Source organism: Arthrobacter rhizosphaerae, assembly GCF_023062595.1.
GTDB lineage: Bacteria > Actinomycetota > Actinomycetes > Actinomycetales > Micrococcaceae > Arthrobacter > Arthrobacter rhizosphaerae.
This window is the reverse complement of record NZ_JALLAN010000010.1, coordinates 1-114,197: the sequence shown is the minus strand read 5'-3', so window position 1 is coordinate 114,197 and position 114,197 is coordinate 1. Positions and strand designations below refer to the sequence as shown.

The 114,197-nt window shown below is 62.0% G+C and carries 107 protein-coding genes, 5 tRNA genes, 1 other RNA gene and 1 riboswitch (1 of these 114 running past the window's edge); of the genes, 36 read left to right on the top strand and 77 right to left on the bottom strand.

The genetic code is table 11. The features are described 5' to 3' along the window. On the bottom strand, window positions 1-1,127 hold the 5' portion of the coding sequence (tig, locus tag MU551_RS14585; RefSeq protein ID WP_247045783.1) for a trigger factor. 265 nt of this gene lie to the left of the window's left edge; 1,127 of the gene's 1,392 nt are visible here — the first part of the coding sequence; the start codon lies at window positions 1,125-1,127; its stop codon lies beyond the left edge, outside the window. A gap of 80 nt (window positions 1,128-1,207) precedes the next feature. After that, a tRNA-Pro gene (locus tag MU551_RS14580) sits at window positions 1,208-1,282 on the bottom strand. A gap of 147 nt (window positions 1,283-1,429) precedes the next feature. Between MU551_RS14580 and MU551_RS14575 the strand changes: the two genes are divergently transcribed. Continuing rightward, a tRNA-Gly gene (locus MU551_RS14575) sits at window positions 1,430-1,503 on the top strand. Here the strand turns inward: MU551_RS14575 and MU551_RS14570 are convergent. The 4 genes from MU551_RS14570 to MU551_RS14555 all read right to left on the bottom strand — a co-directional run bounded on the left by MU551_RS14570 (window position 1,455) and on the right by MU551_RS14555 (window position 5,001). Further along, window positions 1,455-2,516: a squalene cyclase gene (locus MU551_RS14570; RefSeq protein WP_247045933.1), complete on the bottom strand. Its 1,062-nt coding sequence runs from the start codon at window positions 2,514-2,516 to the stop codon at window positions 1,455-1,457. The genes MU551_RS14575 and MU551_RS14570 overlap by 49 nt on opposite strands. A gap of 15 nt (window positions 2,517-2,531) precedes the next feature. Then, window positions 2,532-3,446, bottom strand: coding sequence for an Fpg/Nei family DNA glycosylase (locus MU551_RS14565; protein ID WP_247045781.1), 915 nt, complete (start codon window positions 3,444-3,446; stop codon window positions 2,532-2,534). Beyond that, window positions 3,446-3,940: a ribose-5-phosphate isomerase gene (locus tag MU551_RS14560; protein ID WP_247045779.1), complete on the bottom strand. Its 495-nt coding sequence runs from the start codon at window positions 3,938-3,940 to the stop codon at window positions 3,446-3,448. Before MU551_RS14560 ends, MU551_RS14565 begins: the two co-directional genes overlap by 1 nt. Window positions 3,941-4,008: 68 nt before the next feature. Next, on the bottom strand, window positions 4,009-5,001 hold the full coding sequence (locus MU551_RS14555; protein ID WP_247045777.1) for a hypothetical protein: 993 nt from the start codon (window positions 4,999-5,001) through the stop codon (window positions 4,009-4,011). A gap of 145 nt (window positions 5,002-5,146) precedes the next feature. Between MU551_RS14555 and pepN the strand changes: the two genes are divergently transcribed. After that, entirely contained in the window at window positions 5,147-7,702 is a 2,556-nt protein-coding gene (gene pepN, locus MU551_RS14550; RefSeq protein ID WP_247045775.1) for an aminopeptidase N, read from the top strand. Between the two features lie 3 nt (window positions 7,703-7,705). Next, the gene (locus tag MU551_RS14545) at window positions 7,706-8,185 is read left to right on the top strand and encodes an OsmC family protein (protein WP_247045773.1); all 480 of its coding nucleotides are present in this window, start codon (window positions 7,706-7,708) and stop codon (window positions 8,183-8,185) included. Here the strand turns inward: MU551_RS14545 and MU551_RS14540 are convergent. Beyond that, entirely contained in the window at window positions 8,182-9,177 is a 996-nt protein-coding gene (locus tag MU551_RS14540) for an NAD-dependent epimerase/dehydratase family protein (RefSeq protein WP_247045771.1), read from the bottom strand. The genes MU551_RS14545 and MU551_RS14540 overlap by 4 nt on opposite strands. 144 nt (window positions 9,178-9,321) lie before the next feature. On the opposite strand from MU551_RS14540, the gene MU551_RS14535 reads away from it, so the two are divergent. Further along, a complete protein-coding gene (locus tag MU551_RS14535) occupies window positions 9,322-9,987 on the top strand; it encodes a mechanosensitive ion channel family protein (protein WP_247045769.1) in 666 nt (221 codons plus the stop codon). Between the two features lie 2 nt (window positions 9,988-9,989). Further along, window positions 9,990-10,460, top strand: coding sequence for a globin (locus MU551_RS14530; RefSeq protein WP_281507193.1), 471 nt, complete (start codon window positions 9,990-9,992; stop codon window positions 10,458-10,460). 9 nt (window positions 10,461-10,469) lie between these two features. Here the strand turns inward: MU551_RS14530 and MU551_RS14525 are convergent, their stop codons facing one another. Beyond that, on the bottom strand, window positions 10,470-11,129 hold the full coding sequence (locus MU551_RS14525) for a DUF8185 domain-containing protein (protein ID WP_247045767.1): 660 nt from the start codon (window positions 11,127-11,129) through the stop codon (window positions 10,470-10,472). 63 nt (window positions 11,130-11,192) lie between these two features. Here MU551_RS14525 and tesB point away from each other — a divergent pair, with 63 nt between their 5' ends. Next, window positions 11,193-12,170: an acyl-CoA thioesterase II gene (gene tesB / locus MU551_RS14520; protein WP_247045765.1), complete on the top strand. Its 978-nt coding sequence runs from the start codon at window positions 11,193-11,195 to the stop codon at window positions 12,168-12,170. A 119-nt stretch (window positions 12,171-12,289) separates the two neighbouring features. Here tesB and ettA read toward each other — a convergent pair whose 3' ends face one another. From ettA to MU551_RS14505, 3 genes are all read right to left on the bottom strand, one after another. Then, window positions 12,290-13,972, bottom strand: coding sequence for an energy-dependent translational throttle protein EttA (gene ettA, locus MU551_RS14515; RefSeq protein WP_247045763.1), 1,683 nt, complete (start codon window positions 13,970-13,972; stop codon window positions 12,290-12,292). A gap of 83 nt (window positions 13,973-14,055) precedes the next feature. After that, window positions 14,056-14,541 (bottom strand): DUF6993 domain-containing protein, encoded by a 486-nt coding sequence (locus MU551_RS14510; RefSeq protein WP_247045762.1) that lies wholly within the window; start codon window positions 14,539-14,541, stop codon window positions 14,056-14,058. A gap of 185 nt (window positions 14,542-14,726) precedes the next feature. Then, a complete protein-coding gene (locus tag MU551_RS14505) occupies window positions 14,727-15,320 on the bottom strand; it encodes a single-stranded DNA-binding protein (RefSeq protein ID WP_247045761.1) in 594 nt (197 codons plus the stop codon). A 219-nt stretch (window positions 15,321-15,539) separates the two neighbouring features. Here MU551_RS14505 and MU551_RS14500 point away from each other — a divergent pair. Together MU551_RS14500 and MU551_RS14495 are read left to right on the top strand one after the other, a co-directional pair. Further along, window positions 15,540-15,612: transfer RNA gene (locus MU551_RS14500), tRNA-Arg, on the top strand. A 94-nt stretch (window positions 15,613-15,706) separates the two neighbouring features. Then, window positions 15,707-16,903: an MFS transporter gene (locus tag MU551_RS14495; protein ID WP_247045760.1), complete on the top strand. Its 1,197-nt coding sequence runs from the start codon at window positions 15,707-15,709 to the stop codon at window positions 16,901-16,903. A 77-nt stretch (window positions 16,904-16,980) separates the two neighbouring features. Here MU551_RS14495 and MU551_RS14490 read toward each other — a convergent pair whose 3' ends face one another. Next, on the bottom strand, window positions 16,981-17,787 hold the full coding sequence (locus tag MU551_RS14490; RefSeq protein ID WP_247045758.1) for a DUF2382 domain-containing protein: 807 nt from the start codon (window positions 17,785-17,787) through the stop codon (window positions 16,981-16,983). Window positions 17,788-18,086: 299 nt separating this feature from the next. Here MU551_RS14490 and MU551_RS14485 point away from each other — a divergent pair, with 299 nt between their 5' ends. Beyond that, the gene (locus MU551_RS14485) at window positions 18,087-18,548 is read left to right on the top strand and encodes a LapA family protein (protein ID WP_247045756.1); all 462 of its coding nucleotides are present in this window, start codon (window positions 18,087-18,089) and stop codon (window positions 18,546-18,548) included. 53 nt (window positions 18,549-18,601) lie between these two features. On the opposite strand, the gene MU551_RS14480 is transcribed toward MU551_RS14485, so the two are convergent. From MU551_RS14480 to MU551_RS14460, 5 genes are all read right to left on the bottom strand, one after another. Then, a complete protein-coding gene (locus MU551_RS14480) occupies window positions 18,602-18,778 on the bottom strand; it encodes a hypothetical protein (protein WP_247045754.1) in 177 nt (58 codons plus the stop codon). A 59-nt stretch (window positions 18,779-18,837) separates the two neighbouring features. After that, window positions 18,838-19,281 (bottom strand): SRPBCC family protein, encoded by a 444-nt coding sequence (locus tag MU551_RS14475; RefSeq protein WP_247045751.1) that lies wholly within the window; start codon window positions 19,279-19,281, stop codon window positions 18,838-18,840. Between the two features lie 161 nt (window positions 19,282-19,442). Continuing rightward, window positions 19,443-20,282 (bottom strand): sugar phosphate isomerase/epimerase family protein, encoded by an 840-nt coding sequence (locus MU551_RS14470; protein ID WP_247045750.1) that lies wholly within the window; start codon window positions 20,280-20,282, stop codon window positions 19,443-19,445. Next, window positions 20,279-21,493, bottom strand: a complete 1,215-nt coding sequence (locus tag MU551_RS14465; RefSeq protein ID WP_247045747.1) for a dihydrodipicolinate synthase family protein — start codon at window positions 21,491-21,493, stop codon at window positions 20,279-20,281. Before MU551_RS14465 ends, MU551_RS14470 begins: the two co-directional genes overlap by 4 nt. Next, window positions 21,493-22,662, bottom strand: coding sequence for a Gfo/Idh/MocA family protein (locus MU551_RS14460; protein ID WP_247045745.1), 1,170 nt, complete (start codon window positions 22,660-22,662; stop codon window positions 21,493-21,495). Before MU551_RS14460 ends, MU551_RS14465 begins: the two co-directional genes overlap by 1 nt. A gap of 166 nt (window positions 22,663-22,828) precedes the next feature. On the opposite strand from MU551_RS14460, the gene MU551_RS14455 reads away from it, so the two are divergent. The 3 genes from MU551_RS14455 to MU551_RS14445 are packed head-to-tail and all read left to right on the top strand — an operon-like array spanning window position 22,829 to window position 25,444. After that, window positions 22,829-23,992, top strand: coding sequence for a LacI family DNA-binding transcriptional regulator (locus MU551_RS14455; protein WP_247045742.1), 1,164 nt, complete (start codon window positions 22,829-22,831; stop codon window positions 23,990-23,992). Then, complete coding sequence (locus tag MU551_RS14450; RefSeq protein ID WP_247045740.1) at window positions 23,980-24,774, top strand: alpha/beta hydrolase; 795 nt, start codon at window positions 23,980-23,982, stop codon at window positions 24,772-24,774. Before MU551_RS14455 ends, MU551_RS14450 begins: the two co-directional genes overlap by 13 nt. Window positions 24,775-24,826: 52 nt before the next feature. Beyond that, window positions 24,827-25,444, top strand: a complete 618-nt coding sequence (locus MU551_RS14445) for a GNAT family N-acetyltransferase (protein ID WP_247045738.1) — start codon at window positions 24,827-24,829, stop codon at window positions 25,442-25,444. Here MU551_RS14445 and MU551_RS14440 read toward each other — a convergent pair. The 3 genes from MU551_RS14440 to mptB all read right to left on the bottom strand — a co-directional run bounded on the left by MU551_RS14440 (window position 25,434) and on the right by mptB (window position 28,785). Then, window positions 25,434-26,336, bottom strand: a complete 903-nt coding sequence (locus MU551_RS14440) for an aldose 1-epimerase family protein (RefSeq protein ID WP_247045736.1) — start codon at window positions 26,334-26,336, stop codon at window positions 25,434-25,436. The genes MU551_RS14445 and MU551_RS14440 overlap by 11 nt on opposite strands. 101 nt (window positions 26,337-26,437) lie before the next feature. After that, window positions 26,438-27,205 carry a type I methionyl aminopeptidase gene (gene map / locus MU551_RS14435; RefSeq protein ID WP_247045734.1) on the bottom strand — a complete coding sequence of 256 codons (768 nt, stop codon included), beginning with the start codon at window positions 27,203-27,205 and terminating at the stop codon, window positions 26,438-26,440. Window positions 27,206-27,231: 26 nt separating this feature from the next. Beyond that, on the bottom strand, window positions 27,232-28,785 hold the full coding sequence (mptB, locus tag MU551_RS14430) for a polyprenol phosphomannose-dependent alpha 1,6 mannosyltransferase MptB (RefSeq protein WP_247045732.1): 1,554 nt from the start codon (window positions 28,783-28,785) through the stop codon (window positions 27,232-27,234). Between the two features lie 159 nt (window positions 28,786-28,944). Between mptB and orn the strand changes: the two genes are divergently transcribed. From orn to def, 3 genes are all read left to right on the top strand, one after another. Further along, entirely contained in the window at window positions 28,945-29,616 is a 672-nt protein-coding gene (orn, locus tag MU551_RS14425; protein WP_308198309.1) for an oligoribonuclease, read from the top strand. Window positions 29,617-29,747: 131 nt separating this feature from the next. Beyond that, window positions 29,748-29,820, top strand: a tRNA-His gene (locus MU551_RS14420). Window positions 29,821-29,924: 104 nt separating this feature from the next. Then, window positions 29,925-30,497: a peptide deformylase gene (gene def / locus MU551_RS14415; RefSeq protein ID WP_247045730.1), complete on the top strand. Its 573-nt coding sequence runs from the start codon at window positions 29,925-29,927 to the stop codon at window positions 30,495-30,497. A 3-nt stretch (window positions 30,498-30,500) separates the two neighbouring features. Here def and MU551_RS14410 read toward each other — a convergent pair whose 3' ends face one another. The 4 genes from MU551_RS14410 to rnpB all read right to left on the bottom strand — a co-directional run bounded on the left by MU551_RS14410 (window position 30,501) and on the right by rnpB (window position 33,908). Beyond that, on the bottom strand, window positions 30,501-31,298 hold the full coding sequence (locus tag MU551_RS14410; protein ID WP_247045728.1) for an HNH endonuclease family protein: 798 nt from the start codon (window positions 31,296-31,298) through the stop codon (window positions 30,501-30,503). Window positions 31,299-31,481: 183 nt separating this feature from the next. After that, entirely contained in the window at window positions 31,482-31,694 is a 213-nt protein-coding gene (locus tag MU551_RS14405; protein WP_247045726.1) for a hypothetical protein, read from the bottom strand. Between the two features lie 62 nt (window positions 31,695-31,756). Next, window positions 31,757-33,235, bottom strand: a complete 1,479-nt coding sequence (locus MU551_RS14400) for a glyceraldehyde-3-phosphate dehydrogenase (protein ID WP_308198308.1) — start codon at window positions 33,233-33,235, stop codon at window positions 31,757-31,759. Between the two features lie 279 nt (window positions 33,236-33,514). Then, an RNA gene (rnpB, locus tag MU551_RS14395) (RNase P RNA component class A) lies at window positions 33,515-33,908 on the bottom strand. Window positions 33,909-34,012: 104 nt separating this feature from the next. Between rnpB and MU551_RS14390 the strand changes: the two genes are divergently transcribed. Beyond that, a complete protein-coding gene (locus MU551_RS14390) occupies window positions 34,013-34,792 on the top strand; it encodes a YaaA family protein (protein ID WP_247045725.1) in 780 nt (259 codons plus the stop codon). Window positions 34,793-34,807: 15 nt separating this feature from the next. Here MU551_RS14390 and MU551_RS14385 read toward each other — a convergent pair whose 3' ends face one another. Both MU551_RS14385 and MU551_RS14380 read right to left on the bottom strand, forming a co-directional pair. Then, window positions 34,808-35,545, bottom strand: a complete 738-nt coding sequence (locus MU551_RS14385) for a zinc ribbon domain-containing protein (protein WP_247045723.1) — start codon at window positions 35,543-35,545, stop codon at window positions 34,808-34,810. Window positions 35,546-35,664: 119 nt separating this feature from the next. Beyond that, a complete protein-coding gene (locus MU551_RS14380) occupies window positions 35,665-36,588 on the bottom strand; it encodes a Nif3-like dinuclear metal center hexameric protein (protein ID WP_247045721.1) in 924 nt (307 codons plus the stop codon). A 99-nt stretch (window positions 36,589-36,687) separates the two neighbouring features. On the opposite strand from MU551_RS14380, the gene msrA reads away from it, so the two are divergent. The 3 genes from msrA to epsC all read left to right on the top strand — a co-directional run bounded on the left by msrA (window position 36,688) and on the right by epsC (window position 38,839). Continuing rightward, complete coding sequence (gene msrA, locus MU551_RS14375; RefSeq protein WP_247045719.1) at window positions 36,688-37,212, top strand: peptide-methionine (S)-S-oxide reductase MsrA; 525 nt, start codon at window positions 36,688-36,690, stop codon at window positions 37,210-37,212. Between the two features lie 65 nt (window positions 37,213-37,277). Further along, a complete protein-coding gene (cysK, locus tag MU551_RS14370; RefSeq protein ID WP_247045717.1) occupies window positions 37,278-38,213 on the top strand; it encodes a cysteine synthase A in 936 nt (311 codons plus the stop codon). A gap of 41 nt (window positions 38,214-38,254) precedes the next feature. Then, complete coding sequence (gene epsC, locus MU551_RS14365) at window positions 38,255-38,839, top strand: serine O-acetyltransferase EpsC (protein ID WP_247045715.1); 585 nt, start codon at window positions 38,255-38,257, stop codon at window positions 38,837-38,839. 94 nt (window positions 38,840-38,933) lie between these two features. Here the strand turns inward: epsC and gnd are convergent, their stop codons facing one another. After that, entirely contained in the window at window positions 38,934-40,370 is a 1,437-nt protein-coding gene (gene gnd / locus MU551_RS14360; protein ID WP_247045713.1) for an NADP-dependent phosphogluconate dehydrogenase, read from the bottom strand. Between the two features lie 241 nt (window positions 40,371-40,611). Here gnd and MU551_RS14355 point away from each other — a divergent pair, with 241 nt between their 5' ends. From MU551_RS14355 to MU551_RS14345, 3 genes are all read left to right on the top strand, one after another. Beyond that, window positions 40,612-41,337 (top strand): FadR/GntR family transcriptional regulator, encoded by a 726-nt coding sequence (locus MU551_RS14355; protein ID WP_247045711.1) that lies wholly within the window; start codon window positions 40,612-40,614, stop codon window positions 41,335-41,337. Window positions 41,338-41,449: 112 nt separating this feature from the next. Then, window positions 41,450-42,505: a D-2-hydroxyacid dehydrogenase gene (locus tag MU551_RS14350; RefSeq protein WP_247045709.1), complete on the top strand. Its 1,056-nt coding sequence runs from the start codon at window positions 41,450-41,452 to the stop codon at window positions 42,503-42,505. 92 nt (window positions 42,506-42,597) lie between these two features. Beyond that, window positions 42,598-43,365, top strand: coding sequence for a class I SAM-dependent DNA methyltransferase (locus MU551_RS14345; RefSeq protein ID WP_247045707.1), 768 nt, complete (start codon window positions 42,598-42,600; stop codon window positions 43,363-43,365). Between the two features lie 93 nt (window positions 43,366-43,458). Here MU551_RS14345 and MU551_RS14340 read toward each other — a convergent pair whose 3' ends face one another. The 7 genes from MU551_RS14340 to MU551_RS14310 all read right to left on the bottom strand — a co-directional run bounded on the left by MU551_RS14340 (window position 43,459) and on the right by MU551_RS14310 (window position 48,515). Beyond that, complete coding sequence (locus tag MU551_RS14340) at window positions 43,459-44,808, bottom strand: MFS transporter (protein ID WP_247045705.1); 1,350 nt, start codon at window positions 44,806-44,808, stop codon at window positions 43,459-43,461. A 193-nt stretch (window positions 44,809-45,001) separates the two neighbouring features. Further along, a complete protein-coding gene (locus MU551_RS14335) occupies window positions 45,002-45,799 on the bottom strand; it encodes an IclR family transcriptional regulator (protein ID WP_247045703.1) in 798 nt (265 codons plus the stop codon). 321 nt (window positions 45,800-46,120) lie between these two features. Beyond that, window positions 46,121-46,405: a hypothetical protein gene (locus MU551_RS14330; protein WP_247045701.1), complete on the bottom strand. Its 285-nt coding sequence runs from the start codon at window positions 46,403-46,405 to the stop codon at window positions 46,121-46,123. 89 nt (window positions 46,406-46,494) lie between these two features. Continuing rightward, window positions 46,495-46,570: transfer RNA gene (locus MU551_RS14325), tRNA-Val, on the bottom strand. Between the two features lie 102 nt (window positions 46,571-46,672). Next, window positions 46,673-47,593 (bottom strand): NAD-dependent protein deacetylase, encoded by a 921-nt coding sequence (locus tag MU551_RS14320; RefSeq protein WP_247045699.1) that lies wholly within the window; start codon window positions 47,591-47,593, stop codon window positions 46,673-46,675. An 8-nt stretch (window positions 47,594-47,601) separates the two neighbouring features. Then, a complete protein-coding gene (locus MU551_RS14315; RefSeq protein WP_247045925.1) occupies window positions 47,602-48,093 on the bottom strand; it encodes a peroxiredoxin in 492 nt (163 codons plus the stop codon). Between the two features lie 2 nt (window positions 48,094-48,095). Beyond that, entirely contained in the window at window positions 48,096-48,515 is a 420-nt protein-coding gene (locus MU551_RS14310; protein WP_247045697.1) for a DUF3052 domain-containing protein, read from the bottom strand. 428 nt (window positions 48,516-48,943) lie between these two features. Here MU551_RS14310 and aceE point away from each other — a divergent pair, with 428 nt between their 5' ends. The 6 genes from aceE to MU551_RS14280 all read left to right on the top strand — a co-directional run bounded on the left by aceE (window position 48,944) and on the right by MU551_RS14280 (window position 57,005). Continuing rightward, entirely contained in the window at window positions 48,944-51,685 is a 2,742-nt protein-coding gene (gene aceE / locus MU551_RS14305) for a pyruvate dehydrogenase (acetyl-transferring), homodimeric type (protein WP_247045924.1), read from the top strand. A 150-nt stretch (window positions 51,686-51,835) separates the two neighbouring features. Then, a complete protein-coding gene (locus MU551_RS14300; RefSeq protein WP_247045695.1) occupies window positions 51,836-53,080 on the top strand; it encodes a PucR family transcriptional regulator in 1,245 nt (414 codons plus the stop codon). Window positions 53,081-53,168: 88 nt separating this feature from the next. Further along, entirely contained in the window at window positions 53,169-54,098 is a 930-nt protein-coding gene (locus MU551_RS14295) for an ACP S-malonyltransferase (protein ID WP_247045693.1), read from the top strand. Then, window positions 54,095-55,222 (top strand): beta-ketoacyl-ACP synthase III, encoded by a 1,128-nt coding sequence (locus MU551_RS14290; protein ID WP_247045691.1) that lies wholly within the window; start codon window positions 54,095-54,097, stop codon window positions 55,220-55,222. Before MU551_RS14295 ends, MU551_RS14290 begins: the two co-directional genes overlap by 4 nt. Before the next feature lie 129 nt (window positions 55,223-55,351). Then, window positions 55,352-55,597: an acyl carrier protein gene (locus MU551_RS14285; protein WP_214840220.1), complete on the top strand. Its 246-nt coding sequence runs from the start codon at window positions 55,352-55,354 to the stop codon at window positions 55,595-55,597. A gap of 172 nt (window positions 55,598-55,769) precedes the next feature. Next, window positions 55,770-57,005, top strand: coding sequence for a beta-ketoacyl-[acyl-carrier-protein] synthase family protein (locus MU551_RS14280; RefSeq protein WP_247045689.1), 1,236 nt, complete (start codon window positions 55,770-55,772; stop codon window positions 57,003-57,005). A gap of 158 nt (window positions 57,006-57,163) precedes the next feature. Here the strand turns inward: MU551_RS14280 and MU551_RS14275 are convergent, their stop codons facing one another. The 17 genes from MU551_RS14275 to MU551_RS14195 all read right to left on the bottom strand — a co-directional run bounded on the left by MU551_RS14275 (window position 57,164) and on the right by MU551_RS14195 (window position 70,586). Continuing rightward, a complete protein-coding gene (locus MU551_RS14275; protein ID WP_247045687.1) occupies window positions 57,164-57,667 on the bottom strand; it encodes a DUF3145 domain-containing protein in 504 nt (167 codons plus the stop codon). Between the two features lie 303 nt (window positions 57,668-57,970). Further along, complete coding sequence (locus tag MU551_RS14270) at window positions 57,971-58,897, bottom strand: tyrosine recombinase XerC (RefSeq protein WP_247045684.1); 927 nt, start codon at window positions 58,895-58,897, stop codon at window positions 57,971-57,973. Window positions 58,898-58,968: 71 nt separating this feature from the next. Next, window positions 58,969-60,156, bottom strand: a complete 1,188-nt coding sequence (gene dprA, locus MU551_RS14265; protein ID WP_247045682.1) for a DNA-processing protein DprA — start codon at window positions 60,154-60,156, stop codon at window positions 58,969-58,971. Window positions 60,157-60,165: 9 nt separating this feature from the next. After that, the gene (locus MU551_RS14260; protein WP_247045680.1) at window positions 60,166-61,710 is read right to left on the bottom strand and encodes a YifB family Mg chelatase-like AAA ATPase; all 1,545 of its coding nucleotides are present in this window, start codon (window positions 61,708-61,710) and stop codon (window positions 60,166-60,168) included. After that, window positions 61,711-62,067, bottom strand: a complete 357-nt coding sequence (locus MU551_RS14255; RefSeq protein ID WP_247045679.1) for a YraN family protein — start codon at window positions 62,065-62,067, stop codon at window positions 61,711-61,713. Window positions 62,068-62,179: 112 nt separating this feature from the next. After that, the gene (locus tag MU551_RS14250; protein WP_056632617.1) at window positions 62,180-62,506 is read right to left on the bottom strand and encodes a DUF2469 domain-containing protein; all 327 of its coding nucleotides are present in this window, start codon (window positions 62,504-62,506) and stop codon (window positions 62,180-62,182) included. A 60-nt stretch (window positions 62,507-62,566) separates the two neighbouring features. Beyond that, entirely contained in the window at window positions 62,567-63,301 is a 735-nt protein-coding gene (rnhB, locus tag MU551_RS14245) for a ribonuclease HII (protein WP_247045677.1), read from the bottom strand. Further along, window positions 63,302-64,189, bottom strand: coding sequence for a signal peptidase I (gene lepB / locus MU551_RS14240; protein WP_247045676.1), 888 nt, complete (start codon window positions 64,187-64,189; stop codon window positions 63,302-63,304). Beyond that, window positions 64,190-64,867, bottom strand: coding sequence for a signal peptidase I (gene lepB / locus MU551_RS14235; protein ID WP_247045673.1), 678 nt, complete (start codon window positions 64,865-64,867; stop codon window positions 64,190-64,192). A gap of 82 nt (window positions 64,868-64,949) precedes the next feature. Continuing rightward, window positions 64,950-65,309 carry a 50S ribosomal protein L19 gene (rplS, locus tag MU551_RS14230; protein ID WP_247045671.1) on the bottom strand — a complete coding sequence of 120 codons (360 nt, stop codon included), beginning with the start codon at window positions 65,307-65,309 and terminating at the stop codon, window positions 64,950-64,952. Window positions 65,310-65,534: 225 nt separating this feature from the next. Further along, on the bottom strand, window positions 65,535-66,344 hold the full coding sequence (gene trmD, locus MU551_RS14225; protein WP_247045669.1) for a tRNA (guanosine(37)-N1)-methyltransferase TrmD: 810 nt from the start codon (window positions 66,342-66,344) through the stop codon (window positions 65,535-65,537). Continuing rightward, window positions 66,345-66,911, bottom strand: a complete 567-nt coding sequence (gene rimM, locus MU551_RS14220) for a ribosome maturation factor RimM (RefSeq protein WP_247045922.1) — start codon at window positions 66,909-66,911, stop codon at window positions 66,345-66,347. Between the two features lie 135 nt (window positions 66,912-67,046). Next, complete coding sequence (locus MU551_RS14215; protein WP_247045668.1) at window positions 67,047-67,289, bottom strand: RNA-binding protein; 243 nt, start codon at window positions 67,287-67,289, stop codon at window positions 67,047-67,049. A gap of 1 nt (window position 67,290) precedes the next feature. Further along, complete coding sequence (gene rpsP / locus MU551_RS14210) at window positions 67,291-67,707, bottom strand: 30S ribosomal protein S16 (protein WP_247045665.1); 417 nt, start codon at window positions 67,705-67,707, stop codon at window positions 67,291-67,293. Window positions 67,708-67,974: 267 nt separating this feature from the next. After that, complete coding sequence (locus MU551_RS14205; RefSeq protein WP_247045663.1) at window positions 67,975-68,412, bottom strand: hypothetical protein; 438 nt, start codon at window positions 68,410-68,412, stop codon at window positions 67,975-67,977. 116 nt (window positions 68,413-68,528) lie between these two features. Beyond that, window positions 68,529-69,404, bottom strand: a complete 876-nt coding sequence (locus MU551_RS14200; RefSeq protein ID WP_247045661.1) for a VOC family protein — start codon at window positions 69,402-69,404, stop codon at window positions 68,529-68,531. Window positions 69,405-69,503: 99 nt separating this feature from the next. Then, window positions 69,504-70,586, bottom strand: a complete 1,083-nt coding sequence (locus tag MU551_RS14195; RefSeq protein ID WP_247045659.1) for an amidohydrolase family protein — start codon at window positions 70,584-70,586, stop codon at window positions 69,504-69,506. A gap of 98 nt (window positions 70,587-70,684) precedes the next feature. After that, a riboswitch (TPP riboswitch) is annotated at window positions 70,685-70,792 on the top strand. Here MU551_RS14195 and thiC point away from each other — a divergent pair. Beyond that, entirely contained in the window at window positions 70,788-72,632 is a 1,845-nt protein-coding gene (gene thiC, locus MU551_RS14190) for a phosphomethylpyrimidine synthase ThiC (RefSeq protein ID WP_281507190.1), read from the top strand. It overlaps the preceding riboswitch by 5 nt. Here thiC and MU551_RS14185 read toward each other — a convergent pair. After that, the gene (locus MU551_RS14185; protein WP_247045657.1) at window positions 72,601-73,335 is read right to left on the bottom strand and encodes an alpha/beta hydrolase; all 735 of its coding nucleotides are present in this window, start codon (window positions 73,333-73,335) and stop codon (window positions 72,601-72,603) included. The genes thiC and MU551_RS14185 overlap by 32 nt on opposite strands. Before the next feature lie 56 nt (window positions 73,336-73,391). Beyond that, a complete protein-coding gene (ffh, locus tag MU551_RS14180; RefSeq protein ID WP_247045655.1) occupies window positions 73,392-74,978 on the bottom strand; it encodes a signal recognition particle protein in 1,587 nt (528 codons plus the stop codon). 163 nt (window positions 74,979-75,141) lie between these two features. On the opposite strand from ffh, the gene MU551_RS14175 reads away from it, so the two are divergent. Further along, complete coding sequence (locus MU551_RS14175) at window positions 75,142-76,536, top strand: glucose-6-phosphate dehydrogenase (protein WP_247045653.1); 1,395 nt, start codon at window positions 75,142-75,144, stop codon at window positions 76,534-76,536. Between the two features lie 79 nt (window positions 76,537-76,615). Here the strand turns inward: MU551_RS14175 and MU551_RS14170 are convergent, their stop codons facing one another. Both MU551_RS14170 and MU551_RS14165 read right to left on the bottom strand, forming a co-directional pair. After that, window positions 76,616-76,954 (bottom strand): P-II family nitrogen regulator, encoded by a 339-nt coding sequence (locus MU551_RS14170; protein WP_247045651.1) that lies wholly within the window; start codon window positions 76,952-76,954, stop codon window positions 76,616-76,618. Further along, window positions 76,951-78,309, bottom strand: coding sequence for an ammonium transporter (locus tag MU551_RS14165; protein WP_247045649.1), 1,359 nt, complete (start codon window positions 78,307-78,309; stop codon window positions 76,951-76,953). Before MU551_RS14165 ends, MU551_RS14170 begins: the two co-directional genes overlap by 4 nt. A gap of 248 nt (window positions 78,310-78,557) precedes the next feature. Here MU551_RS14165 and MU551_RS14160 point away from each other — a divergent pair, with 248 nt between their 5' ends. Beyond that, window positions 78,558-79,811, top strand: a complete 1,254-nt coding sequence (locus tag MU551_RS14160; RefSeq protein ID WP_372489860.1) for an MFS transporter — start codon at window positions 78,558-78,560, stop codon at window positions 79,809-79,811. Window positions 79,812-79,877: 66 nt separating this feature from the next. Here the strand turns inward: MU551_RS14160 and ftsY are convergent, their stop codons facing one another. The 8 genes from ftsY to coaD all read right to left on the bottom strand — a co-directional run bounded on the left by ftsY (window position 79,878) and on the right by coaD (window position 90,650). Then, complete coding sequence (ftsY, locus tag MU551_RS14155; RefSeq protein ID WP_247045647.1) at window positions 79,878-81,092, bottom strand: signal recognition particle-docking protein FtsY; 1,215 nt, start codon at window positions 81,090-81,092, stop codon at window positions 79,878-79,880. 87 nt (window positions 81,093-81,179) lie between these two features. Then, window positions 81,180-84,827: a chromosome segregation protein SMC gene (gene smc / locus MU551_RS14150; RefSeq protein ID WP_247045645.1), complete on the bottom strand. Its 3,648-nt coding sequence runs from the start codon at window positions 84,825-84,827 to the stop codon at window positions 81,180-81,182. Window positions 84,828-85,045: 218 nt separating this feature from the next. Further along, window positions 85,046-87,289 carry a hypothetical protein gene (locus MU551_RS14145; protein WP_281507200.1) on the bottom strand — a complete coding sequence of 748 codons (2,244 nt, stop codon included), beginning with the start codon at window positions 87,287-87,289 and terminating at the stop codon, window positions 85,046-85,048. Between the two features lie 192 nt (window positions 87,290-87,481). After that, window positions 87,482-88,465 (bottom strand): bifunctional DNA-formamidopyrimidine glycosylase/DNA-(apurinic or apyrimidinic site) lyase, encoded by a 984-nt coding sequence (mutM, locus tag MU551_RS14140; protein WP_247045641.1) that lies wholly within the window; start codon window positions 88,463-88,465, stop codon window positions 87,482-87,484. An 8-nt stretch (window positions 88,466-88,473) separates the two neighbouring features. Continuing rightward, window positions 88,474-89,193 (bottom strand): ribonuclease III, encoded by a 720-nt coding sequence (rnc, locus tag MU551_RS14135; protein ID WP_247045639.1) that lies wholly within the window; start codon window positions 89,191-89,193, stop codon window positions 88,474-88,476. Between the two features lie 23 nt (window positions 89,194-89,216). Next, on the bottom strand, window positions 89,217-89,420 hold the full coding sequence (rpmF, locus tag MU551_RS14130) for a 50S ribosomal protein L32 (protein ID WP_247045637.1): 204 nt from the start codon (window positions 89,418-89,420) through the stop codon (window positions 89,217-89,219). Window positions 89,421-89,457: 37 nt separating this feature from the next. Continuing rightward, on the bottom strand, window positions 89,458-89,982 hold the full coding sequence (locus tag MU551_RS14125; protein WP_247045635.1) for a YceD family protein: 525 nt from the start codon (window positions 89,980-89,982) through the stop codon (window positions 89,458-89,460). 185 nt (window positions 89,983-90,167) lie between these two features. Then, window positions 90,168-90,650, bottom strand: a complete 483-nt coding sequence (gene coaD / locus MU551_RS14120) for a pantetheine-phosphate adenylyltransferase (protein WP_247045633.1) — start codon at window positions 90,648-90,650, stop codon at window positions 90,168-90,170. Window positions 90,651-90,702: 52 nt separating this feature from the next. Here coaD and MU551_RS14115 point away from each other — a divergent pair, with 52 nt between their 5' ends. Beyond that, complete coding sequence (locus MU551_RS14115) at window positions 90,703-91,950, top strand: aminotransferase class I/II-fold pyridoxal phosphate-dependent enzyme (RefSeq protein WP_247045630.1); 1,248 nt, start codon at window positions 90,703-90,705, stop codon at window positions 91,948-91,950. Then, the gene (locus tag MU551_RS14110) at window positions 91,950-92,735 is read left to right on the top strand and encodes a spermidine synthase (protein ID WP_247045628.1); all 786 of its coding nucleotides are present in this window, start codon (window positions 91,950-91,952) and stop codon (window positions 92,733-92,735) included. Before MU551_RS14115 ends, MU551_RS14110 begins: the two co-directional genes overlap by 1 nt. 18 nt (window positions 92,736-92,753) lie before the next feature. On the opposite strand, the gene rsmD is transcribed toward MU551_RS14110, so the two are convergent. The 5 genes from rsmD to MU551_RS14085 all read right to left on the bottom strand — a co-directional run bounded on the left by rsmD (window position 92,754) and on the right by MU551_RS14085 (window position 100,776). Further along, window positions 92,754-93,344 carry a 16S rRNA (guanine(966)-N(2))-methyltransferase RsmD gene (gene rsmD / locus MU551_RS14105; protein ID WP_281507199.1) on the bottom strand — a complete coding sequence of 197 codons (591 nt, stop codon included), beginning with the start codon at window positions 93,342-93,344 and terminating at the stop codon, window positions 92,754-92,756. Window positions 93,345-93,374: 30 nt separating this feature from the next. After that, window positions 93,375-95,642 (bottom strand): ATP-dependent DNA helicase RecG, encoded by a 2,268-nt coding sequence (locus MU551_RS14100; RefSeq protein WP_247045624.1) that lies wholly within the window; start codon window positions 95,640-95,642, stop codon window positions 93,375-93,377. Continuing rightward, a complete protein-coding gene (locus MU551_RS14095) occupies window positions 95,632-96,672 on the bottom strand; it encodes a DAK2 domain-containing protein (RefSeq protein WP_247045916.1) in 1,041 nt (346 codons plus the stop codon). Before MU551_RS14095 ends, MU551_RS14100 begins: the two co-directional genes overlap by 11 nt. 22 nt (window positions 96,673-96,694) lie before the next feature. After that, on the bottom strand, window positions 96,695-97,720 hold the full coding sequence (gene thiL / locus MU551_RS14090; RefSeq protein ID WP_247045622.1) for a thiamine-phosphate kinase: 1,026 nt from the start codon (window positions 97,718-97,720) through the stop codon (window positions 96,695-96,697). Window positions 97,721-97,800: 80 nt separating this feature from the next. Continuing rightward, a complete protein-coding gene (locus MU551_RS14085) occupies window positions 97,801-100,776 on the bottom strand; it encodes a zinc metalloprotease (RefSeq protein WP_247045620.1) in 2,976 nt (991 codons plus the stop codon). A 262-nt stretch (window positions 100,777-101,038) separates the two neighbouring features. Between MU551_RS14085 and MU551_RS14080 the strand changes: the two genes are divergently transcribed. After that, the gene (locus MU551_RS14080) at window positions 101,039-101,548 is read left to right on the top strand and encodes a DUF3515 domain-containing protein (RefSeq protein WP_247045618.1); all 510 of its coding nucleotides are present in this window, start codon (window positions 101,039-101,041) and stop codon (window positions 101,546-101,548) included. On the opposite strand, the gene MU551_RS14075 is transcribed toward MU551_RS14080, so the two are convergent. The 6 genes from MU551_RS14075 to leuC form a co-directional block, all read right to left on the bottom strand. Next, window positions 101,545-102,690: a D-alanine--D-alanine ligase family protein gene (locus MU551_RS14075; protein WP_281507197.1), complete on the bottom strand. Its 1,146-nt coding sequence runs from the start codon at window positions 102,688-102,690 to the stop codon at window positions 101,545-101,547. The two genes, MU551_RS14080 and MU551_RS14075, sit on opposite strands and share 4 nt — an antisense overlap. Next, window positions 102,687-103,739 (bottom strand): NAD(P)H-dependent glycerol-3-phosphate dehydrogenase, encoded by a 1,053-nt coding sequence (locus tag MU551_RS14070; RefSeq protein ID WP_247045614.1) that lies wholly within the window; start codon window positions 103,737-103,739, stop codon window positions 102,687-102,689. The genes MU551_RS14075 and MU551_RS14070 overlap by 4 nt, the downstream gene beginning before the upstream one ends. Next, entirely contained in the window at window positions 103,736-104,548 is an 813-nt protein-coding gene (locus tag MU551_RS14065; RefSeq protein ID WP_247045612.1) for a lysophospholipid acyltransferase family protein, read from the bottom strand. The genes MU551_RS14070 and MU551_RS14065 overlap by 4 nt, the downstream gene beginning before the upstream one ends. A 12-nt stretch (window positions 104,549-104,560) precedes the next feature. After that, window positions 104,561-105,886 carry a UDP-N-acetylglucosamine 1-carboxyvinyltransferase gene (gene murA, locus MU551_RS14060; RefSeq protein WP_247045610.1) on the bottom strand — a complete coding sequence of 442 codons (1,326 nt, stop codon included), beginning with the start codon at window positions 105,884-105,886 and terminating at the stop codon, window positions 104,561-104,563. A 142-nt stretch (window positions 105,887-106,028) separates the two neighbouring features. After that, the gene (gene leuD, locus MU551_RS14055) at window positions 106,029-106,631 is read right to left on the bottom strand and encodes a 3-isopropylmalate dehydratase small subunit (RefSeq protein ID WP_247045608.1); all 603 of its coding nucleotides are present in this window, start codon (window positions 106,629-106,631) and stop codon (window positions 106,029-106,031) included. An 8-nt stretch (window positions 106,632-106,639) separates the two neighbouring features. After that, the gene (gene leuC, locus MU551_RS14050; RefSeq protein WP_247045606.1) at window positions 106,640-108,094 is read right to left on the bottom strand and encodes a 3-isopropylmalate dehydratase large subunit; all 1,455 of its coding nucleotides are present in this window, start codon (window positions 108,092-108,094) and stop codon (window positions 106,640-106,642) included. 112 nt (window positions 108,095-108,206) lie between these two features. Between leuC and MU551_RS14045 the strand changes: the two genes are divergently transcribed. Both MU551_RS14045 and MU551_RS14040 read left to right on the top strand, forming a co-directional pair. Then, window positions 108,207-108,926 carry an IclR family transcriptional regulator gene (locus MU551_RS14045; RefSeq protein WP_247045604.1) on the top strand — a complete coding sequence of 240 codons (720 nt, stop codon included), beginning with the start codon at window positions 108,207-108,209 and terminating at the stop codon, window positions 108,924-108,926. Between the two features lie 70 nt (window positions 108,927-108,996). Further along, window positions 108,997-109,557 carry a DUF1697 domain-containing protein gene (locus tag MU551_RS14040; RefSeq protein WP_247045602.1) on the top strand — a complete coding sequence of 187 codons (561 nt, stop codon included), beginning with the start codon at window positions 108,997-108,999 and terminating at the stop codon, window positions 109,555-109,557. 12 nt (window positions 109,558-109,569) lie between these two features. On the opposite strand, the gene MU551_RS14035 is transcribed toward MU551_RS14040, so the two are convergent. The 3 genes from MU551_RS14035 to MU551_RS14025 are packed head-to-tail and all read right to left on the bottom strand — an operon-like array spanning window position 109,570 to window position 114,037. Further along, a complete protein-coding gene (locus MU551_RS14035; RefSeq protein WP_247045600.1) occupies window positions 109,570-111,186 on the bottom strand; it encodes a GTPase in 1,617 nt (538 codons plus the stop codon). Continuing rightward, window positions 111,183-112,973 carry a dynamin family protein gene (locus MU551_RS14030; protein WP_247045598.1) on the bottom strand — a complete coding sequence of 597 codons (1,791 nt, stop codon included), beginning with the start codon at window positions 112,971-112,973 and terminating at the stop codon, window positions 111,183-111,185. The genes MU551_RS14035 and MU551_RS14030 overlap by 4 nt, the downstream gene beginning before the upstream one ends. Continuing rightward, window positions 112,970-114,037 carry an acyltransferase family protein gene (locus MU551_RS14025; protein ID WP_247045596.1) on the bottom strand — a complete coding sequence of 356 codons (1,068 nt, stop codon included), beginning with the start codon at window positions 114,035-114,037 and terminating at the stop codon, window positions 112,970-112,972. The genes MU551_RS14030 and MU551_RS14025 overlap by 4 nt, the downstream gene beginning before the upstream one ends. Window positions 114,038-114,197: the final 160 nt, after the last annotated feature.

Below are 114,197 nucleotides of genomic sequence, written 5' to 3'. Positions count from 1 at the left end.
ATGCCGTACTGGCTTGCAGTGGTCACGATGTAGTCGATGAGCTCGCTCTGGCTGACACCGACTTCTTCCTTGTCCGCTATGGCGTCAAGAATGATCTCGTTCTGGAAGGCGCGCTGGGTGTTGGCCTTGACCTCGGCGCGGTGTTCCTCGGTGTCGTGGTCGCCTTCACCGTGGGAGTTCTCAGCCTTGAAGTGGGCCTCGAGCTGCTCTTCAACTACGGAGTCCGGTACGGGAACCTCAACCAGCTCAACCAGCTTGTCCAGGACCTTGTCGCGGGCCTCGACGCCCTGCTCCACTACCTTGGACTCGGCTGCCTGCTTTGCCAGGTCCTCGCGGAGTTCCACAAGAGTGTCAAACTCGGAGGCAAGCTGGGCGAAGTCGTCGTCAGCCTCGGGGAGCTCGCGCTCCTTGACGGACTTGACCACTACCTTGACCTGCGCGGCTTCACCGGCGTGGTCACCGCCAACGAGGGTGGTTTCGAAAATGGCGTCTTCGTCGGCACTCAGGCCGGTGACGGCCTCGTCGAGGCCTTCGAGCATTGTGCCGGTTCCCACCTGGTAGGACAGGCCGGACGCGGAGTCGACTTCAGTGCCATCAATGGTGGCTGTGATGTCAATGGTGAGGAAGTCATCATTAGCGGCCGGACGGTCGACGGGCTTGAGCGTGCCGAATCGGCCGCGAAGCTCGTCAAGGGCCTTGTCGACGTCGGCATCCGAAGAAGCCGCAGCAGCGACCTCAACCTTGATGCCGGCGTAGTCAGGAAGTTCAACCTCGGGACGAACGTCAACCTCGGCGTGGAACTTCAGTTCACCATCGGTGGAGGACGGATCCGGCACCTCGGTGATTTCAACCTCGGGACGGCTCAGGGGACGGATACCCGATTCCTGGACGGCAGCCTGGTACCAGCCGTTAAGGCCTTCGTTGATGGCAGTCTCCAGCACGTAGCCACGGCCAACACGCTGGTCGATCAGTTTGGAAGGAACCTTGCCCTTGCGGAAACCGGGGACCTGGATCTGCGAAGCGACAGTCTTGTATGCCTCTTCGATGCTGGGCTTCAATTCCTCAAAAGGGACCTCAACATTGAGCTTGACCCGTGTAGGGGTGAGGTTCTCGACAGCGCTCTTCACAGTCTAAGTACTCCTGGTTTTTGTGGGATGGGTTTCTGCGAACTCAATGTCCTGTCCGGCCGTCGGCCGGGACTGCAGAGTCGGGGTGACAGGATTTGAACCTGCGACTTCCTGCTCCCAAAGCAGGCGCTCTAGCCAAGCTGAGCTACACCCCGTTAGTGCACAGGACAGTCTACGGGGATTTTGGCTTGGAATGCACATTTGACACTTGGGGCATGAATTAGGTTTAGTTGTATCCGGCTTGAAGAAGCCACCGGAAAGATCTGCGAGAATAGCTACAGACGCTGTTATTGCGCCTTCCCGGGGACGTAGCTTAATGGTAAAGCCTCAGTCTTCCAAACTGATTACGCGGGTTCGATTCCCGTCGTCCCCTCCAGTTGCCAACACCCCGGTCCTCGGATCGGGGTGTTTCTTTTTGTTCTCCGCGTCCCACCACGAAAGCACACGGGTGCCGTAGAAAGTAAGCCACTTGGACGGCTCGCCAGGAGGCACGTCGACCTCGAACCACACACGCCCGGGATGGCGGCGTTCCTGCAGCCAGGTACCGTCAGGACGGCGCGCTGCCCGGATCACCTCCATGGCTTCTGCGAGCCGGGGATCGGGTTGCGTGCCATCATGCAGCGCAGCCGCGCGAAAGTAATCCGTTACATTGAGCGCGCTGTAGAACCAGCGGAACGGATAAGCGAACATGGTGACCCACGGGCCGACGAACTCCCCCGTGGACAGGCTGCGAAGCAGCCGCCGCTGCAGCAAGTACTCCTCCCCTGCCCGGCGGGCCTCGCGATGTGCGTCGCTGCCGCCCGTCGCTGCCTCAAAATCCAGCAGGCCCTTCAGCGAGTTAAGCGTGGAATGGAAGGAGGAGCGGGTGGAGCCCTCCATCCACTCGCAGTTCCAGCCGCCGTCGGCCATCCGGTGGTGCAGAAACCACTGGGCCACGTCCGAGACATCGGCCCCGAGCCAGAGGCCGTTGGAAAGGGTGAACGCATTAATGCAGCAGTCCACCTCGCCGCCCCAATACGGGAGGTTGTTGTACTCCCAGCGGCTGTTGGCCGCCAGCAACCCGGCCGTACCGGCGAGCGCACCTGCATCCATTCCCCAGTCCCGGAGGGTGTTGAGCGCATAGGCCGTCGCGGTCCACGGCTGCCCTGCATCTTCAGCGGCCTCGGGCCCGTTGAAGTCGAAGTCCTTGGGGTAGTACGCTCCGCCGGCCCATTGGCCGTCCGGATCCTGCAGTGCGAGCAGCCGCGCTCCGAAGCCCTCTGTAGCGATACGCGCCCGGGTTGCCCGCCACACGTCCGGAGGCGCGTCCAGAAGGTCGCGCTCCACTTGCCACCGCAGCGCCGGGTCGGCGTCGAGCAGCCAGTCGAGCAGGGCTGGGTCGGGGGCCATCGTTGACAGGCTATCTCAAACCGTTTGCTGGCAGACAGGGCACCAATAGAGTTTTCTGGCCGAGAGTTCGGTCATTGCTATGGGCGTACCGCAGACCCGGCAGTCGAGGCCCTGGCGGCGGTAGGTGAAGTGGGCTTCGTCCTGGTCCGGCAGGAGATTGGGCCCGGCGGACCAATAGGCGGCGGGGGTGGTGATGATCCTCCCGTCCCGGGCGCCGTCGGACATCACCGACATTGCGTCGTCCCACAGTTCTTCTGCAGCGGAAGGTGTCAGCGACGTCCCGGTCAGCCAAGGGTTTAGCCGCTGCCTGAAGAGCAGCTCCGCCCGGTAGACATTTCCGACGCCGGCAATCACCTTTTGATCCATCAGTAACGCCGCAATGGGTGTTCGCCTGGTCAGCACGCCACGCACGAAGACTTCCCTGTCCCCCGGTCTGTTCGGCGCCGCCGGAAGGTTCCGCAGCGGATCCGGGCCCAGCCGCTTGAGAACGGCGGCAAGCTCCTCCTCGGTAATGACGGCACACGTTGTGGCTCCCCGAAGGTCAGCCCAGCCGTGACTGTCCACGAGCCGTACCCTCACGGCGCCCACCGGCTCCGGCGGGCCGGCGTACACGGCGGGAGCGGCGTCGTCGAACACTTCCTGCTCTCCCACTGTGCGGGGAGCACCGATGCTCGAGGCGCCCCGGAAGGAATCATCTCCACCGAAGTTCCAGGCCCCGTACAGGCCCAAATGGACGTGCAGGAAAAGGCCGTGGCTGAACTCGAGGAAGAGGTGTTTTCCGTGCGCCTGGGAAGCGGAAAGCGTGTGTCCGTCCAGGAGCCTCGCACCAGCGGAGAACCGTCCCTGGGGGCTGCTGACGGTGAGCCGTTTCCCCAGGAAGATGTCCCGGAACTGCCGGGCGAGGCGGTGGACCGAGTGCCCTTCGGGCACTAGTCGATGACCTCACCGGTGGTCTCGTAGGCGGCGATCTTTGAGATTCTGCGGACGTGCCGTTCGTCGTTGCTGAAAGGTTCCTTGAGGAATGCCTCGATGAGCGCGGTGGCTTCCTCCACGCTGTGCTGGCGGCCACCGACTGCGACGACGTTCGCGTCATTGTGTTCGCGAGCCAGGGTGGCGGTGGAGTGGTTCCAGGCCAGCGCCGCCCTCACGCCCTTGACCTTGTTCGCCGCGATCTGTTCACCGTTCCCGGAACCGCCCAGGACAATCCCGAGAGCGTGGATACCCGCCTGCTGGTCTGCAACAACAGCCAGGGCTGCGTTGATGCAGAAGGACGGGTAATCGTCGAGAGCGTCGTAGACCTTGGGTCCGTGATCCACTACGTCATACCCCATAGAGGTGAGGTGGCGGACGAGGTGGGCGCTGAGCTCCATACCGGCGTGGTCTGTGGCAATATGAACCCGCGGAAATGAAGGGGATGTGGTCACGGCGTTGTCCGTTCTGGTGGTGAGCACCGGGAAGCGTCCGGGCTGTCTGGGGGTTGAAGCTAAGACTACTAGGAACGGCCCTCACCCCGCGCGCGTGCGGCGACTCGTGACAACACCTCAGCCAGCCTCTGCGCGGAATCCGGATTGCCGCCGCTGATAACTGCCCTTTGTCCGTCCGTTTGCTTCAGCACCACAGCGGGACCACTGCTGACCAGCACGGCTGTAGTGTCCCCGTGGCTCCGGTATCCCCAGCCGCCGTATTCTGCGGCCCGCACATCGGATACGGCGGCAGAGGAGATTGTGGCTGCCGGAACGTTCATGACGCGGACGAATCCTGCCACAAAGACCCGAAGCCCGCTCCGGTCAGCAGTGACCCGCGCAAACAGGAACGCTGCCAGTACCGCGGCGACGGCCACCAGCAGCCCGCTGAGCCACGGGAGCGCCAGCGCAATCAGCGTTGCAGGGAACAGCGTGGCGACAACGAGCATCACAAAAACAGAACTGCGGGCATGGACCCAAAGCCTGACCTTATCGCGCGCCAGATCCGGATCCAGTTCCTGCTCCAGGGCCTGTTCCAGGGCACGGTCATCATCAACCGACCACTGCTCATCTGCCTTGAAAACAAAGCCCACCACCACACCCATGGCAAGGGCAAAGCCGCTTCCCATCGCGAGGACTATGGCGTCAACCTGCGCCAAGCGTGCGTCAATCACCCCCGCCTGACCGACGAGCACCGCGGCCAGAACAGCGGTTATGAACAGGCTCAGCGAGATACCTGTTCCCATCATGATCCTGCGCATGAGCACCGGTCTGGAGACGGGGACGGCCTGCAGCAGGACCAGCCAGCTGATAATCACAATGAGGCCTCCTCCGACCCCCACAAACGCCGGAAACGGCGCAAAGCCCGTCACGCCGTCGGACGTCCACAGGACAGCCAAAGGCTCGGGGAGGTCGGGACGGAGGAGAACGGCGCACACCACGAACGCCGCTGCCAGCAACACCGGAAATCCCAAAGCGAACCTGAGGGCCTTGGCATCCACAGCATCACGGAACGTTCCCATGGTTCAAAGCTACCCCTACCGACGGGCGTGTGAGCCGCCTAACTTGCCAACGGTGCCCGAAATGAAAGAATGACTTCACAGTGCTTGGTGGAGGCGGTTTCCCACCGGCAGCCGCAACCTTTTTGGAGGCAACACTTTGCCAGGTATGAACCTGACGCGCGCCGAAGCACGCGAGCGCGCCGAACTGATCATCGTCGAGTCGTACGAAGTCAGCCTGGACCTGACCAAAGGGGACAAGGTCTTCGGCACCACCACCGCCGTGAATTTCACTGCAATACCCGGTTCGTCCACCTTTATCGACGCAGTGACGGAGACTGTCCACAGCGTCACGCTCAACGGGGAGGCCCTGGACCCTTCCGTAGTGGCCGACGGTGTCCGGATCCAGCTCCCCGAACTTGCGGAGCGGAACGAACTCCTGGTGGTTGCGGATGCGCCCTACATGAACACGGGCGAAGGCCTCCACCGCTTTGTCGATCCGGTAGACAACGAGGTCTACCTCTACACCCAGTTTGAGGTCCCGGATTCACGGCGGATGTTCGCTGTGTTTGAACAGCCAGACCTCAAGGCGACCTTCACGTTCACTGTCACGGCCCCCTCACACTGGAACGTGGTTTCCAACTCGCCCACACCAGCCCCGGTGGAAACCATCCCGGCCGTCGATGGCGGAGCGCGGTCCGTGTGGGAATTCGCCCCGACACCGCGGCTGTCCTCCTACGTCACGGCCCTCATCGCCGGGCCGTACCAGTCAGTCAGCAGCGAGGTGAAGAGCTCTGACGGCAGGGTGGTCCCCCTGGGCATCTACGCCCGGAAATCGCTGATGCAGTATCTCGACGCCGATAACATCTTCGACCTGACCCGGCAGGGCTTCGAGTTTTTCGAAGCCCAGTTTGGCTGCCCGTATCCTTTCGACAAGTACGATCAGCTCTTTGTTCCCGAATTCAATGCAGGGGCCATGGAGAACGCCGGCGCGGTGACCATTCTGGAGGGCTATATCTTCCGCGGCAAGGTGGCGGAGGCGCAGGTGGAGCGCCGTGCAATCACGGTGCTGCACGAGCTGGCGCACATGTGGTTCGGGGACCTGGTCACCATGCGGTGGTGGAACGACCTGTGGCTGAACGAGTCGTTCGCGGAGTACATGTCCCATCTGGCCGCGGTGGAAAACACCAAGTTCGATCGCGCCTGGACCACCTTCGCTTCAGTGGAGAAATCCTGGGCTTACCGTCAGGACCAGCTGCCCACGACGCACCCCATTTTTGCCGAAATCAACGACCTGCAGGATGTTGAGGTGAACTTCGACGGCATCACCTACGCCAAGGGAGCTTCGGTGCTGCGCCAACTGGTGGCCTGGGTGGGCCCGGAACAGTTCATGGCAGGCGTGCGGGAGTATTTCCGTAAGCACGCCTGGCAGAACACGGAGCTCAGCGACCTGATGGCGGAGCTGGAGACGGCCAGCGGGCGGGATCTGGACGCCTGGGGCCAGCTCTGGCTCGAAACAGCCGGAGTCAACACCCTCAAACCCGAACTGTCAGTCGACGGCGAAGGGGCCATTTCCTCGTTCGCCATCCTCCAGTCCGCTGTTGAGGACCAGCCCACTATCCGCCCCCACCGACTCGCCGTGGGGTTTTACAACCTCACGGGCGCCGGCAAGCTTGAGCGGGTCCACCGCGAAGAGCTCGACGTCGACGGCGAGCGTACGGAGGTTCCTGCCTTGGCCGGGTTGCAGCAACCTGACCTCATCCTGCTGAACGACGATGACCTGGCCTATGCCAAGGTCCGTCTGGACCCTAAATCCCTGGAAACGGCCACGGCGCACCTCAAGGACTTCAGCGAGAGCCTTCCGCGCACCCTGGTCTGGGGTTCAGCCTGGGATGCCGCCCGCGACGGTGAAACGCCCGCCCGCGGCTACGTAGAGCTCATCCTCGCCAACATCGCTCAGGAATCGGACTCCTCGGTCATCCTGGTCCAGTTGCGCCAGCTCGCCACCACGTTGAACTTCTACGTGGCAGAAGCCCACAAGGAAGCCACGGCAATTTCGGCAGCGGACCTGCTGTGGGAACTCGCAGGTGCTGTCCCGCCGGCTTCGGACGCCCAGCTGCAGTTCGTCAAGTCCTACGCCCTCCTCGCCAGGAGCGCCGGACAGCTTGACACAGTTTCGGGTCTGCTTGACGGTTCGGTGGTCCTTGAAGGGCTTAGCGTTGACCAGGACCTCCGCTGGGAGCTCCTGGCTTCGCTGGTTGCCGGTGGCCGGGCTGATCAGGACCGGATTGACGCGGAACTTGAACGCGACAACACCTCCAACGGCCAGAACGCAGCAGCACTGGCTAAAGCGGCCATTCCCACCCCCGAAGCCAAAGCTGCTGCCTGGGAATCGATCGTGGTCAAGGGAGAGCTTTCCAACGCCTTGCAAGCCTCGGCTGTTGCCGGCTTCTCCAGGGTCCTGGACTCCTCACTCCTCGAGCCGTACGTGGACAAATATTTCGACGCCGTCCCGGGCATCGTGGCATCCCGCACCCATGCGCTGGCCCAGCAGATCGTCGTCGGGCTGTACCCCTCCCAGCTGACAACGCAGGCAACGGTGGACAGGACGGATGAGTTCATCGCCGCCCTTCCCGAGGAAAGCGCTGCCCTCCGGCGCATGATGCTGGAAAACCGCGACGCCGTTGCCCGGGCTCTGCGGGCACGGAAGGCTGATGAGGATTAGGACATGACACTGGCTGAGCACCGCTATGCCGTCACTGTTCGCTGGACAGGCAACCTGGGAACCGGGACGTCAGCTTACCGGGCCTATTCCCGCGACCACGACGTCCAGATCGAAGGGTTGCCTGTCCTCAAGGGCTCGGCCGATCCCACATTCCATGGGGACAGGACGCGCTACAACCCCGAACAGCTGTTACTCACGGCCCTGTCGCAGTGCCACATGCTGTCCTTCCTTCACGTGGCAGTGAAGCGGGGGGTTGTTGTGACAGCCTACGAGGACCATGCGGACGCCGTGATGCGCCTCAACCGGGACGGCAGCGGCCAGTTCGAGGAGGCCACCCTCAATCCCCATGTGACGACGGCGGACGTTACTCCGGACGGGCTGTTGGCGGACATGCATCACGAAGCCAACCAGTTGTGCTTCATCGCAAGGAGCGTGAACTTTCCTGTCCGGCATTCCCCGACTTCCGAGGTCGCCGCTGCCTAGCCTGCAGCGAGCAGTCTGGCTACCAGACGGCGTTCAGTCGCGGGACTGAGCCCGGCTTTCCGCTCCCTGTCCAGTCCGCGGCTCCGTTCATCCTCGAGCGTGTCACGGAGGGTGTCCTGCCAGGGCCTCAGGGTAAGCCCGCGCGCAACGGCGGCTGAGTTGCTGCGGGCACAGAACCCTTCGTGGTCCGGCGGCAGCCAGAGCGGCAGCGAATCCGGCCCCGCCCAGGGAGCAACTCCTTCATTGATGAGCCACTCTTCGGAGGCCTTGACTGTATCCGTGGCGCCAGTCAGCCTTTGCGATTCCTCGATGTACTCCCGGAAAGGGACCACTGCGCCAACCGCGTTCAAAGGTTCCGTGATCCCCTGCCGGGCTGCATGCAGGATCCAGGCGGCGAGATCCCTGACGTCGATAATCTGGGTGGCGGCGTCGGGAATGTCCGGTACCAAAACGGTGCCATTGCGCCCGGCGGCGGCCCGCGCAAAACGGGCAGGCCAGTACCCGTAGCGGTCGGTTCCGTCGCCTGGCCCGCTGATCAGGCCTGCCCTGCAGAGATGGGCCGGACGCATCCTGAGGGTCAGCGCCTCGATGGAAGACTTGGCCTCTCTATAGACTTCGGGAGAGAATGGTGAGCCGTCGGGCAGCGGGTCCAGCAGCCTCGCTTCCTCGCCGGCTCCCGGTACTGAATGATCTGCATAGACGGAACAACTCGACACAAAGGTCCAATGCGCAGCCCGGTCCCCCAACGACTCCAAGGCAGCCCCCGCTTGCTGCGGATCGCGTGCCACGTCGATGACTGCGTCCCATTCCCGGGCGGCTTCAGCGTAGGCGGCAGCTCCTTCGCTGCGGTCCGCTCTGATCCAGTGGGCGCCGGCCGGGGGTGCCGCGGTTGAACCCCGTGCCAGGCACGTCACATTGTGGCCGTCTGCCACTGCCTGCCGGGCAATTTCCGCCGAAAGGAACGCTGTACCGCCAAGAATCAGGATGCGCATGTGGCCACGCTACGGCGCTAGTGTTGAAAGTAACCAGAGTTTATGCGCCGGGTGAACGCCGGTGGAGCCCGGTGGAGTCCGGCAGAAATAACCCGTAGAAATAACCCGGCAACAGCCGGTCTGCAGTGAGGAGCACATCCACAGATGTACAGCACGTTGTCGATCGCACCGCCCCTTACGTCCGCAACGGACGGAATCAGCGTTCCGGGAATTGTGATCAGCCTGGGTGTTGGCGTCGCCATCTGGCTGGCGGCGACCTTCGTGATTTCCCGGATCTCCCGACGGGTCGCATCCGGGAGCACCTTCTTCAAGAAGCCCCACTTCCGCTGGGTGGCCCCTGCATTGCGCGCCCTAGACCATGAGCGGCGTGTACAGCGTGCCAACACCATCGGTTCCCTGCTCAACAGTGTGGTGGGGGTGCTCGTCGCGACCATCACCACCATGTATGTGCTCCGCAACCTGGATATCGACATTGCCCCTCTGCTGACGAGCGTGGGCATCCTGGGTATCGCGATCGGCTTCGGCGCCCAGCAGCTGATCCGCGACTTCCTGGCCGGCATCTTCATCACCATTGAGGACCAGTACGGGATCGGTGACGTCATCGAGACCAGCGAGGTGGTGGGCACCGTGGAGTCCATGGGCTTGCGGATCACCAGGGTACTCGCCGAGGACGGCACCATCTGGTACCTGCGCAATGGTGAGATCCTCCGGGTAGGCAACCGGTCACAGGGGAACTATGTACCGCCGGGGCCGCAGCCGGAAGTTACAGACGACGATGAAGTACCAACACCGCAGAAAGCCGGAGAGTAGTTATGACCAATCCACCCGTCGAGCCCGGACAGCCGAAGATGCTGATGCAGAATGATCCCTTCAGCCAACCCGGCTATACGGACAACTTCTACGACGCCGTGGGTGGCCACGATACGTTTGTGAAGCTCATTGACGTCTTCTACGACGGCGTCGCAACGGACCCGATCCTGCGGCCAATGTATCCCGAAGAGGATCTGGGACCGGCGAAGCGCCGCTTCCTGATGTTCCTGGAACAGTATTGGGGCGGGCCCACCACCTATGGGGAAGAACGCGGCCACCCCAGGCTCCGGATGCGGCACATGCCGTTCAGCGTCACTCCTGAAGCGAAGGACCGGTGGCTGCTCCACATGCGGACGGCCGTTGACTCCCTCGAGCTTCCGCCACTGTATGAAAATACTCTGTGGGACTACATGGAGCGTGCCGCGTTGTCCATGGTGAACAGCCCTTCCGGTAACGGCCCCTCACCCGCCTAGGGGTATCGGTCAGAGCCCTGCAGCGCTCCTGGCCAGAACGTGGCCTCTGGGGCTGCTGAGCCTGAACCAGCGCCCTGCGCGGTAAAGCTGGTGCTCGCCGCTCCCGAGAAAACCCAAAGTAAGGGCAGCGAAGGCCGCTCCGGTGGGAAGTCCCCCGGCTCCGGGAAGCTCGCGCCCCCACACCGAAGCCCTTGCGTTGTTGACTATCAGGGCGCCGGGCTTGTCCGGAACAATCTGCGCCACCTCGGAGATCCCGGCTTCCGCGGCGTCTTTCAGGGCAGAGTCTGTAAGTGAGCCCAGGAGCTCCCAACCGCTCCTTGGCGCACCCACTCCTGCCCAGGACTCGGTGACCGTCGACGGCGGAACGGGGAGTTCGACGTCGGACTCCCCTGCCCGTGCCAGACGGTCAAGGACCGCTGCGAGCGTGACAGTTACGTCCGCTTCGGCTGGCTCCGCCAAGGCCATGGTGCGCAGGCCGAGGATGGTGGGAGTGGCTTCGCCGAGCAGCCTCGGCCGCAATACGCAGACATAGGCGGCAAGAACCGAGCCGGAGGCCTGCAGCCGGATGGCGCCGTCGTCCACCGCCTTTGCGCGGGTCACGTAGGTGCGGAGGTCCGCCAGATCCTGGGGATCGGCGAAGCGGAAGGGCTGGGTGAGAACATCGGACACCTTAAGGACTCTACCGCCAGGCGCCCGGTTGAGCAGTACCGGGGTGACGTCTAGAGTCAAACCATGACTGAAGCGGAAGCCGGATTGCAGGCGTTGCCCACGCAGGACCCCACCACCTCCTTGATCGAACTTCTTGATCTCGGGGAACTCGAAGGTGCCCGGACGGATGAGGACATTTTTATGGGCCCGTCACAGCGGCAGCCGCGGCAACGCGTTTTCGGAGGCCAGGTTCTGGCACAATCCCTTATTGCCGCAAACCGCACCGTGGATCCGGCCCGCCACGTGCATTCGATGCATGGATATTTCCTCCGCCCGGGGGATGCAAACCAGCCCATCACTTTCGGCGTGCAGCGTCTTCGTGACGGAAGGTCGTTCTCGGCCCGCCGTGTCCACGCTTACCAGGACGGCACTCCGATCCTCTCCATGATCGCGTCCTTTCAGGAGGAAGACGAGGGCCTTGACCACCAGTCCGAGATGCCGGTGGGAATTCCGGACCCTGAATCCCTCCCCAGTACTGCCGACCTTCTGGGCAAGTACGATCATCCCGTGGCCCGGCATTGGGCCTATGAGCGTCCCATAGACATCCGGCACGTAGACCCCGCGCTGTATGTGTCCGCCAACGGCACCAAAGAAGCCAGGAATGCGGTCTGGATGAAAACATTCGGTCCGATGCCTGACGACGCCAACATGCACCGGGCCGCGCTCGCCTACGCCAGCGATTACACCATCCTGGAATCGATCCTTCGCAAGCACGGCCTCAGCTGGGTCACCCCGGGCATGAGTGTCGCCAGCCTTGACCATGCCATGTGGTGGCACCGCCCGGTACGGGTGGACCAGTGGTTGCTCTACGTGCAGGAGTCACCCAGCGCCCAGGGTGCACGCGGCCTGGCCACCGGCAAGATCTTCGACAGGGAAGGCCGGCATGTTGCCTCTGTAGCCCAGGAGGGCATGGTCCGGATCCCCACAGACCTGAAGAACAAGGTGGTGGGTGCTGTCCAGTCCAAGGTTTTAAAGCACCAGATGCGCAAAGCCGAACGGTAAAAACAGCAACGGTAAACAGCGTTAAGCAAACGAAAGGCCTGCCTGGCGGGTGACGCCCGCCAGGCCGGCCTTTTCGTTTCGGGACTGTTCGCCCCTGGTTTTCGGCTTTTCCGTGAGGATCAGTCTCGCGTGAGGCGCCGGTGAGTCACACGGTGCGGCTTTGCGGCATCGGGACCGAGTCGCTCCACCTTGTTCTCCTCGTAGGACTCGAAGTTGCCCTCGAACCAGTACCACTTGGACGGGTTCTCCTCATCACCTTCATAGGCGAGGATGTGCGTGGCCACCCTGTCGAGGAACCAGCGGTCGTGCGAGACGACCACGGCGCAGCCGGGGAATTCCAGGAGGGCGTTCTCAAGGCTGCTGAGTGTTTCAACGTCGAGGTCGTTAGTGGGTTCGTCAAGGAGCAGGAGGTTTCCGCCCTGCTTGAGGGTCAGAGCCAGGTTCAGGCGGTTACGCTCACCGCCGGAAAGCACTCCGGCTTTCTTCTGCTGGTCCGGGCCCTTGAACCCGAAGGCTGCCACATACGCCCGCGAGGGCATCTCTACGTGGCCTACCTGAATATAGTCCAGGCCATCGGAAACTACTTCCCACAGCGTCTTGTTGGGATCGATACCGCCGCGGCTCTGGTCCGCATACGAAATCTTGACGGAATCACCGATCTTGAGATCGCCACCATCGAGCGGCTCAAGCCCCACGATGGTCTTGAACAGGGTGGTCTTACCCACGCCGTTGGGGCCGATGACGCCGACGATGCCGTTGCGGGGCAGCGAGAAGGACAGCCCGTCAATGAGGGTCCTGTCCTCAAAGCCCTTTTGAAGGTTCTTGGCTTCGAGCACAAGGCCACCCAGGCGGGGTCCTGGCGGAATCTGGATCTCTTCGAAGTCGAGCTTGCGGGTGCGGTCAGCTTCGGCTGCCATTTCCTCGTACCGGGCCAGTCGGGCCTTCGACTTGGTCTGGCGGCCCTTGGCGTTCGAGCGGACCCACTCAAGCTCTTCCGTCAGTCGCTTGGCCTGCTTGGCGTCCTTCTTGCCCTGAACTTCCAGGCGCGCACGCTTCTTCTCCAGGTAGGTGGAGTAGTTGCCTTCATACGGGTACAGGTGCCCGCGGTCCACTTCGGCGATCCACTGCGCTACGTGGTCAAGGAAGTAGCGGTCGTGGGTCACGGCAAGAACGGCGCCGTCGTAATTGGAAAGGTGCTGCTCAAGCCACAGCACGCTCTCGGCGTCAAGGTGGTTGGTGGGCTCATCGAGAAGCAGCAGGTCAGGCTTCTGCAACAGCAGCTTGCACAAAGCCACGCGACGGCGCTCACCGCCGGACAGGAGAGTCACGTTGGCATCCGCAGGCGGGCAGCGCAGAGCATCCATTGCCTGTTCCAGCTGTGAATCCAGGTCCCAGGCGTCGGCAGCATCAATGGCTTCCTGCAGGTGACCCATTTCTTCGAGCAGTGAATCATAGTCGGCGTCGGGGCTTGCCATTTCCTCCGAGATCGCGTTGAAGCGCTCGATCTTCCCGATGATTTCGCCAACGCCCTCCTGGACGTTGCCGAGGACTGTCTTTTCTTCGTTCAGCGGTGGTTCCTGGAGCAGGATGCCCACTGAGTAGCCAGGGCTGAGCCGCGCTTCACCGTTGGAGGGTGTATCCAGGCCGGCCATGATCTTGAGAATGGTGGATTTACCGGCGCCGTTGGGGCCGACCACACCGATCTTGGCTCCGGGAAAGAACGACATACTGACGTCGTCGAGAATGAGCTTTTCGCCAACAGCCTTGCGGGCCTTGGTCATTGTGTAGATAAATTCCGCCATGGTTCCAAATCTAGTGGGTCGGCCCGGATAACTCACATTCGGGACGGTCTAAGGACATGGAACGAACCAGTCGTTTCAAGGGTTCAAAGATGTGTACCTGCGAAGCATTTGCCCGTAGACAGCACGGGCAGAATGACCACCGTGACCTTCCCCTCACGTACTTGGCCGATCACGCAGTCCATATCCTGAAGAGCCGCAGCTTCAATTGCATCTACTTCCAGGCCCGTGGGAGTTTGGCCTGCAGACACCTCCAACGCGGACGGCGACACTCCGGCAGCAGTCAGCGTGGCAACCATTTGGTCCCTCGTGGGCTTTGCCGAGCCGGCAGCCAGGTTGTTGAGGGCCTGCTCAACTTTGTCCTTCAGGAGAGCGGTGGCGGGAGCCAGGGCCGCGACTGAGGGAACGGGGGCCGCGGAGCCTGCGCCCGAGGGAGGACCGGCCTTCGGAGTGGCTGGATCTCCAGGAGAAGCCGGGCCGCCCAGATCCGTACCCGCGGGAGGCGTGCAGGCAGAAGACGCGATGAGGACGAGGAACGCCAGAACTGCTGCGCGCTGATGGCGTGCGGGCAAGATACGAGGGGCTGGCGTACGACGGGTTGGCCTCAGAGGTTTAGTCGCTCGCATCACCTTGCCATTCTGCCATGCAGTTAGCGCCCCTTTCGGCACCCCGGTGCCCGGCGACGCCGCCGCAGCTGCGGCGCCGCCTTTCGCCGAAGCCGCCTCGCCAAACCCTGACACAGTGATCCAGTTCTTTATCAGGCCGCGGCGCCCGTCAGCTCGCCAGTACTGGAATCAACGGCGAGGAGCTCGCCGCTTTCCTCATCGATGAAAACCGAGGGTGGCTCCTCCATCCCTGGCGCCATGTCCGAAGAGTCACCGGGTTCGCGTTCCGGGCCGTCGTCGTCCGGTTCTTCACCGAATTCGCCGGATGAACGCCCGGAATCTCCCTCAGGGGCAATCTGCACAGTCTGGGTACTGGATTGTCCATTTTGCCCAGAGTTTCGGATGAAGTTGGCTGAACCCCACATGAGGTCGTGACCGACGGCTTCGGCGTCAATTTCCGCCGCGTGGTAGAAGCGCCCGTCTTTCTCCCAAGTCCGCATTTTGAGACGGCCAACAACGATGACGCGCTGTCCCTTCTTGATGCTGCAGGCCAGGTTGCCTGCCAGTTGCCGGTACCCCTGCACGGTGAACCAATTGGTATTGCCGTCCACCCAGGCGTTGATGGTGCGGTCAAAGCGGCGGTCTGTGGAGCCAATCCGAAAGGACGCGGTGGCCGTTCCGCCGGGCGTCGTTGAAGTCTTGATCTCGGTGGCCACGAAGCCACGGACCGTTATGTTGTCAGTCATGGTGATGTCCTGTCTTGAAGTGTGCTGCCCAAGCGGGCAACTCCAGCTTCATTGAGGACCATGGCAGGAGCGATGGACGAGCTTGGCTATGTGCAAAACTCCGTCCAACAGAGAGTGTTGGGGACAAGTGAAAATCGCACGGGACAGCTGGCGGTTTCCGACAGCAAGTCACTGTAAACTTTTTGAGTTGCCTCTTGGAGAGCCTTGAGGACACATACTGCCCCAGTAGCTCAGGGGATAGAGCAGCGGCCTTCTAATCCGCCGGTCGGGGGTTCGATTCCCTCCTGGGGCACAGGAATGAGGCTCTGGCTTGTGAAAACACAGGCCAGAGCCGATTCCGTTGAAATACGTTCGTGCCTCCGTCATCCAACCAGGAGTTGCCTCTTATGAAATCGGCTGCTCCCGAACTGACTGCACGGAAACCCTCGGCCGCTTTGTATGCTGCAGGCTTTGTGACCGCTTTCGGCGCCCACAGCATTGCCGCAGGTATGGGCGCGCAAAGCGAGAACATCGGCCTGACGTTGCTGAATCTGGGCATCCTCCTGGCCGTGTACGACATCTCCGAGGTATTCCTTAAACCTGTCTTCGGCGCACTCAGTGACCGGATCGGTACGAAGCCCGTTATTGTGGGAGGTCTCCTGGCCTTTGCCGTGCTCTCACTTGTCGGGTTGTGGGGAGCCGATCCGCTCATGCTGGGTCTTGCCCGTCTAGGACAGGGAGCGGCAGCTTCGGCCTTCTCCCCCGCGTCCTCCGCCATGGTTGCCAGACTGGCCGGAGGAAAGAACGCCGGAACATTTTTCGGCCGCTACGGATCCTGGAAGAGCCTCGGATACGTCATCGGGCCGCTGCTGGGAGCCGGCTTGATTTTCGCGGGAGGTTTTGCCCTTTTGTTCGCCACATTGTCAGTACTGGCAGCGGCCACGGCGGTGTGGGTTGTGGTGGCCGTACCCAACCTTCCGCCGCTTCCCCGGCAGCGTTACACAGTGCTGGATCTGGCACGCCAGGCCACGGAGCGGCGGTTCCTCGTCCCCACACTGGTGCTGGCGGCGTCGACGTCGGCGCTCGGTGCGGCGATCGGATTTCTTCCCGCATTGGCTACCCGCCATGGCCTTGATCCCCTTGCCGGCACTGCTGCGGTCAGCGTCCTGGCCATCGCCTCAGTACTCATCCAGCCAAGGATCGGCCACCTCCGCGACAGGGGAAGCATCTCCGACACCAAGGGCATGACAGCAGGACTCTTGTTGACCGCAGGCGGAGTTGCGATCCTGGCCGTCGCTCCTGGGCCAATAACGATCTTCATCGCCGCAGTGGCGATTGGCGCCGGGGTCGGCGCAGCCACACCAATTGGCTTTGCGCACCTTGCAGATACCACTCCACCGGAGCGCATCGGCCGGACCATGGGTTCGGCCGAGCTCGGACGGGAACTTGGAGATGCCGGCGGGCCTTTGCTGGTAGGCGGTATCGCCACGATCGCCAGTCTTCCATTCGGCCTCGGAGCGCTCGCCCTGGTTGTTGCGGCGGCAAGTCTCCCCCGGCTCGCCGGCAACGGCCGGACGCCAACGGACAACCTGCCCGCCGGCTGAGCAAAGCAACCAGAAACAGAGACCCCCCGGCCCGGATGATCCCGGGCAGGAGGCCTCACGCAGTAGGTGTAGCTGCCTTACCGGCGCTTGCCGTCAATTCCGTCCGCGTCGATGTGCTCGCGACGGACATCCTCTTCGACAGTGACATCATCAGTGACAACGTCCTTGTCCAACCGCACCCGCTCGACTGGCACTGCCTCTTTCTCAACCACGGGCCGTTCCTCGTGCAGGGTAACTTCGTGCTCTTCCTCACTCAGATCCGGTCCGCTCATGGCCGCTCCGCGATTGGCGTCGGTGATGGGCTCGCGCTCAAGCCGAACCTCTTCCCGTTGGACGGGGACTGTTTTAGTCACGTTTTCGGTAGTGACGTACTTACGCAGTCTTGCCCTGCCGGTCTCCTGGCGTTCGGTGCCAACATGGAGCCGTTCCTCAGAGCGCGTCATGGCGTCGTCGGTTGTTGGTCCGGAGGTGTCGCGGCCGACGGTGCCGGCTGCATCTGTTCGGTCATAGTCCGCGTCAGCGCGCCCTACGCCGCCGCCCATACCGGCCCTTGCTTCGCTGTAAGTGCGGCCCAGACTGTAGTGCTCGTAGAGCCGGTCCTCATCCGTGGGCTCCAAGTGGCCGTCATTCTCGACGCGCGGCGCATCCTTCACCTGGTCCTTGGAGTAAGGCACAAGGATGTCGTTGCCTTCAAGACGAGCGCCCTCAAGGGGGACGAATGACTCCGATGTACCGAACAGCCCGGTCTTTACCGTGACCCAGGTGGGCTGATTGTTGTCATCGTCGACATACACCTGCCCGATGGAGCCAATCTTGTCTCCATCAGTGGTGAGCACATTGCCGCCCCTGTTAAGCAGTTCGTCGATATTTTCCCTGGTGAGCATGTTTCTCTCCTTGGATCTTTTCTTTCCAGCTTGGATGTCGTTCTGCAGCACCTGCGCTTGCACGCGCAGGGTTGTTGCGAGGCAACAAAGGACTGGACCGATTGCCACCGATTGAGGCAACCTCCCCCGGTCCAGGCATCCATGATAAGCATGCTTAGTATCCGATTGGCAAGCATGCTTAGTAATTTCTTTGAATGGGCTTATGATTCGAAGTAAGGCGGTCCAGGCCGCCGTCGGCGAGCCCGCCATTCCAGTGGCAGCAGCCTCTGGCGAGCAGTCTATGGGGAGGATGAAAAGCCATGACTCAACAACCCAACCATCAGGATCAGGCCAAGCCTGGCGAAGGCCGGGCCGACTACCTCCCGCCGGTAAGTACAGGCCGAATAAGTACAGGCCGGAACGTTCCTGCCTCCGGGCCGGTAGACGGCACCGATACCAGCCGCATCCCGGCTTCCGAACGCCCAATGCCAGGTCCGGCACCCAAGGAGAAACGGGTCACTCGAGCGGGAATGGTGTGGGTTTCTGTAGCTACGGCCCTGGTGCTCCTGGTGTTGCTTATCGTTTTCATCCTGCAGAACCAGGACTACGTGCAGGTGCGGTTCCTGGGACTCGAGGGTGCTGTTTCCTTGGGCATGGCTCTGTTCATTGCAGCAGTGGCAGGCGGGGTACTGGTGGCTATCGCAGGCGCGGCACGGATCATTCAGCTGCGCACCGCGGCGCACCGCCGGGCTCAGGCTGTCCGAACCCCCACGGTCAAATAGCGACGTCGGAGATGACGTCGGAGATCAAGACGACCGGCACTAAATACCGCCGCTCAGGGATCGCGGTTTACCGGATTCCCGTCAGGGGCCTCATCGTCAAGCTCGGAGATGTCCGGGTCAACGGTCCTGGCCAGGTCCCCCTCTAAAGATTCACGGCCGGTATCTTCCTCGGTTTCCTGAAGCTGGCCGTCGCCGCGCACTGCCCGGTATTCATCCGGAATCTCAGTCATGTGCCCAAGTTAAACCTGTTGAGAGGCTGTGTCGAGGGTTCACCGATCTACGAGAGCGTTCAGTGACTACCAGGATCCTCCAGCAACTCTTTGAGGTTCTGAAGCACCATGTCCCAGAGCTTCGCAGACTCTTCCACCTCGGCTTTTGACTTGTTGTTACCCTGGGTGATGGTGACGCGGCTGCCCCCGGCCTCCTGTTCCACACGATATTCAACGGAGTGGTAGTTTTCCGGTTTATCCGGCAATCCCGTCAACGGACTGTAGTGGCTGATGGACAGACGATGTTCCGGTTCATAGGACAAAACCACACCCTTGTCCTCATAATGCTTGCCGTCCCACTCGCCTTCGAAAGTGATGGGCTCCCCAACCTGCCATGACGTAGTGACGTCGGTGCCCAGGAAATACTTTTTGATGACATGGGGGTCGGTCAGCGCATTCCATATCTGCCCGACTGGCGCCGAAATCAGTTTGCTGGCTACCGCTTGCGGAATCTCTTCGTCCATCGATGTGTCTCCCATGCGGCCATGGTAATACCGGCCCGGAGTGCTCAAAAGTCCTACGCGGAACGCGAACAGTCCCGCACCGCAAGGCGATGCAGGACCGTTTCGTGGTGCGCGGACCCTTGCCGTGACGAAGCAAGGGCCCGCAGTCGGAATCAGGCCAGTCAGGCGTAAGGGAGAACGAGCTCCGCATACCGCTGTTTCATGGAAGCCAGGACGCTGTCACCGTCGGCGTCCCAGATCTCCTGATTAAAAATTTCGACTTCAATGTCTCCGGTGTAGCCGGCCTCCCTGACCCACGTGCCGATGGTCGCAAAGTCGATGACGCCGTCGCCCATCATGCCCCTGGACAGCAGAGCGTCTGCGGCGATTGGCAGGTTGAAGTCGCAGACCTGGTACGAAGCGATGCGGTTCTCCCTGCCTGCCCGCTCGATCTGTGCTTTCAGCTCCGGATCCCACCACACATGGAAAGTGTCGACGGCGACGCCCACAGCGTTCGTTTCATAAGGTGCCGCAAGATCGAGTGCCTGGCCAAGCGTGGAGATAAGCGCGCGGTCTGCCGCGTACATGGGATGAAGGGGCTCCAGTACGAGCCGAACACCGTGTTCGACGGCGAAAGGCACCAGGTCCTCCAGACGGTCAGCCACTCGTTGGCGGGCGGCCACGACGTCTTTCTCCCCCGGGGCCAGCCCGCCAACCACCAGGAAAAGCTCCTTGGTGTCGAGGGCAACCGCCTCCAATATGGCGGTTCGGTTATCCGCCAACGCTGCCGCTTGTCCTTCTGCATCCGGTGCCGTGAGGAACCCCCCGCGGCAGAGCGACGAAACCCGCAGGCCCGCGTCCTTGATCAGCTTGGCCGATTTTTCCAGCCCTGCCTCTGCGACGCGGTCCCGCCATGGTCCGATAGCCGGGATTCCCGCCCGGGCGCAACCCTCCACAGCCTCGGCCAGTGTCCATTTCTTGGTGGTGGCACTGTTCAGCGAAAGCCTCGAGAAGTCGCTCATACCCCCACCCCATTGATCCTCAGGTAGTCGGACATCCGGAACGCTGCGAGGGCAGGATCCTTCAAAAGTCCGGCCTGATCAGCCAGTTCGAACGTCTTGGCGAGGTGGATCACTGAACGTCCGGAGTGAAGTCCGCCCACCATTTGGAAGCCGGGTTGCTTGCCGTTCAGCCAGGACATAAAGGCGATACCGGTCTTGTAGTAGAAGGTCGGAGCACTGAAGATGTGCTTTCCCAGTTCCCGGGTCGAGTCCAGGATTGCGCGGGCCTTGTCCGTGTCCCCCGCGTCATAGCTCTGCAGAGCGGCCGATGCTGCAGGGTAGATAGCGGCGAAAATTCCCAGCAAAGCATCAGAGTGCCGTGTGCCGTCGCCGTGGATGAGCTCCGGGTAGTTGAAATCGTCTCCCGTGTAGAGGCGCACTCCTTCAGGCAATGAGGCACGCAGTGCCACTTCGTGGCTGGCATCCAGGAGCGAGACCTTGACTCCGTCCACCTTGTCCGCATGCTCCCGAATGAGGCCCAGGAAGGTTTCGGTAGCCAGGGCAACGTCATCCGACCCCCAGTATCCGGCCAGGGCGGGATCGAACATGGTACCCAACCAGTGGAGGATGACAGGCTGATCCACTTCGCCAAGGAGCGTCGCGTACACGTGAAGGTAGTCATCAGGACCCGACGCCACCTTGGCCAAGGCACGGGAGGCCATCAGGATGACCTTCGGTCCTGCCTCGCTGACGACGGCGATCTGCTCACGGTAGGCGTTGAGGACAGCCTGTATTCCATCCGGGCCGGGATACAGGGAATTCAGGTCCATCTGGTCTGTGCCCGCGCCGCATGAAACGAGATCACGGACGGACTTTCCAACAGTGGCTGCGTTCCCGCTAGCCACTACCGACGCCGCTTCGGCACCGCTGCGCTTGATGAGCTGTTGGGTCGCGGCCCAGTCCAGGCCCATGCCCCGCTGCGCGGTGTCCATGGCATCGGCAACGCCAAGGCCATAGGACCACAATTCATGGCGGTAGGCCAAGGTGGCCTCCCAATCGAGGCGGGCAGGCGCGCCGGGTGTGTTATCCGCAGTTACCTCCGGAATGACATGGGCGGCGGCGTACGCCCTGCGTGAGGTCAGCGGAGCCGTCGGCTTCGGCCAGGACGGAGCCGACTGCAGGCGGTACTCGCGTGTGCCGCCGTCGGATGTGGGAAGAATCAGGGATGTCATCAGAGGGTGATCTCCGGGATGTCGATGGTGCGGCGCTCGTCCGAGGACTGCAGGCCCAGCTCGGCGAGCTGCACACCGCGGGCCGCGGAAAGGAGTCCGAAGCGGTGTTCACGTCCGGCGACGACATCCCGCAGGAACTCTTCCCATTGCAGCTTGAAACCGTTGTCCAGGTCCGCATTGGCCGGAACCTCCTGCCACTGGCTGCGGAAGGACTCCGTCACGGGAAGGTCCGGGTTCCAGACAGGCTTCGGGGTGTGTGCACGCTGCTGGGCAACGCACTTGTTCAAGCCTGCAACTGCTGAACCGTGCGTTCCGTCGATCTGGAACTCCACGAGTTCATCGCGGTAAACCCGCACGGCCCAGGATGAGTTGATCTGGCCGATTACTTCATCGCCACCAGGCGTTTCCAGTTCGAAAATGCCATATGAGGCGTCGTCTGCGGTGGCCTTGTACTCCTTGCCCGACTCGTCCCAGCGGGTGGGGATGTGGGTGGCTGTCTTGGCGTTGACGCTCTTGACCTTGCCGATGATGCCCTCAAGTACGTAGTTCCAGTGACAGAACATATCGGTGGTCATGCCGCCGCCGTCCTCTTTGCGGTAATTCCACGAAGGCCGCTGCGCCGCCTGGACGTCGCCTTCGAACACCCAGTATCCGAATTCGCCTCTGATGGAGAGGATGCGCCCAAAGAAGCCTTCATCCACGAGGCGGCGGAGCTTAACGAGGCCGGGCAGGTAGAGCTTGTCGTGGACAACGCCGGCGGTGACTCCTGATTCCCGGCCGATGCGTGCCAGTTCGATGGCCTCCTCAAGGGTCTCAGCCGTGGGCTTTTCAGTGAAGATGTGCTTGCCGGCCTTCATGGCCTTTTTCAGGGTGGCAGCACGCAGGCTGGTCATCGAGGCATCGAACACAATGTCCACGGTGGGGTCATTGATGACGGCGTCGAGATCCGTGCTCCATGCAGATACCTTGTGGAGCTCGGCGAGTTCGCGGATTTTGGCTTCGTTGCGTCCCACCAGAATGGGCTCGACCTGCACCTTGGTGCCGTCTTCCAGAGTGAATCCCCCGGCGTCCCGGATAGGCAGGATAGAACGGAGCAGGTGCTGCCGGTATCCCATGCGTCCGGTAATGCCGTTCATGGCGATGCGGATCGTCTTCGTTTCGTAGCCCATGTGTCCTCCACAGCTGATTGCTGTAACGCAGTAGTAGTGGGAAAGCGCATTCCCGTTTCATTCATAATGCCCTTTTCGGACAGAGTTGGCAAGCGCTTTCCTGAAAGTCGTCCCACCTGTCATAATGTGGAAAACGCAGAAGTTTTGCCGAACAGGAGATTTCCCCGTGGCTGCAAGCACCCTGACCGAGGTGGCGCGCCTGGCCGGCGTGTCACCAGCCACCGCCTCACGGGTGCTGAACGGTTCCGACCGAAAACCCGGACCTGGCGTTTCAGAACGCGTACGTCAGGCCGCGGAGGAGCTGGGCTACATTCCCAATGCGCAAGCGCAGGCGCTGGCGAAGTCGAGTTCCGGACTCATCGGCCTCATCGTCCACGACATCGCGGATCCCTACTTTTCCGCCATTGCACGAGGGGTCCAAAGCGTAGCCAAGACCCAGAACAAAATGGTGCTTCTTGCGACCACTGGCGGAACACCCGCAGACGAAAAAGAGGCTGTCGCTGCCTTTGCTGCCCGGAGAGCCGACGCGATTGTCATCGCCGGTTCCCGTTCCTCGCGACCTGAGGATCAGAAGGCGAATACCGACTTGGCCGCGGAGCTCGACCGGTATTGCCGCAACGGCGGTCATGTGGGAATTGTCGGTCAGGCGATTGTCGGGGCGGGGACATCGGAGGGCTACCACCTGGTGGAGCTTCCCAACGAGGAACTTGCCTTCGAGCTTGCCGGCCAGCTTGCCCAACTCCACACCGGCGAGTTCGTCATAGTCGGCGGCCCGGAGGGACTCGTTACCTCTGATGACCGCATACGCGGCTTCCAGAAGGGTCTGGCCAACGCAGGCCGGTCCCCCGCCGAGGTTGTGAACACTTCCTTTAACCGGGCCGGTGGATATGAGGCCGGAGGGCAGTTGGCAGAGCGCATCCGCTCGTCCCAGCCCTCAGAAGAAAGCCGGGATCCGGCCGACGCAAATAAGTCCCGGCTGTGTATCTTCGCTGCCAACGACGTCATGGCCATCGGAGTTGTTGCCGCATTGCGGGAGGAGGGTCTCCGCATCCCCCGTGACGCCCTGATTGCAGGCTTCGACGACATTGAAACCCTCAGGGACTTCCGTCCTGCGCTCTCCACCGTTCGCTTGCCCCTGGAAGAGATCGGCCGCCTCGCAACCCTCAGCACCGCTGGCCACAGCCGGAAGGATAGTTTGGTCAGATCAAAGGCGGCGAACATGCCGGGACACCAGTCAATGGGCACCGGGGCTGTCAACCACAATGAAGATCAGGGGCCAGGGGTCACCGGCGAGGTCAAGCTTCGTCGGAGCACACAATGGACGCCATAGCGCAAGAGTTCTCCGCGCCGGACAGAATAACAATTGTCGCTGCGGATACTCAGGCAGCTCATGCTCCGGCCATTCTGGTACTGCCAGGCGGCGGTTATGCCCACCACGCTGACCACGAGGCGGAACCCGTAGCGAGCTGGCTCGCTTCCTTGGGCTTGCACGCCTTTGTGCTGCGGTACCGGACCTCGCCCAACCGGCATCCGGCTCCGCTGATAGACGCCAAACGCGCATTGCAATGGATCCGCTCAGGCGCGCATGGTTTGCCGGTGGATGCGGGACGGGTCGGGGTCCTGGGGTTTTCTGCCGGGGGTCACGTGGCCGCCACACTGTCCACCTCGGTTGAAACGGGAAACGACAAGCTGGACACAAGTACGTCTGTGCCAGATCTCGCAGTACTCTGCTATCCCGTGATTTCCTTCACGTCCTCCGTTCACCAGGGATGCATAGACAACCTGCTGGGCGTCTCCCCCTCTGTCTCTTCGCTCAGAGAACTGTCAGCGGAACTTCACGTCACCAGCACTGCGCCCCCGACGTTCGCATGGCACACGGCAGATGACGCAGCAGTGGATGCCGAACACAGCTTGCGGTACGTCTCCGCCCTGACCAAAGCCGGCATCCCCACCGAACTGCATGTGTTTCCCCATGGCCGCCATGGTTTGGGTATGGCTCCGGACGACGCCGATGTCAGCCAATGGACCCGGCTCTGTGAACGATGGCTCAAAAGCCGCGGCTGGATTTCAGCAAACGCCCATTCAGCTGCTGAGAATGCGCTATCCCCTTAAGAGCCGGATAGAGGCAGTAGTCAAAGACGTTCAGTACGCCTAGCCTTTTGCCATGCCGAAGATGAACGATGCCCCGGACTCCGCCATAACCACCGGCCCCGCCCTGTGGCCTGACGTCGAGACCCTATTCGGGGTACGCGGTGATCCCGCCCGCTGCTGGTGCCGTTTCTTCGCCATGACGAACCCTGAATATAAGAACACGACGCCAGCAGAGCGGAAAAGTCACTTGCATGCCCGTTTTGACTCCTCCGAACCGGAGCCGGGAGTCATGGCCTACCTGGACGGCGAGCCGGTAGGCTGGTGCGCCGTTGAACCCCGCTCCTGCTATCCCCGCATTGAAAGTTCGCAACTGATGCGGGCAGCGGCACCTGGTCTGACCGAACTTCCGGATCCCGGCACAATATGGTCAATCACTTGCTTCGTCGTCGCCCCCGGGCAGCGCCGCAAGGGAATTGCGGCCGCCTTGCTGCAAGCAGCTGTTGAACACGCCTTCACCCACGGCGCCGGCAGCGTTGAGGGCTACCCCGTTGATCCGGCTGCCAGGCCGAAGGCCAGTGCCGCCGATCTCTACCACGGCACTTTATCCTTGTTCCAGACCGCAGGCTTCAGGCTGGTGGACACCACGACGCCGGGCCGTGCCGTGGTGCGGCTGGATAAGGTCAGCGGTTAAGGGCTCTGATGATCCAGGTGGCCTCATGGGTAGCGCCGGGGGCCAATTCCACGACGTCCACGCCGGTGTTGAAGGCATCCGGCGGGCAGGTCATGGGTTCCACTGCCAGGCCCAGCCGGGACGGGGCCGTGGGCTTATCCGCAGTGTGGATCTGCAGCCAGGGCCACTGCTGGTCCCATTCGAGCTCAACGCCCGAGCCTGAAGGATCGAAGACGCGGACGGACGCAGAGCCGGCGGACCTTTCGATCTCGGTGAAGGCGTGGTCGATCTCCACCGATCCCAGAAGCCTTTCACCGCGGAAATCAAAATCATGCCCCTCAACTGCCGCAGTCGCCACCGGCAGCAACCTGTCTTGAGTGACCTCCAGGAAGGCAGCCGCAGGCATTTCCAGCGTCCATTCGTCCAAGGGAGCAGGCCCTGCGACCAGGTAGGGATGCGGGCAAACACCATAGGGGGCGGCCTGGTCTCCAACGTTGTGGGTACGCACTGTGCTGTGCAACCCGTCTTCCTTGAGCTCATACGTGACAGCAACGTCCAGATCCCCCGGATAGGCGGGCCCGCGGGACACTGCGGTGCCGAGGCTGATCGAAGAAGGTCCATGATGGCGTACTTCCCATGTCTTGCCAATGACAAGTCCATGGAGCGCGGTTCCCCGTTCCGGTTCATTAATCTCAGCCTGGAACTGCATCCCGTTGAAGCTGTAGAGGCCGTCAGCCAGCCGGTTTGGCCAAGGGGCGCAGATGGTCCCGCGGTAATCGGGGATGTCGCCGTCCGGGCCGAAGCTGATCACCAGATCGCGGCCCTCGTAACGCAGTTCCCGCAAGGCCCCGCTCCTGGCCGTCACAATGGCCGTGTAAGGCCCGAAGCTGATGTGGTGCTCTGTGACTGCCATGGCGTTCCTTTTCGGCTGAGGGTGTTAGCGCTAACTACTATAGTCCGCGCAGGAGGCGGCCAGCCAATGATTACGGCAACTAAGTAAGAGCCTTGCCGGCCCTAGGGAAGCGTCAGGACCAAGGGGCCGTCAGCTGTGATCGCCACCGTGTGCTCGCTGTGGGCGGCGCGGCGGCCGCTTGTGGACCGCAAAGTCCATTCGTCGTCGTCGTGGTAGTAATCATCCTTGCCCCCGAGAATCAGCATGGGTTCAATGGCGATCACTAATCCTTCGGTGAGTTTGATGCCACGCCCGGGCCGGCCCTCGTTGGGGACGGCAGGATCAGCATGCATGGTGCGGCCGATCCCATGTCCCCCATGATCCGCCAGCAAGCCATAACCTGCCCTACGGGCAGCGCCGCCGATCGCATACGCCAGGTCCCCCATTTTGTTACCAACCCTGGCAGCCTCAATTCCCCGCGCCAATGCCGCCTCTGTCGCCTCGATGAGAGCCAGGTCCTCCGGGTTGGCTGTGCCCACGACGAAACTGACAGCAGCATCGCCACACCAGCCGTCCAGGAACGCGCCGCAGTCAACACTCAGCAGATCGCCGTCCTGGAGCCGGTATTCGTTCGGCACACCGTGCACCACTGCGTCGTTGACGCTTGTGCAGATCACGCCCGAGAACGGCACGGTGGCCCACCGGGGCTGGTAGTTGAGAAAAGCGGGAGCAGCCCCTGCGTCGGAGATCACTGACGCTGCCACCTCATCCAACTCCTTGAGGGAGACACCAACACCTGCAGAAGACTTCACTGCGGCCAATGCATTGGCCACGACCCTCCCGGCCTCACGCATCAGGACGATCTCATCGGGGCTCTTAATCATGGACATTGCTGGTTCTCCGGACGTAAAAGGCCCTAGATGACAGGGCGCGTGGGGATCGGCTCATGGGTTTTCGTAAAGAGCCATTTGGTTCTGGGATCGAGGAAGATCAGGTAGAGGGCAAACAGAACAGCGATGACTGCAGCCGCAATACGCGCCAACGCCAGGGCGAGGCCAAGATCCTCAGCCTGGTAGGGGAAGACATCCAGCTGGTCCGAAATGGCATAGATCATGAAGAACGAGACGATGAAATACAGAGCTTTAACCTGCCAGTCATCCCGAATACCCGTTATTGCAAAAAGCGGGATAAGCCAGACCACATACCAGGACTGGATCATGGGGGCCAGGACGACGATCGCAGCAAAGGCCAGGGTAAGACGCCGCATAAGGCGGTCGTGGTCTCCGCGGAAGATCTGCCAGGCGACTATTCCCACCGCCAGGACCTTGCCGGCGTCGTAAACCCATTTCGCCAGAGCCCAGCCGTCAAGGCCGAAAGCATCGAGGATGGAGGCAACGATCAGTCCCAACAGGCCCACCGGTGCGTACCAGATCCAGATACTGCCCGGGGCGGAGAGTCCGTTGATCCAGCCGAAGCCGAAGCCATTGACGAGGCTTAGTGCATATAGGATTCCAAGGCTGATCGCTGCAGTGAGTCCCCAGAAGAGGAATTTTCGCACCCAGCCGGCGTTTTTTCCGGCCCAGAGCAGACCTATAAACGGCAGGAAGACAACAGTGATCGGCTTGACGGAGATGGACAGGGTCACCAGCACCAGCCCCAGGAGCATGCGCCTGGTGGCGCAATAATAGAGCCCGGCCAGGGCCAGTCCGATCATCAATGCATCGTTGTGGACACTGGCAATGAAGTTCGTCAGGAAGAGCGGGTTCGCCGCAGTCAGCCACAGGGCACGGTGCGGATTAACCCCATGAAGTTCGGCCAGCTTGGGAACGTAAATGATGCACAGGATGACACCGCACAGTGCCACCAGCCGGAACAACATAATGCTCGCCTCCGGGTGGACATTTGTAGACCACACCACGAACTGTTCGATCCAGAGGAACAGCTGACCGTAGGGAACCGGCGCCTCCGTCCACATCTTGTCTGCGCCCAACTGGAAGTAGTTGGATAAGGCTGAGATCCCGTTCTCATAGGGATTAAAACCTTCTACCATCAGCCGGCCTTGGCCGATGTAAGCATAAACATCTCGGCTGAACAGCGGAACGGACAGCATCATCGGCAGGCCCCACAGAGCGACGGCCTGAAGGGTCGCCTTCCGTGCAGCCGGTCCCCAGACCTTCACGCGTTGTCCCAGTCGCAGCCACGCCCGAACCAGCAGCATGCCACCGATCGCCAGCAACACAATGGACAAGGCAACGCCCAGGCCCTCGGTGCGCATCCAGATGAAGACCGGCAGCCGCCACAGTTCCGAGGCCTGGGCCAGCCACCCCACTCCCACGGATCCGAAAGCCATAAACAGGGACCCGACAAAACCTGCCAGCAGTGGAGACGCCGGGTTGTCGACTTCAACCACAGCCGGCTCAGGAGACTTAACTGCAGCCAGCTCCCCCGGAGCGGGTACAGGCGCCGTCATCTCAGGAGGGTCCAATCTGTTGGTGGGACAGGATTCCGCCGGCAGTCCAGGCGGGCTTACCGGCCCAAGGCTGAGCGCAGCATGCTAATTGATCCCGCCGCGTACCCAAAAATCCTAGCATCGGACGGGCCCAAGGCAGCCTAACGGTAGGCTGGACGGGTGCCTATATCTAACGAACGCATCGTCTGGATCGACTGCGAAATGACCGGCCTGGACCCCATCAATGACGCCCTCATTGAAGTGGCCGCACTGGTAACTGATTCCGAGCTGAACATCCTTGGCGACGGCGTGGACGTCGTGATTAAGCCGGATGACTCCGCCCTTGCCCAGATGAACGACTTTGTCCGCGACATGCATACCCGCTCCGGCCTCCTCGAGGAACTGCCCCACGGGAAGACCATGGCCGAAGCCGAAAACGCAATCCTGGAATACATCCTCAAATGGGTGCCTGATGCGCGCAAAGCGCCGCTGGGAGGAAATTCGGTGGGAACGGACCGTGTTTTCCTGGTCCGGGACATGCCTGCCGTGGTGGAGCACCTCCACTACCGCGTCATCGACGTCAGCACTATCAAGGAACTGTCCCGTCGATGGTTCGCGCGCGCGTACTTCCAAGCACCCGCCAAGCTTGGCGGACATCGGGCCCTCGGCGACATCAAGGACTCCATCGATGAGCTCCGGTACTACCGCGAGGCCGTGTTCGTGCCCGCCCCTGGACCTGACAGCGCCACGGCCCAGAGGATCTCAAAGGCTGTGATGGCCGGCAGTACTCCTGTCAATGCAGTTCCAGACGCACCCTCCACCGTCACGTCCCCGGCAGCACAGGAAAAGTAATCTGCGCCACGTTTGAGGGATTTTTTGGCAAAACACGCAAAAGTGGCAAAAGCACCCTCTGACAGCAGGTAAACTATTTGACGTTGCCTTTTCAGCCAGCCGGTCCGCCGGAAGGCATGACAGGGCGCATGGTGGGCGTAGCTCAGTTGGCAGAGCGCCTGGTTGTGGTCCAGGAGGTCGCGGGTTCAACCCCCGTCGCTCACCCTCATGAAGACCGGCTTTTGGCCGGCTTTCGCCAAAGACCGTACCGGAATCCGGTACGGTCTTTGTTGTTTTTGTTGCCCCCTGCACTGAAGGAATCCGCCGAGATGACCGTTTTGCCGATCACCATCTGGGGCGAGCCGGTACTCCACCGCCGGGCCGCCGAGGTCGACGTCTTCGACGACGACCTCCGCCGTCTTATTGCGGACATGTTCGAGACCAACGACGCCGCCAATGGCGTCGGACTCGCAGCGCCCCAGATCGGCGTCGGCAAGCGGGTCTTCATCTATAAGTTCGCCAACGATGACGATGTCCCGCCTACGGGAGTCGTGGTGAACCCCGTCCTGACCCTGTCCAAGGTTTCCGGCGCGCTGCCGGATCCGGACGAGGAAGTCGAAGGCTGCCTCTCCTTCCCCGGCGGGCAGTACCCGCTAAAGCGGGCTGAGTGGGTCCGGGTGCAGGGATTCGACGGCGATGGTAAGCCTCTGGATTTCGAAGCCACTGACTGGTTCGCACGGGTCATCCAGCACGAGTACGACCACTTGGACGGCAAGCTGTACGTGAACCGCCTGATTGACAGATACGCCCGCAAGGCGCTGAAGCAGGCCAAGAAGAGCGGATGGGGCGTGCCGGGTCTGACCTGGATGCCGGGCGTTGACCCTGATCCGTTCGGCCACTGAAACTTACTCCACAATAATTGTCTGCTGCCAAGGGCAGGCATCAAGGACCCGCTTCAGGGCGTCCTTCTCTGGCTGGGTGACCCAGAGCCGGTAGGCCGCTTTCACCGAGATTTGCCGGGCAACGTAGTGGCATCTGAAAGCCTTGTTGCCCGGAAGCCAGGTTGCAGCATCCCCGGCACCTTTCTCCTGGTTGGCGGGGCCGTCGGCCGCGATGAGGTTCAGAGGATCGTTGGCCAGGTTCTGCCGCTGTTGCTTTGTCAACTGCTGGGCGCCTTTCTGCCAGGAATCAGCCAAGGCCACCACGTGATCGATCTGGACAGCCATGCTGCTCTCAGAGCCTCGGCGGAACGAGACCAAGGATCCTGTGTAGGGCTCGTGGAAATCACCGCTCGAAACCTTGCAGTCTGAGCCTTCAGTGAACAACTCCCCCGTAAGGTCGCGTCTGAGGATGTCGTTGCGGGTGTCGCAGCCGTTGTGATCGGCGTCGAACCAGGCCTGTCCGAATGCGCTGCGGTCATAGTCGTTCTTAGGGGCGCGGCCCTTGACTGGCAGCTGCTCCAGGGCACCGGCTGCGCTTCCCGCAGGGACGGGCTGGACGGGAGCCACGGGCTTCATCCAATCGCGGTCCAGCACCGGGGCTTCTGAGGGGCCGTTGACCCGGGGCTCCGCGATGGAGAACTGCCCGACGGTGAAGAACCACCCAATGACACAGACGATTCCGAGGATCAGTACAGACAGCAGGGCCCAGGCCTGACGCGAACGACGGCGGGCACGGCGGTAAGCGGACCAGTGGATGGTCATGACTGTCCCGCTGTTCGGGTTCTAACGCTTGGGCGTATTAGATCCAGCGGAAGTCTTTGGCGTAGCGGAAGTCTTTGGGGCACCGGAAAAGCCTAGGGCAGACCACCGACAATTCCGGCGCTATCCACAGTGTGGAGGAACAGTGCAGGAGCAGGTAAGGCCAGTCTGGTACAGCGCCCCGGATTACTGCTCCCTTGTTACCCTGCGAAGATCTTCCTCGGCGAGGTTCATCAGGTCCTCGAGCTGCCTGATCCTGTCATCGCCGATGTCCCCGGCCGCATGTGCGACGCGGGCCTGCTCCAACAGCCGTATGGCTTCTTTATGGTTGGCGCGGGCTACGTCAAGCGCGTGTTCAAGAGTGGTGTCATGTTCTCCGAGAGCTGAGTCTGTATTCATGACACCATTCTGGGCACCTTTCCCGGCTGATACCAGAGTGTCAGCCGGGAATCTCCCGAATGCTAGACCGCGATGGCCGCAAGAACAGAGGCCGGCTCTTTGGCCGGGAACGACGGCGGGTTGACCCCTGCCATCTCCTCCATAACGCGGACTACCTGGCAGCTGTAGCCAAATTCGTTGTCGTACCAGACGTAGAGTACAAGGTTCTTTTCATTGGAAATCGTCGCCAAACCGTCAACGATGCCTGCACGGCGGGATCCCACGAAGTCGGTGGACACCACTTCAGGAGAGTCAATGTAGTCGATCTGCTTGCGCAGCTCCGAGTGCAGGGACATTTCGCGGAGGTAGTTGTTCACGTCCTCCTTGGTGGTGCCGTTTTCGAGGCTCAAGTTCAGGATGGCGAGGGAGACATCCGGCGTGGGAACTCGGATGGAGCTGCCGGTGAGCTTGCCCAACAGCTCGGGCAGCGCCTTCGCCACGGCCTTGGCGGCACCGGTTTCAGTGATCACCATGTTCAGCGCGGCCGAACGCCCGCGGCGGTCACCCTTGTGGAAGTTGTCGATCAGGTTCTGGTCGTTGGTGAAGGAGTGGACCGTCTCGACGTGCCCGTGCACCACACCGTACTTGTCATTGATCGCCTTCAGGACCGGGGTGATGGCGTTGGTTGTGCACGACGCCGCGGTGACAATCTTGTCCGAATCCAGGATTGTCCCGTGGTTGATGCCGTGGACGATGTTCTTGAGCTCGCCCTTGCCCGGAGCCGTCAGCAGCACGCGGGAAACGCCCTGGCTCTGCAGGTGCTGGGAAAGGCCCTCGGCGTCGCGCCAGCGGCCCGTGTTGTCCACCACGAGTGCGTTGTGGATGCCGTAGCTGGTGTAGTCGATGGTGGCAGGGTTGTCCGAGTAGATGACCTGGACCTGGACTCCGTTGGCTGTGATGGTGTTCTTCTCTTCGTCCACACGGATGGTGCCTTCGAAGGAACCGTGCACTGAATCACGGCGGAGCAGGCTTGCCCGCTTGGCCAGATCATTGTCGGAGCCGCGACGGACAACGATAGCGCGCAGGCGCAGCCCGTGGCCTCCACCGGCCTTTTCGATGAGCAGGCGTGCCAGCAGGCGTCCGATGCGTCCAAAACCATAAAGCACGACGTCGGTGCTGGTGCGGTCATCGCCCCCGTGCTTGCCCACGATGTCCGAAAGCTCGTCGCGCAGGAATTCTTCCAGTGTCGCGCCATTGCCTTCGACCTTGAACTTCTGGTTGAGCCGGGCGATGTCGATTGCCGCAGCCCCAAGTTCGAGCTGGGACAGGATGTTAAGCAAAGGAGCTGTCTCTTCGAGAAGCAGTTCGTCCTTGCTCATGCGGCGTGCAAACCGGTGCGCCTTCAGGATGTTCATGGTGGACTTATTGATCAGGCTGCGTCCGTGGATGCTGGTGACCACGTTGTTCTCGCGGTACAGCCGGCCGATCACAGGGATCATGGCCTCGGCTAGCGCCTCCCGGCCCATCCACGTATCAAGACAAGAATCTGACGTCTGGCTCACAGAACTACCTTCCTTGGGTCAACTGCATACGTCTTCGTATGAAGATGTCGGCCGCCGGAGGTGTTCCGGGGCGCAGGCATCGGCGGGGATTCGGTCCACCCCGGATGCCTTGGAGAAGCGCAAAGAAAAACCGCCCCTGCAAACGCAGATCCGGCGGCAGAACTTCTACGTTCACTGTCCATTCTAGAGGCGAGGGGCTTGACTTCCTGCCTCAGGAGGGCGTGAAGTCACTCACACGAACAGGCAAGCCATGCCTCACCTGCAACGTGGCGGGGTATGTGGATGGGTTGACCGATACGCCGGGTTCTGTGTTCCCGCACTGTTACCGGCACGGGAATAGCGACCATCCATCTACGGACGCCGTTGCCGACGCCCTCCAGCGGCCTACCCGGGCACTCGGGCGAGCAGCCCTCAATCGCGCCCTGTATGGCCTTGCTCCGGGTGGGGTTTACCTAGCCTTCCCGGTCACCCGGGAAGCTGGTGGTCTCTTACACCACCGTTTCACCCTTACCTGCGCGTCAGGTTGTGCGAACACAACCAAACTGCAGGCGGTCTGTTTTCTGTGGCACTGGCCTGCGGGTTACCCCGAGTGGGCGTTACCCACCACCCTGCTCTGCGGAGCCCGGACGTTCCTCGAGCCACTTTCGTGACGCGCGGCCGCCTGGTCAACCCATCCGAGTCCATTCTACGGGCAGCCGCTCCACCGGCTGCACCGCTGGTCCACGGGAAGCCACCGTCATCTTTGGCGCCCTCCGTGGCGGCCCCTAAGATCGTACGGTGCTGATTCTGCTCCCCCCTTCCGAAGGCAAGACACCGGCCGTCCATGGCGACGCCGTTCACTGGCCAACCCTGAGTTTTCCCGAGCTGAATGCCTACCGTGCTGAAGTACTGGAGGCACTCGGTACTGTGAGCGCGCATGAAGATGCCCTCGCCCTCCTGGGCGTTGGGGCATCGCTGAAGGACGACGTCGACCGCAACACCCGCCTGCACCGGGAACCGGCAGCACCCGCTCACCAGGTCTACTCGGGTGTCCTGTACGACGCACTGGGTTACCAGTCCCTGACTCCGGCACAGCGGAAAAAGGCGCATGACTCGGTGCTGGTCATCTCGGCCTTGTGGGGGGCCATCCGTTTCGATGACCGGGTGCCCGCCTACCGGTTATCGATGGGAACGGCACTTCCCGACGTCGGACGCCTGGCTTCCTTCTGGAAGCCCCGGATCACGGCCGCCCTTGCCGGCCTTACTGCCGGCGAGCTGTTCGTGGACTGCCGCTCAAGCACCTACGCCGCGGCATGGGCGCCGCCGGCGGCGCAGACGGTTGCGGTCAATGTCTTTACGGAGGTAGCAGGAGTGCGCAAGGTGGTCAGCCACTTCGCCAAGCACACCCGTGGCGAGGTTGCCCGGCATCTGCTGACCCGGCGAGGGAATGCTCCGGGCACTCCGGCGCAACTGCTGAAGGCTGCCGGCGAGAAGTGGAGCTGTGAACTCGTTGAAGGCACGGCCCGCAAGGCCCACACGCTCAACATCATCCTGCCCGGCCAGGCCAGGTTGCCATGAACGCTTGCGAGGGCCTTAGGCCCACTCAGCCGAGCGGACAAGGATGCAGCCGGAGTCCGGGCAGAATACGATGTCATCTTCTGCCGCTGCCTTGATCTCGGCGAGGTCGCCTGGGCTGAGCTGCATGCCCGAACCTTCAGACTTGCCGTGGAAGAGCCGGGCAGCCCCGACTCCCCTCTTGGCGAGTGTCTTTTCATAGACCGCCAGCATCCCGCCGTCGAGTCCGGAAGCGAACGCTGACCGCTGGCCGGAAACTGCATGCTCCTCAGTGGAGACTTCGGCGAGGGCGGCATCGAGTTCGGCCCGGATCACGCTGAAGGAAGCCTTGATATCGTCCACGATCTGCTGCTGGGCCGCTTGGCGTTCCCGCAGCGCATCGAGCCGTTCCATTACGCCGAGTTCGACGTCCTCGAGATCTGAGCGCCTCTTGTTCAGAGAGGCAATGTCCTTCTGAAGCGCAACAAGATCCTTGGACAATCCCGTGCCGCTGTTGAGTCGCGCTTCGTCCCGCGCGATCCGCGAGGCAACCTGCTCGACGTCGTCCTCGGCGCGCTTGAGCTCCGTCTCGGCGTCGTGTACGGCCATCTTGGCCGCCCCCAACTCGCCGTTGGCCACGCTGAGTGCCGCCTCAAGGTCGGTGATGCGGGGATCGTTTTCAAGAGTACGACGGCGGTTGGACAGTGACTTGAGTTTGGCATCAAGCCCCTGAAGTTCCAGCAACTTCAATTGTTCCGCCGGTGCTGCCTTGGCCACTGATACCTCCGCTTGTTCCAACCGGCCGAAGCCGGACGCCGTGCGGCGCTCTTTAGACTCTAGCGCCTGCGCTGCTCCCCTGCCTCGCTGCGCTCACCCGGGCCCCTCGCACCTCAGGCTTAGCCGGGAGTCAGAATGAAGTCCCAGGGATCGCTGTTGGTAGTGCTGACTTGGATCTCCACCTCGTGGCCCTGGTCGTTCAGGACGTTGCCCAGTGCTTCCGCGGCTGCCGGCAGCCACAGCCACTCGCTGGCGAAGTGCGAAACATCAATCAGGTAGGGCCTGCCGTTAACGGCGGCCTCGCGCGCTTCGGACGCAGGGTGGTGGCGCAGGTCGGCCGTGACAAAGATATCGGCGTTGCTGGCCCTGACCTCGTTGAACAGGGAGTCCCCGGCACCGCCGCAGACGGCAACCCTGCGGATGAGCCCGTCCTTGTCCCCGGAGACACGGACTCCGCCCGCAACTGAGGGAAGGATACCGAACACCCGGGCGGCAAAGTCTCCGAGGGTCATAACGTCGGCGAGATCGCCCACGCGGCCTATCCCTTCTTCAGGCAGGCCGTTTGCAGCGGCCATCAACGGCACCACGTTCTGGAGACCCAAGGCGTCAGCAAGGACGTCGGAGACGCCTCCGACGGCGGAATCACCGTTTGTGTGGACTGTGAGGAGCCCCGTGCCGGACTCAATCAGCCGGTGGACGGCTGCGCCTTTGGGGGTGGTGGCTGCGACGGAGTTGACGCCCTTAAGCAGCAGAGGGTGATGGGTGATCAGGAGCTGGGCGCCCCATTGGATGGCCTCTTCGATGACTTCCAGGGTGGGATCCACGGCGAACATGATCCGCTTGACGGACGCAGACGGATGCCCGGCCACAAGGCCCACTTCGTCCCATTCTTCTGCAAGGGACTCGGGCCAAAGCTCCTCCACAGCGAGCAGAATTTCACCCAGTGTGGGCGTCAAGGACACGTTCTCGGTCCCCGAGGGGTCCGGTGTGGGTGTGCCCTGCGCGGAGGGCGCCGTTGAAACATCCGTGTTCACTGGTTCCATACCCCCATTTTTACCCTATTACAGGGCCTCGACTGGACGCGTTGCACTCTCGTAAGGTTGTCCGGGAATCATCGGACTGCTTCAACCATTGAAGAGGACATGAAAACGTTTGTACTTGGCGGAGGCTGCTTCTGGTGCCTGGACGCCGTCTACCAAATAACCAAGGGTGTCAGCTCGGTAATCTCAGGCTATACCGGAGGCCACGATCCTCATCCCGACTACTACTCGGTGTGTGCCGGCACCACCGGGCACGCCGAGGTTGTGGCCGTTACCTTCGACGAGGATGTAATCCCGGCAGATGTCATTCTTGACATGTTTTTTGCCTTGCATGATCCCACCACGCTGAACAGGCAGGGGTACGACGTCGGCACCCAGTACCGTTCCTCGATGTTCTACCAGACAACGGAGGAGAAGATCCTTTTTGAGGAGGCCATCGAGCGGAACCAGGCTCTGTGGTCCCATCCGATAGTTACCGAGGTCAGCCGGCTGCCCCGATTCTTCGTAGCTGAGGAATTCCACCAGAACTACTACGGCAAACACCCCGAGCAGGGCTATTGCCAGGTCATCATCAACCCGAAGCTGGCCAAGGCCCGGAAATATTACTCTGCATGGCTTAACGCTTAGCAAGGGTTCCCGGGCCTCGTTAGGCTGACCTCAGTATTCCCACCTCAGAGAACAGGCTCAGATACATGGCACGGATCTATGATGACGTTACCCAGCTGGTCGGCGGCACTCCGCTGGTCAGGCTCAACAGGCTGACTGATGGCCTTGACGCAACAGTGGCCGTCAAGCTTGAGTTCTACAACCCGGCCAACAGCGTCAAGGACCGCATCGGTGTTGCAATCATCGATGCAGCCGAGAAGTCCGGCGCGCTGAAGCCCGGCGGAACCATCGTCGAGGGAACGTCCGGCAATACTGGCATCGCCCTGGCAATGGTGGGTGCCGCCCGCGGTTACAAGGTCATCCTGACCATGCCCGAAACCATGTCCACAGAGCGCCGCGTTATGCTGCGCGCCTTTGGTGCCGAGATCGTGCTCACGCCAGGTTCTGAGGGAATGCGCGGAGCAGTGGAAAAGGCGCAGGAAATTGTCGCCAACACCGAGAACTCCATCTGGGCTCAGCAGTTCGCCAATGAGGCCAACCCCGAGATCCACCGCACCACCACGGCCGAAGAAATCTGGACGGACACTGACGGCAAGGTGGATATCTTCGTATCCGGCGTCGGCACGGGCGGTACCATCACCGGCGTCGGGCAGGTCCTGAAGGAACGCAACCCCGGTGTCCAGATCGTGGCCGTGGAACCGAAAGACTCGGCCATCCTCAACGGTGGCGCACCTGGCCCGCACAAAATCCAGGGAATCGGCGCGAACTTCGTTCCGGAGATCCTGGACACCAACGTCTATGACGAGGTCCTGGACGCAACTCTCGAAGACTCCGTACGGGTCGCACGCGAACTCGGCATCAAGGAAGGCATCCTGGGCGGCATTTCCTCGGGCGCCATTGTGTGGGGCGCGCTTGAGCTGGCGAAGCGCCCGGAAAATGCGGGCAAGCTGATTGTGGCAGTCGTCTGCGACTTCGGCGAGCGTTACATCTCCACTGTGCTCTATGACGATATCCGCGGCTGATACTTCGCCCGCTCTCCCCCATTTCCTGTAGAAAGATCTTTGTGAGCTTTTTCGCAAGACTTAAGGAAGACCTCGACGCCGCCCGGTCACACGACCCGGCGGCTCGAGGTTCTTTTGAGAACTTTTTCGCATACTCCGGTTTGCACGCCATCTGGGCACATCGTGTGACCCACCGGCTGTGGCAAACTCCTTCGTTGCGGTTCCCCGCCCGGCTGATCTCCCAGCTGGCCCGGTTCCTCACGGGCATCGAGATCCACCCCGGTGCCACCATAGGCCGCCGGTTCTTTATCGACCACGGTATGGGTGTGGTCATCGGCGAGACGGCGGAGATCGGCGAGGACGTGATGATTTATCACGGTGTGACCCTCGGCGGGCGTTCCCTCGCCAAGGTTAAGCGGCACCCCACCATTGGCGACCGCGTTACCATCGGTGCCGGCGCCAAGATCCTGGGCCCCATCACCATTGGGCGTGACAGTGCTGTCGGTGCCAATGCCGTCGTCGTCAAGGACGCGCCGGCTGAATCGATTGTCACCGGCGTTCCTGCGACCTGGCGCCACCGCGACGCCCAGCGCGAAACAAAGGCAGCCGTTGACCCTGCCGAGTACTACATCGAATACCGGATCTGACAGCCTCCTGGACCTCGATCCACCTCGGACGCAGAAACAAAGAACGGCCGGCGGCTCCCACTGCGAGTCGCCGGCCGTTCTGTTGCGGCAGGAACTAGTGCGTGTCCACTGCGGCGATTTCGGACTTGTCTTCGCCCCAAAGAGTGTGGAATGTGCCTTCGGCGTCAACACGGCCGTAGGTGTGGGCTCCGAACAGGTCACGCTGGCCCTGGATCACGGCGGCGGGGAGGCGCTTGCGGCGCAGGCCGTCGTAGTAGGCCAGGGACGAGGAGAATACCGGAACGGGGATGCCCAGCTGAACGGCAGTGGCTACAACACGTCGCCATGCCGGAAGAACCTCGGCGATCGCCTTGGTGAAGGCCGGTGCGAAGAGCAGGTTTGCGGGCTTCTCCTCGGCGGCGTAGGCCTTGGTGATTTCCTTGAGCAGTTCGGCGCGGATGATGCAGCCGCCCCGCCACAGCGAAGCGATCTCGTCAAGCTTCAGGTCCCAGCCATATTCCTTGGCTGCGGAGGTCAGCATGTCCAGGCCCTGGGCGTAGGAGACAAGCTTGGAGGCGTACAGGGCCTGCCTGACATCCTCGACGAATGTAGCGGGCACCTCGACGTCGATTTCCTCACCTGCGAGGAGCTCCTGGGCCAGCTTGCGCTGCTCCGCCTGTGAGGAGAGCGCCCGGGCGAAAACGGACTCGGCAATACCCGACGTCGGGGAACCGAGTTCCAGCGCGGAAATGACGGTCCAACGGCCGGTGCCCTTTTGACCGGCAGCGTCCACTAAGACGTCGACAAACGGTTTACCCGTCTTCGAGTCCACGTGGCCCAGAACCTCGGCCGAGATCTCGATCAGGAAGGAGGCGAGATCGCCCTGGTTCCATTCAGCGAAGATCTTCGACTGTTCTGCCGGCTCGATGCCTGCCCCTGAGCGGAGCAGGTCGAAGGCTTCACCGATAACCTGCATGTCGGCGTATTCGATGCCGTTGTGGACCATCTTGACGAAGTGGCCGGCGCCATCAGTGCCGATCCAGGCGCAACACGGCTTACCGTCGACCTGGGCTGCGATCTTCTCCAGCAGGGGCCCGAGGGCATCGTAGGACTCCTTCGAGCCGCCCGGCATGATGGAGGGACCGTTGAGTGCACCTTCTTCCCCACCGGAAACTCCAATACCCACAAAGTGCAGGTCCTTGGCAGCAAGGGCGGCTTCCCGGCGACGGGTGTCCTCGTAGTGCGAGTTGCCGGCGTCGATGATGATGTCGCCAGGCTCCAACAAGGGCTCCAACTGCTCAATCACCGAGTCGACGGGCTTGCCGGCCTTGACCATGATGAGCACGCGGCGCGGCTTCTCCAGGGAATCAACCAGTTCCTGCAGGGTTTCGGTTCGGACAAAGTCGCCGTCGTGCCCGTGCTTTTCCAGCAGGACATCCGTCTTCTCCACGGACCTGTTGTGCAGGGCAACGGTGAAGCCGTTCCTGGCGAGGTTTCGGGCCAGGTTGGCACCCATGACCGCGAGGCCGGTGACACCGATGTGTGCAGACATCAAAACTCCAATTCATTCATGTGCAGGGTATGCATCCAGTCCCGCACTTCCTGCGGAACACAGTTTGAGAACCAGTGGATATGAATAAAGCATATGTATTGCCGGGCAGTACGGGGAAGTTCAGCCCACGTACTGGAAGACTTTGCGTCATAAAAAGGCCAAAAGGCCTGTCCGGGTGCATCTTCCGAACTGCCGGCAACCAGCTGAAGGAAACAACACGGGCACGATTATGCTTACCACTATGTCAACCAGCCTCCACCATCGCGCCATTGAACATTTGGGGACCAGCATCGTCGGAGGAAGCCTTCCCGCAGGCCATGTTGTCTTGGCTGAGCAACTGGAGGATGAACTTAAAGTATCCCGCTCGGTTGTCCGCGAAGCAGTCCGTGTGCTGCAGTCCCTCGGCTTGGTCGAAACGATCAAGAGAGTAGGCATCCGGGTCCTTCCCGCCGACCGCTGGAACCCGTTTGATCCGCTCGTGATCCGGTGGCGTCTTGCCGGGGATGCCCGCGGAGCCCAACTCCGCTCTCTCGCGGAGCTCCGTTCAGCAGTGGAACCAATAGCTGCAGAGCTTGCGGCCCTCAACGCGCCGGAGGCCCTTCGGAGGGAGCTTCTGGAAGTGTCCGACGCCATGAGGGCCGCAGGCGAGGCAGGCGACCTGCCTCTGTTCCTGAACCTGGACATCCGGTTTCATTCATTACTGCTCACGGGTTCGGGCAACGAGATGTTCGCAAATCTCGTAGGGCAGGTGGCCGAAACGCTGACAGGCCGGACCGTCCTCGGATTGATGCCCGACCACCCCAGTGAAGCTGCACTGCGGTGGCACAGAGAAGTGGCAGAGGCGATCGCCGCCGCAGATTCAGTGGGTGCACGGGAAGCCGCAGACAGGATCATGCGCCACTCCCTGGCTGAATTGGAGCCCAACTGGCGAGATCAACCGCGGGTATTTCTACAGCCTCACCACTAAGATTCTGGCGCTTGAGCCTCGCCACGGGAGCAGAGGGAAAGACTCCCGTAAGCTGAGGACTTCCTCGAGCAAACTGTTCAGTATTCTTGACTGTATTCAGTATGATGAACAAATGACGTCTTCTCAAACCATCGTCGCGATCGCCGTACCGCTCGAAGCTGAGCACGTGGAGCGGATCCGCGCCGTAGATCCCTCTGTGACTGTGCTGTACGAACCCGACCTTCTTCCTCCGGAACGTTTCCCGGCTGACCATTCAGGGGACCCGGACTTTCAGCGGACCCCCGAGCAGGAAGACCGGTACTGGGAAATGCTCAACAAGGCCGAGGTCCTGTACGGGTTTCCCAACGAAAGCCCCAGCGGCCTGGCCAGAATCGCCGGCAGTAACCCCCATCTGCAATGGATCCATGCCATGGCCGCCGGTGCAGGCGGTGCAGTCAAAGCCTCTGGGCTGGACAGCCACACTCTCCAGAAATTCCAGGTCACAACCTCTGCCGGCGTGCATGCCCTGCCCCTCGCGGAATTCACTGCGCTCGGCATCCTCAACGGATTCAAACGCAGCGCTGAACTCGCACAGGACCAGGCCGCCAAAGCGTGGCCTGAACTCCGCGTTCCCACGCGTTTGGTCAACGGCTCCCGGCTGGTGGTGGCAGGCCTGGGTGAAATCGGACTTGAGACGGCCAGGATCGCCCGGGCCCTGGGCATGAAGGTCAGCGGCACCAAGCGCTCGGTGGCACCGATCGACGGAATTGACGAAGTAGCTGACAACAGCGGCCTGGCCGGGCTTGTGGCTTCGGCAGACGCCGTCGTCAACACACTGCCCGGCACTCCCTATACGGAGAAACTCTTCAACCGGGAGATTTTTTCGGCCATGAAGCCCGGCACCGTGTTCATCAACGTGGGCCGCGGGACGGTGGTGGACGAGGACGCCCTGCTGGAAGCCCTGAACAACGGCCAGGTCTCCTACGCATGCCTGGACGTCTTCGCCGTCGAGCCTCTCCCGCAGGAGAGTCCCCTGTGGAACCACCCAAAGGTCATGGTTTCACCGCACACCTCGGCCCTCAGCGCCGCCGAGAACCGGCTTATCGCCGACCGCTTCTGCAGCAACCTGCGCACTTATCTCGACGGCGGAGAACTCCCCCATCTGGTTGATACCCTGCATTTCTACTAAAACTCAAAGGCCCGGCTGGATTTCGATTATGTGTTGATTTCCCGGCCGGGCCTTTTGTATGCAGGCCGCGCGGCTTATGCAATAGTGGCGGGATGGTCGATCAGCAACAGCTTTGGGATGACGCGGTCGCGAAAGAGTACGACACGCCCGGGCAGGGGATGTTCTCCCCGGAGGTCCTTCGGCCCACGGTAGAGCTCCTGTCAGAACTCGCGGATGACGGTCCGGCCATCGAGTTCGCCATCGGCACGGGTCGTGTAGCCATCCCGCTAGCAGAGGCGGGAGTCCAGGTCAGCGGCATCGAACTGTCACACGCGATGATCTCCCGACTACGTGAAAAGGTCGGAGAGGACCAGATTCCCGTTGTTCAAGGCGACATGATCAAGGCATCGGCTGGCGGGAACTTTTCGCTGGCCTTTCTCGTGTTCAACACCATCTCAAACCTCCTGACACAGGACGATCAGGTCAGCTGTTTCCAGAACGCTGCCCGCCATCTGGCACCAGACGGGCACTTCGTTATTGAGCTCTGGGTGCCGCAACTGCGTTCACTGCCACCCGGACACGACGGGACAGTCGAGGTGAGTCAGCCCGGCTATCTTCTGGTCGATACCTATGACGTGTTACTGCAGCATGTCATCTCGCACCACGTGCGGTTCGGCCCCGAGCTGTCGGAAGGGCGCGAGGCAAGGATTGGACGGACACCACACCGGTACATCTGGCCCAGCGAGCTCGACCTTATGGCGCGGCTGGCCGGATTTGAGCTCGAATCCAGATGGGCGGACTGGGACCGCAGCGAATTCACCGCGGACTCCCGCAGCCACGTCTCTGTATACCGGAAAGTCGATGTCACTCCCGCCCAATGAGTTTATGAGAGCTGGTAACGCAAAGGCGGCCCTCCCGAAGGAGGGCCGCCTTTTCCTCTAGACGACGAGGTGTGCGAGAGAGTAACGAGAGGACTAGCTTGCGTCCTCGACGAGCAGGAGGTCGCGGCCTCTGGTTTCAGGAGTGAAGAAGGTTGTGGCAAAGGAGATCAGCGCCAGCACCCCAGAGTAGATAGCCAGAACAAGCCACGAATACCCGGTGGCCGCGAGCAGGGCAGCGCCCACGAGCGGAACGAGACCGCCGGCCAGCACCGCGGAAAGCTCGCGACTCATGGCAACGCCGGTGAAACGGTATTGCGATCCGAACAGTTCCGGCAGGAGCGGGCACTGCGGGCCAAGCATGGACTGCACGCCGAGTGCGATGCCCACCACCATGACCACCCAGACGAGCGTTACGTTGCCGAGAGTAACCAGGTAGAAGGCCGGGAAGGCAATGAGGGCCTGGAACAGGGCACCGTAGCGGTAGACCGGGACCCGTCCGAAGCGGTCTGACAGGGCACCGAAGGTAACCACCATAACGGCGGCGAAGCCGGCGGCGATGAGGAGGCCAACGGGACCAATGAACTTGTCTCCCGGGAATACTCCTGCCGGAGCGGCAAGGAAGGCAACCAGCAGCGCCGAGTAGATCGAGGAGTTTCCGTTCTCACCCATCCGCAGCCCGATGCCGATCAGCACATTCTTTTTCGAGTGCTTCCAGAGCTCTCCCACGGGGTTTTTGACAACGTTCTTGTGCTTCTCCAGCTCCTGGAAGACCGGTGTCTCCTTCAATCGCAGCCGGATAAAGATAGCAACAGCAATCAACAGGATGCTGGCCAGAAAGGGGACGCGCCACAGCCAGCCTTCAAGAACAGCCTTGTCTGCCATCGCGATGAGAGCAAAGGTACCGGCGCCCAGAAGCGTACCCAGCTGGATGCCAACGAAGGGGAGAGAGGCGAAGAAACCACGACGCCGCCTCGGGGCAACTTCCGAGATGAGCGTTGTGGCTCCGGCCTGCTCTGCGCCCGCACCGAGCCCCTGGAGGATTCGCAGGGTCACAAGCAGAACGGCGCCAAGCATGCCGGCCTGTTCAAAGGTAGGCAGGAGGCCGATGGCGAAGCTCGCAGCTCCCATGAGGCCGATCGTCAGGATCAGCACCATCTTCCGGCCGAAGCGGTCCCCGATGTAGCCGAAGATGACACCGCCGAAGGGGCGGGCCGCAAAACCAACACCGTATGTGGCGAAGGATGCAATCAGCGCACCCTCAGCGCCAAGAGGTTTGAAGAACAGGGGCCCAAAAATCAGAGCAGAGGCCAAGCCGTAGATGTAGAAGTCGTAGTACTCCAGCGCGGAACCCACGGAGCTGGCAAGAGTCGCCCTTCGCAGCTGTTCCGGTTCGACGACGGCGCCGTCCGCATCAGCCAGCGGTAATTCAGTACGAGTTGTCACAAGCACTCCCTTAAGAACACTCCAGACCCCCGTTGGTCTGGCGGGATAGCCCAGCACCACGGTGCTGATCACTATGATGAACAGAGTACAACATAGTGAACGGCTGGCCAAGGAGAATTTTTGTACGCGTCATAGGAGTGGAGGCATGACCGCTCGGAGCTGGTTCATCCGCTACGGGAGGTGGCCAGCACCCTTACCCCATCGGATTACCCAGGGAGTGGGCCAGCTCCTGCAACTCCTTGACCATCTGGGCACCCTGTTCCGGCGAATACGTAGCCTTGAGTGCTGTCACCGAAAGTCCGAGACTGGGCCCATGGGCTCCGCGGGTGGGTACAGCCACAGCGAGACAGACCACCCCCGTTGTGGATTCCTCGTCCTCGAAGGCATACCCCTGTTCGCGGATTTGCCGGATCTGGGCCTTCAACTCCGCTCCCGTGCGCAGCGACTTGGGTGTCATTACAGGTAATTGCAAGTCGTCCGGGAACTTCTCTGCCAGGTCGTGGTCGTGGAGTCGGGCAATAAGGACTTTCCCCACCGCACAGAGGGATACGGGCATCTTGTCGCCGATGTTCGAGGTCAAGCGAACGGCAGGATGGCCTTCGTACCGCGCGAGGTATATGACGTTCATACCTTCGAGCATCGCGATCCGTACTGTCTCACCGGACAGAGTGGGTGCCTGTTCGCAGTAGCGGTAAAACTCCTGCACCTCATCCAGCCGGCTCAAATAGGCTGCACCCAGCTCCACAAGCTTGCGCCCTAAGGCAAAATCCTGACCCTGCCTGCTCACGAGGCGTGCCTCCTCCAAGGCAAGCAGAAGGTTGGACGTTGATGATTTCGGGATGCCGAGCTCCCGGGCCACATCACTTAACGTCAGGCGCCCAGTGGCCGACGCCGCCAAGGCGTCCAGGACGGCAGACGCCCGCGTTACAGCAGGCGCGGGAGACGCGCTTCCTGCTCCCTCGGACGAACGGGAAGTTCGGGAATCCACCATGATTCTCCTTAGCTCGATGCCGCAGTTTCAGCCCTCTGTTCATTCAGCTGAACACAAAACATCCTAGTGGTAAACGCTGCTTGTGAGCCCGCTGAGCGCTAAAGGCGGGCATTATGAGTAGCCCACAACCACTCATCGGAACAGGTCCGGGCCAACAGATGTTGCCCTGAAGTTTCCTTAATAGTTGCGTGTTGTTTCTTTTTTCCAACGCTTCACGGTATATTCATTTCAAGCCTTCCACCGCGGCATCCCCCAATAGCCGCGGTGGAGGGCTTATCCAATTCTTTGGTTAGCGCTAATTTTCCCGCTGATAGCCCGTCGTTAAGCGGCCACGGCCGAGCGAACCCGCCACCCTCCGCCCAATCTGTCGCGGACCAACTCCATGGTGGTCAACGAAGACAAACAGTTGTGGCCGAGCCTCGCCTGGATCTGCCACACCTCAACATCTACCCGGCTCAGGCCCTTTGGCATTCTTCGCTCGGCTTCCCACCAGTTTGTGCGCTCAAACCACCGGACGCAGTCGGCAGCGACGGTCCACTCCCGACCACTCCTGAGGACAGCTGCGGGATGACCATTGGGGGTCAGGCGTACCAGTACGTGTTCCATCGGCCCAAGCTACAGCGAGGGTGCGACAAACACTGGAACGCGAAAACCCCGCCGCTCTGGCCGAATGACCAGAATGACGGGGCTATCTGTGGTGGGTCCTACCGGGATCGAACCGATGACATCCACGGTGTAAACGTGGCGCTCTACCAGCTGAGCTAAAGACCCATCGTATGGTTTCAACGCTGTCGCGCGTCCAACCAACGAACATAGACTCTACCCGAACCTGGGCGGAGAAAGCCAATCGCCTTCGTCGTCCCGTTTCGGCTCCTATATTGCGGGAAGATTGGCCGCCAGCCAGGTCAGCGACTCACTAACGCCGGCTTCGAGCTTAATGGTGGCCAGGTTGTCCCCGCGGGTTTCACCCCGATTGATGATGACTACCGGTTTTCCCTGCTTCGCTGCGTGGCGAACGAACCGCAAACCGCTCATCACGGTCAGGGAGGATCCTGCCACTACAAGCGCTTGGCCTTCATCCACAATGGCGTAGGCCTGTTCCACTCTTACCCTCGGAACATTCTCCCCGAAATAGACGAAATCCGGCTTCAGCAGTCCACCACAGGCAGGGCAATTGGCGATCACAAAGCTCTCGATCAACCGGGAGTCGTCCACTTCAGCGTCAGCGTCCGGCGCTATCTCGACCACTCCTGCAGCAAGAGCTTCCTTGAGGAATCCTGGATTGAGTTCTTCAAGCACGCCGGCCACAAGTTTCCGGCTGTAGCGGCGGGAGCACGACAGGCAGACCACCTGGTCAAAACGGCCGTGCAGGTCAAGCACGTTGACGCTGCCGGCGTCTTCATGCAGGCGGTCGACGTTCTGTGTAATAAGGCCCGTCAAAAGCCCGTGCTTTTCAAGATCGGCAATTGCCAAGTGTCCGGGGTTTGGATCGGCCCGCCTCAGGTGGGACCATCCGATGTGGTTGCGTGCCCAATAGCGCTGACGGTTCTGGTGCTCCCCCACGAACTCCTGGTAAGTCATGGGTTCCCGGGGAGGCGATCCAGGGCCGCGGTAATCGGGAATTCCCGAATCAGTACTCAATCCGGCTCCGGTGAGCATGGCAAACCGGGCGCCGCTAAGGAGATCAGCTACGGCCTGTAGTACGTCCAGCTCATCAGGGGCGGGGCCTGCGGCAGGAATGGAGGGCATGATTGCAAACCCAGTCATACCGATCCCCGGCCGCCGCTGCCTCATTGATCCAGCTACCCCGCCAGTCCAGCCAAGGCCTCACGATAGTCCGCCAGGTCCCTGGCCTGTCCCCGGGGATTGACCACGACGTATTGAATCAGGCCGTCCGAGTCGATGATAAAAGTGCCGCGCAAGGCCATCCCCGTGACGGCGTCGAATACCCCGTATTTCTCAGCCACGGCTCCATGTGGCCAGAAGTCTGCCAGGAGGTTGAAGCCATAGCCTTCCGCCTCTGCATAGGCACGAAGCGTGAACTTACTGTCAACGGAAACTGCCAGCACGGTCGCGTCCGTGTCATCAAACACGGCGAGGTTATCCCGGATCTCGCAAAGCTCTTGGGTGCAGATCCCGGAAAACGCAAACGGATAAAAAAGCACAACCACATTTCGGCCGCGCAACGCAGAGAGCCGGACTGGCTCACCGAACTGATTGACCAGTTCGAAATCAGGTGCCGGTTGGCCGACGGCGGGAACAAGCGTACGTTCCGCAATGGACTGAACGGGCAGGGTCACTTATTCTTCCTGGTCACCAACCGCGTGGCACTCCAGTCCTTGGAGACGCCAGCTGAAGTGGTGACGTGAAGGCCAGCGGTGGGGGCAGCATCCTGGATATCCGCAGGAGACACATAGCCGGGGCGCCCGGATTTCGGTGTCAGGACCCAAATGGCACCGCCCTCGGAGAGGGTGGTCAGGGGTTCGACCAAGGTGTCCACCAGGTCGCCGTCGTCAGCCCTCCACCAAAGAATGGCGGCATCAACGACGTCGTGGTCATCTTCATCGAGGAGTTCCGAGCCCGTGAGGTCTTCAACATCGTCACGCAAGTCGAAGTCGACGTCGTCGTCGTAACCGAACTCCTGAATCAGATCCCCGTTTTTGAAACCCAATTTTTCCGCCACATTTACCGAAGTGGCGGCGTCGGCCTCGCTCACGTGTTCCTCCAATACTCTTGATTCCATAAAAGTCAGGCGACCTCCATTGCTACAAGCCAACACCCTTTGAGCCTGCGCATCAAGCTGTTGGCCCCGTGGCCCCCCAATTTCTGCGTCGAAGGGCGCAGTGGATCCGCCGAAACTACTCCACGGATTGTCACACAACCAGTATGACTGCGAAATACGACAGGGGTGTAAAGCACGCGGCTACGCATCGCATCGCGGTCAGAGTTAGAGTTGCTGATGACGTCTATGCCTGCGGGGCAACCGCTCTGGCTTTATGTGTGGTCATAGACGTGATAGGACCCCTGCCCGGCGCACATGACCGGGCTGATGTTACCGATACGTCGCACACGTCGCGTTCACGCCAGGCAGTTACCCTGCCGGACCTGAGGGCGCCGCTGAATGCGCGCAAAGAGAGGTTGGACGTGGCTGCAGGAGAAGATACCTCCCATATCCTCAGCGGGTTGACTAACCAGCTGCCTGATCGTGATCCGGATGAGACCGCCGAATGGATTGAGTCCCTCGACTCGTTGATCAGGGAACAGGGCACCGAGCGTGCCCAGTACATCATGCGCAGTCTGTTGCAGCGTGCCGGCGCCCAGAGCGTCGGGGTTCCGATGGTTACCACCACGGACTATGTGAACACCATCCCGGTGGACCAGGAAGCAGAATTCCCCGGAAACGAGGAGTACGAGCGCCGCTACCGGGCCTACATGCGCTGGAATGCAGCAGTGATGGTGCATCGTTCCCAGCGCCCAAATATCGGTGTTGGCGGGCACATCTCCACCTATGCCGGCGCTGCAACCCTGTACGAAGTGGGCTTCAACCACTTCTTCCGCGGCAAGGACCATCCCGGCGGCGGGGACCAGGTGTTTTTCCAGGGACACGCGTCCCCGGGAATGTACGCACGCGCCTTTATGGAAGGCAGGCTCAGCGAGAAGGACCTCGATGGGTTCAGGCAGGAAAAGTCCCGTGAGGGACATGCCCTTTCCTCCTATCCCCACCCCCGGCTGATGCCGGACTTCTGGGAATTCCCCACAGTCTCCATGGGCATTGGACCCATGAATGCCATCTACCAGGCACAGTCCAACCGGTATCTGCACAACCGCGGCTTCAAGGACACCTCAGACCAGCAGGTCTGGGCATTCCTGGGAGACGGAGAGATGGACGAGCCCGAGTCACGCGGCCTGCTCCAGCTCGCCGCGAACGAGAACCTGGACAACTTGAACTTCGTCATCAACTGCAACCTGCAGCGCCTTGACGGGCCGGTGCGCGGCAACGGCAAGATCATGCAGGAACTGGAGGCGTTCTTCCGAGGCGCCGGCTGGAACGTCATCAAGGTGGTCTGGGGCCGCGAGTGGGACGACCTGCTCACACGCGATTCGGACGGATCGCTCGTGAAGATCATGAACGAGACAGCCGACGGCGACTACCAGACGTACAAAGCCGAATCCGGCGGATTCGTGCGCGAGCACTTCTTCGGCAAAACCCCGCAGACCAAGGACATGGTCGCGGACTTGAGCGATGACGACATCTGGAACCTCAAGCGCGGCGGACACGACTACCGCAAGGTCTACGCCGCGTACAAGGCCGCCACTGAGTTCAAGGGCAAGCCGACCGTCATCCTCGCGAAGACGGTCAAGGGGTACGGTCTCGGACCGCACTTCGAAGGGCGCAACGCGACCCACCAGATGAAGAAACTCACGCTGGATGACCTCAAGTCCTTCCGCGACCACCTGCGCATCCCCATTTCGGATGACCAGCTTGAGGGCGACCCGTACCAGCCGCCGTATTTCCACCCCGGAACCGAAGCCCCCGAAATCAAATACATGATGGAGCGACGGGCTGCCCTGGGCGGTGCTGTTCCCGAGCGGAGGTCCGAGCACGTGGACGTCAAGCTTCCGGACAGCAAGGCCTACGAAGTGGCCAAGCGTGGTTCAGGCAAGCAAATGGCGGCCACTACCATGGCGTTCGTCCGGCTGCTCAAGGACCTCATGAGGGACAAGGAGTTCGGCCAGCGGATCGTGCCGATCATCCCCGATGAAGCGCGTACGTTCGGTATGGACGCCTTCTTCCCCACTGCAAAGATCTACAACCCCAAGGGCCAGAACTACCTTTCCGTGGACCGGGACCTCGTCCTGGCCTACAAGGAGTCTCCCGCCGGGCAGCTGATCCACCCGGGCATCAACGAAGCCGGAGCAGTGGCGGCGTTCACCGCCGCCGGTACCGCATACGCCACCCACGGCCAGCCGCTGGTACCCGTGTATGTGTTCTACTCGATGTTCGGTTTCCAGCGGACAGGCGACGCTTTCTGGGCAGCAGCTGACCAGATGACACGTGGTTTCATCATCGGCGCCACGGCGGGCAGGACCACCCTTACCGGTGAAGGCCTCCAGCACGCTGACGGACACTCCCCTCTCCTTGCCTCCACAAACCCCGCAGTGGTCACCTATGACCCCGCTTACGGTTACGAAATGGGCCACATCGTCCGTGACGGCCTGGAGCGGATGTACGGCGAGAACACCGGCGACCGGAACCTCATGTACTACATCACGGTGTACAACGAGCCCATCCTTCAGCCTGCCGAACCCGAAGAGCTGGACGTCGAGGGAGTCATCAAGGGCATCTACCTGCTGGCACCAGCCAAGATCGACGGTCCCCGGACCCAGATCCTGGCATCGGGTGTCTCGGTTCCGTGGGCCCTGGACGCGCAACGGATCCTTGCCGAGGACTGGGGCGTTTCCGCCGACGTCTGGTCTGTTACGTCCTGGAATGAACTCCGCCGCGACGGCCTTGCCGCCGAAGAAGAGGCCTTCCTGAACCCGGGCCAGCCCGCGAGGACACCCTTCGTGGCCCAGCAGCTTGCCGGTGCAACCGGACCGATTGTTGCCGTTACCGACTACATGAAGGCCGTGCCGGACCAGATCCGTCAGTTCCTGCCGAACGAGTTCGCCTCGCTCGGCGCGGATGGGTTCGGTTTCTCGGACACCCGTGCCGCTGCACGCCGCTTCTTCAAGAACGACACCCACTCAGTGGTTGTCCGCTCCCTTGAGATGCTGGCGCGCCGCGGAGAGGTGGATGCAGGAGCACCCGCTCAGGCAATCGAGAAGTACCGCCTGCACAACGTCAATGCAGGCAGCACCGGGAACGCTGGAGGAGACTCCTAGCCCCCGGACTTCACCTGCGTTGAGCTTGGCAAATGGCGACGGCGGTTCCCACCTTTCGGTGAGGACCGCCGTCGTCGTTGTCGGGCCGAAAGGCCGTTTGTAGCCTTTGCACAAATGGAGCTTGTCCGCCGCGCACCGTATGCTCGTTGCATGGCAGAGCCAAACCCAACTCCCGCAAAGCGCAAGCCTGCGTCACGGACCCTCACTCCCGAAAAGACCGAAACGCTTAAAAAGCTGCGGGCAAGCGTGGGCCAGTTGTCCACCACCACTTTGCGCCAACTCGAAAAATCGCTTCCCTGGTACAGCAGGCTCAGCTCGGATGAGCGGTCTGCCCTTGGAATGGTGGCCCAGAACGGCATCGCGGCTTTCGTGACCTGGTACGAACGTCCAAGTTCGCCGTCGTGGATTCTTTCGGATGTCTTCGGAACAGCACCCACTGAACTCACCCGCTCCATCAGCCTGCAAAAAGCCCTCCAGCTGATACGCATCGTGGTGGAGGTAGTCGAGGACCAGGTGCCGGTGATCGCCCCGGAGGCCGATCAGCCGTCATTGCGCGAAGCCGTCCTGCGTTATTCCCGGGAAGTGGCCTTCGCCGCCGCCGACGTCTACGCCCGCGCCGCGGAATCACGGGGGTCGTGGGACACGCGCCTCGAAGCACTGATTGTTGATGCCATCCTTCGCGGTGAAAACACCGACGCACTGAGATCCAGGATCGCCGCCTTGGGCTGGAAAGCCCAGGAACGGTTCACAGTAATGGTCGGAAACTCTCCGTCCGAGCCCAGCGCCAGCTATGTGAGTGAATTGCGCCGTACTGCCGGCCGCTTTGCCGAGGACGCCCTCGTGGGCATCCAAGGGGACCGCCTGATCCTGATCCTGGGCGGTTTGCAGGACAGGGAGTCCGCCTATCAGAAGCTCAGCGAGCTGTTCGCGCCGGGTCCGGTGGTCTACGGACCGGAAGCCGGTTCACTGCTGGAAGCCAGCGGATCGGCCCAGTCGGCCTTCGCCGGATTGACCGCAGCCCGCGCCTGGCCTTCGGCCCCCCGGCCGGTCGCCGCCGATGACCTGCTGCCTGAACGGGTCATTTCCGGCGACGACGCGGCGCGAAGGTGCCTTGTGAAGAACATCTACAGGCCGTTGGTGGCCGCCTCCAACGGCCTGGTGGAGACGCTGGGAACGTACCTGGAGCTGGGGCATTCACTGGAGGCAACAGCCCGGGAACTCTTCGTTCATGCCAACACCGTGCGTTACCGCCTGAAGCGCGTATGTGACGTCACGGGATGGGATCCGCTCCTCCCCCGGGAAGCTTTTGTTCTCCAGGCGGCGCTGGTAGTAGGCCGTTTATCCACCCCTCCGAAGGCTGCCACGGAACGCCAGCCGTCCCGGAACAACAACTGAACCGTTGTAGACTTCCTACAAACTGACCCATGGAGCTTGGTGCATCAATGCACCGCTGAATCGCTCGGTAATTTGGAAAGCTGGATACGTGCTTGCAATCGTCTGCCCTGGACAGGGCTCCCAGACCCCTGGTTTTCTGGCCCCTTGGCTGGAACTGCCTTCCGTAGCAGGCCATCTGGCCGCCCTGAGTGAAATCGCAGGCATTGACCTCACCGCTCATGGAACCACCTCTGACGAAGAGACAATCAAAGACACCGCTGTTGCGCAGCCTTTGATTGTGGCCGCCGGCCTGGTGGCAGCAAAGTCACTGTTCGACGTCGAACTGAGCACCCTGCCGGTGGTCCTGGCGGGCCACTCGGTGGGAGAGATCACTGCTTCCGCCCTTGCAGGCGTAGTCACTGAGGCCGAGGCCATGACCTTCGTCCGTGAGCGTGCCAACAGCATGGCGGCAGCTGCGGCGGTGACGCCGACCGGCATGAGTGCTGTTGTGGGCGGAGATTCCGTTGAGGTCCTCGCTGCCATTGAAGCCTCAGGGGCGACACCCGCCAACGTCAATGGAGCCGGCCAGACCGTGGCCGCGGGCACCTTCGATCAGCTGAAGTTCCTCGCCGACAATCCACCGGCCAAGGCGCGGGTCATCCCCTTGAAAGTTGCCGGGGCATTCCACACCTCGCACATGTCGCCGGCTGTGAGCGCACTGGAGGCCTTGAAGCCCACCCTGTCCCCGCAGAACCCCCAGGTACCCCTCCTGTCCAACTTTGACGGCCAGGCAGTGACGGAGGGCTCCGCCGCGGTGGAGAGCCTCATCGCCCAGGTGTCCCGGCCGGTCCGCTGGGACCTGTGCATGGAGTCCCTGGTCCAGAGAGGCGTCACCGGAGTCATTGAACTCGCCCCCGCAGGGACCCTTACCGGTCTCGCCAAGCGAGGAATGCCAGGCGTCAAGACAGTTGCTGTCAAGACCCCCGAAGACCTTTCCGCAGCCCTTGCCCTCTTCGCAGAACTGGATGGCCAGTCATGAGCGTTCCCGTTCTCAAACAGGCACCCGTCAACCCGAACACCAGGATCCTCGGCCTTGGCGCCTACCGTCCGGATGTCATCGTCACCAACGACGACGTCTGCCAGTGGATCGACTCTTCGGACGAATGGATCCGGCAACGCACGGGCATCGTCACCCGGCACCGTGCAGCCGCTGATGTCAGCGTGATCGATATGGCAGAGGGCGCGGCCCGCGAGGCCCTCCAGAAGGCAGGCATCGATGCCTCCCAGCTGGGCGCGGTGATTGTCTCCACAGTGACCCACCCCTACGCGACGCCGTCCGCTGCAGCGAGCCTTGCAGATCGGATCGGAGCCACGCCCGCTCCGGCGTTCGACATCTCCGCTGCCTGCGCGGGCTACTGCTACGGCATTGCCCAAGGCGATGCCCTCGTCAGGTCCGGAGCCGCAGAGTACGTGCTGGTGGTTGGCGCGGAGAAACTCTCTGACGTCATCGACAACACGGAGCGGACCATATCCTTCCTCCTCGGTGACGGCGCCGGTGCAGTGGTCATTGGCCCGTCGGACACTCCCGGCATCGGTCCGTCGGTCTGGGGTTCGGACGGCAGCAAGTGGGATGCCATCGGCATGACGCACTCCCTTAATGAAGCCCGTGATCAGGCACTTGACCCGCAGGGACTGACGTCCCGGGTCAACTCCCAGCGAAACCCTGCTCATGGGAACACTGCCCATGGAAGCGCTACCCTCACGGCCTTGAACACCGCCGAAGCCGCTGTAACCGAAGCAGCCATCTGGCCCACTCTCCGCCAGGATGGCCAGACCGTTTTCCGTTGGGCAGTGTGGGAGATGGCCAAGGTTGCCCAGCAAGCGCTCGACGCGGCAGGCGTCACGGCTGATGACCTCGTGGCCTTCGTACCCCACCAGGCCAACATGCGAATCATCGATGAGATGGTGAAGAAGCTCAAACTCCCCGAGACGGTCACCGTTGCCAGGGACATCGCCGAAGCTGGTAACACCTCCGCCGCATCCATACCCCTGGCCACCCACAGGCTCCTCAAGGAAAACCCCGCCCTAAGCGGCGGGCTTGCCCTGCAGATCGGCTTCGGAGCAGGCCTGGTCTTCGGCGCCCAGGTGATCGTGCTCCCCTAAGCACCGGTCTTCCGGCCCGATCCAACAACTGAATACGTTCTAAAAGACACGCATCTTTCCACACCAAGCCGTATCCGCGGTTTGCACCATTTCCGGTAACTGCCGGCAACACAAGAAAAGGAGCCATCAATGGCTAGCAACGAAGAGATCCTGGCCGGCCTGGCTGAAATCGTTAACGAAGAGACCGGCCTGGCTACCGAGGCAGTAGAGCTGGACAAGTCCTTCACCGAGGACCTGGACATCGACTCCATCTCCATGATGACCATCGTGGTCAACGCAGAAGAGAAGTTCGGCGTGCGCATCCCGGACGAAGAGGTCAAGAACCTCAAGACCGTTGGCGACGCCGTCAGCTTCATTTCCAACGCCCAGGCCTAGTCCGGGTTTCAGGCCTAAAGCCTAAGGGCCGCTGGTCCCGGTCTGCGATTCCGCGACCGGGACCGGCAGTCCCCAGAAATACCAAGTTTTCGAAAGATCCTTACGCACGCCCCCCGCTCAGCCTTCCGGCCACCAACGCAGGGCGCGGCAAGCACCGACAGAGAGTGATCCCATGACACGCAAAGTAGTCATTACCGGTCTGGGTGCCACCACGCCCATCGGCGGCGACGTACCCACGATGTGGACGAATGCGCTGAAGGGCGTCTCCGGAGCCCGCACCCTCGAAGATGACTGGGTGGCCAAGTTTGAGCTTCCTGTCCACTTTGCTGCGCGGGCCTCCACCCCGGCCCTGGACGTGCTGGCGCGGGTTGAAGCAAAGCGGATGGACCCGTCCACGCAGTTCGGCGTCATCGCCGCCCGGGAAGCCTGGGGTGACTCCGGGATCACCGAAGTTGATCACGACCGGCTCGCCGTTGCCTTTGCAACCGGCATTGGCGGAGTGTGGACCCTCCTCGATGCCTGGGACACCCTGCGCGAAAAAGGCCCCCGGCGGGTTCTTCCCATGACCGTTCCGATGCTGATGCCCAATGGAGTGGCCGCAGCAGTCAGCCTTGACCTCGGTGCCCGTGCAGGCGCCCACACCCCCGTCTCAGCATGCGCCTCCGGAACGGAAGCTTTGCACCTTGGCCTTGAACTGATCCGTTCCGGCAAAGCGGACGTCGTTGTCTGCGGCGGTGCGGAAGCTGCGATCCACCCGATGCCGATCGCAGCCTTCTCCTCCATGCAGGCACTGTCCCGGCGCAATGAAAACCCCCAGGGCGCCTCACGGCCGTACGACAGGGACCGGGACGGCTTTGTGATGGGTGAAGGCGCCGGCGCCATTGTCCTCGAAGCCGAAGAACACGCCCTTGCCCGCGGCGCACGCATTTATGCCGAGCTTGCAGGCACATCGGTGACAGCTGACGCGTACCATATCACTGCCCCGGATCCGGAAGGCCTCGGCGCAACCCGCGCCTTGAAGGCCGCCATGTTTGACGGACGGGTGCAGGCGGAGGACGTTGTCCACGTGAATGCACACGCCACCTCGACTCCGGTAGGCGACAAGCCCGAGTACACGGCGCTCAAGGCCGCGCTGGGTTCCCATCTGGAGAACGTGGCCGTCTCTGCCACCAAGTCGCAGATGGGGCACCTCCTGGGCGCCTCAGGTGCCGTCGAAGCGGTACTGACAGTGCTCGCCGTCTATGAACGGAAGGCGCCGGTGACTATCAACCTTGAAAACCAGGATCCTGAAATCCCGCTCGACGTCGTGACCTCCGCCCGCGATCTCCCTTCCGGGAATATCGTCGCGCTCAGCAACTCCTTCGGTTTCGGGGGCCACAACGCGGTCATCGCAGTCCGCAGCGTCTGACACCGATTCACAGCCATATGCAGAAGTGGCCCCCGCCGAGCAGTTCACTCCGGCGGGGGCCACTTCTGTGCTATGGAGAGTCAATCAGTGGAGGCACGTGGATGGAAGCGTAATTCGGCCCGCTTTCGACACGCCTGAGGTGGACAGGCCGGCAGCTTCTAGCCGACCTGATGCAGCCAGCGGACAGGTGCACCTTCCGCGGCGTGCCTGAACGGTTCCAGTTCCTCATCCCAAGCCTCGCCGAGTGCCAATGAGAGTTCGTGGTAGACGGCGGAAGGATCGCCGGCGCCTGATTCGTAGGCGTAACGGATGCGGTCTTCAGAAACCATGATGTTTCCGTGAACGTCCGTCATGGCATGAAAAATGCCGAGCTCCGGGGTGTGTGACCAGCGCCCGCCATCGACACCCGGGCTGGGCTCTTCCGTGACTTCATAGCGCAAATGGGCCCAACCTCGCAGCGCAGAAGCGAGCTGGGCCCCTGTTCCCTGGTTGCCCGTCCACGACAGCTCCGCCCGGAACATTCCGGGCGCAGCAGGCTGAGCAGTCCACTCCAGGTCCGTTCGCTTGTCCACGACTGACCCGATAGCCCACTCAACGTGCGGGCACAGGGCAGTCGGGGCCGAGTGAATGAACAACACACCGCGGGTCATTGCAACAGACATTCCATCCTCCATAGCTGTAGGTACGTCTTCCCCAACGACCTCTGCCTGGATGTGTGTCCGCTGCCCGGTTACCGCATGGTGCGGGTGATCCTTGCCAGACTTATGAAATTTTCAGAGCAACGTCGGCTTCAAGTAGATGCCCGGTTCTTAGCTTCAAGCATCAGTTGAGAGTTGCCGACGTGAGTCTTATTGTGCCGTACCACGCCTAATTACGCCAGTGCAATTCCAAGATGAAGTACGGTACCTTGACTTCGGGTGGTCCGTCTCCTGACCATAGCGGGCCCCGGGGAAATGGGCCTCTGTTCAGGCGCGGGGATGGGCCTGAAGGTAGCTCCTCCGCAAGCGGTCCACTGAGACATGGGTGTAGATCTGGGTGGTGGCAAGGCTGCTGTGGCCCAGTATTTCCTGGACGGCCCGGAGGTCAGCTCCGCCGTCGAGCAAATGGGTGGCTGCGGAGTGACGCAGGGCATGGGGCCCGGTGGCCGATGTATCTCCCAGGGCCTCCAGCAGGCCTTCAACGACCGTCCGCACCTGGCGCTGGTCAACCCGCTTTCCCCGCAGGCCCAGGAAGAGCGCGGGGCCACTTACTTCCGTAGCCAGCCGTGGCCTTCCGCGACGGAGCCAGTCATCCACAGCGACTGCCGCGGGGAGACCGTAGGGTACCGTGCGCTCTTTATTGCCTTTGCCCAGGACACGCAGTGTCCTCCTGTCCGGATCGAGATCGTCGACGTCCATGCCGGCAAGCTCCCCCACGCGCACGCCCGTTGCGTACAGCAGTTCCACCATTGCGCGGTTCCTCAACGGGATGGGCTCACCGGCCGCCGCTGTGGTTTCCAGATCCGTCAGAAGCCGCGAAACCTGTTGCTGGTTGAGGACGCCAGGGAGGGACCCTTCCCGCTTAGGCGCCTTAAGCCTGAGAGCCGGATCCACAGCGATCAGCTCCTCGCGCAGCGCCCAGGAAGTAAAGGCCCGCGCGGTGGCCGCCCGCCGCGCGAGAGTTGACCGGGATATCCCGGCTTCACTCTGGGCGCCCAGCCAACGGCGCAACGTCCCGAGCTCTATCTCCTCCGGACTGCTGATTCCTTCAGATACAACGTGGACAAGAAGGCTATCCAGGTCCGAAAGATAGGCCCGCACCGTATGCTGCGACCGGGCCCGCTCCCCCACGAGGTACTTGCCGAAGCTGTCGGCAGCGCCGGCAAGCGCCGGGGGCAGATCTTGGATCTTCACGCCTTCACTTTCCCACCATTTGCTCGCGGATCAAGCACGCCGGCGGCGAGTCCCTGGCTCACGCGCTCTGTTCAGCACGATTTCTTTGACCGCTTCCAGCCTCCACCCTCAGATACGGCAAGGCCAAGGAGACCAAGCCGCCCCAGCCCGGCACGGACCGATTCGATGCCCAGGCCGGCCACTGCGGTAAGTTTTTCCACCGAACTCGTGGTGCGCAGCGGAAGCGCGTCCAGAAGGATCAGGTCTTCAAGCGTCAGGCCGTCATGGTCTGCCGCTGCCCCGCGCTTGTCGTCCGGCAGCGAGCTTCCGCTGGGGCCAACCAGTTCTGCCACGTCACCAGCGTCCGTGACGCACACTGCACCGCCCTCCCTCAGCAGGCGATGACAGCCAGCCGAGTTTGCGCTGTGCACGGAGCCGGGAACGGCTCCGACGACCCTTCCGAGGCTCTCGGCATGATGAGCAGTATTGAGCGCTCCGGAGCGCCATCTCGCTTCCACCACAACAGTGACGGCCGTCAAAGCTGCGATCAGCCGGTTCCGTTGGAGAAAACGGTACCGGGTAGGGGCAGAGCCCGGCGGCACCTCTGCAATGACAGCGCCTTGATTGGCTACCGCCCTCAGAAGGTCCTCGTTGCCCGATGGATAGAAGCGGTCAACGCCTCCTGCCATCACTGCGATGGTGGGAATCGGTGCTGTTCCTCCGCTAAGTGCGGCCCGGTGGGCATGGGCGTCAATGCCGTATGCCCCGCCGGACACGATTGTGAAACCGCGTTGGGCCAGAGAATAGGCGAGATCCCCTGTCACCGATGCGCCGTAGCTCGTGCTGTCACGGGAACCAACGAGGGCCACGGACATGGCTGCTGGTGGCAGCACCTGTTCCACGCCCCGCCACCACAGGCACAGCGGCTGATGAATGCCCAGATCCTCCAATTGGCCAGGCCAGAGATCATCAGTGGGAATGATCGTGCGTCCTCCCAGCCGTTGCATGGTTGCAAGGTCCCGTTCCGGTGCCAGATCCGGTATCCGTGGAGCCCATCGTTTCAGCGCCGCCCCCAGCCCGGGCCATTGGCTTCCGCCGCCGCTGTCCGCAAGTACCGTTGTGATATCACGCTCAAGTTCCGGTCCGGCCGCTATTTGGCCAGTGGCAATCCGCAGTGCATCTGTTGCCCCCACTACGCTTACCAGTGCCGTACCAGCCGCGTCCTGGGGTTCCATCAGCCTGGACAGCGCCGCCCTGGCTGATCGCTCGTTGTCAGTCATCTTTTCCTCTCAGGCCGCAGCCGATGTGGCTGCCTGCCGCAAAGCGAGTGCCTGTCCGATGTCATTGGAATCAGGACTGCCGCGTTCTCCGAGATCGGCAAGAGTCCACGCCAAACGGAGAACCCTGTCATATCCCCGTGCAGTCAACACACCACGTTCCAGCGAGTGGTCCAGAATCCGCGTTGTGGGCGCCGGTAACCGCAGGATTCCCCGCAGAACACGGCCCGGCACCTGCGAATTTGTCTCCATCCCAAAAGGCAAGAGCCGCTCCGACTGCCTGTTCCGGGCAGCTCCAACGCGCGCGGCAATGGTTCTGGTGTCTTCTTCCCCTCCGGACTGCCCAAACTCTGCCAAGGAGACCCGTTCGACCTCCAGTTGGATGTCCACGCGGTCAAGGAGCGGTCCTGACATCCTCGCCACGTAGCGGCGCCTCATCATCGGAGTACACGTACAGTCCAGCCCTTTCCCCGAAGCCTTGCCGCAGGGGCAGGGATTGGACGCCAGCACCAACTGGAAACGGGCGGGGTACGCTGCCGTGCCTGCGGAACGGTGGATGACCAGTTCACCGCTCTCCAGCGGCTGGCGCAGCGCATCAAGGACACGCCGCTCGTACTCCGGCGCCTCGTCAAGGAAAAGGACCCCACGATGTGCCCGTGAGGCTGCCCCGGGGCGGGGCAGGCCTGACCCTCCGCCGATAATGGCAGCCGAAGTGGCACTGTGGTGTGGATTCTCGAAGGGCGGTCTCCGGACAAGCTGAGCAGAAGCTGAGGGCAAGGAGCACAGCGAATGTATGGCCGTAACTTCCATCGCCTCGGTGTCGCCAAGATCGGGAAGGAGCCCGGGAAGCCGCTCCGCAAGCATCGTTTTACCTGCGCCCGGAGGACCGGTCAGGAGCAAATGGTGAGCGCCCGCCGCGGCGACCTCCAACGCACGCCGCGCATCCCCTTGTCCGGATACGTCGCTCATATCGGGGGTGGGCCGCGCAGCATCCTCGGGATCGCAGGGCTCTTCGTCCTCCGGTTCGAAGTCCAAGGCAAGTTCCTGGGGATCAGCCCCGAAATCGAAGGCCAGACGTGCGAGGGTCTTGTATCCCCTCACCCGTGCGCCGGGCACGAGCTGAGCCTCGGCCGCATTTGCCTGCGCCACCACGATATCCGGATACCCTGCCTGGACAGCGGCCATCACGGCCGGCAGGATTCCGCGAACAGGCCGAAGCCGTCCGTCAAGGCCCAACTCGGAAATGAAGACGGTCCGCTCTGTGCTCCTGATGTCGTTGGCTGCCCGGAGGACCGACATGGTAATCGCCAGATCGAACCCCGAGCCGCGTTTAGGCAGAGAGGCGGGGATCAGGTTGGCTGTAATCTTCCGCCGGCTGAGTGGAATACCGGAATTCTGCGCCGCCGAACGGATCCGCTCCTTGGCCTCGTTAAGGCTCGCATCCGGCAAGCCGAGGATCACGAAGGCCGGAAGGGTCTGCCCGATGTCTGCTTCTACTTCGACGATGTATCCGTTCAGCCCCACCAAGGCAACGGAGTAGGCCCTGCCCAGCCCCACCTAGCCCACACCCTTGAGGTGCTCCACCACGGGATCGCCGACGCCGTCGTCAACCACGGCTATAACATCCACCCGGCGCAGCGGCATCCTCAGCTCATGGTCGCGGCACCAGGCGGCAGCCAGGCGGTGCAGCCGGGCCAGTTTGCTGACACCGACGGCCTCAAACGGATGCCCGTAGGACAACGAGGTTCGTGTCTTGACCTCGGCCACGACCAGTGAGTCGCCGTCGAGCGCGACAATGTCAATTTCCCCGTCCGTGCAGCGCCAGTTGCGGTCGATAATCCGCATACCCTGCAGTTCCAGATAACCGGCAGCAAGATCTTCCCCGCGCCGGCCAAGTATGTCTTTGGCTTTCATCTCTACCTCCGAGACCAACCCTCGCGGGGAGAGGAAAGGCGAGACAGGGAGATGTTGCGCTATGTGGGTAAGTCAGCCCCGACGTTGTTTGTGCAGGGGAAGTGGCAGAGGGCTAGTTGCCCAGGTCGACGTCCTTGGGAAGCGCCAGTTCTTCGCTACGGGGGAGCTCTTCGACGTTGACGTCCTTGAACGTGATGACCCGTACGCTCTTCACAAACCTGGCTGAGCGGTAAACGTCCCATACCCACGCATCCTGCAGCGTCAGATCGAAGTAGACCTCGCCGTCGGCACTCCGGGCCTGAAGGTCGACGTGGTTGGCGAGGTAGAACCGCCGCTCAGTTTCGACAACGTAGCTGAACAGGCCGACGACGTCCCGGTACTCGCGGTAGAGCTGAAGCTCCATGTCTGTTTCGTAGTTCTCAAGATCCTCGGCACTCATGCTTCCATCTTGCACCATGCAGCAGGCGCTGTGCGCCACGAGAGGCGCCGGGAGCCTGGGTCAAACGTCAGGTCCGAACAACTGCCAGCTGACCCGGTGGTAAGGGGTTGGCCCGGACAGGCGGAGAGCTTCGCGGTGGGCAGCGGTCCCGTAACCTTTGTTCTCGTTCCAGCCGAAAGCCGGATACTCGCTATGCAGCGAAAGCATAAGGCGGTCACGTTCCACCTTCGCAAGGACACTCGCCGCCGCTACACTGAGGCACTGCATGTCGGCCTTCACAAGGGTGTAAACGGGAGCCTCACAACCGGGCTCAGGCACGGCACTGATCAGCGACGAGGGCTCACCGGACAGTGAAGGTTCATCGAAAAGGCCCGGCTCGTCGAAAAGCGATGGTTGGGGGTCCGGCGTCAGCCAGTTGTGGCTTCCGTCGAGCAGCACGGCCTGAGGCGTAATTCCGAGGGCGAGGATTTGATTCCAGGCCCGGTTACCGGCAGTCCGCAGTGCGGCGATGATGCCCAGCGAATCAATTTCCTTTGCCGATGCGTGCCCTACGGCAGACGCCACACTCCAGCCTCTCACCAGAGGCTCCAGCCGCTCCCGGTCTTCCGCTTTGAGTAGTTTGCTGTCCCGGACGTCCTCAAGGAGTTCCTGCCGGCCAAGGTCCACCACCGTAATCCCCACCGTGACGGGTCCCGCCAAGGCACCGCGGCCTACCTCGTCGACGCCCGCAAGGAACTGCACGCCACGGCTGAGGAACCGGCGCTCGTAGTCAAGGGTGGGGGCTTCGGTAACCATTTACTTTGCCGCGGGAGCAGGGACGCTTCTGAAAACGTCCGGATAGTTGTCAAGAACGCCGAGCCTGTTGAGAGGCCACGCAATCACCGCTGCCTTCCCCTCAACATCAGGCAGATCGATGAATCCGCCGTTGGTGTCCTGGTGTGCGCGGGAATCGGCGGAGTGGTTCCGGTTGTCCCCCATGACCCACACCTTGCCGGCGGGGACCACGACGTCGAAGTTCTTGATCTCGGGCGGTTCAGCCTTATTCACGTAGTTCTCGTCCAAGGGAACGCCGTTGACGGTCAACCGTCCGCCAGCATCGCAACAGACCACGTGGTCGCCAGGGAGCCCGATGACACGTTTGACAAGGTGCTGTTCCGTATCGTCAGGCAACAGCCCCACGAAGATCACGGCATCTTCGAACCAGGTGAAGGGGCCGTCCGCCTCATGAGGCGTCTGAGGCAGCCAGCCCTTGGTGTCCTTGAAAACCACGACGTCGCCACGCTGGAGCGCGAAGGGTTCCGGAACCAGCAGATTGACGAAGATCCGGTCGCTGATGTCCAGGGTGTTGACCATGGATTCGGACGGAATATAGAAGGCGCGGAACAGGAAAGTTTTGATGAGGAAGGATAGGACAATGGCAATGGCCACCACCGTGGCTACTTCCTTCAGCCAGAGGAGAAGCTGGTTGGGGCTATGGTCCTCCTTCTTGGCCTTGCCGCTTTCAGCACGCCTTTGTGCAGCGCGCCCAAGCACAGACGCTCCGCTGCCTGCCCGGTCGGCAGCCGGCAGACCTGAAGCAGGCACACCTGAAGCCGCCGCAGCGGGGGCCACCCCGGTGAACGGAAGGTGTCCGGACTCGTCCCGCTCGTGCGACCCGGAATCCCGGGGGTCGGTCTCGGGCATCTACTGTCCATCCTTCGTTGTTGTCTCGGCCTTGGAAGGCCGTTCCACTGAGCCAAATCTATCAAGCGGCCAGATGATCTGTACCGGTCTGCCCATGACGCGGTCCACGGGAACCATCCCGCCGCCGGGGGCTCCCAGCAGGCTCCGCGAATCGGCTGACATGGACCGGTGATCACCGAGTAACCATAACCGTCCGGACGGCACGATCACACTGAACTTCTGCTTGCTCGGCACGTCGCCGTCATACACATAGGGTTCCTCAAGAGACTGGCCGTTCACTGTGAGTCTGCCGTCGCTTTCGCAACACACCACGTGGTCTCCCGGGAGCCCGATTACCCGTTTTACATAGGTGGTGTCACTGCCCGTCAGCCCTAACCAGTGGCCCAGGCTTGAGGCTGCGTCCAGCAATGGACCCTGGCCGCTATTCAGCGGAGCAAAGGTCCCCCGGCCGTCGAAGACCACTACGTCTCCACGGCTGATGGGCTGCGTCCGGAAGTCCGTCCGGGACACCAGGATCCGGTCTCCCGTTTCAAACAGCGGCTCCATCGACGCCGACGGGATGTAGTAAATATCCAGCCAAAGAGACCGGACCAGCCCGCTGATGGCTACTGCGACGAGGAGCGCAAGCAAAACAAAACGCCAGCCCGGTCTCCCGTGCTGGCGTTTTGTGTTGTCCATGATCCGTATCCTGTGGCGCTGTTGCGGATGGCTCCGGCGCGGCCGGATACGGGTTGCGGACCCGCTTCGAAAGTCCGGAGACTTACTTGGCGGTCTGGAAGTCGCGCTTTTCCTTGATCTTGGCGGCCTTACCGCGCAGTGCGCGCATGTAGTAAAGCTTGGCCCGACGCACGTCACCCTTGGTAACGAGCTCGATCTTGTCGATGATCGGGGAGTGTACCGGGAAGGTACGCTCTACGCCGACACCGAAGGAGACTTTGCGGACGGTGAAGGTTTCGCGGATACCGTCGCCCTGGCGGCCGAGGACAAAGCCCTGGAAGACCTGGATACGGGAGTTCTTGCCTTCGATGATGTTGACGTGAACCTTGAGGGTGTCACCCGCGCGGAACTCAGGAACATCGGTGCGCAGCGAGGCTGCATCTACGGAATCGAGGATTTGCATTGATCCACTCCTGGTAAACGCCACAGGTCATTTACTTTGGGTCACGGCGGCCAAGCCCGGATTTTGATGGCCCGGAAATTTCCGCCGAAAGTTGCTGTTCCGGTTCCGTCACTGATTGACGGCTCCGGGGCGCCAGGCTGTTGGTTACGCTCCCCCTGTGGCAGGTTCGCACCCAGTAGGCACAAGGACTAATTTTGCCACATGCGAGGCCTTGAGGCGAATCCCTCAGCCCTGATCGTTTACCGGCATGTCGGGTCGCCGGTGCAGGCGGCCGTCGACGACGTCGTACCCGAGGTCCGAAAATTCCGTGCGGTCCGCGCGGGTCAGTTTTGTCGCATCAAAACCGTCCAGTAGATCCGGGCGACGGGCCGCCGTGCGCCGGTACTGCTCGTGGCGCCGCCACTGGGCGATTTTCCCGTGGTTTCCGCTCAAAAGGATGGGCGGCACTTCACGGTCACGCCAGGTGGAAGGTTTCGTGTATACGGGGTATTCGAGCAGTCCGTCCGCGTGCGACTCCTCCACAAGGGATTCCGGATTGCCGACAACGCCGGGCAGTAGCCGGACAATCGCTTCAACCATGGCCAGTACGGCAACTTCGCCGCCGTTCAGGACGTAGTCGCCAAGACTCATCGGGCGGACCGTGAAGTGTTCCGCGGCCCACTCGATGACCCTCTCGTCTATGCCTTCATACCGTCCGCAGGCAAAAATAAGCTGCTCTTCTTCCGCCAGCTCGTGGGCCAGCGCCTGGTTGAAGCGCTCTCCAGCTGGCGACGGAACGATCAGTACTGGCTTCTCGCCGGCGTGTCCCGCCTCCGCAATGGAGGAAAGCGCCTGAGCCCAGGGCTCGGCCTTCATGACCATGCCTGCTCCGCCGCCGTACGGAGTGTCATCGACGGTCCGGTGCCGGTCAGTGGTGAATTCGCGCAGGTCGTGCACCTTCAGGTCAAGCAGTCCGTCCTGACGGGCTTTTCCGATCAGGGAGAGCTCCAAAGGCGCCAGATATTCCGGAAAGATACTGACGACGTCGATCTGCATTTAGTCGTCGTCCCCGGCTTGGGAGGATGCGGCCTCTTCGCCATCTGCGGCGCCGCCTTCTTCATTTATGCCAAAGAGGCCCGGCGGGGGCGTGATCAGCACATAACCTTCTGCAACGTTGACCTCGGGGACAATTTGTTCCACAAACGGAACCAGGATTTCCTTGCCTTCAGGTGTTTTGACGGTCAGGAGGTCCTGAACCGGCAGGGTGGTGAGAGCGGCGATTTTGCCAACGACCTCTGACCCCACCCGCGCCTCAAGCCCCACGAGCTCGTGCTCATACCAGCCTTCGTCGTCATCGTCCTCCAGCTCCTCTGTTTCAATGAAGAGCTTCGCTCCGCGGAGTGTCTCCGCCTCATTGCGGGTCTCAATCTCCTCGAATCCGAGCAGCAGGATGTCCTTGTTCCAGCGGGCGCTCAGAATCGTCAGCGGACCGGCGGACGCCGGTTCCACCACGAACTCGGTACCAGGGACAAAGCGATCCCCCGGCGCATCCGTCAACACCTGTACGGTCACCTCACCGCGGATACCGTGGGGTTTTCCGATTCGTGCCACCTGAAGCTGCATCTGTTCCTCTGTTCCGGATTCGGGATGAATGGTTTCGAGCTGCCGCTCTTGGGAAGGGTAGTGGATCTCAAAAAAGTCCGGCCCCTCCACCATCTGGTGAAGGGGCCGGACCCAAGACAAGTGTTGCTGGCGCGATTACCGGCGGCGGTCAGTGTCGACGACGTCGACCCGGACCTGCTCGCCATTCGCCAAAGCTGCCACCACAGTGCGCAATGCACGTGCGGTGCGGCCCTGACGGCCGATCACCCGACCAAGATCATCCTGATGAACGCGTACCTCGAGGGTGTCCCCGCGGCGGTTGTTCTTGGCACTGACCTTGACGTCCTCGGGGCTGTCAACAATCCCGCGGACAAGGTGTTCGAGCGCTTCTGCCAGCAATTTACTCAGCCTCGGTGGTCTCTGCTTCGGCGCCTGCTTCAGCCGGAGCTTCCGCCTTGGCCTTCTTGGTGATGGCTTCCGGGATGATCACGGAGCGCTTTTCCGGAGCAACGAAGGCAACCTTGGGGGCTTTCGTCTTCAAGGTACCTTCCTGGCCGGGAAGACCCTTGAACTTCTGCCAGTCACCGGTGATCTTGAGGATCGCGGCAACCTGCTCGGACGGCTGGGCGCCGACGGACAGCCAGTACTGGGCACGCTCGGAGTTAACCTCGATGTATGAGGGCTCTTCGGTGGGGTGGTACTTGCCGATTTCTTCGATGGCACGACCATCACGCTTGGTGCGTGAGTCTGCAACGACAATGCGGTAGTACGGTGCGCGCATCTTACCGAAGCGCTTAAGGCGAATCTTTACGGCCACTTTTGTGGTCACTCCTGTTTCTGAAACGGGGTCGAACCCGGCGTTCTGCACCCGTGGGGCGGGCCATACTAGGGGGTTCTAAAGGACAGGATCCAGACGCGGAGAGAGGGGCCACGCAGATCAAGTACCTACTTATTGTGCCAGATCGACGGCGGGATTTCGACTTGACGCCCGGCCGGCAGCTCCTGCGTGGTGTCCAGGCCATCAACCCGGCTCGCCAGCCTGGCCGCCTTGCCGGGTTTTCGCCTGCCTCGACCGGGTTGAAGTCTAGGAAGCCCAGACGTACAGGCCGGTCCGATCGTTCTCGTCAACGCCGCTGGCCAGCTCTGCGATCCGCTGGACGTAGCCCCTGGCTTCATCAGACCCAAAGGGCATGTCGTCTTCCGCAGCCCACTGCTCAGCGACGTGTTCAAGCACATCGCCTTCACCTTCGGACTCGTAGGTGAGCAATTCGGCCAGAGCACGGACCATAGCCGGCGGAACACCGAGAAGGGAGTCGCTTGCTACATCCACCATGGCCAGTTCATAGTCCGCGCCAGCTGCATGCACGGCCGCGCCTGCGAGGTCGCCCAACTGTTCGATTTCGAAGTCGCTGATTCCGGGGATGCGCAGAGCATCATCGGTGGCAGACACTCCGCCGTCCAGCGCTTTCGCCCGCTTCAGCGCGCCGTCGTGGGTGGAAACAAAGATCTCGGTAAACCCCATGGAAATCGCCCTCATTCCGTTGCTGCGAGGAAGGTCCTACGGTGCGGAATTGAGCCTCACCGTGGCCGTCCGAATCAGCCTAACGCAGAAGGCAGCACAACCCGGAAGGCATGACGTCAGCGCACTGCCACGCGAATCCTGTTGCGCCACGGATCCTCAAAGCGGAGTTCCAGGCCGGTGTGGTGGGAAGAGACGCCGGCGACTTTCAAGCGGTCAGCGAGCGCCCCGACGTCGTCGCCCGAGGGAACTTCGATGAGAACTTCGCCCAATCCGAGGGTGTCCTTGCGGGGCCCGGCGCCGCGGCTGTTCCAGACATTCATGGCCATGTGGTGGTGATAGCCTCCCGCGGACACAAAAAGGGCCTGGCCATGCCAGCCTGCGGTCTTTTCAAAGCCCAGCGTATCCACGTAGAAGTCCTGGGCCGTCTGGACGTCACCTACCTGGAGGTGGACATGCCCGACGCCGGCACCCGACTCCCGCTGTCCGGAGACTCTCGCTTCGGTCAGGTGGCTCTGGAGGTAGTGCTGAGGGGGAAGCGGCAAACTGTCCATCACAACGTTCTTGCCGTCCCAGGACCACGCCTCGCGGGGGCGGTCCCAATAGAGTTCGATCCCGTTTCCTTCAGGATCGTTGAAGTAGAAGGCTTCGCTCACCAGGTGATCCGCACTGCCGGTGAACAACCGGGGCTCATACTGGGCGGCTGTTGCCACTGTGGCTGCCAGGGCTGCCTGATCCTCGAACAACAAGGCGGTATGGAACAAGCCTGCCTCGCCGCGGGAAGGAACAGCGAGGCCTGGCGCTGAAGCGAGGTGAACCAACGGTTGGCGGCGTCGGCCCAGATAGAGCCCGCCATCCTGCTCGGCCACGACGTCCAGACCAAGGGCGCGCTGGTAATAATCGGTCATCAGTTTCAGGTCCCGCACCTTAAGCATCACTGTGCCCATTGTCAGGTCGGCGGGGAGCAGGTCCTGGCTGCTCGTTTCCGTGGTCATGATTCACTCCTGGTTCCGGGGCCGCCCGGGAACGGCGACCTGCACTCATAGAGTTAAATTACTTGAAGCTTCAATTTATTCCCGGATCCTGCATCTCCCCTAACAAAGCACTTCCCCTCGGAGCACGATGTTCCGAAGCGTTCTCAGGGTAGTCAGGGACTCGCGGGGGTCTTCGGCGCACACCAGAACATCGGCGCCGGCACCTTCGGCCAAGCCTTCCGCGCCCAACCAGGAGCGTGCCGCCCAGGCCGCGGAGTCCAGCGCCGCAGCCGGAGGAAGGCCGGCGGCGTTCAGGGCGAGGACTTCGTCCACAATCCGTCCGTGCGCTATGACTGTTCCCGCATCTGTTCCGGCAAGGATTCGCACGCCCGCCTCGAATGCCTCCAGGACGCGCTCGTTGCGCCGCTTCCACAAGGAGCGCATATGGGCGGCGTACACCGGAAACTTCCCGTCTGCCCTGGAAGCGATATCGGGAAAGGTGGCGACGTTTATCAGCGTGGGAACCAGGGGAACACCCTGCTCGACTAAGCGGGGAATGTGGCGCGGAAGGAGGCCGGTGCCGTGTTCAATAGAGTCAACACCGGCGTCAAGCATGTCATCCAGCGTGTCCTCGGCAAAACAGTGGGCGGCCACCCGGGCACCCTCCTCGTGTGCCGCGAGAACGGCGTCCTTCACCGCCCAGGCAGGAAAAGAAGGCGCGAGATCCCCGGCGTCGCGGTCTATCCAGTCCCCCACGAGTTTGATCCACCCGTCGCCCGCGCGGGCCTGCTTCCTCACAGTCTCCGCCAGGTCGCCGGGCTCCACCTCGAGGGCGAGGTGCTTCAGGTAGCGGCGCGTCCTGGCAATATGCCTGCCGGACCTGATGATCCGCGGCATGTCGCTTCGTCGCTGAAGCCACCTGGTATCACTGGGCGAGCCGGCATCGCGGACCAGCAGGGTTCCGGCATCCCGGTCCAGCACGGCCTGGGCTTCGGCTATGTGGTCAGGCACTTCACCCTCCGCGCCCAGACCGATGTGGCAATGGGCGTCGGTGAGCCCTGGCAGAACCCAGCCATCGAGGACGACGTCGGGGTCCCTTGCCGGACGACGAAAAGTCAGCTTCCCGTCTACTGCCCACATGCCGTGGCGCTCCGAATCAGGCGATGTGAGCACCGTTCCGCTGAACTCGATTATTTTTGGCATGGGCAAAAGCCTAGCGGCGGACCACGGCGCGGCGTGCCTTGGGATAGCTGATGCTGCGGGCCCTCCGGTTGCGGGAGGCGTCGGTGTGATAGCTTCATCTACGACCACACGGGTGCCCTTGCAGGGGCTGAGATCGGGCTGACGCAGCTTGCGACCGTTGAACCTGTCCGGGTAATGCCGGCGAAGGAAGTGAGTATTCCCTTGAGTACCCCAGATTCACAGCACAGCCCTGTCCAAATTCCCTCCGGCGAAACACAGTCCCTGAAGTCGCACTCACTGAGCTACCTCTCCGATGAAGAAAACGGAATCAAGGTGCCGGTGACTGCGATCGCCTTGGAGGACTCCCCCAACGGCGATAAGAACGGTCCTTTCCACATCTACCGGACGGCCGGCCCCGGCAGCGACCCGGTGGTCGGGCTCAGGCCGTTCCGTTCGGAATGGATCGAAGCGCGTGGGGACACTGAGCCGTACAGCGGACGGGAGCGCACCCTGCTCGACGACGGCCGCTCGGCTGTCCGCCGCGGAGCAGCTTCAGCTGAGTGGAAGGGGACGCAGCCGGTGCCCCGCCGCGCCGTCGGCGGCAGGACGGTCACCCAGATGCACTACGCGCGGCAGGGCATCATTACACCGGAAATGCGTTTCGTGGCGCTCCGCGAAAACTGTGACGTTGAGCTGGTCCGCAGTGAACTGGCGGCAGGCCGGGCCATCATCCCGAACAACATCAACCACCCCGAGTCCGAGCCCATGATCATCGGCAAGGCATTCCTGGTGAAGATCAATGCGAACATCGGGAACTCGGCCGTCACAAGCTCTATTGCTGAAGAGGTGGACAAGCTGCAGTGGGCAACCCTGTGGGGTGCCGACACGGTCATGGACCTCTCCACGGGCGATGATATCCACACCACCCGCGAATGGATCATCCGCAACTCCCCCGTGCCCATCGGAACCGTCCCCATCTACCAGGCCCTGGAGAAGGTCAATGGTGAAGCCAACGCCCTGACGTGGGAGATCTTCCGCGACACCGTCATTGAACAGTGCGAGCAGGGCGTGGACTACATGACCATTCACGCCGGCGTTCTCCTTCGCTATGTCCCGCTGACCGCCAACCGGGTTACGGGCATCGTCTCCCGCGGCGGGTCCATCATGGCCGGCTGGTGCCTCGCCCACCATGAGGAGAACTTCCTCTATACCCACTTCGATGAGCTGTGCGACATTTTCGCGATGTACGACGTCGCGTTTTCACTGGGTGACGGCCTGCGGCCGGGTGCCACAGCAGACGCCAACGACGCCGCTCAGTTCGCCGAGCTGGACACCCTGGCCGAGCTCACTCAGCGTGCCTGGGAATATGACGTCCAGGTCATGGTGGAAGGGCCCGGGCACATTCCGTTCCACCTCGTGCGGGAGAACGTGGAACGTCAGCAGGAGCTTTGCAAAGGCGCGCCGTTCTACACCCTTGGACCTCTCGTCACCGACGTCGCCCCGGGCTATGACCACATAACCTCGGCTATCGGAGCGACGGAGATCGCGAGGTACGGCACGGCCATGCTCTGCTACGTCACGCCCAAGGAACACCTGGGACTGCCGAACAAAGACGACGTGAAGACGGGAGTCATCACCTATAAGATCGCCGCTCACGCCGCAGACCTTGCGAAGGGCCACCCCGGAGCCAACGAGCGGGACGACGCACTTTCCAAAGCCCGGTTCGAATTCCGCTGGCGGGACCAGTTCGCGCTCTCACTCGATCCGGCAACGGCCGAATCTTTCCATGACGAGACCCTGCCGGCCGAACCAGCAAAGACTGCCCATTTTTGCTCCATGTGCGGTCCCAAGTTCTGTTCCATGCGGATCAGTCAGGACATTCGTAACGAGTACGGGTCTGCGGAGGCACAAGCCCAGGTTGCAGAGATTGCTGCAATGACAGCCGGCATGCGCGAGAAGAGCGAAGAATTCCTCGCCGCCGGCGGAAAAGTGTACCTGCCCGAATTGCTGGTTCCGGCAAATGCCCCCGGTGGGCTCAGGAAGCCCGGGAGTGCTGACGCCGACTGACGTCAGCCAGGTATGACCGGATGATGCGGTCGCCGTCGACGGAATCGTGAGGCCGGTGCCCTCCCGCGGCAGTGCGGTGAAGGGCGCCGGTTTCGCGCAGGTAACCGGCAATCTCCTCATAGAGCGGCTCCCACCCCCCGGTGAGTACCAGGGTGGGGACCCCCGGGACAATGTGGAGCGGCGCTTCCCACGGCGGAGCCTGTAGCCGGAGCCGCCTCGCCGCTTTGCGTGCCTCGGGGGTGGTCGGCCCTGGCGTTTCGGCCGAAAAAGCACGGCGGACAAATTCCCGCTGGAAGTCTTCATCCCCAAGCTCGTGCCTGACGTCGAAAAGCGGCTCCATGAGTGACCTGTGCCCGGCGGTCGCAGGAAGTTCAGCGGTCAAGGAGAGGCAGGCGGGCTCCACCAGGGTCAGGGAATACACGAGGTCCGGGCGTTCCACAGCTGCCATCATTGCCGAGATGGCGCCCTGGGAGTGCGCCACTACGTGACCGCCGGCGGCTCCCCTGCCCTCATCGCTCAACGCCCCCAGGACAATGCCTTTGTCAGCGTCGAAGTCAGATTCCAGTGGCTCCGACTCGGCGTCGTATCCGTAACGCCGCAGGAACAGGGCGTCATAGGCCAGGGCCATGCCGTGCTGCTTGGGCCAGGCCGCCGATCCGAAGCTGCCTGCGCCGTGGACGAACACTACCCGCTGCTTGAACATGACCCAACCCTAAGGCAAGGCCCGGGCAATGTGCCCGGGCCACATCGATGCCCTGGCTACTTGTTTCCGCCGAGGAACTTGTCGAAGCCCTTGGGCAGGTTCAGCTGGGCGGGATCGAACTCTCCGCCCTGCTGGCCGAAGGCGGCACCAGTGGGAAGGGCTTTCGCAGCCTGTGAGCGCCGCGTCTCGGCGTCGCGCAGTTCCTGGGCTGCCTTGGCAGGGTTACCCGACCGCGCCTTCTTCTTCGGAGCGTTCTTCGCACCCTTGCGGGCGCCGGCCGCGTTGCCTGCTCCAGGCATGCCGGGCATCCCCGGCATGCCGCCGCCCTGGGCCATCTTCTTCATCATCTTCTGGGCCTGGGCGAAGCGTTCAAGCAGGCCGTTCACCTCAGAGACGTGTACACCTGAACCACGGGCAATTCGCGCCCGGCGTGAGCCGTTGATGATTTTCGGCGCAACGCGTTCGTGTGGCGTCATGGACCGGACAATGGCCTCAACCCGGTCGATTTCCCGCTCGTCGAACTGCTCAAGCTGCTGGCGGATGTTTTGGGCGCCCGGCATCATCATGAGCATTTTCTTCATGGAACCCATGTTGCGGATCTGCTGCATCTGGGCCAGGAAGTCGTCAAGCGTGAAGTCTTCCTGGTCGGCGAATTTCTTCGCCATCCGGGCAGCTTCGTCCTTGTCCCAGGACTTCTCGGCCTGCTCGATGAGGGTGAGGACGTCACCCATATCGAGGATGCGAGAGGCCATACGGTCGGGGTGGAAGAGTTCGAAGTCATCCAGGCTTTCACCGGTTGACGCGAACATCACGGGCTTTCCTGTGACGGAGGCGATCGAGAGGGCAGCACCGCCGCGGGCATCGCCGTCGAGCTTGGAAAGCACAATGCCGGTGAAGTTCACGCCTTCATCGAAGGCGAGCGCCGTGTTGACGGCGTCCTGGCCGATCATGGCATCGACGACGAACAGCACTTCGTTGGGGACAATGGCCCGGCGGATGTTCCGAGCCTGATCCATCATGTCGGCGTCCACGCCGAGACGTCCGGCGGTATCGACGATGACGACGTCATGGAGTTTCTGCCGCGCCTCCTCAACACCTGCGCGGGCAACGGCGACAGGATCGCCGGCCGGGTGCTCAAGCTCGGAGGTGGCGCCGGGGTGCGGTGCAAAGACGGGTACGCCTGCGCGCTTACCCACTACCTGCAGCTGGGTCACCGCATTGGGCCGCTGGAGGTCGCACGCAACGAGGATAGGGCTGTGGCCCTGGGACTTCATCCATTTGGAAAGCTTGCCGGCGAGGGTGGTCTTTCCTGCACCCTGCAGACCCGCCAACATGATGACGGTGGGGCCGGTCTTGGCGAGGCGGATACGCCGGGTTTCACCGCCGAGGATCTCGACGAGTTCCTCGTTGACGATCTTCACGATCTGCTGACTCGGATTCAGGGCACCGGAAACCTCAGCCCCCAGCGCCCGCTCGCGCACCCGTGCGGTGAATTCACGCACTACCGGTACGGCGACGTCGGCGTCCAGGAGGGCGCGACGTATTTCACGGACCGTGGCATCAACATCCGCCTCGGTGAGGCGGCCCTTGCCGCGGAGATTCTTGAAGGTTGCTGCCAACCGGTCAGAGAGTGAATTGAACACGCGCCGTGCACTTCTTTCAGTTGTTCTCGGATGACGGCCAATAAGGCGCGTCAACGTCGGGACTGGTGTTCGTCCGGACTGCTCGTCCGGGCGGACTGCCTCGACAACGGGACTCGACTATCTAGGGTACCAAGAGCCACCTTCAAGATGGCATGCTGGCAGGGTGACCAGCCAATCAAGTGTAAAAACCCTCCTCATTCTCGGCGCTTCCGGTGATCTCACCGGCCGGCTCCTGCTACCAGGTCTCGCCAGACTGGCCGCAAAGGGCCGTGCAGGGGGCCTCAAGCTTGTGGGGGCAGGCTCGGACCCCTGGACTCCGGAACAGTGGCTTGAACGGGTCAGTACGTCTTTCGCTGATTCGCTGGGCCAAGCCGATCCTGCCGGCAAGCTGGAGTTGGAGAGAATCGCCCGGTCCACTGACTACCACCAACTGGATGTGACGGCAGGAGGCGAGCTTGGGGCTCTGCTCAAACAGTTGGAGGGCCCGGTAGCCGTCTACTTTGCACTCCCGCCCCAGGTCAGCCAGAAAGCCTGTGAAGTCCTTACCCCGGAGGAGGTTCCGCCGGGAACACGTCTGGTGATGGAAAAACCCTTCGGCTCCAGCGAGGCCACTGCCCGGGAGCTGAACAACACCCTGGTGGGCCTTGTCCCGGAGGACCATATCCATCGCGTGGACCACTTCCTGGGGAAAGCGACCGTACTGAACATCCTCGGACTACGTTTCGCCAACACTTTCCTGGAACCGGTCTGGAACAGGAACTACATCGAGAAGGTTGAGGTCATCTTCGAAGAGGACCTCGCCTTGGAGGGACGCGCACGGTATTACGACGGCGCCGGCGCCTTACGGGACATGATCCAGAGCCATCTGCTGCAAATCATGGCACTGATGGCTATTGAACCGCCCGCCACGGTTGGCGAACGCGATTTGAGGGATGCCGTCAGCACCGTCCTGCGGGCCAGCAGCATCAAACCGCCCTTCAGCACCACCTCGCGCCGTGCCCGGTATACAGCCGGTTCCATTTCGGGCCGGGACATCCCCGATTACGTCCAGGAACAGGGTGTTGACGCGTCAAGGAACACGGAGACCCTCGCTGAAGTCCGGGTTGAAATAGACAACTGGCGCTGGCAAGGAGTCCCCTTCATCCTCCGCTCGGGAAAAGCCATGGGAATCAAGCGTAAAGAAGCCGTCATCACCTTCCGCCCTGTGCCGCATCTTCCGGCTGGCTTTACAGGGGTGGACTCCCCCAACCAGCTTCGGATCGGGTTTGGGCCTGACACGCTTCAGTTCGACGTGGATGTCAATGGCCCGGGCAATATCCTGAGCCTCGATCGGGCAACGCTGAATGCGGTATTGAGTGCCTCTGACCTCCTGCCCTATGGCGAAGTCCTGGAAGGGGTACTCACCGGGGATCCGTTGTTGTCCGTTCGCGGCGATGCCGCGGAGGACTGCTGGCGCATCGTGGACCCTGTCCTGCGCTCGTGGTCAAACGGCGAGCTACCTCTGGAGGAATACGACGCCGGAACCACCGGACCCGCTTCCTGGCCAGGTTCGCCTTAACAAGCAAAAGCGGGCCGGATACCTTTTCAGGTACCCGGCCCGCTTTGTGTTTCAGCTGTATCAGCCTCTGGTCCTTGAACTAGATTGCTGCGGAACCGCGTTCTCCGGTACGGACCCGGACGGCTTCAAAAACGTCCACGGTCCATACCTTGCCGTCACCGGCGCGCCCCGTGTTGGAGCTGGCGATGATGACATCGAGGATGTCGTCCGCCTGTTCGTCAGTGGCCAGAACCTCCACGCGGATCTTCGGCAGAAGGTCCACGTTGTACTCAGCACCGCGGTAAACCTCGGTGTAGCCGCGCTGCCGGCCGTAGCCGCTGGCTGCGCTGACCGTCAGGCCCTGTACTCCGTATGCTTCAAGTCCTTCCCGGATGGACTCAAGCTTTTCCGGCCTAACGATTGCTGTAATCAGTTTCATGCGCCCACGCTTTCCTTACCTGCTGCTGCATCAGTCTTTGTGCTGTCTGCGGGTGCTGCTGCGGCGCCCTGGGGCTTGCCGGTGATCAGTTCGTGCAGCGGCTGGAAGCTTCCGCCGTGGCCGCCGACGCCGAACTCGTAAGCGGTCTCTGCGTGCAGGCTGAGGTCTACACCCACAGCTTCCTGCTCCTGGGAGACCCGGAAGCCCATGGTCTTGTGGATGGCCAGGCCGATCACGGCGGTGAGGATCGCGGAGTAGGCGATGGCGATACCGGCTACTGCAAGCTGTGCCCAGAGCTGGGTGAAGCCGCCGCCGTAGAAGAGCCCGCCTCCGACGCCCTCTTGCGGAAGGGCGATGAAGCCAAGGGCCACGGTGCCGATGATGCCGGAGACAAGGTGGACACCCACAACATCGAGGGAGTCATCGAAGCCCCAGCGGAACTTCAGGCCAACAGCCAGGGCAGATGCGATACCTGCGATGAGACCGAGACCCAGTGCACCGACCGGGCTGACGTTTGCACAAGCCGGGGTGATGGCCACGAGGCCTGCGACAACACCGGATGCTGCGCCCAGGGAAGTTGGGTGTCCGTCGCGGATGCGCTCAATGATGAGCCAGCCGATCATGGCTGCGGCAGGTGCTGCGAGGGTGTTCACCCAGATCAGGCCACCCTGCTCTGCCGAGGAGGCGAGGCCGCCGTTGAAGCCGAACCAGCCGAACCACAGGATGGCAGCGCCGAGCATAACGAAGGGGATGTTGTGCGGGCGGTGGTTGGGATCCTTGCCGAAGCCCTTGCGGTTGCCGATGATCAGGACGAGGATCAGAGCCGCCACACCGGCGTTGATGTGGACAACCGTACCTCCGGCGAAGTCGATCGCCGTGCCGAGGGCCTGGCCGATTGCGCCGTCCGCACCGAAGAGGCCGCCACCCCAGACCATGTAGGCCAGCGGGCAGTAGACCAGTGTTACCCATACCGGCACGAAGACAGTCCAGGCGCCGAACTTGGCGCGGTCTGCAATGGCACCGCTGATCAGGGCCACAGTGATGATGGCGAAGGTAGCTCCGTAGCCGGCGAGGATGAGGCCGTTTGGCGACTCCGCGGTGTTGACGCCCTCAAGACCGAAGCTGGCGAACGGGTTTCCGACAATCTGCAGGAAGCCCTCACCGCCCGTCATGGAGTAGCCCCAGAGGACCCAGACAACGCCCACGATGCCGATGGAGATGAAACTCATCATCATCATGTTCAGCGCCGCCTTAGCGCGCGTCATTCCGCCGTAAAAAAATGCCAGCCCTGGTGTCATGAACAGCACGAGTGCCGCCGCAACCATGAGCCATACGTGACCTGCGGTAAGTTCCATGGTGCACGTCCTCCCTTGCCTAATGCTTGATAGATACCTATTGATGCTGCGAAGTGATCCGCTTGCCAACGCCTTGTTTGCGTTCTTAGAAGATTTTGGCTGTGCTGTGTTTCACTCACGGAGGATTTAGATTGCCGGGTTGTTACAAGAATCTCCCGGAAGTAAATGGTGCATATCCTGCTTGTTACGGATATGTTTCACGAGTCCAAAACCCCGTCCCTTTCTCCAATCGCTAGGATCCAAGCGCCATGACCGAACGATCCCCTTCCGGTAACGGGACCAAGGGAATTTCCGCGGATACCCCATCGCCGGGCAGGAGGCTCCCGCGCGATATCAAGGTGATGTTGGTTGCAGCGTTCCTTATTGCCCTGGGATTCGGCCTCGTGGCACCCGTGCTCCCGCAGTTCGCCACCACTTTCGACGTCGGCGCGACCGCTGCTGCCGTGATAGTAAGTATTTTCGCCCTGATGAGGCTGGTCTTCGCTCCGGCCGGTGGTGCCCTGATTGTCAGGTTCGGTGAGCGGCCCATTTATGTGGGCGGGCTACTGATCGTTGCTGCTTCTACGGCAGCGTGCGCCTTTGCCCAGGACTATTGGCAGTTGCTCATTTTCCGAGGGCTGGGCGGGGCAGGATCCGTGATGTTTACGGTGGCTTCAATGGCACTGGTGGTAAGGCTTGCTCCGCCGGAAAGCCGCGGCAGGGTTTCCGGAGCGTATGCTTCAGCGTTTCTGATCGGCAACGTCTGCGGGCCAATCGTGGGAGGCCTGCTGGCAGGTTATGGGCTCCGCGTTCCCTTCCTGGCCTACGCCGGTGCCCTGGTGTTGGCTGCTTTGGTGATCCAGACACAGCTCACGCACGTAACGGGGTCGCGCGAAGCGGGTAAAGCCAACCCGCCCATGGAGCTCCGCCAGGCGCTGGCAGACAGCGCCTACCGTGCAGGCCTCGTCTCCAGCTTCGCCAACGGCTGGGCAACTTTTGGCGTAAGGATGGCCACCGTGCCCCTGTTCGCCGTGGCGGCTATAGGCGCCGGCACGGAAGCCGCAGGGTGGGCGTTGGCGGTGTTCGCCGCTGGAAACGCCGCTTCGCTCTCCTTCTCGGGACGGCTGGCAGATTCTTTGGGCCGCCGGCCCATGATGATTACCGGCCTGCTGCTGACAGGCCTGGCCACGGGTGCCATCGGATTCACGTCCGACATGGTCTGGTTCCTGGTGGCATCAGCAGCAGCCGGCATTGGCTCAGGGATTCTGGGCCCGGCGCAGCAGGCCGCCGTTGCCGATGTAATCGGCAATGAACGGTCTGGAGGGCGTGTTTTGGCCGTGTTCCAGATGACGGCCGACACAGGGGCCATCATCGGGCCCGTGCTCGCCGGCGTCCTGGCGGACCAGCTTGGGTACGGCTGGGCGTTCGGTGTCACCGGGGGCGTGCTGGTGGTCGCCGCCGTCGCCTGGCTGTTGTCCCGGGAGTCCCTGCACCGCCCGTCCGGTCAGGCCGCCCCCAACTAAGTCGCAGTACTTGTTGTTTTGAGCAGTCAAAACGACACGTGCTGCTACCTAGTTGGGGAAGGGGTACTAGTTCAGCAGGGCGTCCACGAAGCCTTCAGCTTCGAACGGCGCCAGGTCATCAGCGCCTTCCCCGAGGCCGATGAGCTTGACTGGTACTCCAAGGGATTTCTGGATGGCGATGACGATCCCGCCCTTGGCGGTGCCGTCGAGCTTAGTGAGGACGATGCCCGTGATGTTGACCACTTCGGCAAAGACACGGGCCTGGTTCAGCCCGTTCTGGCCTGTGGTTGCGTCCAGGACCAGTAGGACCTCGTCCACCTCTGCGAGCTTCTCGATGACCCGTTTGACCTTGCCGAGTTCGTCCATCAGCCCGGTCTTGTTCTGAAGCCTTCCGGCCGTGTCGATCATCACCACATCGACTTCCTGGTCGATACCGGCCTTGACCGCCTCATAGGCGACAGAGGCAGGATCCGCGCCCTCGACGTCGGACTTCACCGTGGGAACGCCCACACGCTGGCCCCAGGTCGCCAATTGTTCAGCGGCTGCTGCGCGGAAAGTATCGGCAGCGCCCAGCAGAACGTCCTTGTCCTCGGCTACGAGTACTCGGGCGAGCTTGCCCACGGTAGTGGTCTTGCCGACGCCGTTGACGCCCACCACCAGCATCACCGCAGGGGTATCAGCGTGCCGCTCCACCCGCAGGCTCCGGTCCATTGAAGGATCCACCAGCTTGATCAGCTCTTCACGCAGGAGTGCCTTGACCTGTTCCGGCGAGCGCGTGCCAAGTACCTTGACCCGTTCGCGGAGGGCGTCCATCAACTCCATGGTGGGTCCGGTGCCAAGATCGGCCAGCAGGAGGGTCTCCTCGACCTGGTCCCAGACGTCCTCGTCGATTTTGTCACTGGACAGCAGGACCAAAAGCCCCTTGCCCAGAATGTTGTTGGACTTGACCAGGCGTTCGCGCAGCCTGTTCAAACGGCCGGCCACCGGGAGCGGCGTTTCAACCGGAATGGTCTCCAGCCCGGCAACGTTGTCCGGCACCTCTGTGATTTCAAGGGCTTCCAGGTCGACGCCGACAGGAGCGTTTCGTTCCTTGCCAACCACCGGCCTGTCCTCAACCAGCGTGCCGCCAGCTCCTTGCTGCGGCTCCTCGGGATCGTTCAGGTCACGCGTACCCGGGTAGCGGTTGATGTTCTTCCGGGTCTTCATGAAAACCGGAATCAGGCCGCCGATAACCACCAGGGCAGCAAGAATGGGCAGAAGAATAGGGAGGATGTCGTTCACTCCCCTAGCTTCTCACAATCGGGAACGGCGTTTCTTGAAGCCGGCAGGCCTGCGTGCTCCCCGTGGCCCAGAGGGTCAGAGGCTTATTCAGACCTCAGCGCCAAGTCGTTGACTGATGACGGTGGAGACACCATCTCCGCGCATTGTCACGCCATACAGAGCGTCCGCCACTTCCATGGTCCGCTTTTGGTGGGTGATAACGATGAGCTGGCTGGATTCACGCAGTTCCTCGAAGATGGTGATGAGACGGCCCAGGTTGGTGTCATCAAGTGCTGCCTCCACTTCATCCATAACGTAGAACGGCGACGGCCGGGCTTTGAAAATGGCAACGAGGAGAGCGACTGCCGTGAGCGAGCGTTCGCCGCCTGACAGCAGTGATAGCCGCTTTATTTTCTTTCCGGCCGGTCGGGCTTCCACCTCGATACCGGTTGTCAGCATGTCCGTGGGATCGGTCAGCACCAACCGGCCTTCACCGCCCGGGAACAGCCGGGCAAAGACCCGCACGAACTGGGCTGACGTATCGGCGAAAGCCTCCGCGAACACCTTCTGCACGCGTTCGTCGACTTCCTTGATGATGTCCAGTAGGTCCTTTCGACTGGACTTAAGATCCTCCAACTGAGTGCTGAGAAACTGATGCCGTTCTTCGAGGGCCGCGAATTCCTCCAGAGCCAGCGGGTTGACACGGCCCAACGAAGAGAGGTCACGCTCAGCCCTTTTCAGGCGTTTTTCCTGTTCTTCCCTGACATAGGGCTTGCCTTCGAGTACAGGGTTTCCGTCTTCATCCACCGGGGCGCGAAGGGATGCCCATTTATCGGTTGTTTCCCCTGCGGGCAGCGGAACAGGCAAATGGGGGCCGTAGTCAGCCACGAGCTGGTCTGGGGTAAGCCCAAGTTCTTCCACCGACCGGAGCTCGAGCGCCTCGATCCGAAGCTGCTGCTGGGCTCGGGCCAACTCATCCCGGTGCACAGAATCAGTCAGGTCGGCCAGTTCCCGCGCAAGAGCATCATTGCTTGACCGCACTTCCACGAGTTCGCGGTCCCTGGCCTCCTTCTGTTCCTCGGCATCGTCCCGTTCCTGCCGGGCAAGTTCAACGGATACATCGACGAAGGCGGCCGCCTGCTCCACAGCAGAGGCGACGGCGGCGGCGCGGGCAGCCTGGAGCCGGCGCGTGGCAGCCCGCTGCGCCGCTTCCTCCCGCGCGCGCCGCTCGGTCGCGGCCGCCCTTTCGAGGGAAGACGCCCGGTTCCGGGTGGCAGTCAGTTGTTCTTCGGCACTCCTCAGCGAAAGCCGGGCGTCCATTTCGGCAGCCCTGGCCAGCGACGCCGCCAAGGCCAGGGCGTCCCGATGCTCTGAGGACGGTTCCTGGTCCGCCGGCGCCTCCTCTGCAGCGGCCAGGCGGGCCGCTGCCTGCTGCAGACCGTCCCGCTCGGTGAGGATGTTCGCTTCTGCTGCCGTCAACGAGGCAGCGAGCCTTTCGCTCTCCCCCACCGCACTGCGCAGCACTGAATTCAGATGTCCAAGGCGTTCGGCGACAGCTGCCAGCCGGGCATCCGAATCGTGCAGTTTCTCGAGCGCCGCGTCAGTCCTCTCCTGGGCCTCCGCCCTTTTTGACTCTGCGGAGGCCACCGCAAACCGCGTGCGCTCCAACCCGGCCACAATGCCTTTTATCCGGGCATCGGCGTCGTCGACGGCGGCCTGCACCTCCAACAATGAGGGAACCGACGCGGAACCACCTGTGACCGTCAGAGCCGTAAAGACGTCCCCGGCACGAGTCACCGCCGTGAGTTCGGGACGAATGGCGACGACCTCCGCTGCGGACTCGGGGTCTTCAACGAGGACCACGCCGGCAAGCAGTTCCGCCAGGGCACTTTCCCCTGACTGGGAAGTTTCGCCCGGCTTCGAGGATTCTCTGAGGTCAGGGGACTGAACAACCGTCAAGGCCCACCGGGCACCTCCCGGGGGCTCCGGAGTATCTGCGGGAAGCCGCTGCTCCCGTGTTACTGATCCGGGGGTACCGGACCCGGCGCCTGCGAGCAGCAGCGACGCACGTCCGGCGTCGTCGTCCTTCAAGAGCTGAACTGCTTCGAGGGCGGTGCGGGCATCCCGGACCACCACGGCATCCGAGCACGAACCCAGGGCCGCCGCAATGGCCGCTTCGTAACCGGCCTCAATCTTCAGTGTTGAGGCCAACGTGCCTATGGTTCCCGGAAGCCGGGCATCAACGATGTGGCTGGTGCCATCCTTGCGGTTCAGGCCCATTTGCAGGGCATCGCGCCTGGCAGCCAGAGCATCCCGCTCACGTTCAGCCTCCCGCTCAGCGGCTCTCAGCTCTTCGATTTCAGCGAGAGCTTCCTCAAGCGAGGCACTGGCGTTTTCGTAATCGGCGTCAAGGCTTTCCTCGCCATCTTCAACCCCTGCCACCTGGGATTCGAGGGCCGTGAACTCAGATTGTGCGAGGCGACGCCGCTCATCACCTGAAGCTTTTGATTCCCGAAGGCGTCCCAGCTCAGCTTCTGCCGACTCCACCCGGGACCTCGCCGCGGCAACCTGCCCGGCCAGACGTGCCAGCCCTTCCCGCCGGTCTGCCGCTGCCCTGAGCACTGCGGCCAGTCGCCTGTCCTCAGCGGCGGCCGATTCTTCAGCCTCTTTCTTTCCCGTTGTCGCCGCTTCCAGCTCACCGCTCTTGACCGCGATAAGGTGCTCGAGCTCAGCCTGCTCGGCCCGCACCCTTGCTGCCTGCTTTTCCAGCTGTTCAGGATCCCGTCCGGAGTCAGGAACGGGGTCGGAGGCGCCAAGCAGCCGGCGCCTCTCCGTGGCCAGGGAGCCAAGCGAGCGAAGACGCTCCCTGTGGGCGGTCAACTGATACCACGTATCGCGGGCGGCGCTGAGCCGCGGTGTGGCTTCGGCTGCCAACTGCTCCAAAGCGGACTGCCGACGGCGACCTCCTTCAAGCTCCAACTCCACCACACCCCGGCGCTCCTTGAGGGCAGACTCATCGGCCACATCCTGTTCGAAAGCGGATTGCAACCGGACGAGGTCGTCGGCGAGAAGCCTTGCACGCGCGTCACGTACCTCGAACTGGACGGTCTGGGCCCGCCTGGCGATTTCCGCCTGCTTACCCAGCGGCGTCAGCTGGCGGCGGATTTCCGACGTCAGGTCAGTGAGCCGTTGGAGGTTGGCCTGCATGGCCTCGAGCTTGCGGACAGTTTTTTCCTTGCGACGGCGGTGCTTGAGGATGCCGGCGGCCTCTTCGATGAAACCCCTGCGGTCCTCTGGCGTTGCGTGCAAAACTTTATCGAGCTGACCTTGGCCGACAATCACATGCATTTCACGGCCCAGCCCCGAGTCCGAGAGCAGTTCCTGAATATCCAACAGACGGCAGCCGGCACCGTTGATGGCGTACTCGGAGCCGCCGGTCCGGAACAGCGTCCGGGAAATGGTGACCTCGCTGTATTCGATCGGCAGTGCGCCGTCGGTGTTGTCGATGGTCAAAGACACGTGCGCCCGGCCGAGGGGCGGGCGTCCGGATGTTCCCGCAAAAATGACGTCTTCCATCTTGCCGCCGCGCAGGGTCTTGGCGCCCTGTTCACCCATGACCCAGGCCAAGGCGTCCACCACATTGGACTTACCGGAGCCGTTGGGACCCACTACAGCAGTGACGCCTGGCTCAAAGTCGAAGGTCGTGGCCGACGCAAACGACTTGAATCCCCGGACAGTCAGGCTTTTAAGGTGCAAAGTGGTTCGGATCTCCTGAATAGCTGCGGTGCTGGGTCATGCGGGTGGGATAGACGAAAGCGGCGTTGGCTTTCTGCCCCAAATCTACTGCTTGGCAGCGACAATCAGCGGATTTCGGCTTGATGTGCCTGCCGGGCGCCCACAGAAAAGGGCAATGCTTGACTCAAACATTGCCCTTTTCTTACCTGTGGCGAAAGCAACCGGCGCTTCAGCTGGAACTAGTGCATCAGGATGCTCCACGTTCCGTTGGAAGTGACTTCGTAAAAAGCTGGTCCCAACAGCGGCACCACGCCTGAGTACGGTCCGATTTCGTTCACGACAAGGTCCGTTTCATACTGGCCGTATGCCCAGATGATGAAATTGCTGCTTCCGTTGTTCACCAGGGTGCCCGGACGCGAGTGGCCTGTGTAGAGCAGGACTGCGTCTCCCTTGCCGACGACCTCGAATGTGCCGTCGAAGCGGGGAACAGTAGCAACGCCGGAGACGGTAATGGTCCAAGGTCCGTCGGCCTGGATTTCCAGATAGACGGTCTCCACGCCCTCGTCGTTCCACTCATCGAAAAGAACAGTACCGCCGTAGGCGCCGATCTCATTTGCCACAAGATCCAGCTTCTGGAGCGATCCGTCCAGGCTCCACACGATGAAGTTTCCGGTCCCTTCGTGCTTGAGGGCAGCGACCCCTGCCAAGGCCGCACCACCTGGTTTGTTGATTCGGAGAACAGTGCTCCCGACTCCGGAGTACTGCTCAAAGAGAACCGGACCGGTGCTGATGACGCCGCCCTGGAAGGACTGACTGCAGTGACCGCCACTGCACGTCTGAGCCGCAGTGGGATAGCCGTAGCGCCCGTCCTGGGCTCCGTTCGCAGCCCAGGTGATGGCGATCGGACCGCCCACGCCGTGGACGCCTGCTCCGCTCGAGACTACTGCACCGGCTTGAAAAGGCTGTTTGCAGCCGTCGTTACTGAAGCCGCATTGAGCAGCGCCCACGGGATAGCCCAAATATCCGAAGACTCCGCCAAGTTCAAGCCACCGCGCTGAGAAGGGGTTCGGGCTGGCGACGGCCGCCGACGAGCCTGTCAGGGACACCGTTCCTGTCTGGAAATTTTGCTGGCAGCCGTTCCCCGGCAGGCCGCAGACGTGATCACCTGTGGGATAACCCAGGTTCGAGGTGTGTCCACCAGCAGCCCAATACGTGGAGCGGATCGATCCTTGTACCGCAAAGACGCCACCGGTGGGAGGCAAGTAGATGCTTCCGCCTTGGAAATCCTGGATGCAGCCGCCTCCGGCAAGACCGCACCGTTGCTCGCTGGTGGGGTAGCCGAGCGCTCCACCCTGTCCGCCCTTTGCCCAATAGGAGGGGCGGATCGGATCAAGGACGGCCAGCGTTCCGCTGGCAGGAGTGAGGTAGAGCGTTCCCCGCTCGAAGTCCTGCTGGCAACCACCGCCCACCAGGCCGCAATTGTGGTTGGCCTTAGGATAACCAAGTGCACCTCCCTGTCCCTCGGCTGCCCAATAGGCTGCCCTCAACGCGCCTTGAACCGCAAAGGTTCCGCCCTGAGGGGTGACGTAGATTGTGCCGCCCTGGAAGTCCTGTTGGCAGCCACCGGCAAAGAGGTCGCAGTGCTTATCGGTTGTCGGGTAGCCGAGGGCCCCGCCTTGGCCGGCCTTGGCCCAATAGACACCTCGGACGGAGCCGACCACCGCAAATGTTCCGGCTGATGGCGTGACATAGGCTGACCCGCCTTGGAAGTCCTGTTGGCACCCGCCGCCTATGAGTCCGCACCTGATCCCTGTTGTCGGATAGCCCAGTTCACTGTATTCCCCGCCTCCCGCCAGCCACGTGGCGTGAACCGAACCGGTGAGCGCATGCGTCCCGGTGGTCGGTGTGATGTAGATGACTCCGCCGTCGAAGGCCTGGGCGCAGGCGCCGCGGGCAAGTCCGCAGCGCTGGTCACCTGCCGGGTAGCCCAAGGGGCCGCCCTGTCCCGCGGCGGCCCAGTACGTGGATCGGATCGGCTCAGCCACCACCCTAAAATTACCCGCCGGTGTCCGGTAGATGCTCGCCACCGCAAAGTCCTGTTGGCATCCGCCTCCAGTCAGGCCACAATTTATGGGCCCCTTGGGCTGACCGAGGGAATGCTGGGCGGCAAGAGCTTCGAAGTCTGCCGCGTAGGGGGGGCCCGGGAACGGCCCAGCTTCAGTGGTGGCCGTCTGCGCAGGCTCTGGAGACGTAGAGGTCTCCGGAACTGCCGTCGGCTCCGCCGTTGTCTCTGCCGCAGGAGCTTCTTCGGCGCTTGGTGATGGAGCCAAGGGGAGTTTAGCTGGCTCCGTTGGTTCCGGCGCCGGTGATGCAGTGGCGGTAAGTGTGGGGGCGGGCGCGTCGACTGTCGCAGGGGCTGACGCACTTGCGGTTTGGGTGGGTTCCGGGCCAGGAGGGTCTGTAGCCGATGCCGCCGGAATCATCACCCCTGCCAATAGAAGTGCCAAGGCAGCCGATGCCGCCAGGGAGCGGATTCGACCAAGACTTTTTCCCACAGTTCCCCCAAATTTGTACAAGAAGTGTTGTTAGCCCTCGCATCTTCTCATATTGGATAGGAATGTCCGCGAAAAATGCGAAGGCAATCCCGTGGCGGGCATCAAGCCGTGTGGCGGCTCCTACCAGCGGCCGTTTCGCGGTCTGGGCTGGCACACGGGACATGTGTAAGAGGATCGGTTCATGAACTGCTCACGCTTCATCAGACTGGCCAGGCCGACGTCGGCGCACCGCTTGCACTCCTGGCCTTCCCTGCCGTAGGCGTTCAGAGAACGGTCGAAGTAGCCGGAGGCTCCGTTGACATTGACATAGAGGGAGTCGAAACTGGTGCCGCCTGCGGCCAAGGCATCCAGCATGACCTCGCGGACGGCCTCGATTATGCGCAGCGCTTCTGCCTTTCGAAGCGTGTCAGTGGGACGGGCGTAGTGCAGCCGGGCTTTCCATAACGCCTCGTCCGCATAGATGTTCCCAATGCCCGAAACAAGGCCCTGGTCCAGGAGAGCGCGCTTCAGCCCTGTCTTGCGAAGACGCAGCCGCCGATAGAAGGCATCGAAGGAGAAATGGGGATCCAGTGGGTCACGTGCAATGTGGGAGGCCTCTTCGGCGATCATCGCCAGAGGCTCCTCGGCAAGCCCGCCTGGCCCGCCGTCGTCTGTCGGAACAAGCGACGTGACGAAAAGCCCGCCGAAAATCCGCTGGTCCACAAAACGTAACTCTTCGGGCATGCCGCTGCTGGGACTCAGCCGCAGCCGGACCTTCAAGTGTTTTTCATCAGGTTCCGCGGCATCCTCGACCAGCAGCTGGCCGCTCATGCCCAAATGGGCCATCACCGCCACAACCGGGCGCATATTCTGACCTGAAGCCGAACCCGGCGCCGTACCCGCCGAGGCAGCTTGTGCTTCCGCCAGCGGCATCCACAGGAACTTGCCGCGACGGACGACGTCGATGACTGTGGCACCCTCAAGATTCCCGGCAAAGTCCTCAGGACCCAGCAGGTGCCTGCGGACCGAACGGGGATCGAGGACGTCCACCGAGATGATGGTGCGTCCGCGGACCCAGTTCACCAGGCCGCGGCGCACGACTTCTACTTCTGGCAGCTCGGGCAAGGAACCGCCTAGACGCCTGCCTGCGTACCGGATGCTGCGTTGGCGTCGCGGGCAGACGAGAGCTTACGCCACGCGTCGGCCGCGGCCTCCTGCTCCGCTTCCTTCTTTGAATGCCCCGCACCCTTGCCATAGTCGATCCCACCGATGCGAAGCACGGCCTGAAAAGTGCGGGCATGGTCCGGACCGGAACCCTCAACGGCATAGTAGATGCTGCCCAGTTGCCGGCTGGCAGCCAGCTCCTGGATGCTGGTCTTCCAGTCGGTTCCGGCACCAAGGGCCGCGGCATCCTTCAGCAGCGGGCCGATGAGGCGCATCACCAGCTGGCGGGCAGTCTCGATGTCATTCGAGACATAAGTGGCTCCGATCAGGGCTTCCATGGTGTCCGCAAGGATGGATGCCTTGTTCTTGCCCTCGGTGAGTTTTTCACCCTGGCCAAGATAGATGTACTCCCCGATACCGAGGCTTCGCCCGATTCCTGCCAACGCCCTTGTACTGACGACAGCGGAGCGCCGCTTGGCGAGGTCACCCTCCGGGAGGGAAGGATTGTCCCGGTACAGGGCGTCAGTGACGGAGAAGCCAAGGATGGAATCACCCAGGAACTCCAGGCGCTCGTTGGTGGGTATGCCTCCGTTTTCGTAGGCATAGGAGCGGTGTGTGAGCGCAAGACGAAGCGTCCCGGCGTCAATAGAGACACCGAGACGCTTCAGAAGCTCTTCAGTTGAAGACATCTTGTTCAGCCTTGTATGGCCGATTAGACGTCCGCGACCCTGCGGCCCTTGTACTCAAGGAACAGCGCAGTGCCAGCCGAGTCGGTGACGACCTTTGCCTGGTGCGGCAGGCTGTAGGTAACCTGGCCGTTCTCAATGGTCTTCACCAGGTGGGGGGCGGTCGCCTTCCACTGGGAACGGCGGGCGCGGGTATTCGAGCGAGACATTTTCCGCTTGGGAACAGCCACGGCTAACTCATTTCTCTCTTAGTCCAACACTTACAAATCAATTTTGCCGGTCAGGCTTAGCCAGATCAGCTAGGGCAGCCCAGCGAGGATCTACGACCTCGTGGTGGTGCCCCGGCTCGTCTTCCAGGCGCGCTCCGCATTCGGAACAAAGGCCCTGGCAGTCTTCCCGGCACACCGGCTGGAACGGCAGCATGGTAATCACTGCGTCCCGCAACACCGGTTCAAGATCGATCAGATCGTGCTCGACTCGACGTTGCTCTTCATCGTCTTCTCCTTCAGAGAACTGAACGCCCTCGTAGAAGAAAAGTTCTTGCACATTGACCTCAAGGTCATACGCAAGGGGATCCAGGCATCGGCCGCATTCACCGGAAACTTCGGCGACTACGTTTCCTGATACCAGAATTCCTTCGTGTACGGCCTCAAGCCTCAGGTCCAGTTCGATATCCGAACCTTGCTGAACGCCAATGAGTGCTACACCAAGATCACTTGGTGCAGGTACATGCTCCGTCAGTGTCCGCATGCTTCCCGGACTGCGTCCGAGGTCCTTGACGTCAAACACCAAGGGCGAACTAGCATCTCGTTTAATGAGAACTCCTGTTGAACATATGACCGACGTACCATCTTAGCCTGATGGGAGGTGCGGACTCAAACTGAGGGCTGAACCGCTGCATGCGGCGCTTGCCATCCGGATGAATGCCACAGTCGCCCGGCGATGTGTACCGATAGAGCTTACCCTCTGGGCGGTGCTTACGCTGAAGACTCGCCAGCAAGCATACGTTTCAGGACCGATCTGGGGACAAAGTCCGAGACGTTGCCTCCCAGGGAGGCGACTTCCTTGATCAGCGTCGAGGACAGGTGGAGGTAGTGTCCTTCAGCTGGAAGGAAGACAGTTTCCACACCGCTTAGCTGCCTGTTCATCGTGGCCATTGGCAACTCGTAGTCAAAATCAGAGGAGGACCTCAGCCCCTTGACGATGGCGGATACCCCGCGCTTGCGGCAGTACTCCGCCAGCAGTCCGTCCCCTACAGGCTCCACCACGATGCCACGCAGCGACGCGAGCGTTTCCCGTGCCATATCGATGCGTTCATCCAGTGTGAAACGGTACTTTTTAGCATAGTTCGTGGAGACAGCCACGATGACTTCGTCAAAGAGCCCGGCCGCCCTGGCGATGACCTCCAGGTGACCGTTATGGATGGGATCAAAGGAACCTGGGCATACTGCACGTCGCATATTCCGAACCTACCCCATGGGCCGAGCGGGTTACCATGACACCACCGTATGGATGCATCATTTAGCAGGGAAAAGCACAGACAGGAAGCACGTGACGCTAACAACTCCTTCCCCTTGGCAGCGGGCTGCCCTGGGAGCCAATCTGCTCGCGGCCGACGGTTCATTGGGGGTCACAATCTTCGAAGAGATGACCACCCTCGCGGTGAAGACCGGCGCCATCAACCTGGGCCAGGGGTTTCCGGATGAGGACGGACCTGCCGAGATCAAGGCCGCTGCTCAGGCTGCCATCGCCGCCGGCGCCAACCAATACGCCCCTGGTAAAGGGACCGTGGAGCTCAGGGAAGCCATTGCCGCCCACCAGGATCGCTTCTATGGGCTTCGGCCGGACCCCCAGACTGAGATAATCGTCACGACCGGGGCCACGGAGGGTATCGCCGCCACCCTGCTTGCCCTCGTTGAACCGGGAGACGAAGTCCTCACCTTCGAACCGTTCTACGACTCCTATGGCGCAATGATCGGCCTCTCAGGGGCCACCCATACCACCGTGCCTCTCCTGGCGCCTGACTTCATGCCCGATGCTGCGCTGATGGAGGAAGCCTTTACCGAGCGGACCAAGGTGGTGCTTATCAACAATCCCCACAACCCCACTGGCGCTGTGTTTCCCCGTGAAGTGCTCCAGCGCGTCGTCGAACTGTCAGCCCGGCACAATGCCGTCATCGTCACAGATGAGGTGTACGAGCACCTGACGTTCGGTGTCCAGCACATTCCCGTCGCCACCCTTCCCGGTGCCGCGGAACGCACCATCACTATCTCCTCCGCTGGTAAGACCTTCTCGTTCACCGGCTGGAAGATCGGCTGGCTCAGTGGCCCCGAACATCTGGTGGCTGCCATCCGGACCGTAAAGCAGTTCCTGAGCTACAGCTCTGGCACTCCGTTCCAAGGTGCCATTGCCGTGGGGCTGGGCCTTCCCGATGACTTTTACACCGGGATCGCCAAGAGCCTGGAGAGCAAGCGTGACATCCTCAGCGAGGGACTTCGCGCCGCAGGCCTGGACGTGTTCACTCCGCGGGGCACGTATTTCGTGAATGTGGACACGTCCCCGTTGGGGATCTCCGATGCGGTGGATCTGGCCAGGAGGCTTCCGGCGCTGGTAGGCGTTGCTGCCATTCCCGTCCCGGTGTTCTGTCATCCTGAAGGTGCAGAGCGCACACGGAGCCTGCTGCGGTTCGCCTTCTGCAAGAAAACAGCGGTCCTCGAAGAAGCTGCGGCGCGCCTGGCAACACTGCGGGACAGGCTCTGATGATCAGCCGCAGCGGCCCGCCAGTCACGCGATTCCTGCAAGGCATCGGAAAGCACGCAAGCATAGAGCCGGATGCATACACTCAAGGCGGCTTCGTCCTCAGCATCGGGGGTGCGGAGCAGTCCCACGTTAATCTCGCTGACCCGCACGAGGTCTTTTATGAGTACCTGCGGAGGATCGCCAACGTCGTGGATCTCGCCGCCCCTCCCGGCCAGGCCGTCCACGCGTTGCACCTTGGCGCTGGCGCTCTCACCCTGGCCCGCTACATCCAGGCCACCCGCCCCGGTTCACGCCAGTATGCAGTGGAGCTGGAACGGGAACTGCTGGACTTTGTGCTCCAGCAACTGCCTTTACCTGAGGGGACTGAACTGACGGCGGTCATAGGGGACGCACGCGATTCCCTTGCCGATCTTCCGGCCGGCCTCTCTTTCAACGTCATCATCCTGGACATTTTCTCCGGCCCTGAAGCCCCCGCCCATATCGCTTGCAGCGAGTTCTACGAAGAGGCTGCCGATCGATTGGCTCCTGGAGGAGTCCTCATCGTGAACGTGGGCGACGAACCCGGGCTCAGCCTCGTGCGGAGCCAGGTTGCCGCCATGCGGAAGGTCTTCCATGCGGTCGCGGCAACCGCTGAGGCAGGGATGTTCGCCGGGCGCTACCCCGGCAACATTGTCCTGGTGGGAACGCAGCAGGCATGGCAAGAGGAGTGGACGGCCTCCCTCAAGTCCCGTGGCCCTCATCCGGCGAACGTATTGGCCGGCGTGGAGCTCGACGCACTCAGCTGACCGGATCAGCCGCCGGCTTTACTCCTGGGCCGAGGGTTCAGCAAACCACAGTTTGGTTTCGCCGTATTTTCGTTCCGCAAATCGTTCCATCGAGGCAGGCCAGCGCGGTTCGGGGGTCCGTGACGAGCGTTCGACCACCACCACGGCAGCGTCGGCGAGATGTCCGGACAGTTTCTCCAGCACAGCCGCGAGGGCGGGCTCATCCAGCGGATACGGCGGATCCAGGAACACCAGGTCCCAAAGGATTCCCGCGTCTGCCCGTTCAAGAAACGGCTCCACCTTGGACCGGTGAACCGAGACGTTTTTGCCGCCCAGGGCTGTGTTGATCATGTCCGCATTCCGCTGGCACACGGCGCTTGCCTTCGCATCGGATTCCACGAGGTCTACGGATACGGCACCACGGCTGGCACTTTCCACGCCTAGGGATCCGGAACCGGCATACAGATCCAGAACCTTGGCCCCGGCGATGACGTCAAAGGCCTCCAGCCGGGAAAACAATGCCTCTTTGACCCGGTCCGTGGTGGGCCGCGTCGACGAACCCGGGACACTGACCAGGGTAGTCCCGCCGGCCACGCCGGCAATAACCCGGCTCAAGCCGGTCCCCCGCAGCACAGGCCGTTTTCCAAGACGGCATTTGTTTCAGCCTCGCTCAAGGAAGGCCTCCTTTTCGGGGTTCAGGTATTCGTCGATGGCGGCGGCAAGGACAGGATGGGCCAGCAGCTGCGGATCCAGGCCAACAATGCGCTGGGCATCCTCCCGGGCGCGTGCAATGACATCCTCATGTTCCAAGACCCGCAAGAGCCTCAACGTGGACCTGCCCCCTGACTGCGAGGCTCCGAGGATGTCCCCTTCGCGGCGGAGTTTGAGATCCTCCTGCGACAGCTCGAAGCCATCCGTGGTCGCTGCGACGGCGTCAAGCCGGCGACGGCTCGGATGCCCGGGTTCCAGTGTGGTCACCAGCAGACAGGTACCCGGCAGTCCGCCGCGGCCCACCCGCCCGCGGAGCTGGTGAAGCTGGGAAATACCAAACCTATCGGCATCAAGGATCACCATCAGTGTGGCGTTATGGACATCCACTCCTACCTCGATAACCGTGGTGGAGACGAGAAGCTTGACCTGGTTGGTGGTGAAAGACGCCATGGTCTCGGACTTCAAGACGGCGTCCTGCCTGCCATGAAGGGGTGCCAGGGGCACCCCTGCGAGGGCAGGCTCCTCCTTGAGATGTTCGACGACGGCGGTCACCGACGCCAGTTCGCGCCCGGCCGAGTCACTTTCCACTTCCGCTCCGGACGGCTCCGCCTCACCGGGACTGAAGTCGCCGTCGTCGTCCGTGCCGATCTTGGGGCACACCACATACACCTGGTGACCGGAATCGATCTCTTCGCGGGAGCGGGACCAGATTCTTGCTGCCCAGGCAGGGTTTTCGGCCAGGCCGACAATATGCGTGGAGATCGGAGCACGCCCGGCTGGGAGCTCATCGAGGACAGACGTTTCCAGGTCTCCGAAAACGGTCATTGCCACTGTCCGCGGGATGGGGGTGGCAGTCATGACCAGGAGGTGCGGCGGCTTGCGGGCTTTGGCGCGGAGGGCATCGCGCTGCTCGACTCCGAAGCGGTGCTGCTCGTCCACCACAATCAGGCCCAGGTCGTAAAACGAGACGTTCTCGCTGAGCAGGGCGTGGGTGCCGATGACAATGCCGGCGGTTCCGGAGGCCGCATCGAGCATGGCCTGCTTTCGGGCCGCCGTCGGCATTGATCCAGTCAGCAGGGTGACCTGGACCCCGTCGACGCCGACGGCCGCGTCCCCGCCGGCAAGGAGACCGTCGCGGACCAATGGGCCGAGGGTCCGGCGGATGGACTCGGAGTGCTGCGCCGCGAGGACTTCGGTGGGTGCGAGCAACGCCGCCTGTCCCCCGGAGTCAACTACCTGCAGCATGGCGCGCAAGGCCACGATGGTCTTTCCCGAGCCGACTTCTCCCTGCAGGAGCCGGTTCATAGGGCTGTCCTGCGAAAGCTCACCGGACAGTGTTTTTCCGACGGCGGCCTGCCCGGCAGTGAGCGTAAAGGGCAACTGCCGGTCGAAAGCAGCCAGCAGGCCATTGGGTACCGGCCTTCGCGCAGTGGCTTCCTCGGAAGCGAGCTGGGCGCGCCGTCGCGCGAGAGCCGATTGAAGGACCAGTGCTTCCTGGAACCGGAAACGGTCCCTGGCGCGCTGCCAGTCCGGCTGCGTCTCAGGAGCATGGATAAGACGGTAGGCCTCACCCACCGGCAGGAAATTTTCCCTGGCGGCGATGTCGGCGGGCAGCGGGTCCTCCAGATCGCCCAGCTCAACAGTTTCGAGCAGGGTCGAGATTACTTTCTGGATGGACCAGCTCGTGAGCTTGGCAGTGGCCGGATAGACGGGAATGGGCATTGCCGCGAGCTTCTCGGGGTCCAGGCCTGGGGTGTCGGGGTCTTCGTCCAGCAGGAGGAAATCTGGATTGGTCAGCCCCAGTGTGCCGCCGAACATGGTGACTTTGCCGGAGAACATGGCCCGCCGGCCAGGAAGGAGCTCAGCCTTGGCCCTGTACCCGTTAAAGAAGCTGATCTTGAGCGTTCCCGCCCGGGCGCCGGAACCGCCGCCTTTCGCGGTGGCGGCGCCGGCGTCGTCGGTAATGACGACGTCGGTCAAGGAACCGCGGCGGGCCCTCATGGCGCGTGTGCTGCTGGAGACAACGCGCGCAATCAGCGTCACTTCCTCATCCCGTGGCACCTCACTGATGGGTGTCAGCTCTCCCCTGCTCAGATAGCGGCGGGGGAAGTAGTTGAGGAGTTCACCAACAGTTGTAATGCCAAGGTGCTTCTCGATGACAGCCGCGGAGCGCTTTCCTATGCGGCGCTCCAAGGCAAGTTCCAGCTCAGCGCTCATGCCCGTTATAGTCTCCGACCTCAACATTCCGCGCCTGGGCCAGCTCGCTGACGGAGATTTCGGTGGGCTCTCCCAGTTTGCGGATTACGGCAACGGCGGGCGCCTCTTCCTTTACATGAACGTGGACACGCCAGCGGTACCTGCCGTCTGTGTCTGCAGCATGGCCCAGCTGGCTCATAATGACGGAGTCGCCCATTTGGTCGAGGCGCTGCCGCAGAGTGGCGGCATCCAGCGGCGAGAGGTTGATGGTGCACATGACTTCGACGCCGTCGTCATCGGGCATGCCCGTATGGATGTGGGGGTCCTGCACGTCGTAGCCGTGCAAGCCATCCAGAAGTTCACTTTGGAGCTCTTCACCGAGGACGGCTGAGCGGAGGCAGTCCAGAATCAGGAGCATTCCGACTCCGCCGGCATCTACCACTTTGGCCGCCTGCAGGGCGTCCAGCTGTGATTCTGTACGGATCACAGCTTCCAAGGCAGCCTGCACCGCTGCGTCGAGGGCCAGGCCAAGGGCATGGTTGCTGTCGTCCCCGTTCAGCGCGGAGTCGACTGCGGAGGCGGCCCGGGAGGCGGCTTCAATTACGGAAAGCATAGTGCCGGGGACAGGATCGCTCAGCGCCGTCCAGGCCCTGATCTGTGCCCTGTTCAGGGCGGCTGCCAGCAGAGGGGAACTCAGCCGTGTGTGCCCGGCCAGGGGTTCGGCGGCGGCGCAGAGGAACACCGAAAACAGTGTTCCGGAGTTGCCGCGTGCTTTCTCCATGGCCGCCTGGCCTGCCATTGCGAGCACGGCCCCCACATCATTTTGTCCGACAGTTCCGTGGACGGGAGCTCCTGATTCCCCCAATGCCGCATTAGATGGCCCGGCCTTGGCTTCGTTGCCGCGTCCGCCCAGGGCTTCTGTGGCCGCGCGAACGGTGAGATACAGGTTGGTGCCGGTGTCCCCGTCCGCGACCGGAAAGATGTTGATCGCATTCAGTCGGTCGCTGTGGTTTCCAAGGGCCGTTTCTGCCTTGCTCAACCACCGCTTCATCGCTTGCGCGTTCGCGGCAATCTTAGTCTGCAAAGTGATCCCATCCCACAAGGTCAGCGGGCCGGCCCGCGATATTGACACCCGTGCTGTTGTTTCCTGCAAGGGCCTGCACTGAGCCTATCGCAGCAAAGCCCCTGGGCAACTGAACTCCGGCGGGGAAGGTTGCAAGCAAACCATGGTCCTCGCCCCCGCCCAGCACCCACTCAAGCGGCTCCGTACGGAGCAGCCGCCCTGCAGGTGCCAATGGGGCCGCCAGGAGCTTCAAAGACTCCGGATCAAGGTCCACCACCACCTGGCTGGCTTCCGCCATCCGGCCGGCATCCCTGACGAGCCCGTCAGAAATGTCGAGCATGGCCGAGGCCCCCGCCTCCAGTGCCAACGGACCAGAGGCCAGAGGCGGAAAGGGACGGCACTGGGCGTCCACGAACTGACGCAGCCCTGGCGCCAGTGACGCCACGCTGTGTCCAGACTCAAGAATGGCAAGACCGGCCGCCGCACGCCCTACCGTTCCTGCCAGAGCCAGAACATCTCCTGGAGCAGCACCGGACCGCAGCACGGGGTCCCTGCCATCCAGAGTCCCCAGGATTGCCACCGTCACGGAGAGTTCACGCCCACGTCCCAGGTCACCACCCGCAACTGAACAGCGGAGTGCTCCCAGTTCACGGATGCTGGCAGATAATCCATCCGCAAAGTCCTCCACCCACGACACCTGGGTTTCCTTGGGCAAAGTCAGGCTCACCACCATGGAGGTTGCCTGGGCTCCCATGGCGTTGATGTCGCTGAGGTTCTGGGCAGCAGCCTTCCAGCCGACGTCGTACCCTGTGCTCGCATGGCCGTTGGGCCACTGGAGGCGAAAATCCTGGTCCTGGACCTGGGTGTCGATGCTGAAGACGGTACGCCCGTCCGGGGCGCCCACGATGGCAGCGTCATCCCCAGGGCCGAGCAGCAACAGGGCGCCGGCCCCAGATGCGCCTTTGAGTCGGGGAAAGATCCGGGCAAGCAGCCCGGATTCGGTGAGGTCAGCAACGGTCAACGGAGTTTCAAGCACGGCACTACGCTATCGCGGCGGGAAGACATCTCCACTCATGCCGGTCTGGGATGTAACAGTCTTCACCGGGGCATAGCGGGCTAGTATGAGACGAATTTGCAGCCCAAGAAGGCATTGCCTGCCTTCAACGCTGCAACGCCTATCCCGTACGTGCAAACTGTGTACTTTCCTCGCGCTGTGATCGGCGTCATTGTTTTATAACCGTGATTTCCGGTGACCTTCATGACGGTATTGACATCCGGACGGGCCAGATCCGCTGTGGAGCTGAAACTCCGTGTGATGCCGTCCGGCGAGGTGACATACGTGTGTACCGGGATGCTGGCGGAACTGGCATTGGGATCAAGGGTCCACCCGATAGCCGCCAGGGATGGCTGTCCTCCCACCGTCTCCACACGCACTGCATCCAGATATCCAATGGCAATATCTGCAACTGGGGCGTTAACTTCCCGGCATTCCAACAGTTTGTGTCCTGCTGAGAGGGGACTGACAGCAATGCCGTAAGCACAAACCCTGTACTTCCCGGGCTGTGAAATGGGAACGCTGGTCCGAAAACCATGATTTCCAGTGACGGACATGAATGCGTTGACGTCTGCCCTTAATTGAGTAGTTCCGAACGCGTACCCGGCAGTCTTGCCATCGGGGCCAGTAACGTAAACATGCACCGGGTTGGACGCTGCAGGTTGTGTTGGCTCCAAGGTCCAGCCGGACGAGACGATAGCCGCTGAGGCTCCTGAACTCTCAACCGCCACGGAATCGAGGAAACCCACCGGGGACTCGGCCGCTTTTGCCGTCACGCTCTGGCAACCCAACAAAGAGTTTCCCTTGGACAGGACGCTGATGTAGATCCCGTAGGCGCACACGCGGTATGTCCCCACCTGGTTCACACCGATGCTGGCCCGGTACCCGTGTGAGCCGCTGACCTTCATAGCCGTGTTGACATCGCTGCGGAGTATGTCTGCAGACACCGCCTGTGAGGTTGTCTTCCCATCAGGGGCGGTGATGTAGAGGTGGACAGGATTTGAAGCCGCAGGTGATCCCGGATCGTAGGACCAGCCTCCAATTTCCAAGGTGGCGGATTCGCCCTGATTCCGGAATGAAAGCCAATCCAGATAGCCCACGGGGCGATCAGCGCCAGGTACATCAATGGAACGGCAGCCCAGCAGACTGTTCCCGGCAGACATGGGAGTGACATGGATCCCGTAAGCGCAGACTTTGTATTGGCCACTTATTGAGATCGGCAGTGCCCAGGAGTAGCCGTGGGAGCCCGAAACACCAATGGCTTGATTGACATCAGGGCGGGGCTCACCAGCGGTGAGCGCATACCCCAATGTCTCACCGCCCGGGCTGGTCACGTAGATGTGGACCGGGATCGAAACGGCAGGTGATCCTTTGTCGACCGCCCAGCCATTGGCTTTCAGTTTTGCTTGGTTCCCTTCGATTGCCAAGGACACGTGATCCAGGTAACCGACCGGTGACGCTATGGCCGCCACAACGTTTTTGCATCCGAGCGCCGTGTTCTGGTAGCTGGCGATGGCGAAAACGCAGACTTCGTAGGTGCCCGGGGTCTGGACCACTAGCGAGTGCTGGAAGCCATGGTTGCCGCTGATGCCCAAATACGAGTTAACGTCCGGTCGTGACCGGTCTGCCCGAACGGCGTAGCCGGTCCTCGTTCCGTTCGGCGCCGTGACGTAGATGTGGGCGTCGGTAGATGACGCGCTCGTGGCCGGATCAACAGCCCATCCCTGTGTCACCAGCTCTGCACTGGAGGAGGTAACGGTCGCAGTTGCGCTGTCGAAGGCTCCCTTTGCCTCAAGACCACCCGGATGGATGGTTACCGTGGCCGAAGAGTCGCTCAATGAATCAATCGTCACTCTGGTCCCGGCATGGGTAACGAACGTGCTGCCGGCCTGCCAGGCTTGGGTGTTGCTGTAGTACCCGCTGAACGGCAGGGTGGACCGGGGCAAGACGATCGACGAATTGCCGGGCGCCTGCTGGGTGATCTTCACTCCCCTGTTCCCGCCCACAGCCTTTCCAGCGTCATAGCCGACGGGGGTGCGCAGTTCCAGGAAATATACTTCCCCTGATTTGGGATCAGTGAACTTTGCCGCCCTGTTAGAGCCCGGCGCCGCCCATGGTTTGAGGACTATGGTCCGGGCTGCAGTCAGGGTCCCGAGATTCGCTATTTCATTTCCGTCGCCGAAACGCCCCATGTCCCAGAAGCTGGCGCTGATCATCGGCATGTAGTCATAGTGCGAAATGCCCATCAGATCCACGTTGTCACCGTAGGTCTTGACGCTGCAGCTGGGATCGGCGAAACCATCGTAAGGCCCGGGTGCGACGTCGGAGACACCGCTGCCGCACTGAAGGCTGTTGGCGTGATCCAGGCCCAGCGTGTGACCGAATTCGTGGGCCAGGACGGGAGTGGTAAGTCGGCTGTTCTGCGGCATCAGGATGCGCCCGCCAATTCCCCCATTGCTGTAGGTCATGCCGGCAGCACCATTGTTGAGGTAAGAGCCAGGGATGAACAGCACCAATGCCGAGTAGGAAGTTTGAGACCAACCCAGTTCGCGACTGACTGTTTCCGTTATATCCCACGGGGACTGGGTGGACCGGGCGGCCGACTTATGGAGATGCCTTTCTGCAACTATGGAAATTTGGACCCGCCCGGACGAGGCGAAAGACCAGAAGCCACGGGACGCTACCACTGAGGCAATGGCCGCATTCATAGGTACCGCACTGTCGGTCTCGGCTGCGGTTTTATCGGCGAGCTGAACTGTCACGAGAGTTGTTCTCATCGTGCCCGCCAGCGGTGAGTTCACATAGGTGTACTCGGTGGACAATGCCCCGGCAGGGGGCTCCGGCCGGACAAAATCATCCGGCTGTGGAGGCATGTCGGGGTGTTCATGTTCGTGTTCCGGCTCATCAACGGCCGGGACATTGACGACGGCGGAAGCGCTCCCCGAAAGCCCCGGGGAGGTCCTTGGGTCGGCAGTGGCTGGCTGTACAACAACTGACAGGGACGTCAGTGCCGTGAGCAGCGCGATAGCAGTTTGCAATGCCGTGCGTCGTAAAGAGTGCAAATTAACTCGCTAAGGGTGAGACCTAGGTGGTGCCCAAATCCTATGCGTGAAGCACCTGTTTGAGGTATAGGCAGAGCCCGATCCTTGGGCAATCCTTCGAAAAGCCTGTTTCAGACCTCACAAAATCTTGTGGAAACAAGGCCCCCAGCTCTGCATGCCCCTTCTGGCGCGTGTTCTGGGAAGCTCAGCCGTCCGTCCCCCGGTCCGCGACCCCGCGGATGACCGATAGGGTGGAAACATGCGTCCGCTGCTCCCTGCCTTCAATGTCGCATCCTTCCGGCTGTACAGCACATTCGCAGCAGCGGCTTTATTGCTTGCCCTCACAGCCTGCTCTCCCACCGTCGACGTTGCCCCGGCGAAGGATGCAGCGAATCCTGCCTGTGCTCCCATGATGGTGGCACTTCCCGAGGCGATCGGGGACGCCCCCTTGCGGAAGACGAACAGCCAGGCAACGGCGGCTTGGGGAGACCCGTCCCGCGTCATCCTCCGCTGCGGTGTCAACCCGCCGGGACCCACCACCGATAGATGCGTCAGCGTTAACGGTATTGACTGGGTCATTAAGGAAGGGGATCCGGTCTATACCCTCACTACGTTCGGCCGGGAACCCGCGACAGAGATCCTGATGGATCCGGAAAAAATCTCCTCGGCAACGGTGTTGGCTGATCTTGCCAGTGCTGCCGGAAAGATCCCCGCAAGCCGCAACTGCGTGGGCAAGGAAGATTTGCAGAACCTGCCGCCAAGCCGCTAGCGGAGCCCTGTTTTCCGGTTGAGGGCCAAGTAGATCAGTTCGTCAATGAGGGCCGGATAGCTCAAGCCTGACGCGGCCCACATTTGCGGGTACATGCTCTTGGGCGTGAATCCGGGCATCGTATTGATCTCATTAATGATGATCTGGCCGTCGGGCGTGTAGAAAAAGTCCACGCGGCTCAGGCCCTCGGCACCCACGGCGTCAAAAGCGGCGGCGGCGAGTTCACGGACCCGGGCGATGGCTTCTTCCGGGATGTCAGCCGGGCAGCTCAGCTGGGCAGCATCATCCTCGACGTACTTGGCATTGAAGTCGTAGAATTCATGGCCGCCCCCTGCAACCGAGATTTCGCCTGGCATGGAAGTGCGCGGGGGCTGAGTCCCACGGCCCTCAAGCACTGCGCACTCGATTTCCCGTCCGACGATGCCCGCTTCAATAACGAGCTTGAGATCGTGCAGGCGTGCCTCCTCTATGGCGGCATCCAGGCCCTCCAGGGAGTCCACTTTGGAGATGCCCATGGAGGAGCCCGCCCGGGCCGGCTTCACAAAGACGGGGAACCCGAGCAGGTCCACGCGTTTACGCACTGATTCCGGATCCGTGAGCCACTGGCGGTCTGTCACGGCCACGTACGGTCCAACATGAAGCTTGGCAGCCTCAAAAACAACCTTCATGAAGTGCTTGTCCATGCCGACAGCCGAGGCCAGCACCCCGGCTCCGACGTATCGGGTATCCGAAAGCTCCAACAGCCCCTGGATGGTCCCGTCCTCCCCGAACGGCCCGTGCAGGACGGGGAACACGACGTCGACAGTGCCGAGTTCCTGGGGGATCTGGTTCGGCGAGGCGACAATCAGCTGATGCTCGCCGCCGATCTCCGCCAGCGTTACGGTGCTGGATGACGGTTCTACCTCCGGCAACGATGAAGAGGACAGCGACCACTGCCTCGTATCTCCGGATGCCAGGACCCATTGGCCTGTTTTGGCAATGCCGATGGGAATGACATCGTATTTGTCCTTGTCGATGGCTCCCAGCACGCCCGCGGCAGTGACGCAGCTGACTGCATGCTCGCTGGAGCGCCCACCGAAGAGGACAACAACACGGGGGCGGGGCTTGCCCGCTGTTTCTACATTCTCATCCGACACAGTCAGTAATCGCCTTCGGGTTTCAGTTCCCGGGCGAGCAGCCGCGGTCCCAGTTCGTCAACGGACATCTTTCCGGCAAGGACGGCCACCACGGCCGCGGTAATGGGCATATCAACGCCCAGTTTTCCTGCCAGTTCATGAACAGCCTGGCCGGATTTGATCCCTTCGGCCGTCTGCGTCATTTTCTCTGCTACCTCGCCCAGGGAAAGACCCTCCCCCAGCAGCCGGCCGGCCGTGTGGTTCCTGGACAACGGTGAGGAACACGTTGCAACAAGGTCACCCAAACCTGCCAGCCCGGCCATTGTGTTGGCCTCGCCGCCGAGGGCAAGCGCCAGACGGGAAGTCTCTGCCAGCCCCCTGGTGATGACTGACGCTTTGGTGTTGTCCCCCATCTGCTTTCCTTCGCAGATGCCTACAGCCAGCGCGATCACGTTCTTCACGATGCCGCCGATTTCGACACCGACGACATCACCTGTGGTGTAGGGACGGAAGTAAGGTGCAGTACAAGTGCGCGCGATCCATCCGGCAGCGGCAGCGTTGGAACAAGCCACAACTGAGGCGGTGGGCTCTTCCCTGGCGATTTCCATCGCAAGGTTGGGACCTGACACCACAGCGATGCGATCGGCCGGAATGCCCAGTTCCTCGCAGATGACTTCACTCATGCGGGCGTCGGTACTCAACTCCAGGCCCTTCATCAAGGAGACAACCATCGCATCAGCGCCCACGAGGTGTTTCCAGCTCCGCAGCTGTGGCCTCAGGGTCTGGGCCGGCACAGCCAGCACCACCAGGTCAGCGCCGGCCAGAACCTCATCGACGTCCAGGGACGCGGTGATGCTTGCCGGCAATTCGACATCCTTGAGGTACTGCGGGTTGCGGTGGCTTGCGTTGATCTGCTCGACGACTTCACGGCGTCGCCCCCAGAGACGGATGCTCCGGTCTACCCCGGAAGCCGTTGCGGCATCAGCCAGGATCTTCGCAAAGGTGGTGCCCCAGGAGCCTGCACCCAGGATAGCCACGGAGAGCGCCGAACCCGGTTTGGTGTCCTGGCCGGTCATTCCGCACCCCGGGGAGGGTCCGTCGGGTCGCTACCGAGAGCGTTGCTGTCGTCCGCGATGACGTCCGCGGAACCCTTTTGCATCTTCCGGCCATGCTTTGACTGGTTGTGGGCCGAAGGATCCCAGCGCTCGGCTGGCGGCTCCTCACCGCGTATCCCGGCCAGCAAGGCTGTGATGTCCTTCATGATTGCTTCGGTGGCCCCGGTCAGAGTCGCCTTGTCCAGGGGACGGCCCTCGAAGGCGCTGAGGTCCACTGGCGGCCCCACCACAAGCCGTGAACGCTTCCGCGGAAAAAGGTGGAAGCTTTTGGCATAGCGCGGAAAAACTTCATGGGCTCCCCAATGGGCTATGGGAACGACAGGGATCCCGCCCTCGAGAGCCAGGCGGGCCGCACCGGTGTGGCCTTTCATGGGCCACAACCCCGGATCACGGGTCAGCGTTCCTTCGGGGTAGATGACAATGGCTCCGCCTTCAGCCACGATCTCCTGGGCGAGTTGCAGGGAGCGGTTCGCTCCCGCCGTCGAGCGTTCCACCGGAATCTGCTTGGTTGCGCGCAGGACCCAGCCCAGAACAGGGACCTTGAAAAGGCTCGCCTTGGCGAGGAAGTGCGGCGCCCGCTTCTGGTTGTAGAGCATGTGCCCCACAATGAGGGGATCGATTTCGGTGCAGTGGTTGGGCGCGGCAATGAAACCACCCGCGGGAAGCTTCTCGGTGCCCTCCCATTTCCTGTCCATCATGACATTCAGCAGGCTCCGTGCGATGCCCGCGATAATCACGAAAGTGACGTGGCTCTTGGCCGTTTCCTTCAAAGGGAGCCCCCGCTACTTAGCTGCAGTGATGTCGAAATCGGCGCCGAGGCCCGCAAGCTTCTCCGTGAACCGTTCGTAGCCTCGATTAATGATGTCGATACCGGTGACGCGCGAGGTACCGGTCGCGGCCAGTGCTGCGATGAGGTGGCTGAATCCGCCGCGAAGATCTGGAACGTCGATGTCGGTCCCCTTGAGCTGGGTGGAACCGGAAATAACGGCAGAGTGCAGGAAGTTCCGTTGCCCGAACCTGCACGGAACGCTGCCCAGGCACTCACGGTGCACCTGGATGTTGGCCCCCATACGGAGCAGTGCATCAGTGAAGCCGAAGCGGTTTTCATACACGGTCTCGTGAACGATGGACACGCCCTCAGCCTGCGTGAGCGCCACAACCAGCGGCTGCTGCCAGTCGGTCATGAAGCCGGGATGCACATCGGTCTCGAGCACAAGCGGACTCAGCTTGCCGCCGTGGTGATAGAAGCGGATGCCGTCCTCGCCGATGTCCATTCCCCCGCCCACCTTGCGGTAGGTGTTCAGGAACGTCATCATGTCGCGCTGGGTTGCCCCTTCGACGAAGATATCGCCGCGTGTAACCAGCGCTGCCGATGCCCACGACGCAGACTCGTTGCGGTCCGAGAGAGCGCGGTGGTTGTATCCGCCCAGATCACGGACACCCTCGATGCGGATGGTCCGATCCGTCTGGACGCTGATGATGGCGCCCATTTTTTGGAGTACGGCGATGAGGTCGACAATCTCCGGTTCAGTGGCCGCACCTGAAAGCTCTGTGATGCCTTCCGCACGCGTGGCGCTCAACAGGACCTGCTCTGTGGCGCCTACCGAGGGATAGGGCAAGGAAATCTTTGCTCCCTGCAGCCCCCGGGGCGCAGAGATGTGAATGCCTCCAGGCCGCTTCTCCACCACAGCGCCGAACTGCCGCAGCACGTCGAGGTGGTAGTCGATGGGCCGGTCGCCGATCTTGCAGCCGCCGAGGTCGGGGATGAAAGCCTCGCCGATCGCGTGGATCAGCGGTCCGCAGAGAAGGATGGGGATGCGGGAGTCCCCCGCGTGGGCATCGATGGCTGTGCTGGATGCCGTCTTGGCATCCTTCGGGTCCAGGGTGAGATCGCCGGTGATGGGATCCTTGTCCACGGTGACGCCGTGGAGCTGCAGGAGACTGGTAACAACCTCGACGTCCTTGATTTCAGGAACGTTCCGCAGCAGGGACGGCTCATTGCCCAGCAAGGCCGCAACCATCGCCTTGGGGACGAGGTTCTTGGCCCCACGGACGGTGACGCGGCCTGTAAGCGGGACGCCTCCGCGGATTGTCAGAACACTACTCATATACCGGTTTCCTCACGATTACTCGCCCCCCAATACTTCCAAAGGCTCCCGCTAAGCATATGAGTTCGCTGTACCGAACCGAAATACAGGCGCCAGCCAGTGCCCGGCGGAGGCAGTACCGTGGCCCGCTTGGAGCGGACGCTTAGGACAGCCGTGCAGGCAGGGTCTTGGGTTTGAACGAGGGCCGGGTGGCCTCGTAGGCGGTGATGTCTTCCTCGTATTTCAGGGTCAGCCCGATGTCATCGAGGCCCTCCAGAAGACGCCAGCGCGTGTAATCATCAATGTCGAAGGGTGCGACGACGTTACCGCAAATGACCGTCTTTGAAACGAGGTCCACAGTCACTTCTGTGCCCGGGGCGTTCTCGAGGACCTTCCAAATGAGCTCGATGTCATCCTGAGCAAGTTCGGCCGCGAGCAGACCCTGCTTGCCGGAGTTGCCCCGGAAGATGTCAGCAAAGCGTGAAGAGAGAACTGTCTTGAAGCCGTAATCCTTCAATGCCCAGACAGCATGCTCACGGGAGGAACCGGTACCGAAGTCGGGGCCGGCAACAAGCACCGATCCGGTATTGAACGGAGCCTGGTTCAGTATGAAGGACGGATCCTTGCGCCAGGCTGAGAACAAAGCGTCCTCGAAACCGGTCCTGGTGATGCGCTTGAGGTAGACCGCAGGGATGATCTGGTCTGTGTCCACATTGCTCTGTCGCAGCGGGACGCCAATTCCGGTGTGGGTGGTGAACTTTTCCATGGATGCTCCTAGGCGGCGTCGGTGCGGATGGCTGCGGTGTCCGGAGCGGGGTCCAGATCCGACGGGGAACTGAGCGTTCCGCGGACAGCGGTAGCGGCGGCCACAACGGGCGAAACAAGGTGCGTCCTGCCACCCTTGCCCTGCCGGCCCTCGAAGTTCCGGTTGGAGGTCGAAGCGCAGCGCTCCCCCACCTCCAGTTGGTCCGGGTTCATGCCCAGGCACATGGAGCAGCCGGCAAAGCGCCACTCGGCGCCGAAGTCCTTGAAGACCTTATCCAGTCCCTCAGCCTCGGCTTCAAGCCGCACACGTGCGGATCCCGGCACCACGAGCATGCGGATGTTGGGATCCTTTTGGCGCCCGCGGACGATGTCCGCAGCAGCCCGGAGATCCTCCATGCGCGAATTGGTGCAGGAACCCAGGAACACGGTGTCCACCCGGATTTCCTTCATCGGCGTCCCGGCTGTCAGGCCCATATACTGCAGGGCACGTTCGGCCGCAGCTTTGGCGTTTTCGTCACCGAAATCCTCGGGAGACGGGACCTTGGAAGACAGGGACACACCCTGACCCGGGTTGGTGCCCCAGGTGACAAAGGGTTCAAGAGTGTCGGCGTCGAGATCCACTTCAGCATCGAACGTCGCGTCGTCTTCCGTGAGCAGGGTGTTCCAGTACTCGACGGCGGCGTCCCAATCGGCGCCCTGCGGTGCGTGCGGGCGGCCCTTCATGTACGCGTACGTGGTCTCGTCAGGGGCCACCAGGCCGGCGCGGGCACCGGCTTCGATGGACATGTTGCAGATGGTCATCCGCGCTTCCATCGAGAGCGCCCGGATGGCGGAGCCGCGGTACTCCAGGACATAGCCCTGACCGCCGCCCGTACCGATTTTCGCAATGACCGCCAGGATGATGTCCTTGGCGGTAACGCCGGGCTTCAGGGTGCCTTCGACGTTGATAGCCATGGTCTTGAACGGCTTCAGGGACAGGGTCTGCGTGGCCATAACGTGCTCCACCTCGGACGTGCCGATACCCATCGCAAGTGCGCCGAACGCCCCGTGGGTTGAGGTGTGGGAGTCACCGCAGACAACCGTCATGCCGGGCTGGGTCAGACCGAGCTGCGGGCCTACGACGTGCACGATTCCCTGTTCGGCATCACCGAGGGAATGCAGCCTGACGCCGAACTCCTGGCAGTTGTTGCGCAGGGTCTGGATCTGGGTCCGGCTGGTAAGGTCGGCAATGGGCTTGTCGATATCCAGGGTCGGCGTGTTGTGGTCTTCAGTGGCAATAGTGAGGTCTGGGCGACGCAGCTTGCGGCCCGCCAGGCGGAGGCCTTCGAAGGCCTGCGGTGACGTCACTTCGTGGACAAGGTGAAGGTCGATGTAAAGAAGGTCCGGCTGAGCGTTGGCGCCGTCGCCGTCGCCTTTGCGCACCACGTGCGCGTCCCAGACTTTCTCGGCCAATGTCTTTGCCATGGCCATCTCCCTTCACTGCTGTTGGCTATTAATATCCACTGAATCAGCGGACCTCTGTAATAAGCCAGTCCAAAGATTTGCATCTCAGATAATGAGACGGCAATATCAGTACATGGACAATTCTAGCGGAGTCGGTGTCATCGATAAAGCGGCCCATGTGCTTGACGCACTGGAGGCCGGACCCACCACCCTGGCGCAGCTCGTAGCGGCTACCGGCCTGGCCCGGCCAACGGTGCATCGGCTCGCTCTTGCCCTTGTCCATCACAGGCTCGTAAGCAGGGATATCCAGGGAAGGTTTGTCCTCGGAAGCCGGCTCGTTGAGCTTGCATCCGCTGCAGGTGAAGACCGCCTGATCGCCTCCGCCGGCCCGGTACTCATGCAATTGCGCGATGCCACCGGCGAAAGCGCCCAGATCTTCCGCCGCCAGGGCGACTGGCGCGTCTGCGTCGCCTCCGCCGAACGTCCCATCGGGCTCCGGGACACCATCCCGGTGGGCACGCAGCTTTCCATGAAAGCCGGATCTGCTGCCCAGGTCCTCCTGGCATGGGAGGACCATGACCGCCTTCTTGAGGGTCTGCAGTCTGCCCGTTTCACGCCCACTGTCCTCGCAGGAGTACGACGGCGGGGCTGGGGTCAGAGCCTGGGTGAACGTGAGCCTGGTGTTGCGTCAGTTTCGGCCCCCGTCCGAGGACCGTCCGGACGCGTAATCGCCGCAGTATCCATCTCCGGCCCGATCGAGAGATTGACCCGTCAGCCCGGAAGGCTCCACGCAGAAGTGGTGTGCAACGCTGCACGCCTCCTTACGGACGCCCTCCGCAAGAACAACGACTGACGGCAAACCGGCTGCCTGCTGTATCCGCGCACAACTGAGGCGCTACCGGCGCCGGCAGTAGGCTGGCAGCATGACCAGCTATGCAGTGTTTCTCCGCGGCGTCAACGTGGGTGGCATCAATATCAAGATGGCCGATCTCCAAAAGGCCCTCAAACAGTGTCCGTTCAATAACGTAAAGACGCTCCTGGCCAGCGGAAACGTTGTACTGACCAGTGATCTGGACCCTGCTGCCGTTAAGAAGGAATTTGAAGCCTGTCTGCGTGAGTCTTTCGGCTATGACGCCTGGGTGGTGGTTCTGACTGACAAACGGGTGGCGGACCTGGTGGAAGCGTGCCAGTATCCGGCGGACGATGAAAGCACCCACAGCTACGTCACGTTGTCCTCGGATCCAGGCATGCTCGACGAACTGGTCACGGCTGCTTCGGACCTTGAGGGCACCGCGCTTGAAGCAAACGTCCTCGAACGGCTCGGTCCGGAGGCCGTGGCCTGGTTGGCTCCCGTTGGGGGAACCCTGGACAGCCCGATCAGCAAGGTTTCGGCCAAGCCGCGCTACAAGTCCACCACCACAACGCGCAACCTTCGCACGCTGATAAAGGTGCGGGATGCTGCAAAGGCTCTTTCACAGATCTGATGCCAGCCGGCGTCACTGGGCGCGGGCGGCCTTGAGGGCGGCAGTAAAGGATCGCAGTCGGTTGATCTCAGCCTCCACGGGCTCCACCACCCTCCGCTCAGCAACTGCAGACACGGCACTCTTCAGCCTCCTCCTTGCCGCACCAGCCCGCACTCTCGCGGCAAGCGCAGCTATGACCCTGCCGGTGATCGCAAGGAAAACTCCCAGCACAGCTCCACCGAGGATCATCAACGTGGGAAGCGGCCAGCCTTCCGCCTTGGGCACCTCCGGAACCGGCAACTGCAGGTAGCCGAGACCGGCGAGGCCACCCAGCCAGCCGAGTCCGCCAAGAACCGTCACGAGCGCCAGCCATTGGACAAAATTGAAGACAGGCCACCACCAGGACTTCTTTCCGGCGGACAGTTCAGTCCCGGCAATTGCCTGGTCCAAGGCATCGGGCAATTGCTCCCGGGCATCCCGGGCAGCACTGCGGATCACCGCGCGCCAGGGTCCAGGAGCACCTTCGCTTGCGGCGTCGGCAAATTCGCGGACGGCAGCATCCGTCCTTGCACGTTCCGGAGCTCCGGCCGGTGGCAGCGAGGTCCTGTTGACAGCCGACGGCTCATTCCTGCGCAGATTGAGCCTGCGCAACGGGTCCGGGCGGAAACGCACCAGCCAGCGTGTTACCGGCCAGCCCGTCCGCCGGGTGGATTCAATGGTGTACGACTTGGCGACTGCTTCCACCACGAGTGGAACATTTGCGGCGGAGGCCAGCTCGTCAGCGAGGCGTGCCCGTGCGCCGGAAGACACTCCGGCGGCTTCCCCATCACCCGATTCCGCAGCCAGTCTGGAAGATTCACGCGCCACGTCGGCAGCCAGCCGCTTGGACGATGCCTCGCGCTGCAACACCACGCGTCGGATCGCTGCCCTGACCTCATCAATGCCTTCCCCAGTTACCGCCGAGGTACCAAGTACCTGTACCCGCCCCAGCCCGTCACGGGCAAGAATTCCCCGCAGGGACTCCAACACCGGATTAAGCTCAGGTTTTGGAAGCCTGTCTATCTGGTTCAGGACCACCAGGATGACCGCTGCGTGGGAGGCCAGAGGGGTCAGGAAATCGTTGTGCACGGCCGCGTCGGCGTATTTTTGCGGGTCCAGCACCCAGACAAGGACATCCACCAGACCAACCATCCGCTGCACGATTTCACGGTTGGCAGCCCGGGTGGAGTCAAAGTCCGGAAGGTCAAGCAGGATCAAGCCGGTTGTTTCATCGGCAAACCCCGGGACAACCGACGCATGGTGACGTTGGCTGACCTGCAGCCAGTCAAGGATCGGCGCACTTCCCGCAACGCCCCAAACGCTTGCCAGGGGTTCTGAGGTGGTTGGCCGACGGGCCGCCGCCGTCGCAATTTCCGCTCCCCCGACAGCGTTGAAGAGCGAAGACTTTCCGCTTCCGGTTGCACCGAAAAATCCCACCACTGTGTGATCCGCCGAGAGCGAACGACGCGAACTTGCCCGTTCCAGCACCTCGAAGACGGCATCCAGCGATTCGTTGGATAGGACGCCCTCCGCCAGTTCGCGGGCATCATTCAGAGCCTCCAGCCTACGGTGAAGTTCTGAAGCTTCCCGGGTTGCACCGTGACGGCTCATTCGGCGGCCGCAAGCGTCTCAAGTGCTTTCGCACGGGCGTGCAATGTCTGGGGAGAAACGCGGCCGTCGCTCTCGAGCCGTACCAGGAACCTCTGCTGCTCGGCCCGAAGCAGCTTTTCGCAGCGCACGTGCAGATCCTCCCGCGCCGTCCGTGCGAGGCGCCTCACGGCGTCCTCACCGAAAACAGCTTCCAGCAGTTTTTGCCCGACGACGGCGGTACCGCCGGCAACGCCGATCTCCAGGCCCGTCAGGCCGGCAGTCATGGAAAAGACAACAATCATCAGAGCCGCCCCGAGTCCATTCACACCAATGGAAAGCCACCGGGCCTGGGTGCGCCTTCCCTGGCCCTCGGTTCTGATCAGTTCCATCAGCGCTCCCTGCCAGTCCCGAATCTCAGCTGCTACCTTGTCCCCGAAATCCGGACTCGTGCCGCTCAGGTCATCGGTTCCCAACAACTGACGGCCGGCCGGGTCAGAGCGCCAGCGCCGGTCTGAATCTTCGGCAGCATTAGCTGCTTCGTCCATGATCACGGCTTGAAGACCTGTTTCTATGGCGGTCTCGACTTTGACTGCCGGAGTCGGCTCACCGCGGAAATACGCACCGATCCTGTCGCGGACACGGCCGATGTTCTGTTCGAGCGTCCGGAAGAACTCCCCTGTGCCAACAAAATCCTGCCAGCGGGCAAGCACCTCGCCCCGGAGGAGGGCTCCATCCCGGGTGGCTTCAAGGATTCTGGCAACGGCGTCGGTATGGGCGTTCCGTACGTCGTCAGCCAGAACCTCCGCCGCCCGCTGTTGATCGTCCACGGCCTTGCCTGCACCTGCAACGCGCAGCGCAAGTCCTTTGACAGTGCCGTTGAGGGTCCTGCGTGCAATGTCTGCCCGCCCTGCAGCGTCCGCCGCCAGGTCCCGGAGCCAAATCCTGATCGGCTCCACAGTCGCCGGGGGCAGCATCCCCAGACCGTCCAGTTCCAGTTCCGGAACAAGGAAGAGCCGGGCTTCGCCCAATCCTTCGCGCCGGAGCATTGCACGGAGGTCGGTGCTGACCTCCTTTTCAGCCGAAGCCGGGACCCGGTCCAGGACCACGGCCACCAGAATGTCGCGTGAGGCGGCATCCAGGAGGAGCTTCCATGGCACGGCGTCTGCATAGCGGTTGGCCGTAGTGACAAAAATCCAGAGATCCGCTGCAGCCAGCAGTTGACCTGCCAGCTGGCGGTTCGCGTCTGAGATGGAGTCGACGTCGGGAGCATCAAGTACCGCTATTCCCGCAGGCACCGAGGAATCGGCGATGAGGACGAGGGACGAGACCGGCCCCGGGTCCAGGGCCTGGCCTGACTGGTCTGTCTGGCTTGCGGGGAGGGGGGTTGAGAGGACTGCGCCTCGGATCCGGCTCAGGTTAGGGAGGACCCGTTGGCCTTCAAACCACTCGGCGTCTTCCGGGTGGTGGAGCAGAATAGGCTGGCGCGTAGTAGGACGAATGGCTCCGGCGCGGGTAACCGGGTGTCCCACCAGCGCGTTGACCAGGGTTGATTTCCCGGCGCCGGTGGAGCCGCCCACTACGGCAAGCAGGGGCGCATCCAGGCTGCGGTACCGCGGCAGGATGTAATCCTCCAGCTGGGCCAGGGAGTGCCGGATGTCCAACCGGGCCTCGTCCGCACCAGTGAGGGCGAGGGGCAGCGTCACGGCCGAAAGGTCCTCGTGGACGCTTTCAAGGAGTTCAATCGCGGCGGCCGTTCGTTGGGCCGGCGTCGAACTCCCGCCAGGGCCGGTGATTTCGTTGGAGGTCACATCAACATCATGCCAGCCTTGGAAACGATTTCCGGCGCGCCCCTCGCCTTGCGCCGTCGCCGCATGGGAACTTCAATGAAGCGGCAAGACAACCAGGCCAACGGTGCAACACAGAGCAAGGCGGTTGCGGCGAAAATCAATGGCGGTACGGCTGTATGGAGACCCAGGGATGCCAGAAACTGTTGAACCGGCCAGCCGTAGATGTAAACGCCGTATGAGACGTCGTAGCGGGATCCGACTGCTGACAATGGCAGTAGAAGTGAGCCCGCCAGTAAGACGATCACCAAGGGAATATGCGACAGCGAAGAACCGAAGCCCAGGCTGGCAATCACCACCACCAGGGCCGAGCACCCGGCTACGGCACGAATCCCTGCCGGAAGGCTGTCCCTGAAAAGATAGGCCAGCGAGCCAGCCAGGAAGGTCAACACCGGAATCAGCGGCCAGTCAGAAAGGACCGGCGATCTGCTCAGGCCGGCATCGACGGCAAATGCGGCGGCCGTTCCCAGCAAGAAGAGCACAAGCAACGCTACGCGGACTAATTCAACCCTGAAGATCGAGAAGAGCATGCCGATCAATACGTAGCAGACTATTTCCCAGAACAACGTCCATAAAGGCCCGTTCCAAAGGTAAGGATCCGGCAGACCGTTTAGCGATCCGGGGATCCCTGGGACGGCCACCCTTGGCGTACCTGCTGAGAGGTTTGACAGGAAATACAGCACGGCGTCGGGTAATGAATATCGCCGGCCAGACACAGCGGTGGCAAGAGGCGCAATAACGAACGCCACGACCGCTACACAAACCACGAGCCCGGGGAAGATCCTAAGGAAACGGGCTCGCCAATACGCTGCTGCAGACAGCGACTCCGCCCTGCTCCGTGTGATGAGGAATCCAGAGATTCCAAAGAACGCCATGACCGCCCAACTCCCCAGTTTCAGGCCCCCGGGATGTGGCTCGGCCCCATAACCTCCAAGCCACCAGGAGTGGGAAACGATAACCAGAGCTGCCAGGACCAGCCTGATGGCGTTGAGGGAGTTCCTGCCCTCACTGAAGCTACTGCCCAACATTCGTCTTCCCCCATCGACGCGAATGGATTCAGGGTATTGCAGCCTTACCGCCGAGACCAGAGAGGGGAGTACTCGTTTTCCTCGAGCAGACTACTCATTAGCCGGAAAACAAAAAAGCACCGCCGGCCCCTCGTTCACAACATGCCCCACCCGTTCCCAC

Excerpts from the sequence above, each read along its gene's own strand:
- MU551_RS14200 (WP_247045661.1), bottom strand. The coding sequence starts at position 69,404 with ATGACCACGGAAACGAGCAGCCAGGACCTGCTCCCCGCCGACCTGACA.
- MU551_RS14540 (WP_247045771.1), bottom strand. The coding sequence starts at position 9,177 with ATGCGCATCCTGATTCTTGGCGGTACAGCGTTCCTTTCGGCGGAAATT.
- MU551_RS14110 (WP_247045628.1), top strand. The coding sequence starts at position 91,950 with ATGATCAGCCGCAGCGGCCCGCCAGTCACGCGATTCCTGCAAGGCATC.
- mptB (WP_247045732.1), bottom strand. The coding sequence starts at position 28,785 with ATGACGGCGCCTGTACCCGCTCCGGGGGAGCTGGCTGCAGTTAAGTCT.
- tesB (WP_247045765.1), top strand. The coding sequence starts at position 11,193 with ATGACTGAAGCGGAAGCCGGATTGCAGGCGTTGCCCACGCAGGACCCC.
- MU551_RS14145 (WP_281507200.1), bottom strand. The coding sequence starts at position 87,289 with ATGATTCCGGCGGCATCGGCTACAGACCCTCCTGGCCCGGAACCCACC.
- MU551_RS14185 (WP_247045657.1), bottom strand. The coding sequence starts at position 73,335 with ATGTTCAAGCAGCGGGTAGTGTTCGTCCACGGCGCAGGCAGCTTCGGA.
- lepB (WP_247045673.1), bottom strand. The coding sequence starts at position 64,867 with ATGGACAACACAAAACGCCAGCACGGGAGACCGGGCTGGCGTTTTGTT.
- MU551_RS14450 (WP_247045740.1), top strand. The coding sequence starts at position 23,980 with ATGGACGCCATAGCGCAAGAGTTCTCCGCGCCGGACAGAATAACAATT.
- lepB (WP_247045676.1), bottom strand. The coding sequence starts at position 64,189 with ATGCCCGAGACCGACCCCCGGGATTCCGGGTCGCACGAGCGGGACGAG.
- trmD (WP_247045669.1), bottom strand. The coding sequence starts at position 66,344 with ATGCAGATCGACGTCGTCAGTATCTTTCCGGAATATCTGGCGCCTTTG.
- MU551_RS14285 (WP_214840220.1), top strand. The coding sequence starts at position 55,352 with ATGGCTAGCAACGAAGAGATCCTGGCCGGCCTGGCTGAAATCGTTAAC.
- rnhB (WP_247045677.1), bottom strand. The coding sequence starts at position 63,301 with ATGGTTACCGAAGCCCCCACCCTTGACTACGAGCGCCGGTTCCTCAGC.
- MU551_RS14440 (WP_247045736.1), bottom strand. The coding sequence starts at position 26,336 with ATGGCAGTCACAGAGCACCACATCAGCTTCGGGCCTTACACGGCCATT.
- MU551_RS14095 (WP_247045916.1), bottom strand. The coding sequence starts at position 96,672 with ATGAAGCGGTGGTTGAGCAAGGCAGAAACGGCCCTTGGAAACCACAGC.
- MU551_RS14535 (WP_247045769.1), top strand. The coding sequence starts at position 9,322 with ATGTACAGCACGTTGTCGATCGCACCGCCCCTTACGTCCGCAACGGAC.
- MU551_RS14495 (WP_247045760.1), top strand. The coding sequence starts at position 15,707 with ATGAAATCGGCTGCTCCCGAACTGACTGCACGGAAACCCTCGGCCGCT.
- MU551_RS14355 (WP_247045711.1), top strand. The coding sequence starts at position 40,612 with ATGTCAACCAGCCTCCACCATCGCGCCATTGAACATTTGGGGACCAGC.
- rimM (WP_247045922.1), bottom strand. The coding sequence starts at position 66,911 with ATGCAGCTTCAGGTGGCACGAATCGGAAAACCCCACGGTATCCGCGGT.
- MU551_RS14100 (WP_247045624.1), bottom strand. The coding sequence starts at position 95,642 with ATGAGCGCTGAGCTGGAACTTGCCTTGGAGCGCCGCATAGGAAAGCGC.
- MU551_RS14405 (WP_247045726.1), bottom strand. The coding sequence starts at position 31,694 with ATGAATACAGACTCAGCTCTCGGAGAACATGACACCACTCTTGAACAC.
- MU551_RS14470 (WP_247045750.1), bottom strand. The coding sequence starts at position 20,282 with ATGAGCGACTTCTCGAGGCTTTCGCTGAACAGTGCCACCACCAAGAAA.
- def (WP_247045730.1), top strand. The coding sequence starts at position 29,925 with ATGACCGTTTTGCCGATCACCATCTGGGGCGAGCCGGTACTCCACCGC.
- MU551_RS14290 (WP_247045691.1), top strand. The coding sequence starts at position 54,095 with ATGAGCGTTCCCGTTCTCAAACAGGCACCCGTCAACCCGAACACCAGG.
- MU551_RS14070 (WP_247045614.1), bottom strand. The coding sequence starts at position 103,739 with ATGACCGGCCAGGACACCAAACCGGGTTCGGCGCTCTCCGTGGCTATC.
- map (WP_247045734.1), bottom strand. The coding sequence starts at position 27,205 with ATGTCCATGATTAAGAGCCCCGATGAGATCGTCCTGATGCGTGAGGCC.
- MU551_RS14035 (WP_247045600.1), bottom strand. The coding sequence starts at position 111,186 with ATGAGCCGTCACGGTGCAACCCGGGAAGCTTCAGAACTTCACCGTAGG.
- MU551_RS14045 (WP_247045604.1), top strand. The coding sequence starts at position 108,207 with ATGGACAATTCTAGCGGAGTCGGTGTCATCGATAAAGCGGCCCATGTG.
- MU551_RS14505 (WP_247045761.1), bottom strand. The coding sequence starts at position 15,320 with ATGACTGACAACATAACGGTCCGTGGCTTCGTGGCCACCGAGATCAAG.
- MU551_RS14460 (WP_247045745.1), bottom strand. The coding sequence starts at position 22,662 with ATGGGCTACGAAACGAAGACGATCCGCATCGCCATGAACGGCATTACC.
- MU551_RS14195 (WP_247045659.1), bottom strand. The coding sequence starts at position 70,586 with ATGCCAAAAATAATCGAGTTCAGCGGAACGGTGCTCACATCGCCTGAT.
- MU551_RS14445 (WP_247045738.1), top strand. The coding sequence starts at position 24,827 with ATGCCGAAGATGAACGATGCCCCGGACTCCGCCATAACCACCGGCCCC.
- pepN (WP_247045775.1), top strand. The coding sequence starts at position 5,147 with ATGAACCTGACGCGCGCCGAAGCACGCGAGCGCGCCGAACTGATCATC.
- dprA (WP_247045682.1), bottom strand. The coding sequence starts at position 60,156 with ATGACTGACAACGAGCGATCAGCCAGGGCGGCGCTGTCCAGGCTGATG.
- rplS (WP_247045671.1), bottom strand. The coding sequence starts at position 65,309 with ATGCAAATCCTCGATTCCGTAGATGCAGCCTCGCTGCGCACCGATGTT.
- MU551_RS14330 (WP_247045701.1), bottom strand. The coding sequence starts at position 46,405 with ATGGAACACGTACTGGTACGCCTGACCCCCAATGGTCATCCCGCAGCT.
- MU551_RS14480 (WP_247045754.1), bottom strand. The coding sequence starts at position 18,778 with ATGACTGAGATTCCGGATGAATACCGGGCAGTGCGCGGCGACGGCCAG.
- MU551_RS14165 (WP_247045649.1), bottom strand. The coding sequence starts at position 78,309 with ATGGAACTTACCGCAGGTCACGTATGGCTCATGGTTGCGGCGGCACTC.
- MU551_RS14275 (WP_247045687.1), bottom strand. The coding sequence starts at position 57,667 with ATGTCTGTTGCAATGACCCGCGGTGTGTTGTTCATTCACTCGGCCCCG.
- MU551_RS14335 (WP_247045703.1), bottom strand. The coding sequence starts at position 45,799 with ATGGTGGATTCCCGAACTTCCCGTTCGTCCGAGGGAGCAGGAAGCGCG.
- MU551_RS14410 (WP_247045728.1), bottom strand. The coding sequence starts at position 31,298 with ATGACCATCCACTGGTCCGCTTACCGCCGTGCCCGCCGTCGTTCGCGT.
- MU551_RS14280 (WP_247045689.1), top strand. The coding sequence starts at position 55,770 with ATGACACGCAAAGTAGTCATTACCGGTCTGGGTGCCACCACGCCCATC.
- MU551_RS14320 (WP_247045699.1), bottom strand. The coding sequence starts at position 47,593 with ATGAGGCAGCGGCGGCCGGGGATCGGTATGACTGGGTTTGCAATCATG.
- MU551_RS14170 (WP_247045651.1), bottom strand. The coding sequence starts at position 76,954 with ATGAAACTGATTACAGCAATCGTTAGGCCGGAAAAGCTTGAGTCCATC.
- MU551_RS14250 (WP_056632617.1), bottom strand. The coding sequence starts at position 62,506 with ATGAGTGCCGAGGATCTTGAGAACTACGAAACAGACATGGAGCTTCAG.
- rnc (WP_247045639.1), bottom strand. The coding sequence starts at position 89,193 with ATGTCTTCAACTGAAGAGCTTCTGAAGCGTCTCGGTGTCTCTATTGAC.
- MU551_RS14300 (WP_247045695.1), top strand. The coding sequence starts at position 51,836 with ATGGCAGAGCCAAACCCAACTCCCGCAAAGCGCAAGCCTGCGTCACGG.
- gnd (WP_247045713.1), bottom strand. The coding sequence starts at position 40,370 with ATGTCTGCACACATCGGTGTCACCGGCCTCGCGGTCATGGGTGCCAAC.
- ettA (WP_247045763.1), bottom strand. The coding sequence starts at position 13,972 with ATGGCGGAATTTATCTACACAATGACCAAGGCCCGCAAGGCTGTTGGC.
- msrA (WP_247045719.1), top strand. The coding sequence starts at position 36,688 with ATGAAAACGTTTGTACTTGGCGGAGGCTGCTTCTGGTGCCTGGACGCC.
- leuC (WP_247045606.1), bottom strand. The coding sequence starts at position 108,094 with ATGGCAAAGACATTGGCCGAGAAAGTCTGGGACGCGCACGTGGTGCGC.
- MU551_RS14040 (WP_247045602.1), top strand. The coding sequence starts at position 108,997 with ATGACCAGCTATGCAGTGTTTCTCCGCGGCGTCAACGTGGGTGGCATC.
- leuD (WP_247045608.1), bottom strand. The coding sequence starts at position 106,631 with ATGGAAAAGTTCACCACCCACACCGGAATTGGCGTCCCGCTGCGACAG.
- MU551_RS14025 (WP_247045596.1), bottom strand. The coding sequence starts at position 114,037 with ATGTTGGGCAGTAGCTTCAGTGAGGGCAGGAACTCCCTCAACGCCATC.
- MU551_RS14530 (WP_281507193.1), top strand. The coding sequence starts at position 9,990 with ATGACCAATCCACCCGTCGAGCCCGGACAGCCGAAGATGCTGATGCAG.
- coaD (WP_247045633.1), bottom strand. The coding sequence starts at position 90,650 with ATGCGACGTGCAGTATGCCCAGGTTCCTTTGATCCCATCCATAACGGT.
- MU551_RS14545 (WP_247045773.1), top strand. The coding sequence starts at position 7,706 with ATGACACTGGCTGAGCACCGCTATGCCGTCACTGTTCGCTGGACAGGC.
- murA (WP_247045610.1), bottom strand. The coding sequence starts at position 105,886 with ATGAGTAGTGTTCTGACAATCCGCGGAGGCGTCCCGCTTACAGGCCGC.
- MU551_RS14555 (WP_247045777.1), bottom strand. The coding sequence starts at position 5,001 with ATGGGAACGTTCCGTGATGCTGTGGATGCCAAGGCCCTCAGGTTCGCT.
- MU551_RS14080 (WP_247045618.1), top strand. The coding sequence starts at position 101,039 with ATGCGTCCGCTGCTCCCTGCCTTCAATGTCGCATCCTTCCGGCTGTAC.
- MU551_RS14115 (WP_247045630.1), top strand. The coding sequence starts at position 90,703 with ATGCATCATTTAGCAGGGAAAAGCACAGACAGGAAGCACGTGACGCTA.
- MU551_RS14350 (WP_247045709.1), top strand. The coding sequence starts at position 41,450 with ATGACGTCTTCTCAAACCATCGTCGCGATCGCCGTACCGCTCGAAGCT.
- MU551_RS14490 (WP_247045758.1), bottom strand. The coding sequence starts at position 17,787 with ATGCTCACCAGGGAAAATATCGACGAACTGCTTAACAGGGGCGGCAAT.
- cysK (WP_247045717.1), top strand. The coding sequence starts at position 37,278 with ATGGCACGGATCTATGATGACGTTACCCAGCTGGTCGGCGGCACTCCG.
- MU551_RS14205 (WP_247045663.1), bottom strand. The coding sequence starts at position 68,412 with ATGGGGTTTACCGAGATCTTTGTTTCCACCCACGACGGCGCGCTGAAG.
- MU551_RS14380 (WP_247045721.1), bottom strand. The coding sequence starts at position 36,588 with ATGGAACCAGTGAACACGGATGTTTCAACGGCGCCCTCCGCGCAGGGC.
- MU551_RS14345 (WP_247045707.1), top strand. The coding sequence starts at position 42,598 with ATGGTCGATCAGCAACAGCTTTGGGATGACGCGGTCGCGAAAGAGTAC.
- MU551_RS14160 (WP_372489860.1), top strand. The coding sequence starts at position 78,558 with ATGACCGAACGATCCCCTTCCGGTAACGGGACCAAGGGAATTTCCGCG.
- MU551_RS14570 (WP_247045933.1), bottom strand. The coding sequence starts at position 2,516 with ATGGCCCCCGACCCAGCCCTGCTCGACTGGCTGCTCGACGCCGACCCG.
- MU551_RS14465 (WP_247045747.1), bottom strand. The coding sequence starts at position 21,493 with ATGACATCCCTGATTCTTCCCACATCCGACGGCGGCACACGCGAGTAC.
- MU551_RS14475 (WP_247045751.1), bottom strand. The coding sequence starts at position 19,281 with ATGGACGAAGAGATTCCGCAAGCGGTAGCCAGCAAACTGATTTCGGCG.
- MU551_RS14485 (WP_247045756.1), top strand. The coding sequence starts at position 18,087 with ATGACTCAACAACCCAACCATCAGGATCAGGCCAAGCCTGGCGAAGGC.
- MU551_RS14255 (WP_247045679.1), bottom strand. The coding sequence starts at position 62,067 with ATGAAAGCCAAAGACATACTTGGCCGGCGCGGGGAAGATCTTGCTGCC.